Source organism: Faecalibacterium sp. PGM34 (genome assembly GCF_054456555.1).
In genome coordinates this window covers 968598-1083288 of sequence record NZ_CM136898.1, presented here as the reverse complement: position 1 = coordinate 1083288, position 114691 = coordinate 968598, and the positions used below count along the sequence as shown (strand labels likewise).

Below are 114691 nucleotides of genomic sequence, written 5' to 3'. Positions count from 1 at the left end.
CTGCAATTCTGTCTGTTGACTGTTCAACTTAGCGCAGATATCCTTTGCTGTGTTATCCAGCTTCCCGCAAAGTTTTTCAATATTTCTGCGCTGGTCGTCTTTCTGATTGTCCAACGCCCGTATGATATCTTCTGCCGCTTCCTGTGCTTTCTCACTGGCATCTTTCGCGGTAGTGTGCAGGTCGGCAACTTCACTGCACATGGCTCCTAGCCGCTTTTCCTCCGAGGCTTGCAGCTCATCCAGTGCTGTTTGCAGCTTTTCAAGCTGCTTTGTCATCTGCTCTCTTTCTTCCGTGCGGCAAGCCTGCAATTCTGTCTGTTGACTGTTCAACTTAGCGCAGATATCCTTTGCTGTGTTATCCAGCTTCCCGCAAAGTTTTTCAATATTTCTGCGCTGGTCGTCTTTCTGATTGTCCAACGCCCGTATGATATCTTCTGCCGCTTCCTGTGCTTTCTCACTGGCATCTTTCGCGGTAGTGTGCAGGTCGGCAACTTCACTGCACATGGCTCCTAGCCGCTTTTCCTCCGAGGCTTGCAGCTCATCCAGTGCCGTTTGCAGCTTTTCAAGCTGCTTTGTCATCTGCTCTCTTTCTTCCGTGCGGCGGGTCTGCATCTCCTGCATGAGCTGTTTCATTCCCTTCTGAAACAAAACCGTACCCACCAGCAACAGACAGACGCCAACGGCTGCTCCAATGATCCAATCCGGTGCTGTGACTGCTGCCAGCAGCCCTGCGGCAAAAAAGAAGCCTGCCGCTGCCAGTTCAGAAATCGTGTCCATCTTTCATCGCTCCTTTGATCTGCTCGTATCGCGTTTTCGCGTATTTCTGTATTTGTTCCGGCACAATATTTTTCAAGTAATCGTCCAGCGTTCCTCTAAATGCACTTATAGTGTCAACAGAGCGGTTCCGATACTCTACCTCTGTTAACTTTCGCAGGATTTCCGTTTCCCGTTTGGGAGTCTCCATCGCCTCCCGATACGCTTCCAGCAGTTTCTTCCTTAAAGTTTCCCAGTCGCGCTCTGCATCCCAGACCGGCGGCTTCAAAATGGCATTCAATTCGGAATACTCATAATTTTCCTTCACCTTTGAAAGGAACTCGCTTTCCGTCTGGAATAACAGTTTCTCAGTTTGCAAAGCGTAGGCGCGCCAGAAAGACATCTGTCCGCTCTGCTGAAACGCTTCAAAGGACAGGACTTTTTTTGTCATCACACTGTCGTCGCGGGAAAAATTCCAGTCACCTTTCATAAGGTTGGTCATGAGCGACACCGTCCCCAGCTTATCCCGAAGATTCCGTTTCCATTGCAGACGGAGCGAATCGCTTCCTCCCAAGACAACTGCGGCCGATACTGTGCCATCCTTCTCCGGCGGCTGGATGCAGACAGCATCCATTCCCTCCTGGCGATACCGTTCACACTGACTCTGGGCATCATTGTCCACCTTATCTGCGTCCAGATCGGTACTTCCACTTCGGATCGGCATGTCAACCAGAACAACCCTCACCGCATGTGCCCTGCTCAGCTCCTTCCACCGCTTTCTTGTGGAGCCCTCTCCGAACGGAAACCCCTCAAAAATCACAAACTGAGTCTCTGGCCTCATCGCAGCCGCTTTCGGGTCAACACCCTCTGGCGGAATCAGCGCCGTCATTCCGGGAAGCATCCGGTAGGAGGATACCTGCCAATCTTCGCCATCTGGCGTGACTGCATTTTTGTCCCCATAGCGTAGCCAGATATTTTTCTGCTTCCATTCCGGTTGGATGGCAAGATCTGCCATCCAGCCCAAAAAATCATAACAGGGTTCTCCGCCGATCAGGACGCGATCCGGTAACACCAATGGTTTTTCATCAGCCATTTGCATAGACCTCCCGGATACGGTTCAGGAGGGTCGTGGTCCGTTCCAGGTCTTCGGCGTGTTCTCCTGCCGGGGCATCCATCAGCTTGTTGTATTCCGCTTTTTTCTCTTCCAGACGCTGGCGCACTGAACGCAGACGCTTTTCCTGATAATAGGTCAACCGCTCCGGAAGCTGGACTCTTGCGTCCGCGATCATCTTTTTCAGTTCGGGCTGCAACTGGTCACGATACCATTGTCCGCAGTTTTCACGCCACTTTTCCAATGCGTCCTTTCTTGCCTTTGCTGCGATTTCCTGCTCGTGCTTTTTCAGTTCCCGTTCCAGCTCTTCCTCGTCTACGACTGCCGCTTGACGCTTTGCTTCCATTTCTTCTGCCTGCGAATCATAGAATTTCAGTTTTTGCTTCATTTCAAACGCTTTCAACTGCTTTTGCCGGATCTCCTCCTGCAGGCGTTTCTTTCCCTCTTTGAAACCTTCCTGATCCCCCACATCCACATATTTCGGTGGTGCATCAAATTTCTTGCCAACCTTCTTTGTCCAGTACGGGATACTCAGCATATCAAGGAAGGTAGGGTTGTCGTCGCTGTCTGGGTCATACCCTTGTGACCGCTTGAATTCGTCCAGCGCTACGACGCCCTTCGTCGCTGCTCCGGCAGCCAGCGCCTCGATCTTTTTAAGATCCTGCATTTCCTGCCGTTTGGCCTTGCTGGTAAACAACTTGCTCATCCAATTGGTCTTTGTTACGGTGTCATTCACCGCGTCGACCGCATTCAAAACCTTGCTGTTGTTTGCTACCACGGTCAGGCCTTTATAAAGCGTCGTTCCGACTCTGCCCGAATTTTTCAATGCCTTGGCTGCACTTCCCGCGGCACTTCCCCACGCCGAACCAGGAATCAGCAGAAATGCCATCTCTGCAATCCTGCCAACACCCTCTGCAACGTCCGAGGGCTTCATGCCTTTTTGCTCCACCTGCCGCATCTGCGGAACATATTCTCCCATGTTCTCGTAGGCGTTTTCAGACGTCCGTAGGTCCTCGTTTGCTTCACGGACAGCCTCTTCCACCTCCTGATATTCCGGTGTATCCTTGATCCCGGTAAGCCACTCTTCGATTTGCTCCTTGTTCTCCTTCAGTGCCTGCATCTGACGCAGCAGTGCTTCCCGTTCGCTGTCCTGTTCCATCTGCAAGGTCGCAAAACGATCCACCTCCAGCTCTGGCAGCTGCTCCATCTCTATATTTTCCAGCGTTCCATTCCATGCGCTGTTGGTCTGCTGCAAGGTACAGTCACTCACGCTGCTGATTTGTTCGGTCAGCTGCGCCATCTGATTCCGGGCTTCCTTTTTCAGGAGTGCCGCCATTTCCTCCGGTGCGACATCACTGCTGCAGACACGCTCGATCGAATCATCCAGATTTTCTTCCATTTCGCGCGTCACAGGGCCGCTGAGCTTCCGCTCTGCCTCTTGCAGGCGTTCGTTCATCTGCTCTTCCCGCTTTTCTGCGCTCTGTTCCAACAATTCGATCTGTCGACTCAGAGCATCCAGTTTTTTCTGCACTGCTTCCCTGTCTGCGCTGTTGAGGGAGTTCAGTACCTCCTGACGCTCTGCCAGTCCTTTACAGCAACGCTCTGCCAGCAGAACGGTCTGCGCGTGGATTGCCTGCTCCAATTCCTCCTGCGCATGGGAACCGCACTCCATCAGCATCGAACGCAGAGGTTCCTTTCGGGCATAATATTTCGAGGTTTCCAGATTGGACACGAAATAGCAATTTTCTGCATCCACACCGCACTTTTCCAGTGTGGCACGATCTGAAGCACAGGTCTGCTCAGGGTCTTCTTCCGCCGGGTTGACCTGATCGAAATGTGTACGCACACAGACTGTCTGCAGGCCGCGCTTTTTCATCTGACGCAGCAGGTCAGCGTCCACCTGTGTCGGTGAACCGCCCATTACATAGACCACACGTGCAGCTAATGCCAGCGACCGAGCCAGCAGCTGCTCGTGCCGCTGAATGACTGTGTTGATGCCCGGCGTATCCAGCAGGATCATACCGCCGCGTAGAAGGTCGCTGTTCACAAACACTTCCAGATATTCCAGCGTGTCAGGTTCCCAAAGTTCCTTGCGCTGGTCAACATCTCGCACCTGTTCCAATGTAACCTGCTGGACACCACCATCCACTGTGTGGATCAGTGCCTTTTCTTCTTCACCAAAGCGGAGATAGGTCAATGCCGTCGTTGTTTCGGTGGTGCCATGCGGCAGCAACTCTCGCCCAAGTAGATTATTGATCAGGCAGGACTTACCTGCAGAGTACCGCCCCACAAAAGCAACAAAGAAATTTCTTTCCTGCTCCTGTTGTTCCAGCTCTTCCAGCTGACGTTTTTCTTCTGCCCAGTTCAGTTGTTCCGCTGCCTGTTGAAGCAATCCGAATTCCTCGTTCATAGCGCACCTCACACCTTTTCCATATCAATTTTTGCGCTTTCGCCGCTTTCCAGCTGGACCTGCAGCAACGCGCCCTGATCCATCAGTTTTTTCGTCTTTTCCAAATTTATTTTCGCATCGTTCAGAGCCTTTTCTCGCTCTTCACCCTTGCTTTGAATGGTCTGAATGAGCTTTTCCAACTCCGATTTTTTCTTGCTCAGTTCCTCGTTCAGACTGATATTGACGAGATCCTGCACCATCTGAATGTAGCTCTTCTGGCGTTCCCCTAGATAGCTATTCACCATGCTGACAACATAGTACGAGCAATCTTCCACCTTTCCCAGCAGTTCGTCCTGCAGTCGGTTCAATGTCCGGCTGTTGGCCTCTTTGATTTCTTTGGCCTGATTCTCGCGCGTCTCTTCCAGCTTCCGAAGTGCCTTTTCCAACCGGATGGCCTCGCGCTGCTGTCTGGCATCCAGAACCTCACTTCTCGTTTCATGCACCCGTGCTTTTGCTTCGTTGACCGCTGCCTCCGCTTCACGAATCACCTTGTCCTTGTCATTCAGAATCTCATCCCGGTCTTTGATTGCTGCATCATGGGCCGCGCTATCCGTCTCTTCTTTCTCTACTTGCTCCAGTCGACCTCCCACAAAAACATTCGCAATCTTACCAAAAATACCATTTCGGCCGCGTTCCTCCATTTCGGTTTTCTTGGTTTTATTTACTTCCGGGATCTTGAACGCCGCCTTGAACTCTTCTCGGTTTTCCTGCAGCTGCTTCAGCCACTTCTGAGCTTCCTGAAGATCGCGCTCATTTGCGCGGGCTGCAATGAAGTCATCCTTCAGCTGCTCGCTCTTTTCTTGCAGTTCCTCGACTCTCTTTTCCAGTGCTTCGCACTTTTTATCAAACTCGCCTAAATCCAAGCCTCTGGAGATGCTTTCGATTTGAAAGTTCTTCGGATCAATACCCAGCTTGACCGGTGAACCGGCGCCATCCAGTTTTTCTGCAAGCTCTTCGGCATGATCCATAAATTCGGTGTATGCCATATCCAGCAGTTCTCTCCGCAGCTGTTCGTCCAACTCTGCGGCAATGCGGCCATATTCACGCTGTAATTTGTCGCCCAGCTTGGTGCTGTACTGCTGCAGATCCTCCGGAGAGTCCTTGCGTTTCAGCTCACCCTTGATCTTCTCCTGCAGCTGGCCGCACTCTGTCTTTGCCTGATTTTGCAAATCGTCAAGCGTCTCACGCATTTGGCCTTTCAGCTGTCTGGATGCTTCCATCCGGCGTGTTTGCAGCTCGGCGATTTTTCCCTCCAGGATCACTTTCTGCTGTTCCAGCTCTTCACTTCCAGACTCCTGCTCCAACATCTCGATCTGTGTTTTCAGGTCCTCCTTCTGGGCACTAAGCGCTTTCAGGGTGCTGCCCAGCGGACTGAGCAACTGATCTCTTGCACGCGCACCATTTGTCAGGTAATTCCACAGATGATCCTCAAAATTTTTCATGCGGGATTTCTTTTCTAGCCGTTCTCGCTCCTCCGGCGTGTCGATAGAGCGTTCATTGCCCCAGATGTCCAGAATGCTCTTGATATTTAGATCACGCGCTGTCAGCGCCTCGTTTGCCGAAATGGGCCAGATGTGTGGGATCTGCGTTTCTTCCGGGAACTGTTCGTGGTAGATTCGGGCGATGTGATTTACAATTCCTTCCACCGTTTCCCCTTCAGCAGTTTTGATGGTGTTGATCTTATTCAGCACAAAGAAAATATTGGAATTTCGGCTCTTCAGCTCACGCAGGAAATCAAAATTGCTCTTCGAACCGGGCTGTTCAGCATTGAACAGGAAAATGCACGCACTGGAACGGCAGATCTGCTCCTCGGTGATCTCGCGGTGATGATCTGCCGTACCATTCAGACCCGGACTGTCCACTAGCGTCACGCCGTCGGTCAGGAAATCGGAATCGAAGAAGAGGTCTACATGGTCGACACGGGTCGCGACACGATCATTTTCTTTATCACCGCGGGTGCTGACAACACGTTCAATCGTAGCCGAATCAAGGTTTTCCAAGACTTCTGTACTACCCTTCGGCTCACGATAATACACGATACCTGCTTCCCCATTGGGCGCACAGGTGACATGCCGCAGGAAGTTGACCGTCGCAGTCGTTTCGGTCGAAAAGGTCGGCAACGCCTTTTTGTGCATCATTGCATTCAGAAAAGTAGATTTACCTGCACTGAACTCGCCCACGACTACGATGCTGAACACATTTTTCTCCACATTGTTATAGAAAACACGCAGATTGTCCGCCTCATCCTTTTTCTCCAGCGCTTCCATTACTTGAATGCTCTGGTTCAGAAAATCCATCACATCGTTTTTCCGCTGAATGTATTCTATCTTATATTCGTTCGTCATGCCAGTTGTTCCTCCATCCATTGTTTCATTTCGCACAGCTGACTCTTGCACTGTTCCAGCTGCTCCACTTCGTTTTCCAGCTCGGTTCGATGTTCTGCCTTTGCCATATTGATGAGCCGAAGCTTTTCCGCCATGGCATCCCGAAGACCTTTGACACCCTTTTCAACACACTCCTTTTCCATGCTCGATATGAGCTCTTCCATGATCTCGTTCATTCTCTGGGCAGTCTCACCATCCTCGTCAAGGCAGTTTTCGACCTGTCTCATGAGGTTTTTCTTACACAGATCCAGATACTCACTGGCCGCTTTGGTTTTTTCCAGTTGGATATGCTCCAGTCTCGCTTTCAGCTCTTTGCTCATCCGATCATAATTTTCCTGCAGCCTCTCCAGTTTCTCTTCGGCCCATCCACTCTCGTTTTTCAGCTTGTCCACCTGTCTCCTCGCCGCTTCCAGTTTCTCCTTTGCTTCCACTTCCTTTGATGTCAGGTCGTTGATTTCTCCCAGTTTTTTTCCCACTCTCTCAGTTTGGTATTGTCGTCTTTATATTGGGTCTCCATCTTTGGGTCGCAGACGATATCCGCAACTATTCCAAAGAGGCCCCTGCGCTCTACTTCGACCTCCACCGGTTTCTGCTCGATCTTCGGTCGTTCTCCCAGCTGTCTTTTTTTGATTTCTGTATCATCATGTGCAATCCGGTAGTCCAGTGCCTTTTCTTTCAGGTCTTCCTGAGCTTTGATTTTTTCTTCTTGCAGGCTTTCAAGCTTTTTCGTCGATATGTCACATTCAATCGTATGGTTCGTTTCCAGCTCGATGATTTCTCTTTTCAGTTGCGCTTCTTTATCTTCCATAGCTTTCAGTTTCACGTCGACATTTTCACTCTTGTCGAATTGATCCAGCTTCAGTTCCAGTTCTGCTTTGACTCCCTGTGATTTCTCGATCTTTTCCAGAAGCCAACTTCTGATGCCGTCGATCTCGCCCACACAGTTTTTCTGAACCACTCTGAAGCGCCGGTTCAGCTCGTTTTTCATCAACGGTGCAAGACTATTTTTCTGATACTCTTCCAAGTTGTGGATTGCATCTTGCGGCAGTTGTCCTCCTCCATATCCGGTAATATTTTCATCTATGTACTGCTCTGTTGCAGACAGCACCTCTTTGATCTCTGCCTTTATCTTTTTCCGAAGTTCCCAACCCTGTGACAGGACAAAATTCGTCAGCTTTTTCTCGTTATCCTTCTGCGCTTTCAGCGTCCGTTCAGCCTGTTCATCCAGCTTTTTGATTGCCATTCGGTCCCGGCTGAGTTCGTACGCCTCGCTGACCTGTTCGCTATGCAGACTAACTTGGCTCATCATCTGCTTTATCCAGTCCAACAGTGCCCGGACGCTGTCGCCGTACTGGATCTCTGCCAGATTTTTTTCCTGAAATGTTTCTGCCAAAAGATCGAGTAATTGTTGAAAATTCGACCGCTGATACATCTGCCTCCGCATTTCTTCGGTCAGTTTCGGTTCATTGACACCGGCATACAGCCTGTCGATGCTCTGATCTTGTGCTGCCAGCGCCAGAAGCGCAGAAATGCCGCACAGTGAAAATTTCACGTCCGGCGCATCATACAGCACCTTTTCCTGTAGGATACGTTTCTGTTCATCCAGTTTTTGGAGCAGCGTCTCTCCCTCGGCGGCGTTCAGGTCGTCGATAAAGTTCTGGATAAAGATAAAGTTTTTCTGAATTGCGGCCAGCTGCCGCAGTAGCAGCGTATCGCTCTCAGAAATTCCTCGGCGAGAAATGAGATAAATACAGGCATGTGCCTGCTGGACCAGTGCCATTGTCTGTTCCCGATGTCCACCCTCTATACCATTCAGGCCCGGTGTATCTACAACCACCATCGGACGTGTGCTTTTCATCAGCGGCACAAACAGCTCCGCTTGCTCTACTTCCGCTGCCACATCGAGCTTATCACTTGCAGTCGTCGTATATTCTTTCAAGCTTGTAAAATCGTTCAGCGCCACGATTTCACCACTGTGGAGCTTGACATTTCCCTTTCCGCAGCGAGTGTCCTGCGGCGAAACATTCACCAGTCTGGTAATAGTTGCAGTCGTCTCCTTTTTGGCATGCTGCAGCACATCCTGCCCGATGAGCGCATTGATAAATGTCGATTTTCCTGAACTGAACTCGCCCACGACCGCAATGCGAAACTCTTCATCTTCGAAGCGCTTCTTAAAATATCTAAGTTTCTGCTGAAACTCTGAAAACGCCTGCAGTTCCTCCTCATTTTCCAGCCTTCGAATAACCTCAAGCCCTGTCTGCCGAATCGTTTTCTTTTCCATGTGGATACTCCTCTTATTCATTCTCTGCTTCTTACTGAGAGTCTCAATCTTTACTATGCACGGTATAGAGTAATAAATCCACTGCATAGTCAATAACTCTTCGATTTCTTTCCGTTTCATTGTAACACAGTGCAACAACAGTCGCAATTCTTTGTGTGATTTTTGTCGTTTTGCAGAATTACAAAAAAATTTTTGTTTCTTTTGCACAACCTCAATATACAAAAAAAGATGGACAGACTGCCTGTCCATCTTCTAAAAAGTCAAGGCAGACTATTCTTAAATTGCCAACCTCTTTTGAACCGATAGGCACTGTTCATCAGCTCGTCTGTGATGGTGAAAAGCGCCCGGCGTGGCGAACCATATCCACCTATCAACCCAATCACAATTGCAAGATTCAGCACAAATGCAATGCTCAACAGTACCATCAAAAATTTTTTCATACGCTCTTCTCCTTCTTTCTTATGATTCCATCACTTTTCTGCCCCCATTATACAGATTGGGCTGGACGGTATGGTTGTCCATCCTACACAAGCCACAAAAAAGGAACACGGCATTCTCATTTTGAATGTACCGTGTTCCTTCTGTCCGCTTTTGCAGCGCTTCTTCTACATAGAAGTCAATCCTTCATTTCTGTGTCCTCCCGAATCTGCCGCTTATATTTATAATAGGTATTCCGGGCAAGTCCAGTCAATTTCATGCACTCGGCATCGTCAAGTGTGCCGCCAAAGGTCTTGCAATGGGTGCGGATGATCTTTTTGGCTTCTCTGGCTTTCTTCGTTTCAAAGCTAACACCCTTTTTGCGGCCAACCTGCTTGCCGTTCAGCCGGGCGGTCAAAAGGCCCTCACGGGTGCGCTGGTGCAGATCGGCAACTTCTTTTTCGGACTGCTCAAAGGCCAGCTTGATCTGCTCCTTAGCCAAGGCCATCAGATACTCGTTGATGCCCTTCAAGATGAAGTCCACATTTGTCCCTGTCATGGCAATGCTGCCGGACAGGGCTTTTTTGTAGGTCTCGGTGTCGATGTGGTGCTCTTTCAAGAACACCAGCCGGATGCCCTTATGGTAGAGGTCATCGTACAGAGCAAACCCCTCTTCTGCATTTCTGGACATCCGGGACACCGAATCGAACACCACCGTATCTCCTGCTTTCAGAACTCGGTAGAGCTTCAGCCACTCTGGGCGAAAGATAGACGTGCCAGTATAGGCTTCCTGCACGATATGGGCAGTCGGGTATTCTGCCTTGATGTTGCGGATCTGGCGGTCGATACTCTGTTTTGCAGTGGAAATTCTGCAATAGCCATAAATACTCATAACTCTTTCTTTCTGTATCAAAAATGCCGTTCGTCATTTTAGCGTTGCCGATTCGCTGATGCAATTCTCCCAAATGATAGAGCATTTGATACTCTTTTACCTCTACGGCATTTTTAATACCTTTCCGGTACAAGTTTTCTGTCATTTCTGCTTCACATAGGTCTTTATAAATTCTTCCACTGTGACGCATGGCTTTTGATTTTTCTCTGCTCCTCCAAACGGAGCATAATTCCAGTCGGTGCCCTCGTCAATATATCGCCGCCCATCGTCCGGCAGTTCCAGCGGTTCCGCAAGGATGATGGTGCCCCAGTGGTTGACCATCACAAAGGGCGCGATTTCACAAGGGATGCCCCGGCACTCATCGTCGTGCCGGACATCGTAGGCGTACAGACCATCCGGGATGGTATCTCTCTTGATGCGGATGCTGGTGAACAGTGCAGGCTTTCCGCAAACCGTGATTTCTTCGTAACGTTCGGTCATTGCATTAAAGGTCATAAGGCGTTCCTCCTTAAATTTCAATGATAAAAGCTCTGAATTTCTCTTTGTAGAAATCCATTGCACTCTGCGGCAGGGAAGTCAGATTCCCTTCACTGTCGCATCCAGCCAGAAATCCCGGCCCGGCAAGAACATCGGCTCCATCCCACAGCGGACGATTGAGCGGCAGGCCAAGCAGCTTGCCCTCATCATTGCAGACCAGTGTGACCTCTGAACTGGTGTCACTTAAGGTGATGCATTCAATCAGCCCGCCTACAAATTTCTGCATGGCTTCAATGGTGTTGTCCAGCTCGATCTCCTTTGGCAGCTCCATTGGCAGGAGCGCAAGGACTTTGATTCTTTGCTCTTTCATTGTGTGCCTCCAAATAAAAACAGGACAATCCACGCGGACTGTCCTGCAAAAGTAAAGGGAGAGCATCCGAAGACACTCTCCCGGTTGTACATACAATTTTTTGCTTAGCTGATGCCAAGCTCTTTCATCAGCTGAATACGGTACTCCTTATCTTCAGAAGCCCGTTTTGCATCCTCAATGCGGTTTTGATCGAAGAGCTTCTTCATGAGCAGAGCCACACTATTTGCGCCTTCAGCCTTTCCACGATTTTCCACTTTATCAAGCACATCACACATATTGCGTGGGCCTCCTTTCTGGCCATCGGTATTGGTATTATACGCTTCCTCAAACCGATTATCATTCGTCATAATGCTCAGCAGTTGAAGCGTTTCCTGCACATGGGTCAGATCCTGCGAACTTGGAATATAGTCGCCGTTTTCCTGCTTCTGCACGAAGTAGTCTGCCACGACCTTAAAATCACTCTGGAAAAGCTCTACCTGCTCGTGGGTCAGATAGGCGATCTGGAACAGATTAATCTTATAGTCGTTGACATACGGCTCGAACTCTTTGGGAATATTCAGCCGCTCTTTCAGGGAAAGCGGCCCATTCCACGGTTTATCATGGCCGAAGTAGAGTACCAGCGTCACAACGGGATAGAGATTTTCGCTGTCATTAAGCAACTGCGCCCGGTATTCTGCGCCATCATAGCCCATGACACGGAGCGGCATATTCGGATCAGAAGCGGTCTGGTTTTCAAAGCCAATACAGGCCACACGAATATTTCCGTTCTTCCAGCGTTTGGCAACATCCCGTTCGATTTCACGAATCTTGCCATCTGCCTTGTAGTAGGAGCGTGGAGCCTGATCTTCCAGTTCATCCGCAGACAGAACCTGTTTGCCGTTGAACAGAAGCACATTCACAATGTCCGAAAAGACATCGTTATAGGATTCCAGAATTTTTTCAGATGTATCCTTTTGCGCCATGCCATCACCTTCTTTTCTCTTGTTATTATAGTAGCATACAGATGTGAAATTTACAAGCATTTGCCTTATGCTACGTTCAATCTGGTGGCTTTGTAACAGTCTGCGCACATTCCCTCATGGGTGGCCGCAAACTCTGCGGCCTGCATGATGGAGCCATCCTTCAGCTTGACCCTCTTGATGGGCTGATTGCACCGAGCACAGATGCATGGAATAGGCGACTGTTCCTGCTTCGGGGCAGCAGATTTCGGTTTCGGCTGCTTTTGCAGTTCCGCCTCCGGCTGCGGTGCAACATCTTCCGGCAAATCCTCTCCGGCATAAACGTACAGGCCAAGGCCAAACATAGCAAGGTTCTTTACCAAGCACCGCATGATAGCCTTATTCACATCGAACATGGAGGCTGCTTCTACGGTACGTTCTTCCATGCCGACTTTCTCACGGCGGCGGGTCTGCGGGTTGTAGTCCCATTTCGGGGTAGTGTAGGTGTAAGGTGTGGCTTTCATGGCCTTGTTTGCGCCATCCAGTACAGGCAGCCACATTTCATGCGAAACGCCCTCAATCGTGACTGAGGTGTACACCATGAAGCCGGTGATGGGGTCATAAACATAGGGCAGACCGTTGAATTTCTTGACCTCATAGCTGGCAGAGGGATACAACTTCTTCACCTCCGCCCAGGCATACGCCCAGCTTATATATTTCAGCTCGGTATTGCCGGACTTCTTGACTTCCAGATGATCTTTGAAGTCGATAGCAAATAATTTCACGAATGGATTTTCTGTGGCCATAATCAAACCTCCAAGAAAAAAGGCGGCAGAGCATTTACTCCCTGCCGCCAATTACAAACGTTATGCCGCATGAATGATGGTGAACCTGCGGCTGCTTACATTTTTGCTGTACTGGTTGAAAATGTCCGGCTGCTCTTTCCGCAGGCGTTGGGAATCCACGCGCTTGCTTTCGGAGGATACCCACGATACCTTGTAGCCCGGTGCTGTGCCATAGGCGGCATCCTGCATTTGCAGCTTGACCTGCTGCTCGATAGCCGTTTTCTCCTGTTCCATCTGCTCGATTCGGTCGGAAAGCTCCTGCCGCTTATCCAGAAGTCCATGTAGGGCACTCAGGTCAGCGGTCTTATCCCGGTTGTCTACCTCATAAAGCTGGTTGATCTGCTGGGTGTCACAATCGCAACCGTTGGGTGCAGGGGGAATCTGGGGCACAACATGGTTCGTCCAGAAAAGTTCTTCCTTATCAATGAGATCAGAAAGCACCTGCTTATCTGTCACGATTTTGTGGATCACCAACTCTCTGCCGAAAATCAAAGCTGCCACATACCAGCAGTCGAAACTGCTGACGGCTAAGTAGTGGTCAACCTGCGCCAGATAATGAGCTGGGATTTTCCCATCCGCCCACTTGTCCGCAGAGAACGGCGAGACCGTCTTGCACTCCAATCCAGCTTTCTGCCCAACGATCAGGCGGTCAAAGTCTGCCAGAAGCAACGGATGTTCCTCGCTCTGGTAGATGGCATTCGCTCGGCGCACTTTCAGACCGGTAGCCTCAGTGAAGCGCTGTGCTACATACTCTTCCAGATCGCGGCCCTGCCGCATAGCTTCATTGTCGATATTTTCAACGGTATCGCTGATTTTATCGTGATAAACCTGAAATGCAGAACGGTACGGATTCAGGCCAAGAATGGCACCGGCATCCGTTCCCGTGATGCCACACTTGCGGTAGCGCAGCCATTCCTCTTTGGATAAGCTCAGCGTGGATACAAGCCGTTTCATGCGCTTTTCATCCTCTCTTTCATAATGGATTCTGTAAGATCGAAGTCGTATTCCACCAAGTCTTTCACAATGGTGGGAAAGTCATCCGCCAGTGAATGACCGGAACTGAGCCACAGTTGATAGAGAAACTCCAGAATATTGCCCTGTACCCGCAGATGGTTCCAGTAACGCCCCTTCAATATCTCCTCGGAATCCAAGGTCATAAGGGCAGTGCAAATCGTGCTCTTGATTGTGATCTCATAGGCCAAGGAAACGCTAAGTTCAGGAGATTTCTTCCCAGTATCTCCAAGGAACATAGTAAATTCCCGGAAGATGCGGTTGTTTACATCGTTCATAAGTCCTCCTTTATGCTGCATCCAGCACCATTTTGTAGGCTTTGTCGATCATCGGGTTGCCCTCTGCGGTTCGCAGGAACAGATTTTCGTTGTAGTTCCGGGTCTTACGGATAGGGTCTGCGTGGGTGGCAAAATCCGAAACAGCATTCACAAACCGCCAGCCGTTTTTACCAACCCATTCCAGATCAGGCGCATTGTAGTAGCGGGCCTTCAGATCTTCCTGCAAACGCAGGTTGTTCTTCCGCTGGCCATCGGTCAAATCTTCGGTGATAGGGAAGAACTCATTGATGAACTCCTGCACTTTGCGGTCGGACAGTTTGATGGTGGTCAGCTCATGGATGCCTTTGCCCAGTTCTGCCATATAGCCGTTGGCAAGCTGCAAGGTTTCGCGGGCATCCTGCACCCGGAGCAGAACATTTTCGGTGTGGCGGGCAGTCCAGATACGCTTTGCAGAGCTGAGCGCCAGATTCAGGGTGTTCTGGCAAACCACACGAACCGGGGTCATAGCAACCTTGACACCAGAACTGCCATCGTGACTGTTGAAAAACACAAGATATGGGGTCACTTCATCACCTGCGATAATGTATTTCTCAGGCAGCTTCGCCAGCATCCAGACCTTTTTGCCGCCTTGCAAAGAGCCAGCGGTTTCATAGGTAACGCCTTCACCCAGCAGATCATCCGTGAAACGGAATGCTTCCTCGTTCTGCACAATGCGGTAGCGGTCGGACACGACACCAAGCACGGCATCATCGGTGCTGCGGACATTAGCACGATAACCGGGAATCATAGCACCAGTGCCGGAATAGATGTTGCGGCTTTCGACCTGCCAATCCAGACCGGCCAGTTCCAAGGCTTCACGGCTTGCAGGGGCATCCATCACGATACGGCCAAGGCCATGCCAAGGAGTTTCACGAACAGAGAACATGGTTTCAACGTTTGCGGACATAATCTTTACCTCCAAAATTTTATTTCTGATTGATATCCTTACTTCTTTTCGATCTGATGTGCTGTCCAGACAATGATCTTTGCAGCACCCTTTCCAACTGCTTTCACCACCTCCACCAACACTTTTTCCAAAATTTCAGTCATTGATTTTTCCTCCGTTTTTCTGTAAAAAGTAAAGACCTGTAAGCTTCAGAATTTGCTTACAGGTCTTTCTATCCAAGATTATAATATATCATTATATCTGCTTCAGATACGCTTAGCTTGTGCCAAGTGTGTCAGATGTGTCAGTGTTTCTATAAATCAGCCTTATATTTTCGTGTTTTCTGGGTGTTCTAGGGGTGAAAATATAAGTATATACGGGGTTTCTTTTGAAAATTCCTGACACAACCGGCACAGCTGACACACCCTCTTACCTTTGAATCTTCGACTGGATGCCCACAACTACTGTGAGATCATGCCACTCATTTTTACGGATTCCCTGATTTCGGGATGCTTTGAATGCCTTTGCTTCCTCAAACGAAATCGAAAAGCGAGCCATTTCGATAAAGCCATCCATCGTATATACAGCGGTATTTCTCCCCTGCAACTCTGACAATTGGAAATCAAGCACCCAGCGAAACTCTTCATTCGTCATCGGCGTGATCTGTGCCACACAGCTGTTGATAAGCTCCCGGTTGACATCGTTTTCCGATGCCCGCTACCACTCGTCCAACTTCTGCGAAATCAGGTTCATGTCCAGTGCTCCGCTGCGTTCATCCTCCTGTTCTACGCTCTCATACTGGGTCTGCAATTCTGCGATCTGCTCGTCCAACCCCTTGCGGCGCTCCACAAGTTCCTGTTTGGTGATGACGCCATCCGCGCACAGGTCGATGTACTTAGCCAGCCTCTCCTTCTGCCGGGCAATGCTGTTTTCCAGCATTGCCTTCTTGGAAATGCGGACGCTTTTCTCCTCTGCCATGCAGCGGTTCAGGATTTTATAGACCTCTTTGACGGTCTTGCCTTTGTCAAAGGTAAGATGCTGGAGCACCTTCTCTGCCATCAAATCCAGTTTCCACTCACAGATTGCCTTGATCTGGCAGCTGATGTTCAAATCAAGCTCATGTTCCTGCAAGTAGCTAATGCTGGGTTTTCGGGTGCGGCGGTAGCACTGGAAGCCGTGAATTACAGCACCGTCACGATTTACGCGCCACTTGAACTGGATAAATCCAGCACCACAGTTGCACCGCAGCTTTGCCGTCCAGATAGATTTCGGCGTGTTCCTCATATACTTATGCTTCTTTCCGTTTTCATCGATCACTCGTGCCGACTTCGATAACAAGATCTGCTGGCATCTGTCCCACGTTTCCTCTGATACAAGCGGCTCAAAATTACCTTTCACATAGACGTAGCTGCTTTCGTCCAGATTTTTGACACGTTTTTGCGTCAAATAACCATCACTGTGGGATTTGTTGTAGCAGATGCAGCCTTTATAGGTCGCATTATGTAACACCCGGCTCACCTTGGAAGCGTCCCACGAGACATGCCCGCTTGCATCCAATCTGCCCAATCGGTACAATTCTGCTGCCACTTTTTGAAGCCCGACCTTTCCGGTCGAGTACATCTGGTAAATCAGTTTTACGGTCTGCGCCTGATCCGGGTCTGGAACATAGGTTCCGTTCTCTCTGCGGTATCCTAAGATATTTCCGTTCCCATACAAAACGTGCTTTTCCCGGCTGATTTTCTGCCCCGCTTTGACTCGCTCCGAAATTTTGCGGCTTTCATCTTGTGCCATGGAAGACATGAGCGACAGTCGGATTTCGCCATTATCGTCGGTCGTGTTGATGCCGTCGTTGATGAAAAATAAATTCACGCCCATAGCATTCAACTCACGGGTATAGGACAACGCATCAACCGTGTTTCGTGCAAATCGGCTCACCTCACGGGTAATGATAAGGTCAAATTTTCCCTTTTGGGCGTCCTCCATCATTCGCAAAAACTCTGGCCGCTTCTGTGCCTGTGTTCCGGTGATGCCTTGGTCTACGTAGACCTCCACGATTTCCCAGTCCGAATGCCGGGAACATTCGATTTTATACCACTCCAACTGATTTTCCAGCGCATTGATTTGCGCCTCATGCTCTGTTGAGACACGAGCATATACTGCTACTCGCATTTTTTACCTCCATTTTCTTGATTTTTCGGATAAAAAGAAAGGCTCTGGCAGAATCCTCCACCAGAGCCTTTCTCTGTTGCTTACGAAGCCTTTGCAGGCGGTTCTTCCTCCTGCTCACGCTTCATCCGAAGGAAGTTCTGATAGGTAGGCAGGTTCAGCAGTCCTGCCGCAAAAAGAGCTTCAATCAGACAGTAAGCCATCGCCTTTTCGTCAACGTCCATCATCGTAACACCTCCGTAGTGATTGTGATCGTGCTTCGGATTCAGTAATATAACATATCACCGAAAAGTCAGTTGTTACGGACGAAGGCGGATACCATAGAACCCCCACACTGGATTTTCCGAGGCGGTGAGACGCTTTCGGTCACGAACACCGCCAGCCTGCTCCATGTACTTGTTGAACGCTGTAGCGCTGCACGGACATGTGCCGTTTTCATCGCAATAGGCCTCATACGCTCTCCTCAAATCAGATGTAGCAGTAAAATAGTTGTAGTCCCCCATTTCGCAGTGGTTTTCAAGGAACTCCTTAAGATAGTCCATCGAGTTTTTCCGCTGTATCCCTCTCATGCAGTCCACATCAGGAATCGGCGGAAACTGCCAGCCTTGCTTCATCAGTTTTCTGGCATACTGAAGTGCTTTCGTCACGATTGCATCGCGCTCCTTCCAGAGTTTTTTAGCAAGATCCGGGTCTCTCTCATCCTTCGGAACAGATTTCATGAACGGAAGGAAGATAATCCGGTCAAGAAATGCCGGATCGTTTGAATCGATTCTCAGGGGAAAATTGGTCGCAAACAAAAACTTCATATTATGGTCGAGCTTTAGAGACCCCTGATTTTTGCGCTGGATTTCGATGCTGTCTCCACCGGTAATCCGCTTCAGCTTGGACACTGCACTCGCATTCAACACTTCCTGCGGAAGATCTAAGGAGATGTTGATTCTGGAGTACAGCAGCGACTCCGTTTCAAACTTACCGCCTAGTTCACCAAGCGAGAGGTTGCTCACCGAGTTTTCTGGATAAAGTTTCTGTATGGTATTGCCCAAGATACTCTTGCCAGAGTTCGGAGCATACCCCATAACGAAGAAATATTTTCCGTTTGAAGGCTCAATCAGAAGATACCCAAGTGCCATCATAAAACGTTCCTTCAGATCTTCACGCCCCTCAGTAATCGTATCGAGAAACTCGTCGAACACCGGGCATTCGGCATCTTCATCATAGCAAGCATCCAGAACGGTAAATGTTATACGCTTGGAGCTATGATGTTTCAGCTTCATTTTATTGAGATACAAGATCCCGTTTTTCAAAGGACAATATGGTTTATCTTTCAGCGAATCTTCGTACTTCAAACGAGGATTCGCCTTCATACATTTATAAATATCCAGATGATTTCGGAGATTTTTCACCCCGTCAAGCCCTGGACTTATGTATTGACGGTAAAGAGATACGACCCCCTCAGCGTCAATCGATTCATAGTATCGATCATTATAATGGTATAACACGGATTTCCTATAGAGGAAGTCCGTTTTTTCAAGCAGTTCATCTTCCATCTGGCAAACAGATGGTTGCCTAAACCGCCCCTTTGCTGGCAATTCCTGTTCGCCATCGGTAAATTGTGCATCTTCATCACCCCCGCCCACAAAAGCAGCCAGTTCCAAAAGATTCACGCCCTTAGATGAAGCACTGGCTTTCTTCTTGGACTTCTTCTTGTGTTTCTTTTTGCGTTTTTTCTTGCCGGGTTTTGACCCGGTTAGATACGGCAGAATGACTGCATCCAGATTATCACAGTCATCTAGGTACTCGTCCGGGCACTCATCCATATCTTCTTCAAATACAAGTGAGTCCGTATCCGCTGGTGAGCCGCGTCGTTCCACTATCATGGGCTCATCATCTGGGCCTGAGTCAGGTTCCAGACCACGCCTTGGCACAATGAGCGACTGGTCAGCATCTGGTGGTTGGCCTGTGCATTCTTCATCGTACAGATCGTAGTTCGAGTAGTCGTCGTAGTTCATACTGAACCTCCTTAGAATATTAACAATCAGAACGTTATCACGTTCTTTATGAATATTCTAGCAGGTTTTATTTCAAATTAAAAAGACATTAAAAACGCACTGTTTTTTTAGTCAATCACTAAATATCGTTCTTTTTCCAGATCCGAGTCTGTCCCATTTCTTCAAGTTTTCAACATTTCGTTGAAAGTCTCAAATATAATATAGAAGCGGTGACGATTTTTTCAATCGCCACCGCCTCTATATTATATCCGAGATATTTTATAGCTCAAGTTTCATTGCTCTTCCGTATCACTCATTGACATCTTAAACGCAGTGCGTTTTCTATCCCATTCCAGCATCTGTTGTCTTTCAAATTTTTTCTCAAATATGTTCACTTTAGGCGGTTTAGGAGGCGTATACACATCTTTCATAAATTCATCTATGGATTCACCTCGCCCTTTGAAACGACTCGATAAATCATAAATCTGAATCTCGCATTGATCTAAAATACGTTTAACACCACGAAAATACTCCCTGTACTGCTCCTCCGTATCAACTCGACATCTTCCCGCCTCTATTCTCATACCTAAATCTTCATATGCATTTATCGCCTCATCTTCTTCTGTTCCGAAGAGTTGCTCTAACCGCTCCTTTACCATTTTATCTGTAATAAGCATATTAGGGTTTTGGGCCAGTGAATAAAGCCCATACCTTATAATATCTTTCTCTCTGTCATCCAATTCCAGACTTCGGTTTTCATCTATTATTTCTATAATATTATTTCCTGCCTCAATATCGCCATCAAGTAGAACGCTCTTAAAGAAAACGTAATTATCAATTGTTAATTTGCTCTTCTTTTTGCCTGCTGTAAGTGCTTCGTGAGCTCTTATCCTCTTTCCATCTATTTCAATATCTCCCATAATGGTATCAATATTGCTGTATAAATTTCTTCGAAATTCTTTAATAATATCATTTTCTTCTCTGTCTTCTCCTATTTCATCTAACACATCTTTTATTTTGATTTTATTATTTAAATCAGCTGGAATTTCAATTTCATTCACTTCCGCCCATCGGCGAAACAAGCACTGCCGAATAGTCATCGAGAAGTTCTGTTCATCTTTTTCTAAGTTTTCTTCATTCTTTTTTCCTGTCGCCGTTTCATACAGTTGCTGTATTATTTTCTTATACCTTTCGCCAATCACTTTACATTCTTTCTTATACTCATCTTCAGCTTCTTTGCACTTTTTCAAATATTCATCCTTTATTTTCTCCAATTCCTTCTGAAATTTCTCCTCAGCAGCCTTTTTCTCTATATATGCCGTTTTTTCACATACATCAACATCCTCATCAAATTTCTTATCTATAATACGTTGAACAGAAATTGGACTCCCATCACATATTACAAAATCTGACATTTTAATTATCTCCTTTTGATCTTCGACAAACAAACCCTCCCCGGCAAAACCGTTCAGTTTCACCGGGGAGGGTTTATCATACGTTTATCTTCCCATGTTTTGCACGATTAGTGCATCTTCATGCAACAATCTTACTTTCTGGGATTTTTGATAGCAGCCTGAGCAGCGGCCAGACGTGCGATGGGCACACGGAAGGGAGAGCAGCTGACGTAGTCCAGACCGACGTTGTGGCAGAACTCCACACTCGTGGGGTCGCCGCCGTGCTCGCCGCAGATGCCCAGACCCAGATCGGGGCGGGTCTCACGGCCGTCGTGGGCAGCCATCTTGACCAGCTTGCCGACACCGGTCTGATCCAGATGCTGGAACGGATCGCTCTCGTAGATCTTGTTCTCGTAGTATGCGCCCAGGAACTTGGCAGCGTCATCACGGCTGAAGCCGAAGGTCATCTGGGTCAGGTCGTTGGTACCGAAGCTGAAGAACTCAGCCTCCTTGGCGATCTCGCCGGCAGTCAGGGCTGCACGGGGGATCTCGATCATGGTACCGACCTGATACTTCATGTCAACGCCAGCAGCAGCGATCAGCTCGTCAGCAACCTTGACGACAACGTCCTTGACGAACTTCAGCTCCTTGACCTCGCCGACCAGCGGGATCATGATGTGCGGGGTGATCACATGACCGGTCTCAGCAGAGACGTTCAGAGCAGCCTTGATCACAGCGCGGGTCTGCATAGCAGCGATCTCGGGGTAGGTAACAGCCAGACGGCAGCCACGGTGACCCATCATGGGGTTGAACTCGTGCAGAGAAGCAACCACGTTCTTCAGGTCTTCGTAGGTCATGCCCATGTCGGCAGCCAGTTCCTTGATGTCCTCGTCCTTGGTGGGCAGGAACTCGTGCAGGGGCGGATCCAGATAACGGATGGTCATCGGGCGCTCACCCATGATGCGGTACATGGCCTCGAAGTCGCCCTGCTGGAACGGCTCGACCTTGGCCAGAGCAGCCTCGCGCTCTTCCACGGTGCGTGCGCAGATCATCTCACGGACAGCCTTGATGCGGTCCTCAGCGAAGAACATGTGCTCGGTACGGCACAGGCCGATGCCCTCAGCACCCAGATCAACTGCCTGCTGTGCGTCACGCGGGTTATCGGCATTGGTCATGACCAGCAGCTGACGAGCTGCGTCTGCCCAACCCATGAAGCGGTTGAAGTTCTTGTTGCCGGTAGCGGCCACGGTTGCGACCTGCTCGCCGTAGATGTTGCCGGTAGAACCATCGATGGAGATCCAGTCGCCCTCAACGAACTTGTGGCCGTTGATCTCGAAGGTCTTTGCCTCCTCATCGATCTTGACCTCGTTGTCGTTGCCGCAGCCGGAAACACAGCAGGTGCCCATACCACGAGCAACAACGGCTGCGTGGCTGGTCATGCCGCCGCGGACGGTCAGGATGCCCTGAGAGACCTGCATGCCCACGATATCCTCGGGGCTGGTCTCCAGACGCACCAGAACGACCTTCTTCATCTTGCCAGACTTGACCATCTCCTCTGCCTCTTCAGCAGTAAAGACGATCTGGCCGCAGGCAGAACCGGGAGAAGCTGCCAGACCCTTGCCGATGACCTCTGCAGCCTTCAGAGCAGCAGCATCGAACTGGGGATGCAGCAGGGTATCCAGCTGCTTGGGCTCCACGCGCAGGACAGCCTCCTGCTCGGTGATCATACCCTCGTCCACCAGATCGCAGGCGATCTGCAGAGCAGCCTGTGCGGTACGCTTGCCGTTACGGGTCTGCAGCATATACAGGTGGCCGTCCTCAATGGTGAACTCCATATCCTGCATATCGCGGAAGTAGTTCTCCAGACGGGTAGCGATCTCGACAAACTGATCGTACACCTCAGGCATCTGATCCTTCAGGTGGCTGATGGGAGAAGGAGTGCGCACGCCGGCAACAACATCCTCGCCCTGTGCATTGATCAGGTACTCGCCCATCAGCTTCTTAGCGCCGGTGGCGGGGTCACGGGTGAAAGCAACGCCGGTGCCGGAACGGTCGCCGGAGTTACCAAAGGCCATCTGCTGCACGTTGACAGCGGTGCCCCACTCGTAGGGGATCTCGTTCATCTTACGGTAGACGTTTGCACGGGGGTTGTCCCAGCTGCGGAACACGGCCTTGACAGCCTCGATCAGCTGATCGCGGGGATCCTGCGGGAAGGGACGGCCTTCGTTCTCCTCGTAGATCTTCTTGAAGGTGCCGACCAGTTCCTTCAGGTCGTCAGCAGTCAGGTCCACGTCGTTCTTGACGCCCTTGGCTTCCTTCATCTTGTCGATCTCGACCTCGAACAGGCTCTTCGGGACCATCATAACGACGTCGGCGAACATCTGCACGAAGCGGCGGTAGCAGTCGTATGCAAAACGGGCGTTGCCGGTCTTCTTTGCCAGACCCTCAACAGCCTCGTCGTTCAGGCCCAGGTTCAGGATGGTGTCCATCATGCCGGGCATGGACTGACGTGCGCCGGAACGGACGGAGACCAGCAGGGGGTTGGTGTTGTCACCGAACTTCTTGCCGGTGATTTCTTCCAGACCCTTGAGGTGCTCAAAGATATCAGCAGTGATCTCGTCATTGATCTGACGACCGTCTGCGTAGTACTGGGTGCAGGCGTCGGTGGTGATGGTGAAGCCCTGCGGCACCGGCATACCGGCTGCGGTCATCTCGGCCAGACCGGCACCCTTGCCGCCCAGCGTGTTCTTCATGGTGACCTTGTCACCGCCGAAAGCGTCATTGCCTTCGCTGAAGTAGTACAGATACTTTTTGCTCATGCGTTGTTTACCTCCCATTCGTGACCGGCGGCATGGCAGCCGCGGTCTCATCGTTTGCCTTGTCTTGAACGTACGATGAACATTGTTTTATGAATGCTAAACTATTATACCAGAAAATCCATTCCTTTCCACCATGCAAAATCCCGAATTTGTCTGTTATTTTTTATGCAAATCTCTTGAAATTCTCCAAGTTTTAAGGTAGTATAGAATGGGAGAAAGTTCGAGAGGTTTTTTGTTTGTACACGCGATTTCTCGTCCTGTTGGATACAACTTTCTATCCCTGTAACTTTTCATTTTCTATTTTGTCGGAACAAAGCTTTCCGCAGCGGAGTGCTGGGGCGGACAGGCAACATTTTTCCGGTCGCCTTTTCTGTCTCTCTTCCGCCGCGCGCTTTGGTGGGAAGGGAGATTTTTCATGCAAAATCCTATTTCTGAGCAGGCCCGTGCCGCTGCTCTAGCACAGCTGGATGCCGCCGAGGCTGCCCGCGAGGACATCCTTGTGCAGCACATTGCAAACGGCGTTGTCATCAACAGCCGCACCGTACAGATCGACCCGGAGGTGGTCATTGCCCCGGGCGCTGTGATCCTTGCGGGCACCATCCTGCGGGGCAAGACGGTCATCGGCGCAGGTTGCGTCATCGGCCCCAACACCCTCATCGAGGACAGCACCGTGGACGAGGGCACTACCGTGAATGCCAGCCAGATCTACGGCAGCCACATCGGCCCCCACAACAACATCGGCCCCTTCACCCATGTGCGGGTGAACACTGTCACCGACTACGGCGTGCATCTGGGTGCCTATGTGGAGACCAAGAACTCCAACTTTGCCCGCGGCAACACCGTGAGCCACCTGACCTACATCGGCGACAGCGATGTGGGCAAATACTGCAACTTCGGCTGCGGCACCGTCACCTGCAACTACGACGGCAAGGACAAGTTCCGCACCCAGATCGGCGATTACTGCTTCATCGGCTGCAACACCAACCTTGTAGCCCCGGTCAAGGTGGGCGATGGTGCCTACACCGCCGCCGGCAGCACCATCACCAAGGACGTGCCCGCGCAGGCACTGGGCATCGCCCGGGAGCGCCAGACCAATCTGGACGGCTGGGCAGAGCCCAAGATGGAAGCCTACATCGCCAAAAAGCAGAAGCTGGAAAACGAGCAGAGCAAGTAAACCTCTGCCGGAAGGGAGCCGCGCATGAAGTCTGAAAGCTTTCGCAAACAGGCGCTGAGTCTCGTCCTTTTCTTCGCAGCTGTTGCCGCCGTGTTTGCCCTGACCCGTCTGCGCAGCGACCCCGCCAAAAAGCAGGCGGAATTCGTGGTGCAGCAGCTGCTCTCCTGCTCCTCTGCCGTGGAGCAGGCGGTGGACGCCGCCGCAGCCCGTCGGCAGTGAACCGGGGCTTGCCGCAGCGGACACCGATGGGCTGTACGCCTTTCTTCAGGCGCAGCTGGGCGATGCCATGACAGCCGACTGCCTGAACAAGGTCATGGCGAACCGCCTGCCCACCCGCATCACCGCGCTGGCCGGGCAGTCCGGCGATCAGCTGGTGCCCGCTGACCTCACCCTGAAAAAGCGCGCCGGGGCAGAAAACTGCTACGACTTTTCCGCCGCCCTGCTGACCGCCGCGGACAGCACCGCCGCCGCGCAGGTGTCCGGCACTATCACCATGGTGAAGGAGGATGGCCGCTGGAAGGCCTCTGCCATCACGCTGAACCTGTAATAAATGCTTTTGCCCCTGTGCCCTGCGGCATGGGGGCATTTTTTGCTTATAATGTATATCTTTTTGCGCGCGCGTATGTTATACTTAGATGCTGTATCACACTATTATCAGGAAAAGGTATGATCACATCATGAATGAAAACGATATCTGGCTCATTGCAGGGCTGGGCAACCCCGAAGCAAAGTACGATGGCACCCGCCACAATGCCGGTTTTGCCGCGCTGGACGCGCTGGCCGACAAGTGGAACATCTCTGTGGGCAAGACCAAGTTCCAAGGCCTGTGGGGACAGGGCGAGGTGGACGGCCACAAGGTAGTGCTGCTGAAGCCCCTGACCTACATGAACCTCTCCGGCGATTCCATCGCCCCCATGGCGGGCTTTTTTAAGATCCCTGCCGACCATGTGCTGGTGCTGTGCGATGACATTACACAGGCACCCGGCAAGCTGCGTATCCGTCCCTCCGGCTCTGCGGGCGGGCATAACGGCCTGAAGAGCATCATCGCCCGGCTGGGCGGGGAGAACTTCCCCCGCATCCGCATCGGCATCGGCGCAAAGCCCCACCCGGACTACGACCTTGCCGCATGGGTGCTGGGCAAGTTCCCGCCGGAGGACGCCAAGGCCATCGCCGACCGCTACCCCGACCTTGAAGCCGCCGCAAAGCTCATCATGGATGGCAAGCTCAGTCTGGCGCAGAGCAAGTATAACGGGTAAACGCACCCTCTCAGGCGCTCCTGCGACAGATTCCCCCTTTTGTCACCTGCGGTGACATCTTCCCCCGGCCGGGGGAAGTCTTTCCTCAAAGGGGGAGCCAAGGTCTAAGGCTTATTGCTAAAGTATTAGGCGCAATGAGAAAGCTTCCGGCAGTGCTCTTGGCTCTCCCCTTGGGAGAGCTGTCACCGAAGGTGACTGAGAGGGCGAACCCGCTAACCGCCGCGCATTTTCAATGCTCATCCCAGTAGGAAAGGAGGTTTTTCCATGTACGAAGCCTTACTCAAGGCCACACCGGAATATCAGAAGGTCGCCGCAAGCTTTGGCTCCGCAGGGCCGGCGGCGCTGTTCGGTCTGCCGCCCGCAGGCCGGGCGCTGCTGTACGCCGCCCTGCAAAAAGACCTTGGGCGGGTGCTCTGCATCGTGACCCCCGGCGAGGCCGAGGCCACCCATTTTGCAGACGACCTCAAGGCGCTGGGGCTTACCGCTGCGGTGTTCCCGCCCCGGGACTTTATGCTGCGCCCGGTGGAGGGTGCAGGCCGCGAGTACGAGTACCGCCGCCTTTCGGTGCTGGGCGCACTGGCAGGCGGGCGGCTGCAGGCCGTCTGCGTGCCCGCCGAAGCCCTGTTGCAGTACACCGTGCCCCGGGCTGAGTTCATCCAGAATACCCTCACCTTAAAGCCCGGCATGGTGTATAACCGCGAAGCACTGGTGGCGCGGCTGTTTGCCGCCGGGTATGTGCGGCGCAGTCAGGTGGACGGCCCGGGACAGTTCAGCGTGCGCGGCGATATCGTGGATATCTACGCGCCGGATATGCGTCAGCCCGCCCGCGTGGAGTACTGGGACGATGAGATCGACTCCATGTCCTCCTTTGACCTGCTGACCCAGCGGCGGGACAGCGCACTGGAAAAAATATACCTCTCCCCTGCCCGTGAGGTGCTGTTCGGCAGCACCGCCGAAACCGCTGAGGCGCTGCGCAATGCCATCAAAAAGGCGCGCGGCAAGCGCCGCACCGCGCTGGAAAAGGCCACCGAAGCCGATCTTTCCCAGCTGGATTCCGGCCTGATGCCGGAGGCCATGGATAAATATTACGGCATCCGCTACCCCGCCCCGGCCACGCTGCTGGATCATCTGGACGCGCCGCTGTTCATTCTGGACGAAGTGGGCGGCATCCGGGATGCCCAAAAGGCCACCGAGTTCCGCCGCAGCGAGGAGCTGACCGGACTGCTGGAGGAGGGCGTGCTCTGCCCCGGGCTGGATGTGCTGTACCAGACCATGGACGATCTTGTCATTGCCGCCCAGAACCACAGCACCCTGCTGTGCGAGAACTTCCTGCGCGGGATGAACGAGTTCAAGCTCAAAGACCTTATCAACGCTGAAGCCTTTGCTGCCCCCAACTGGAGCGGCGACCTTGCCTCCCTGCGGGAGGGACCTTGACTCGCTCATCGCCCAAGGCTACGCCGTCACCCTGTTTGCCGGTACGCCCAAGGGCGCAGCCGCTCTGACCCGCGACCTTGCCGACAAGGGCTATGCCGTGAGCATGAGCCGGGATGTGCGCCCCGCCAAGGGCATTTTGCAGGTTCTGCCCGGACACCTGACCGCCGGGTGCACCTTTCCCTTTGCCCACGCGGCGGTGCTTTCCAGCCGCCGCCACGGGCTGGACAAGGAAGCCGCCGCCGAGGCCAAAAAGCGCAAAAAGAACAAAAACGCCCTGTCCAGCCTTTCGGACATCAAGCCCGGGGACTATGTGGTGCACCAGAGCCACGGCATCGGTATGTACGCCGGGATCCAGCGGTTAGAGGTGCAGGGCGCTACCAAGGACTACCTCAAGGTGCAGTATTCCGGCTCGGATGTGCTGTATGTGCCGGTGACCCAGCTGGATCTGCTCAGCCGCTACACCGCCCCCGGCGACGAGGAAAAGGTAAAGCTGGCAAAGCTGGGCGGTGCCGAGTGGCAGCGCACCCGCGCCAAGGTGAAAAAAGCCACCGAGGAGATGGCGCAGGAGCTGATTGAGCTTTACGCCCGCCGCCGTCAGGCCACGGGCTACGCCTTCCCGCCGGACGGCGACTGGCAGCGGGACTTCGAGACCCGCTTTGATTACGACGAGACCGACGACCAGCTGCACGCCACCGCCGAGATCAAGCAGGACATGGAAAAGGGCTACCCCATGGATCGGCTGCTCTGCGGCGATGTGGGCGTGGGCAAGACCGAAGTGGCGCTGCGCGCCGCCTTCAAGTGCATCATGGGTGGCAAGCAGTGCGCCCTGCTGGCGCCCACCACCCTGCTGGCGTGGCAGCATTATAACACCCTGCTCTCCCGCATGGAGGCTTTCCCGGTAAAGATCGGGATGCTGTCCCGCTTCCGCACCGCCAAGCAGCAAAAGGAGACGTTGCGCGGCTTGCAGTCCGGCAGCGTGGATATCGTGGTGGGCACCCACCGGCTGCTGTCCAAGGACGTAAAGTTCCACGACCTCGGCCTTGTCATCATCGACGAGGAGCAGCGCTTTGGCGTGAAGCACAAGGAAAAGCTGAAGGAAAGCTTTATCGGGGTGGATATGCTCACCCTGTCGGCTACCCCCATCCCCCGCACCCTGAACATGGCCATGAGCGGCATCCGGGATCTTTCCACCATTGAGCAGCCGCCCATTGAGCGGCAGCCGGTGGAGACCTTTGTGCTGGAATATAACGACGTCATCCTTGCCGAAGCCATGAAGAAGGAGCTTGCCCGGGGCGGGCAGGTGTACTACCTGCACAACCGGGTAGACAACATCGAAGCCTGCGCCGCCCATGTCAGCCAGATGGTGCCGGGTGCGCGGGTGGGCATCGCCCACGGCAAGATGACCGAGGAGGAGCTGAACCCCGTATGGCAGCACCTGCTGAACGGCGAGATCGACATTCTGGTCTGTACCACCCTGATCGAGACCGGCATTGATGTGCGCAACTGCAATACCCTCATCATTGAGGACGCCGACCGCATGGGTCTGGCGCAGCTGTACCAGATCCGCGGGCGGGTGGGGCGCTCCGGCCGCAAGGCCTACGCCTACTTCACCTTCCGCCGGGACAAGACCCTGACTGATATCGCCCAGAAGCGGCTTTCTGCCATCCGGGAGTTCACCGCTTTCGGCTCCGGCTTCCGCATCGCCATGCGGGATCTGCAAATTCGCGGCGCGGGCAGCCTGCTGGGGCACAGCCAGCACGGCCACATGGAAGCCGTGGGCTACGACCTCTATGTCAAAATGCTGGGACAGGCCATTGCCCGGGCGCGGGGCGAGCCCGTCCAGCGGGACAAGAGCGATTGCCTTGTGGATCTGCGGGTGGACGCCTTTATCCCGGAAAAGTATATCCCGGACGGCGCAGGACGTATCGAAGCCTACAAGCGCATTGCCGCCATCCAGACCCCGGAGGACGCCGCCGATGTGCTGGACGAGCTTATCGACCGCTACGGCGACCCGCCGCCCTCGGTGAGCGATCTGGTCAACGTCTCCCTTGTCCGCGTACAGGCCGCTGCCGTGGGCGTGTACGAGGTGACCCAGAAGAAGGATACGCTCGTGCTGAATCTGGAAACGCTGAACCTTGCCATGATCCGCGGCCTGTTACAGGCTTTCAATGGCCGGGTCACCGCCGGGGCGGGCACAAAGCCCTATCTCTCGGTGGTATTGCAGCCGGACGAAAAGCCGCTGGAACTGCTGCAAAATATCCTGAAAGCAATGGATGCTATTTTAAACAATAAGGAGCAAAACGCATGAAAAAGAAACTGCTTGCGCTGGTATGCGCACTTGCACTGGCCGTCAGCCTTGTGGGCTGCGCGCTCTCTACCCCGGACACCGTGGGCAAGATCGGTGATTTTGAGGTGACCAGCGGCCTGTATCTGCTGGCACAGTACGATGCCTATCAGCAGGCTGCGCAGCTGGCAGATTCTGAGCAGGACACCAGCAAGGTGAAGTCCTTCCTCAAGGCCACCATCACCACCGATGCCGACACCGGCGAGACCGCCGTGGTAAAGGACTATGTGGCGCAAAAGACCCTTGAGACTTTGCAGACCCTTGCCGCCGTAGACGCCCGCTTTACCGAGCTGGGCGGCGAGCTGACCGAGGAGCAGAAGTCTGCCGCCGACAGCTACGCCCAGCAGCTGATGGATAACTACGGCGACGCCTACACCGCCAACGGCATCGGGCTGGAGACCTTGAAGCTGTTCCAGCAGCTGCAGTACAAGCACACCCTGCTGCTGGATCTTATCTACGGCAAGGACGGCGAGACCCCTGTGGAGGACGGCGAGCTGACCGAGCATCTGGACAGCACCATGTACGAGATCGGTTTTATCACCGTGCCCCTGTACAACACCAGCACCTTCGCCTTTGCCACCGATGACCAGAAGGCTGAGATGCTCTCCCTTGCCCAGAAAGCTGCGGACAGCTACAACGCTAATGCCCCGGAGGATACCTCCAGCCAGCTGACCGCCTTCAACAGCATCGCAAGCAGCGCACTGACCGATATCTGCGCCGTGCTGGACGCAGAGGTTCCCTCCACCAGCACCCTGCAGACCGACCTGCTGAGCGAAAGCGACCTGACCGATGCCTTTACGCAGGAGGGTGCCGCCGATACCCTGCGCGGCCTTGCCTACGGGCAGGCAGCCGCCATCCAGTACTCCGGCTATGCCTTGATGCTGGCCGTCCGTCTGGACCCGCTGAGCGTTTCCACGCTGGATGCTCTGCGCAGCCAGATCCTGAGCGACATGAAGGGCGAGGAGCTGGACGATGCCCTTGCCGCCTACGGTGCCCAGATGGCGAGCACCCTGAGCAGCTCTGCCATGGGCAAGCTGCCCGCTTCCAAGATCGTGAACGACACCAGCGCCAACAGCTAATGGCTTTGTAAAAACAACACGCCCGGGTTTTCCACATCCTTCCTGTGGAAGGTGGAAAACCCGGGCGTTGTTTTTATTTTAGGCTATGTCACAACAAACAGTTGATAAATAGCCATTTTTATAGGGGAGTATCAGAACTCCCCTACAAACTGTTATTTGCAGTTATCTATACTCATTTGGAATTTCGATATGAAGTGTCTCACACAATAACTTCACATCATGTGCATCATTTTCATCAAACTCGTATCCCAGATGGAACATTACTTGACTATATGGTTCAATACAGGAAACCTCTATTTCCTCAATTCTTCCTTTACCCGAAAAAGTTTCTACCGGAAAACAATCCCCATCATAAAGAATTTCACCTTCGTCCGTATATTCAAAACAATGCAAATCAATAATTCTGTTTTTCAAATCTTCCCATACAGTATGGTTCAATGTTGTATATTCCATCTTAATCTCATAAAAGCCATTAGCTTTCATTATTTCTATAAAGTTCTGATAATCGTTCTTTTCTACAAAAATGTCAATATCATTATGGGCTCTTGACTGATATCCAAGAAGAGCATCTACACCCCAGCCACCATCAAGAAAGACTTTAATCTCCGCATCTATTGCAAATTGAAGAATCTGTTTTACATCTGTTATATTGACCATCTTATCATCTCCACAAATTCTAATTAGGCGACCAGAGGAACTGCTGGTCTGTTTGATAAATCTCTGCATTTAGCAGTTTTCAATGTTGCCAAAACGAAAGTTAAGAAGATGTTCCTTTTCTCCATGTCGCTTTCTTTGGCGTAATTTACAAGGTTATTCCACACAAGATAGTTGTTCAGATACTTGGTAGAAACACCGTTAAAGCCACGCATAAACCTCTTTAGCTGGCTATGGTAGCTATTGATATGTTGGATATTATAAATGCCTTTCTTGGCTTTGCCAGTCTTTAACTGCACAAGGTCAATGCCATTGGCATTTGTAAATCTCACATAGGAGTTCATCTTGTCCGTAACAAGAGTGGAATTGGTCTTAATCCTACCATCATAAATATGATGTAAATCTCTTGTAGAAACTCTACCAGTATTCGTAATCTTGGAGATAGACAAGCCATTCCTATTAACCGCACAAGGAACACATACCTTTTCTTGGGACAAGCCTCTGATATGTGTAGAATGACCACGCTTATGAGCCTTGCGTGGCATAGCAAATGTCTTACTCTTGCTATGATTGCCCTTGTACGAGATGGCGAAAAAAGTTTCGTCAGCCTCAATAATGCCGTCAAGGGTAACATCGTCTGCCATATTCTGAAGTGCATCCAAAATCTTGTGTCTCCAAAGGAATGCGGTGTTTCTGTGAATCCCACAAGCAACAGCAGTCTTACGAATGGATAAGCCATTCATCATACAATCAATGTACTGCTCCCACACGGACAAGTCTTTTCTTGTACCAGACACAATGGAGTTCGTAGCAATCACGAAGGACTTGCCACAATCCTTACATACATATCGCTGTGTGCCATCTTTACGATGACCATTGCGAACCACATGGATACAGCCACAAAGAGGGCATACACGACCATTTGCAAAGCGTTCCTTTGCTACGAAATCTTCAATATTCAAAGACTTTACAAAGGCAGGACTTAAAAGCATTGTTTTAAGGCTTTCCTGCTCTGCGACAGTCAACTTACCGATAATATCTAATGCGTCTTTGATAGTAGGCATATCCAATTACCTCCTTCGGTGGTACTGTTTCTTACTATTATTATACGCTATTTCTCGTCAAAATCAACCATTTGTTGTGACAGAGCCTTATTTTATTACTTTTGCAAACTCTGCATCAAGGGCGGCGTTCACCGAACGGACGGCGTTGGCGTCCGGCTTGATGGCGGTGCGGTCGTAGGTGAACAGGCCATTCACCTCGTCCTCCACATCAGTCAGCTGAGTGTATACCAGCGCCGAAAGCCCCTTTTGCAGCTGCGGCAGCACTGCGCCCAGCTGCAATTTTTTGTAGCGGGCGGTCAGCTCCTCCCGGCTTTTGGCTGTGCCGTAGCCGTAGGTCTTGCGGGGCGGCTCGTGCCCCGGCATGGGCCATGCAATGCCGCCGTACTCGCTCAGCGCCACAGTGCGCGTCTGCGGGCGCACCCGCAGGGGGTAGAAGTAGTTGTGCAGGGAGTATACATCCCCGCCGCCCTGATCGTACCAGCCGCTGGCCTCGTCCACAAGGCGGGTATCGTCCAGCGCGCGGATGGCCTGTACTGCCCCGGCGGCATCGTACTGTCCCCACCCCTCATTGAAGGGCACCCAGCAGCCCACGCAGGGGTGGCAGCGCAGCGCCTGCACCGTGTCTGCCAGCTCCCGGCGGTATTCTGCGCGGCTGCTTTCGCTCCCCCGGCTCAGCAGCTCCCACAGGGGTGCTTTGTCCGGCAGACGGCGCATAAGCGGCTGCAAAACATTGGTCAGGTAGGTAACGAACCACAGGTTATACTTACTGCCGCCGTTGACCATATCCTGCCAGACCACAAGCCCCAGCTTGTCGCAGTGGTAGTACCAGCGCTGCGGCTCGATCTTTGCGTGCTTGCGCAGCAGGTTGTAACCCAGTGCCTTTACCTCGCTCAGCTCCCGCTCCACCGCCGCATCCGAGGGCGGGGTGTACAGCCCCTCCGGCCAGTAGCCCTGATCCAGCAGGCCGTTGAGCAGGATGGGCTTATCGTTCAGGCAAAAGCGCAGCACGCCTCTTGCATCCGGCGCGCAGCTCCACTTGCGCAGGGCAAAGTAGCTGTGCACGGTGTCGAACTGCTCTTCCTCTCCCTGCGTGGTGCCCACGGTCAGGTCGTACAAAAAGGGCGTGTCCGGGCTCCATGGGAAGAAATACTCGTCCGCAATATGCAGCGTCACCGTGCCGTCTTGGCCGGCCTCGTCGCTGCCCCAGTCCTCGGCAATGGTCACACCCCCGGCGCGCACCACCGCCCACAGGTTCGCCGCGCCGCCGGGCGCAGAGGTATGGGCTTTCACGGTCACCGTGCGGGCATCATAGTCCGGCGTAACGGTGAGAGACTGGATGTAATTTTCCGGCACGCGCTCCAGCCAGACCGTCTGCCAGATGCCGCTCTGGGCGGGATAGAACATCCCGCCGGGCTGCAAGGTCTGCTTGCCCCGCGCCTGTGCGCCGTAGCCGGTGGGATCCTGCACCGCCACCCACAGGCTGTTGCGGCCGGTGCCGTTGAGCTGCGCGGTGATATCCAGCGTAAAGGGCCAGTAGCCGCCCCGGTGACCGCCCACCAGATGGCCGTTCACCTGCACAGCGCAGGCGTAGTCCACCGCGCCGAAATGCAGCAGCACCCGACCGCCCGTCCCGGCGGGCGGCGCAAAGTACCGGTGGTAGTGCAGCCACTGTCCGGGCTGCAACGTGCGCCCCACCCCGGAGGCGCGGCACTCCGGCGCGTAGGGCACCAAGATCTCACCATCCCAGCCCGCCGGGCGCTGTGCCGAGGCGGTGATGGCATACTGCCACAGGCCGTTCAGGTTCTCGTAGCTGTCCCGGCGCATGGCCGGGCGGGGATATTCCGTCAGAGGGTGCATACACTCACCAGCCTTTTCTACTCGTTTGCTCCATTCTAGCACAGCCCGGGGCGTTTGTATACCGTGGAGCGGACGATTTTGAATGGCCGCCGCGTAGCTCTGGCCATCTTCAGCGGAAAACTATTTTTATATTTGCAATTCTGGAAAATCTGCGGATTTTCCAGAATTGCTTCTTCACGAGAGCAAAAAAACGCCGCCGCACAGCGGCATGGCTGTGCGGCGGCTTTGTGAGAAGGTGGAAAATTGTTTAGTTCTCGGCCAGATTACCGGTATAAAGCTGGTAATACTTGCCCTTTTTGGCGATCAGCTCGTCGTGGCTGCCGCGCTCGATGATGCGGCCCTGCTCCAGCACCACGATGCAGTCTGCATTGCGGACGGTGGACAGGCGGTGGGCGATGACAAAGCTGGTGCGGCCATACATCAGGCCGTCCATGCCGCGCTGCACCAGCGCTTCGGTGCGGGTATCAATGGAGGAGGTCGCCTCGTCCAGGATCAGCACCGGGGGATCCGCCACGGCTGCACGGGCAATGGCAAGCAGCTGGCGCTGTCCCTGCGAAAGGTTGGCACCATCGCCGGTCAGCATGGTGTTGTAGCCCTCCGGCAGACGCTTGATAAAGCCGTCGGCGTTGGCCAGACGGGCGGCGGCGATGCACTCTTCATCGGTGGCATCCAGCCGACCGTAGCGGATGTTCTCCATCACCGTACCGGTGAACAGGTGGGTGTCCTGCAGCACGATGCCCAGCGAGCGGCGCAGGTCTGCCTTTTTGATTTTGTGGATGTTGATGCCGTCATAGCGGATCTTGCCGTCCTGAATATCGTAGAAGCGGTTGATCAGGTTGGTGATGGTGGTCTTGCCCGCACCGGTAGAGCCGACAAAGGCGATCTTCTGCCCCGGACGGCCATACAGGTTGATGTCGTGCAGCACCGTCTTTTCCGGCACATAGCCAAAGTCTACGTCCGTAAAGGTGATGTCGCCCGCCAGCTTGTGGTAGGTGGTAGTACCATCGTGGTGGGGGTGCTTCCACGCCCACAGGCCGGCGCACCCGGATTTCCCCCGGCTGATGGCTGACCTTGAAATCTATGTGAACGGAACGGCACTGAAACAGGCGCAGGGTGCAAACGCCATAGTGGACACGATGAGCGCAACTGTTATAAAAAAGCATAATCCTGGCATGAGTGATACGCAGTTAAGACAGCTTATCACCGCCCATATTGATGAGGACGAGTTTTGCCGCTATGTGATACAACGGGACATAAACGGGATTGCCCTTGCTCTGCGGGAAACACACAAGGACGATTTTTTCAGCGTCCCAGAGGATAACCCGCTAAAAGAAATGCTGGAAACTGCTGGTGAAATCGTCAGCCAGGACAGCGACACGGAACAAGCGTACTTGGCGTTTATCTGCAAACGGCTCAAGCTGAATTTTAGGAAGCTGTCAGTAGAAGAACGGAAGTGGCTGAAAAAGATTGCGGAAAAATCCGACTTGCTGAAGAATCCAAAACCGCAGAGAGGACGAAGATAAAAAATGCCTGAACGGCGGTTCTGGTTTTTCAGAACCACCATCCAGGCATTTTGTTTAGTAATAGAAAAAGGTGCAGTTGATTATTGCGTATTGTCAATCTCTCTCAAACCGGGTAGTAAAAATACGGCAAGCGCAACGATGATAATGCCAATTCCGCAAATGACAAACCATTTCTCAACTCCCAGCCGCTCCGCCAGAGGCCCGGAAATGACAAGGCCAAACGGCATGGCGAGGGAAGCGGCGCTTGTCAGTAGAGAAAAAACTCTCCCCAGATATTCTGGTTTGACCGTTTCTTGAAAAATCGCATTTTGCACACCGTAAAATGGAGCGGAAATTCCCATAACAGTACAGCACACAACAAAGACAAGAAATGCGTCTGGCGGCAAAAGCCCGGAGAGCATATTGCTAACGCCCATCAGGAGAACGGAAAGACCGATGGTGTACCGCCGTTTCTTAAAACCGCCCCAAATGCTCAGAATGACTCCGCCAAGCAGCATACCAACCGCAAAAGCAATTTCAGCGGCAGAGGCATGGGCCGGTGTTCCTTTGAAGTATGACATACAGATGAGAGGAAAAAGCGTACTGATTGGCATATAAAAGAACATATAAATTACACCAATCCAGAGCAGAGCAAAGAGGCCCCTGTTTTGCTTTAATACCACATACCCCTCTTTCATATCCTGTAAAAACTGTTGTCTTTTCGTTTCTGGACATAGTTCAGGCGTTGGTATGGACGAAATCGCAACAGTCACACAGGCAAGGATTGCACCCACAATATCTAACAATATAATTGCATTAAGAGGCCAAACAGCATATAAAAACGCTGCGGCAGCTGGACTGATAATCGCACTTACTGCTTGCATGGTCTGCGTGTAACCAGCGCATTTTGTAAGTTCCTCTTTTGGCACAATCATAGGTGTTGCTGCGCTGAATGCTGGAGAATGAAAAGCAGTTCCCGCACTTCGGATTAACAGGACAACCATAATAGACCATACGGGCAATTCCATGTAAAACGCCACCAGCGCCAGAATACCGCCAGCGGCGGCAATTATCAAATCCGCACCAATCATTACGCTTTTACGGCTGTGCCGGTCAACAAAAGCACCTGCAAACGGACCTAAACAGGCTTGCGGCAAAAATCCAATCAGTGTTGCCGCCGTCAATATGATTGCAGAATTAGTTTTCGCAACCAAATAAAAGATAATGGCCATTTGCAAAATACCGCTGCTAATAAAGGATATTGCTTGTCCGGCAAGAAGTGTAAAATAAGTTTTTCTCCATGAATTGTTGTTTTGGGTCATAATGCGAACCTCCTTTTTTATTGCATTGTTCCTTTGTTTCTGCAATAAAAAGCAGGCGTTGTCCCACAGAGAGGGCAGACGCCTGCATAACAACAAAGCACGAAAAAACACCACGATACAGTTCAAAGACTGCTCGTGTCAAACCTACGTGTTCCTTTGCATACGCACGCAAAAAAAGCCCACCATCATGTGGAAAGGTACTTCTACTTTTTATTGCTTATTAGCGTACACAAATTAACACACGTAAGCCTCCTTCCAATCTCAAACTGTCGCACAGTATAACACACATCCGATAGACTTGTCAACCATTTTTAACCTTGTTTTCCATCTTGTTTTTCCATCTCTTACGGGCAGTAGCAAAGCCAGGCGAGCCAGTCAACGGTCAAGATGAACGGCGCTTTCAGCGCCGCCGTTGACAGTCTCGCCCGTCTTTGCTAATGGGTAATCAAGGCGGGAAAGCCATTTTAGGGCTTTCCCGCCCATTTCAATTTTGGGAGAAGAAAGGCCCCAAAATGAACGAGTGCGGCCAAACACTTTTAGGGATTGGCCACCTTGTCCACCCATCCAGCGGGGCGGCGGGGAACGGTCAAGGCCGGGCGTCAGCCCATTCATTTCAGCCTTGACGGTTTCCTGCCGTCCTGCTACTTTTCCCGGAGTGTGGCCACACATCTGGTCACGGTGTCCAGAGCTTTGGGACTTTTTGTCCCATAGGCCGGGGGCGGAGGACGAGGGACGGGGGCTTTCATAATACGCCCTGTCTGCTGCTGAAATCAGCCCTTTGTTTCCGGCTTACCAGCCCCAAACAAAGCCCTGCTTTCCTGCCGCGTCAAATGCCCTTGCCCTCCCCGGCGGCAACGGTATTTTCAGGGCAACGCCGACAGAGCGTATAACACACTACACTTTGCTCCGCAAAGTCGTGTGCCAAATGGGGCGCTGCCCCCTTTGGAAACCCCCGCAACAAACAGGTGCTATGCACCCAGCCGGGAGCATAGCGCCGTTTGTTGTCAGCAGCCCGTTTCACGGTCTGCGTGTAGTTCCTTGTAAACTGACCTAAACAATTTTATACATAACAATTTAAATGTCAAGGCGTTTCGGAAAATGTTCACAATTGCTAATTTAACAAGCACTTTTTCGGCGCTTTGACGGAAAAGGTGGGGTACCCCTTCCCCAAGAGGACGAACCCTCTCAGTCATCGCTACGCGATGCCAGCTCCCCCGAAGGGGGAGCTTTTGGCGGTAGCGGCAAGGTTTCTCATTGCACTTGATACTTTAAAATAGGGCTGACGGCGTGCGCCCTCTCCGTCACCTGCGGTGACACCTCTCCCAAAGGGAGAGGCAAGGGCACTGCCGGAAACTTTCTCATTATGCCTAATACTTTAGCAACAAACTTTAGACCTTGGCTCCCCCTTCGGGGGAGCTGGCGCGGGAGCGCCTGAGAGGGTTCGCTCTCCTTTATTTCAGTGCCTCCCGCAGCTTGTTCAGCAGCCGCAGCAGCTCTGCGTTCTCCTCCTCGGTCAGCAGTCCGGCCACATAATCGTCGGTCTGGTGGAAGGAAAGCAGGGTCTTTTCGTGCCGCTGGATCCCCTCTTCGGTCAGTACCAGCTGCTTGAGCCGGGCATCCTGCGGCACGCTCAGCCGCTGGATGTAGCCCTTGCGCTCCATCAGCTGCAAAATGTTCGTCACCGTGGAGCGGGTGATGGAAAACTCCCGCTCGATGTCCCGCTGAAACACCGGCTCGTCCCGGTGGCGGTAGAGATACTCAATGATCCACCCGTGCATGGGGGTGGTCTGCTCTACCCCGTTGGCGCGGGAAAACTGGTTCAGCCTGCGGAAGATCAGGTTATCCACCCGGTGCAGCTGGGCAGGGATGACCTGCGGCCCTTCCCACGGCGGGTCCAGCTTGCAGGGCTCTTCAATAGGGTGCTGTGTACACATAATATTTTTCCTCTGTTCAAATTGTTCGATGTGAAACTGTTTGATACGATACATATTTTATCCATATCCCCGCTCAATGTCAAGAGGGCGGGACGCAAAAAGGCCGCTGTGGAAAATTTTCCGCAGCAGCCTTGGTTTTTATGGATACGGGATACGCTTACAGCTTTTTGCCGGTCAGCAGCTCGTAGGCCTCCAGATACTTGGCAATGGTCTTGTCAATGACATCCTGCGGCAGGTCGTAGTTGCTGTCGGGGTTGGCCTTCAACCAGTCGCGCACGAACTGCTTGTCGAAGGAGGGCTGGCTGTGACCCGGCTCGTAGCCCTCCAGCGGCCAGAAGCGGGAGGAGTCCGGGGTCAGCATCTCGTCGCCCAGCACCACGTTGCCGTCCTCGTCCAGACCAAACTCGAACTTAGTATCGGCAATGATGATGCCGCGGGACAGTGCATACTCGGCGCACTTCTTGTACAGGGCAATGGTGTAGTCGCGCAGCTTAGTGGCGTACTCCAGACCGTGGCCGGGGAACTGCTTCTCCAGTACGTCGATGCTCTGCTCGTAGGAGATGTTCTCGTCGTGGTCGCCGATCTCTGCCTTGGTGGAGGGGGTGTAGATGGGCTCGGGCAGCTTATCGGACTCCTGCAGGCCCTCGGGCAGCTGGATGCCGCACACCTTGCCGGTCTTCTGGTAGCTGGCCCAGCCGCTGCCGGTGATGTAGCCGCGCACGATGCACTCGATGGGCAGCATGGTCAGCTTGCGGCACATCATGCTGTTGCCGGTGAACTGGGGCTGGCGGAAGAACTCCGGCATATCCTGCACATCCACGCTCAGCATGTGGTTGGGCAGCAGATCGCGGGTGTAATCGAACCAGAACTTGCTCATCTGGGTGAGCACGGTGCCCTTTTTGGTGACCTTGTTTTTCAGGATGACGTCAAACGCAGAAATGCGGTCGGTGGCAACCATGATCAGGCTGTCGCCATTGTCGTAGATCTCGCGGACCTTGCCTTCTTTGATGGGTTTGAACTCAGTCATAATCAAACACTCCATTTTTCCATGTTCTCAGCAGCGCAGCAGCGCGGCGCAGTTCTTACCTTACTATTTTACCATACTGCCGCGCGGTTTAAAAGGAACAGAATAAAAGAAAAACAGGCCGGATTTGTGTTTTTATCGTGAAAAGTGCGCAAAAAGCAGCAGGGAATTTCGGCGTTTTGACGATAAAAGTCGTACTTTATCCCCAAATGCACCCACCTTTGCAAAATGCAGTCATGGACAAGCGCCGCCGGTTGCGGTATCATAGTATTATGAATATATCTGCGCTCCGCAGGGGCGCAAAAGTAAACAGGGAGGTAAAGAGTATGGGCAAATTTCCCAAGGGCTTTTTGTGGGGCGGCGCTACCGCTGCCAACCAGTGCGAGGGTGCATGGCAGGCAGACGGCAAGGGTCTGGCAACGGTGGATGTGACCCCCTTCGGTGCGGACCGTTTTCCGGTGGCAACGGGCTATATGGAAATGCTGGACTGCGATGCCGCGCATTTCTACCCCAGCCACGAGGCTATTGACCTGTATCATCATTATAAAGAAGATATCGCCCTGTTTGCAGAGATGGGCTTCAAGTGCTTCCGGCTGTCCATTGCATGGACCCGCATCCTGCCCAACGGCGATGACGCCCAGCCCAACGAGGCGGGGCTGGCTTTCTATGACAGCATTTTTGACGAGTGCCATAAGTACGGCATCGAGCCGCTGGTCACCATCTGCCACTTTGATACCCCCATTGCCCTGATCAAAAAATACGGCGGCTGGAAGGATCGCCGCATGGTGGACGCCTACGTCCACTACTGCGAGGTGCTGTTCGACCGCTTCAAGGGCAAGGTAAAGTACTGGCTCACCTTCAACGAGATCAACATGCTGCTGCACCTGTCCTTTACCGGTGCAGGGCTGGTGTTCTACCCCGGCGAGAACGTGGAACAGGTCAAGTATCAGGCCGCCCATCACGAGCTGGTAGCCAGCGCAAAGGCAGTAAAGCTGGCGCACGAAAAAATGCCGGACGCCATGGTGGGCTGTATGCTGGCGGCAGGGCAGTTCTACCCCCGCACCTGCGCCCCGGAGGATGTGCGGGCGGCACAGGAGGCCGACCGGGACAACTACTTCTTTACCGATGTACAGGTGCGCGGCGCTTACCCCGTGTGGGCAAAAAAGCGGATGGAGCGCGCCGGGGTGCAGCTTTGCACCCAGCCGGAGGATGACCGCACGCTGCGGGAGGGCACAGTGGACTTTGTGTCCTTCAGCTACTATTCCAGCCGCTGCATCACGGTGGATAAAGCGCTGATGGCGGCAGAGAATGCGGAAGGCAACGCCGTGTCTGCATCGGTGAAGAACCCCTACCTGAAAGCCAGCGAGTGGGGCTGGGCCATCGACCCGGTGGGTCTGCGGGTGACCTTGAACACCATCTATGACCGGTATGAAAAGCCCATGTTCATTGTGGAGAACGGTCTGGGCGCGGTGGATACCGTAGAGCCGGACGGCTCCATCCACGACAGCTACCGCATCGACTACCTGCGCGCGCACATCGAGGAGATGGAAAAGGCCATCAATGAGGACGGTCTGCCCTTGATGGGCTACACCACATGGGGTCCCATCGACCTTGTAAGCGCTTCTACCGGCGAGATGAAAAAGCGGTACGGCTTTATCTATGTGGACAAGGACAACGACGGCAACGGCACCCTTGCCCGCAGCCGGAAGGACAGTTTTTACTGGTACAAAAAGGTCATTGCCTCGGACGGCGAGGACCTGAACTGAGCAAGCGCCCCGGCACTGTTTGCGGTATGGCAGCGCCGGGGCGTAAACGTGTGAGGACGAACTGATAACGGAGAAAATTTATGACACCACAGATCATTGCACACCGCGGTGCTTCCTATCTTGCACCGGAAAATACCCTGACAGCCTTTAAAAAAGCCATGGAACTGGGCGCGGACGGCGTAGAGATGGACGTACAGCAGACCATTGACGCCGGGCTTGTGATCCACCACGACTATATGATCGATCTGCACACGGATATTTCCGGCAAGATCTACGATATGACCATGGGCGATCTGAAAGAGCTGGATTTCGGCAGCTGGAAGGACGCCATCTATCAGGACGAAAAGATTGCTACCTTGCAGGAAGCCATGGAGCTGTGCAGGCAGATGCCGGAATGCACCGTGCATCTGGAGCTGAAATCCACCATGGACAACGACCCGGACTTTGTGCCCCGGGTGCTGGAAGTGCTGCAGCAGACCGAGATGGTAGAACAGGTGGTCCTTGTTTCCTTCAACCACGCGCTGCTGCGGCAGGCAAAGCAGCTGCTGCCCGAACTGCGGGTAGGTGCACTGGTATACGGCGAGCTGGAAAGCATGCTGCTGCCACCGCCCATCATCTGGAAGGATCTGGGACTGACCAACGGCATAGACGACATGGAAGCCATGGACGCTGCCCTGCCGGAGAGCGCAGCAGATGAGGAAAACTGCAGCTGGATGACCCGCTGGATGAGCGATAAGGTAAGTATGCTGCGGGCAAACTTCCCCGGTGAGAGCCTGAACGAGATCTACAAAAACCTGATGGCGCAGCGGGACCTGCCCGCCTATATCAGCAGTCTGGACTTTGTGCCGGAGTGGGTCAGCTGCGAGTACCACACCGCCTACAAAAATGCCGGTTTCATCGATAAACTGCACGAGATGGGCATCAAGGTGTCTTTGTGGACAGTGGACACGGAGGATTCCGTCCGCAGCCTGCTGCGCACCAGCGCCGATGCCTACATCACCAACCGCCCCGACCGCGTGCGGGAGTGGATGGAGAAGGAGCTGGCAGCGACCGCCCCGACAGAAACCACCACGGAAGAAACCGCCCCGGCAGAGCCTGCCCCCGCTGCTGAAGCAGACGCCGGGACAGCTGCCGCAGAGTAAGTCAGCCGGAATAAGCACAAATAATCCCAACAAAAAAGAGATAGGCTTTCCCGAAAAGGGATCGTCTATCTCTTTTTGCATTCATTTTTATTCCGCTGCTTCGGTCAGCGCAAAGGTCAGCTCTGCGGTGACGGCGCACTTGCCGTCCACCCATGCCGAAGCCTTGCCTACGCCCACAGCGCCGTGCTGCTGCACCAGTTCACAGTGCAGGGTGAGCACGTCCCCGGGGGTGACCTGCTTGCGGAAGCGGGCATTCTTGATGCCGCCGAACAGCGCCAGCTTGCCCTTGTTTTCCGGCAGACTCAGCGCCGCCACAGCGCCGGTCTGTGCCAGTGCTTCCAGCAGCAGTACGCCGGGCATGACCGGCTGCGCCGGGAAGTGGCCGTTGAAGAATTCCTCGTTGCGGGTGACGCACTTGCGGCCGATGACCCACTGCCCCGGCTCGTAGTCCAGAACGCGGTCCACGAGGGCAAAGGGGTAGCGGTGGGGCAAGATCTCCGCGATCTGCACACTGCTCAGAGTGTTGGCGTTTTCACGCACGGTACGGGGCTCTGCCATGGGTCAGCCCTCCCATCTGCGCAGGGCGATGCAGGCATTGTGGCCGCCAAAGCCCAGACTGTTGCTCAGCGCATACTGCATTTCCTGCTGCCGCCCGGTGTTGGGCACATAATCCAGATCACACTCCGGGTCAGGCTGAGCATAGTGGATGGTGGGCGGGGCGAACTGGTCCCGCAGTGCCAGCGCGGTGAACACGGCCTCGATGCCGCCCGCGCCGCCCAGCAGATGGCCGGTCATGCTCTTGGTGCTGACCACGGTCATCTCCTTGGCGTGTGCGCCGAACACGGCGTGGATGGCGGCAGTCTCGCAGGCATCGTTCATGTGGGTGCCGGTGCCGTGGGCGTTGATGTGGTTCACCTGCTCCGGTGCGATGTCGGCATCCGCCAAAGTCAGCTTCATGCAGTCGATGGCGCCGACGCCGCCGGGAGCCGGGGCGGTAAAGTGGTAGGCGTCGCAGTTGGCACCGTAGCCCACCACCTCGGCGTAGATGTGTGCGCCGCGCGCTCTTGCGTGCTCCAGCTCTTCCAGCACCAGCACACCGCTGCCCTCGCCCATGACAAAGCCGCCGCGGCGGGCGTCAAAGGGCAGGCTGGCAGCGTCCGGGTCGGTGGCGGTGGAAAGCGCCTTCATGCTGGTAAAGCCGCCGATGCCCAAGGGGCTGATGCAGCTTTCCGCACCGCCGCAGACCATCACCGGCTCGTAGCCGTCCCGGATGCGGTGAAAGGCGTCGCCCACGGCGTTGGTGCCGCCGGCGCAGGCCGTGACCGGGCAGGTGCACATGCCCTTCAGGCCAAAGCGGATGGCCACCTGCGCCGCTGCCATGTTGGCAATGGCCATGGGCACAAAGTAGGGGCTTACCTTCTCCATGCCCTTTTCCTCGCCGCGGGCGTGCTGCTCCTCGATCGTGGGCAGACCGCCGATGCCGCTGGACAGGATGACGCCGATGTTTTTGCCCTCGGCTTCAGTATCGATGCCGCTGTCTGCAATGGCTTCGGCGGCAGCGCCCAGCGCCAGCAGGGTAAAGCGTGCCATCTTGCGGACTTCCTTTTTGTCCACCACGGTCTCAGGGTCAAAGCCCTTTACCTCACCGGCCAGCTTGCACTTGAAGTCGGTGGTGTCGAACTGGGTGATGGGGCCGATGCCGCATTTACCGGCACGGGCTGCCGCCCAGCTGTCGGCCACATTGTTGCCCAGCGGGTTCACCGTGCCAAGGCCGGTGATCACAACTCTGCGTTTATTCATAAGGGTTCTCCTTTACATTGCCATGCCGCCGTCCACACAGAGCACCTGCCCGGTGAGATAGCTGCTTTGTTCTGCGGCAAAAAAAGCCACTGCCTGCGCCACATCCTCCGGCTGGCCTGCGCGGCCTGCGGGGATGCCCTGCGTCATGCCGGTGCGCACCGCCTCCGGCAGCACGGCAGTCATGTCGGTGTCGATAAATCCGGGTGCTACCGCGTTCACGGTCACGTTCCGCGCAGCCAGCTCCCGGGCAAGACTCTTGGTCAGGCCGATGAGCCCCGCCTTGCTGGCGGCGTAGTTGGTCTGCCCGGCGTTGCCCCGCAGCGCCACCACGCTGGAAAGGTTCACGATGCGGCCATAGCGCTGACGCACCATGCGGCGGGCGGCCTCCTTGCAGCAGAGAAAGGCGCTTTTCAGGTTGGTGTCCAGCACCGCGTCAAAATCCTGCTCGGTCAGGCGCAAAATCAGGTTGTCCCGGGTGATGCCCGCGTTGTTCACCAGCACATCCACCCGGCCAAAGGCCTCGGCGGCGGCATCGAACAGCGCTTTGCAGCCCTCGGCGGTGGATACATCCGCCTGCACGGTCACCGCCTGCACGCCCTCGGCGCGGCAGAGCACTGCCGTCTGCTCCGCAGGCTCTGCGCCGTGGCAGTAGTTCACCACCACATTGCAGCCCTGCTTTGCCAGTGCCACGCACACTGCGCGGCCAATGCCCCGGCTGCCGCCGGTAACAATGGCGGCGCGGGTCAGCTTTTCTTCGCTCATTCTGCTTCCTTCCATGCGGTCAGCACCGCATCCAGCTGTTCCGGGGTCTCCACTGCGGTGCAGGTCACCCCGGGCAGGGTCTTTTTCACAAAACCGCTCAGGGCGCTGCCGGGGCCGACTTCCAGAATGTGGTCCACGCCCAGCTCGCCCAGACGGCGCAGGGTATCTTCCATGTAGACGCTGCTCTGCACCTGCTTTACCAGCAGCTGCGGGATGCTGTCGGTCTCGGCCTTTTCATGCCCCAGACAGTTGAACAGCACCGGCGTCTCCATGGTGCCGAAGTTTTCGCCCACAAAGCGCTGTGCCAGCGCATCCCCTGCGGGAGCCATCAGCTTTGTGTGGAAGGGGCCGCTGACCTTCAGCGGGATGCAGCGGCGGGCACCGGCTTCCTTTGCCAGCGCGGCGGCCTGCTCCACAGCGGCTTTCTCGCCGCCGATGACCAGCTGCCCCGGGCAGTTGTAGTTGCAGATCTGCACACAGCCTGCCTCAGCCGCCTGCTCGCAGCAGGCAGACAGTTTTTCTCTGTCCAGTCCCAGCACGGCGGTCATACCGCAGGCAAGGCCCTTTGCAGCCTCGGCCATGGCCTTGCCCCGGAAGGCGGTCAGCTCGATGGCCTGCTTTGCGGTGAACACCCCGGCTGCCTGCAGCGCGGAGTATTCGCCCAGCGAAAGTCCCGCCAGATAGGCGGGCTTTACGCCCTTTTCAGCCAGCACAGCGGTCACGCCGCAGGCAAAGGCCACCATGCAGGGCTGGGTGTATTCGGTCTGGTTCAAAACGCCGTCCGGATCCTCAAAGCAGACGCGGTGCAGGTCAAAATCCAGCGCTGCGCTGTCAAAGGCCGCCCGGAAGGCGGGAGATGCTTCGTAAAATTCCTTGCCCATGCCGGGGTGCTGTGCACCCTGACCGGCGTAAAGTACGGCAAGCTTCATAAATTCTGCCTCCATTCGGTCACAAGTTCGTCCATCAGCTCACGCACGGTGCGCATCCGGTCCAGCCGGCCCACGTTTTCGCCGCAGAAGAAGAGCCCTTCCTCCACGTTGCCCTTCACCGCCTCGATGAGGGCGTGGGTGATGCAGTAGGGCACGGCGGCGGGGTCGCAGGTCTTGAGACACCGGGCGCAGCGCTTGGGCGGGAAACGTTTGCCCTCGGCCAGCGCCTGCACCAGCGGGGTGTTCAGCGCACGACCGGGCATTCCCACCGGGCTGTGGATGATGCGCACATCCTCCGGCTTAGCCGCCAGCAGCACGTCCTTGTAGGTCTGGGAGGCGTCGCACTCGTAGGTAGGGATCAAGCGGGTGGCAAGCTGCACGCCCGCAGCGCCAAGCTTTGTAAAGTGTGCCATATCGGCACCGGTGTACACGCCGCCCGCCACAAATACCGGGATGGCGTGGCCATATTGTTCCTCGTAAGTCTTTACCTCAGCCAGCACCCCGGGTAGGATCTCGTCCAAGGTCTGGCAGCGGTCGGCCAGCAGGTCCTCCTCGGCAAAGCCGAGATGTCCGCCCGCCTTGCAGCCCTCGATGACCACAAAATCGGCGGTGCGGTCAAAGCCCTTTGCCCAGCGGCGCAGGATGAGCTTTGCCGCCCGGGCGCTGGATACGATGGGCGCAATGGCCACTTCTTTTGTGCCCACGATGCCCGGCAGCTCCAGCGGCAGACCCGCACCGGAGACCACGGCATCCACCCCCGCCGCTACGGCGGTGCGGATGGCGTCGGCGTAGTCCCGGGTGGCTACCATGGCGTTGATGGCTACCAGACCCATGCCCCCGGCGATGGCCTTGGCTTTTTGAATCTCTGCGGTCAGGGCGCGGTGGTTGGCTGCCGCCGGGTCACGGGCAAAATCCGGCTCGCGGTAGCCTGCATCGGCGGTGGAGATGCACCCCATGCCGCCGCAGGCTGCTACCGCACCGGCCAGCCCGCCCAGCGAGACGCCCACGCCCATGCCGCCCTGCAAAATGGGTAGTTGCAGGGACTTGCCGCCAAGGGTCAGCATTCGGTGTTCAGCGCGGCGATGCGCTGCCTCCCACCCTGCCACAGGTCGGCAAGGATGTCGGCCACGGGGCGCACCTCGTGCAGCATTCCGGCCACCTGACCGGCCATCAGGCTGCCGGTTTCGGTGTCACCCTCAAAGACGGCGCGGCGCAGGCTGCCCAGCGTGTATTTTTCCAGTTCCATCTTGTCCGCGCCCGCCTTTTCCTGACGGACATACTCCCGGCTCATGCGGTTTTTCAGCACACGCACCGGTGCACCCACGGTGCGTCCGGTGACGATGGTGTCACTGTCCCTGGCCTTGAGCAGCGCGGCCTTGTAGTTGGGGTGAATGGGGCACTCCTCGCTTGCCAGCAGGCAGGTGCCCACCTGCACACCGCAGGCACCCAGTGCCAGCGCAGCCGCCAGCTGACGGCCATCGGCAATGCCGCCTGCGGCGATGACTGGCACGCTGACCGCGTCCACCACCTGCGGCACCAGTGCCATGGTGGTCATCTCGCCCACATGGCCGCCGCTCTCGGTGCCCTCGGCGATGACGGCATCGATGCCCAGCGGCTCCAAGTGCCGTGCCAGCACGGCAGCCGCCACCACCGGGATCACCTTGATGCCGGCAGCTTTCCACATGGGAACGTACTTGCCCGGGTTGCCTGCGCCGGTGGTAACCACGGCGACTTTTTCCTCCACCACGATCTGGGCAAACTCATCTGCCTGCGGGTGCATGAGCATGATGTTCACGCCAAAGGGCTTGTCGGTCAGTTCCCGGCAGCGGCGGATATTCTGGCGCAGGGTATCGGCATTCATGCCGCCCGCACCGATGATGCCCAGCGCACCGGCATTGGAGCAGGCGGCGGCAAACTCGCCGGTGGCAATGTTGGCCATGCCGCCCTGAATGATGGGGTACTTCGTCCCCAATATCTCGTTTAAAAGTTTCATGGTTTTTATCCTTTATACTCCACGATCATGCCGCCCCATGTCAGGCCGCCGCCGAAGCCGATGCAGGCAAGGATCTGGCCGGGGTGCAGCTGGCCGCTTTCAGCCAGCTCGTTCAGCGCCACCGGGATGCTGGCAGCACTGGTGTTGCCGTGGCGGTCCATGTTTTTGTAGAACTTTGCACCGTCGGCGTGCAGCGCCTTGACGCAGTGGTCGATGATGCGGCTGTTGGCCTGATGGCAGACCACCCAGTCCAGATTGTCCAGCGTAAGGCCGGTCTCGTCCAGTACAGTGTGCAGGCACTTGGGCAGGGCGTCCACCGCAAAGCGGAACACCGCCCTGCCGTCCATGCTGATGGGGTCAGAGCCTGCGCGGCTGGGGCCGCCGGCATGGATGGCGGCATCGCCCCGGGCACCCAGCGTGATGGCAAAGGGCGCGGAGGTGTCGGTCAGTTCAAACACCGCCGCACCGGCTCCATCGCCGAACAGCACGCAGGTGGAGCGGTCGGTGGGGTCCATCAGGCGGGAGAGTGCCTCGGTGCCGATGACCAGCGCGTACCGCCCGCCCAGCGTAGCCAGCAGGCCGCGTGCCACCGCCGTGCCGTACAAAAAGCCGGAACAGGCGGCGTTTACATCCAGTGCGGGGCGGTTTTCCGGCAATGCCAGCGCCGCCTGCACCTGACAGGCCACGCTTGGGGTGGCGTCCGGTGCGGAAAGGGTGGCGCAGACGCAGCAGGCAATGTCTGCCGGGGCAAGGCCGCTGCGCTGCAGCGCCTGCTTTGCGGCGGCAATGGCCAGTGTAGCGGCGTTTTCGCCCTCGGTGCAGTAGTGCCGTGTGCGGATGCCGGTGCGGGTGGTGATCCACTCGTCGCTGGTATCCACGGTGCGGCTCAGCTCTTCGTTGGTGACCGTGCGGCCGGGCAAAGCCCCGCCGGTGGCGATCAGACGCAAACCCTTCATGCTTTCCTCATTTCTCCGATCTGACGGAATTTCTGGTAGCGCTGCTCGGCCAGCTGACGGCCATTCATGCAGGCAAGGCTGCGCAGCTGACGCTGCAATGCCTCGTCCAGATTGCCGAACAGTACCCCGTGGGCGCGCTGTGCGCCGCCCACCGGCTCCGGGATGATCTCTTCCACGATGCCGTCCTTGTACAGATCCTGCGCGGTCAGCTTCATGATCTCGCAGGCTTCGCCGCTGCGGGAGGGATCCTTCCACAGGATGCTGGCAAAGCCCTCGGGGCTCAGCACCGAGTAGACGGCGTTTTCCAGCATCAGGATGCGGTTTGCCACACCCAGCGCCAGCGCGCCGCCGGAGGAGCCCTCACCGGTGACCACTGCGATCACCGGCACGGTCAGGCCGCTCATCTCCATCAGGTTGCGGGCAATGGCCTCGCCCTGTCCGCGCTCCTCGGCGTCCTTGCCGGGGTATGCGCCCGGGGTGTCGATGAAGGTGATGATGGGACGGTCAAATTTTTCCGCCTGCTTCATCAGGCGCAGGGCCTTGCGGTAGCCCTCCGGTCCGGGCATACCGAAGTTGCAGCGCAGGTTTTCCTCCAGCGTGCTGCCCTTGCGATGGCCGATAACTGTGACCGGCTGGCCGTGGAACAGCGCTACACCGCCCAGAATGGCGGCATCCTCCTTGCACTGGCGGTCGCCGCACTGCTCAAAGAAGTCGGTGAACAGTGCATCCACGATCTCGTTGATGTGGGGGCGCTCCGGGTGGCGTGCCAGAAAGACCCTGTCCTCTGCGGTCAGCGCCCCGCAGCCAGACAGCAAAGCGTCCTCCTGTGCGGAAAGCTCTGCCAGCTCGGCAGCGTGGTTGGTAATGTCGGTCATGTTCTCGTCCGCCGGGTCGCCGCGCAGAGCGGCGATCTTTTCATCCAGCGGGGCGAGCTGTTGTAAGATGTCCTTGATCATAAGGCGCTCCCTCCTCAGGCGTGCAGCCGCAGCAGCTGCGCCAGTGTTTCGCGCATTTCGGTACGGGGCACTACCTTGTCCACAAAGCCGTGCTCGTACTGGAACTCGCTGCGCTGGAAGCCTGCGGGCAGCTTTTCACCGATGGTCTGTTCAATGACCCGGGGGCCCGCAAAACCGATCAGCGCCCCGGGCTCTGCCAGCATAATGTCGCCAAGGCTGGCAAAGCTGGCGGTAACGCCGCCGGTGGTGGGGTGGGTCAGCACGCTGATGTACAGCCCGCCCCGGGCGGAGAACCGCTCGATGGCAGCAGAGGTCTTGGCCATCTGCATCAGGCTGAAGATGCCCTCCTGCATCCGGGCGCCGCCGCTGGCCGAAAAGATGATCAGCGGCAGGTGCTTTGCGGCGGCGTGCTCCACGGCGCGGGTGATCTTTTCGCCCACGGTGGTGCTCATGCTGCCCATAAAGAACCGGCTGTCCAGCACCGCAGCCACCACCGGGGTGCCCTCGATGCGCCCCGTGGCGGTGATCACAGCTTCCTTCAGGCCGGTCTTGCCGGTCTGCGCTTCCAGCTTTTCCGGGTAGCCGGGAAACTGCAGCACATCCTGCGGGGCAAGGTCGGCGTCCAGTTCCCGGAAGCTGCCCTTGTCAAGGACGAGGCTCAGGCGGTAGTACCCGCCGATGGGCAGGTGCACCCCGCAGTTGGGGCAGACGTACTGCGCCTTGTTCCAGATCTGGCGGGTGGCGCGGCGTCCGCACTTTTTGCATTCCACGAACTGCGGGTCGTTCCACACGGCACCCGCATCCCGCCGGGCCTTCAGCTGGAAGGTGCGCTCCCGCATGCTGCCCGGCAGCAGGTCTTTGATACTGTTCATCGCGTTTCGCCTCGGTCAGCCTCAGACATGGGCATTGATGTAGTTGAAGATATCGCCCACGGTCTTGAGGGTTGCCAGCTCCTCATCGGGGATGGACACGCCGCAGGCCTCTTCCAGTGCCATGTTCAGCTCCACAGCGTCCAGGCTATCAGCCTCCAGATCCTCGGTCAGGCTGGCCTCCATGGTCACCTTGTCCTCATCGCAGCTCAGGGTATCGACAACGATCTTCTTCATTTCCTCGAAAGTCATGGCAGTATTCTCCTTTATGTTCTATGGTTGTTTTTAATTATTTACCTAAAAGTTTTGAGGTATCGAACACGACCATTATAGCCAAGCCGTCGGATAAGTCAATGGTTTTAGTTAAATATTTTTATCTTTTACAGTTTTGTCACAGTTTGCTTCCTTTTTATATAGGGGCTCCTAAAGGGCACAAAAAGGCCGCTGCACAGTACTTTGTGCAGCGGCCTTTCCCGCAATAATAATATTTTTTCTTATTCCAGCCCGATCTGCTGGGCGTATTCTTCCAGCAATTCCCGCTCAAGGAAGGGGGTCTTGACGCCCTCGCGGTCGCGGTAGGTCTCGTGCCCCTTGCCGATGACGGCGATCAGATCGCCCTCCTGTGCGTGATCCACTGCGTAGTGCAGCGCGTCCAGACGGTCGGGGATCTCCACGAACTTTGCGTCCGGGTTGCCCTTGTTCATGCCCGTGCGGATGTCCGCAATAATGTCCTCTACCTTTTCAAAGCGGTTGTTGTCCTCGGTGAGGATGGAGAAATCGGCCATCTTGGCGCAGATCTCGCCCATGCCGTAGCGACGCAGCTTGGAGCGATTGCCGCCGCAGCCGAACACCACCACCAGACGGTGGGGCTTGTAAGCGCGCAGGGTGGTGAGCAGGCTCTCGGTGGATACCTCGTTGTGGGCGTAGTCCAGCAGGATGGTGAACTTTTTGCTGATGGGCACCAGCTCCACACGTCCCTTTACCACGCACTTGCCCAGACCGTCATGGATGGCGGCATCCGGCAGACCCAGCACCTTGCCCACGGCCAGCGCTGCCAGCGCGTTGTACACGCTGAACTCGCCGGGCATATTCACCTTGACGTCCATCTCGTCCTTGCCGGTAACGTGGAAGGCAACGCCCAGAAAATCGTGGGTGCGCAGCAGCTCGTAGCCGGTCTCGCGGTAGTCGGCCTTTTCATCGCGGCCGTAGGTCACCAGCTTGCAGGTGTGGCCCTCCAGCAGGGCGGCGGTGTTCTCGTCGTCGATATTCACCACGCCCACGTCGCAGCGCTTGAACAGCTGTCCCTTCCAGCTGCGGTACTCCTCAAAGGTCTTGTGCTCGCCGGGGCCGATATGATCCGGCGAAAGGTTGGTGAACACGCCCACATCGTAGTGCACACCCGCCACGCGATCCATCATCAGACCCTGACTGGATACCTCCATCAGCGCGGTGTCGCAGCCGGCATCCAGAAACTCCCGGAAGGTCTTTTGCAGCTCGTAGCTTTCCGGGGTGGTGTTGGCGGTGTCCTTATGGCGTCCCATATAGTAGATGCCGTTGGTGCCGATCATGCCCACCTTGCGGCCTGCGGCCTCCAGCACGCTCTTGATCATGTGGGTGGTGGTGGTCTTGCCCTTGGTGCCGGTGACGCCGATCATGGTCATCTGCCGGGCAGGGTTGCCGAAGAGGTTGGCGCTCATCAACGCCATGGCATAGCGGCTACTCTCCACCTTGACCACGGTCACCCCGGGCATGGTGGAAAGGTCGATATCGTGCTGGATGACCAGCGCGCTGACCCCCTTTGCGGCGCAGGCGGCGGCAAACGTGTGGCTATCCCGCTGGGTGCCCACGATGCACACGAACAAAAGCCCCGGGGCAGCCTTGCGGCTGTCGTAGATGATATCTGCGATCTCAGTATCCAGACTGCCCTGCACAAGGGTAAAGGGCACGCCTTCCATCAGTTGTTCCAGCTTCATACAGTCTCCTCCAAAGAGCTTCTTTACATGGGGTTTTCTTCTACGTTGGCCGTCATGCGGTCAGGGTGGGTCAGGGGCAGCTGCTCGCTGTCCGTTTCAGCCGCCGGTTCGGTGGTATCCGTGGGCGTAGCGCCCTCAGTGCTTTCCGTGCTGTCGGCGGTATCCTCGGCCTTGGGCGGCACCACATAGCCGGAGGGCAGGGTGGGCTCGCCCTGTGCAAAATAGATCTTGCGGGTGCTGCTGGCGCTGGTATGGCTGAAGTCCAGCCGCCCGGTGTCGGTGGGGCCGCAGCCCTTGCCGTCGGCGTTGGTCAGCACATAGCGGGCGCGGTCCAGCTTATAATCCAGATCGTTCAGCGTACCCAGCAGCACGCTGATGCGATCCTGATACAAAAATGCGAGTTGCTCGGTGTCTGCCACCTCCAGCCGTGTCATGTCCTGCGACAGGCCGTATTCCTCCAGCTTGCCCACCAAGGTGCGCAGCGCTTCCATGCGGGCGCTCTCGGTGCTCACCGCACTTTCGCTTTCGGCGGTCTCCGACCCGGAGGCGCTTGCCGCGTCCGCATCGTCCACGAACCAGAAGCCCTGTCCCGGGGCGGTGTCCTGCAGCTTGCCGCCGTACAGGGTGCAAAGCCCCTCGGGCTGGGTGCTTTCCTCAGACAAAATCTTCCATTTGTCCGAGATCACAAGCCACTTACTGCCGTTTTGCACCGCGTAGGCGGGCACGGCCTCGGTCACCTGCACCACCACGGTGTTGGGGTAGTCCCGGATCACCTTGATGGAGCCCAGCAGCGGGAAGTTCTGCTCCAGCACAGCGGCTTTTTCGCCGGGCTCAAAGCTGAAGATGTTCTCTTCCAGCTGCACGCCCATCCGCTGCAAAATGCTGTCTGCGGAATAGCCCGCGATCTCGGTCACCTGCTTGCCGTCCGGTGTCTGTACCTGAATGGAATTGATGCGGAACAGCATGGTCATGGTCAGGTAGATACCCGCACCAATAACGCACAGCAGCATGGCAAAGGCGGTCAGGCGGCGCAGTATCCGGCGGCGGCGCAGGGTAGCACGGGTCACCTTGCGCTTTTTGCGCATTTCCCGCCGGGCAGGGCTTTGCTGCGGGGCGGCCTGCGCCGGGCGCAGGGGCTGACCGTTGCCCGCCGGGTGCTGCCGGTTCGGGTGATTCTGCGCGTTCTGGTTTTTCCGGCTGTTCTGCCCGCTGCGGGCATTGTTTGCCGGGCGGCGCTGCTTGCCGCCGGATTTCGCGTTTTTCGGGCGGCTGCCGGAGGGGTACTGGGTGGTATTGCTCCCCTGCGCCGGGCGGCGGGTCTGGGACTGGGTCTGGGTTGGGAACTGGATGCTGTTGTCTGCCCGGGAGGCGCGCACGCTGCCGTTGGCGCTGCGGGAGGGCGGGCGGCTGAGCGGCTCGCCGTTGTAGCCGTAGCGGCTGCTGCCGGTGCTCCGGGGCGTATGATCCTGCGAAGGCGCAGAGGTGCGCGCCACATCCCGGTTCAGATCATAGGGTCTGGTGTTCCGGGGTCTGCCGTTGCGGTCACGGTTCTGCTGCATCATTCGCACCTTCTTTCCTGTTTATTCCACGTCTGCATCACGGGGTCTTTACCAGCTTGAGCAGGGCTGCAGTGATGCGGTCCAGACTGTTGTCCACCGACAGGCTGCGGGCGTTTTTGCCCATCTCGGTCAGCTTGCCGGGCTGTGCCAGCATGGCAGAAACAGTCTGCACCAGCTTTTCGCCGGTCAGGTCTTTTTCTTCGATCACCACAGCCGCCCCGGCCTTTTGCAGCTCCATGGCGTTGTAGTACTGGTGGTTCTCGGCCACGTTGGGGCTGGGGATCAGCACAGCGGCGCGTCCCACGGCTTCCAGCTCGGCCAGCGTCAGCGCACCGGCGCGGCTGATGACGAGGTCCGCCGCTGCCAGCAGCTCCGGCATATTGTTGATGTATTCCTTTACCACAAGGCTGTCACCGGGGGCAAAGTCCTTTTGCTTTTGCAGCTGCTCAAACAGCTGCACGCCGTACTGTCCGGTGGCGTGCAGGTGCAGCACCGGCTTGTGCTCGTGCTGCTCCCAAGCGCAGAGGTCTGCCACCACCTCATTCACCCGGCGCGCACCCAGGCTGCCGCCGAAGGACAGGATGACGGTGCGGTCGCCCGCACCCAGCTGTGCGCGGATGGCTTCGCGGTTCGCGGCCTGTACAAACACCTCCGGCCGCACGGGGTTGCCTACCACAAGGGTCTTGTCCGGTGCGCCCAGCTTTTCCACAGCGGCGGGCACGGCAGCAAACACGATATCCACATCCGGGGCCAGCAGCTTGTTGGTCACACCGGGAAAAGCGTTCTGCTCGTGCAAAGCGGTGTGGATGCCCATTTTGGCGGCGCAGCGCACCACCGGGCCGGACACATAGCCGCCGCAGCCGATGACGAGATCCGGCTTTACCTCCTTCATCATGGCCTTGGCCTTGGGGCCGGAGAGGGCCAGATTCCACAGGGTAATGATGTTGCGCTTGATGTTGTGCAGGCTGAGCTTGCGCTGAAACCCGGTGATCTCGATATGGTGGAAGGGGTAGCCCGCCTGTGTGACCAGACGGTACTCCATGCCCTCCTTACGGCCTGCAAAGTGGATCTCGGCGGTAGGGTTGGCTTTTTTCAGCGCACCGGCAATGGCCAGTGCGGGGTTGATATGTCCGGCGGTGCCGCCGGCTGCAATAAGAACACGCATGGTGATTCCTCCTTATAAACGCCCGGCCTGCGGCCGGGCGGGCTTGCGGTTTGTTTTACTGTTCTGTGCGGGCTGCGCGGGCAGAAGCCAGATCAATGGTCTTGCGGGCAAGCTCTGCCTCGCGCTCGGCGCGGGCGGCTTCCCGCTGGGCACGCATCTGCTCCCGCTGCTGCGCTGCCCGCTCGCCGTTGCGGCCGATATTCACCATTACGCCCATTTCTGCCAGCAGCAAGATCAGACTGGTGCCGCCGGAGGAGAAGAAGGGCAGGCTGATGCCGGTGTTGGGCAGGGTGTTGGTGACCACGGCGATATTGCAGAACACCTGCCACGCGATCTGTGCCATGATGCCGATGCCCACCATGGTGCAGTACAGGTTCTCCGCCTTATAGGCGATGAGCAGCCCCTGCACGATGAACAGCACGAACAGCACGATGATGAGCACTGCGCCAATGAAGCCCAGCTCCTCGCACACCACGCTGAAGATGAAGTCGTTGGTGCTTTCCGGCAGCCAGAGCTGCTTTTCCACGCTGTTGCCCAGCCCCAGCCCTTTCAGCCCGCCGGAGCCGATGGCGTAAAGGCTCTGCACGGTCTGGTCGGTCATCTTGCTCAGATCCTGTGTCCAGCCGTCCAGACGCTTTTGCAGGTAGGGGATGGAGTCCACATGGGAGAGCAGCGTTTCCAGCATGGCACCTGCCGTGATGGCACCCGCCCATGTCAGCACACCGCCGCTGCCGGACAGCAGCAGGATGGTGCCCACCACCGCCACCGTCAGCACGATGCCGGACATGTGCGGCTCCAGCGCCAGCAGGATGACCACCGGTATAAGGGGCAGCACCGGCACCACCAGCTGCTTCCACACCCGCACCCGCAGCCACTCCCGGGGGGTAAGCAGGATGCGGCGCTCCGGGTCCAGCCGCTCCACCTGCGGCGCTTTTGCCGCAAGATGGGAGCTGAACAGGATCATTTCAAACTTTGCCACCTCCGAGGATTGCAGCGTAAGCCCGCCGAAGCGGATCCAGCGGCGGCAGCCGTTCAGAGGGGCCATGGTCAGGGTGACGGCCAGCATGGCCAGCACGATGATGTAGCCCGGCACCACCATCTTGCGCAAAAAGCGGTGATCCATATAGCTCATCAGGAACATACAGCCCAGTCCGATCATCATGCACAGCACCTGCTGCTTGATGTAGTGGAAGCTGTCGCCCATGCGCAGGTAGCCCGTGGTGTAGCTGGCGCTGAACAGCATCACCAGCCCAAAGATCATAATAACGGCCAGCGTAGCCAGCCAGTCGATCAGCAGCCGGGACCATGGGCCCGGGTCTCGCTGGAACACCGGCACCGGCGCTCTGTGTTTTTTGCGGATAGTCGCCATCTGCGCTCCCTTCCCTCTCTGTGCCCGGTCAGCACCAGCGCAGCAGCGCCAGCGCCAGCACATAGCCGACAGCGCTCAGCGCAAAGCTGCAAAGGAACACTATCTCCGGGCTCATTTTATGTTTTTTTACCCAGCAGCGCAAGGGCTTGCCGGTGCGTTTTGCACCCAGAAGCTGCGCTGCCAAAAGACCGCCCGCCGCCCAGAAGGGCAGCGCCAGCAGCACGGTCAGGCTGGTCATATCCAGACTGAGCGGGATGCAGCCGATGGCACCCGCCGCCAGCAGACTGCCGCAGCAGCCCACCCCCAGCCTTGCCGGGGGGAACGCCCACAGCCCCAACGCCACCAGCGCCCCGGCCAGCGCGGCGGGCAGCACCGCCAGCCCAGGCACGCCCAGACCGGCCTCTGCCATCATCAGCGCCAGCATGGCCACAAAGGCCGCACCGCACACCGTACCCTCGTCCCGTTCGGCGATACGGGCACACTCGGCCAGCGCCACCATGAGCACCGCCCATAAAAGGGGCACGGCGCTGCCCAGCAGCACATACCCCGCACCGGGCACACCCAGCCCCCGGGGCAGACAGCCCGCTGCCCGCAGCAGCAAAAGAACGAACGCCGCGGCCAGTGCTTCCAGCAAAAGGCGCACATCCCGCCGCAGCCCCAGCGCCGCCGGGCTGCGCATCCGGGCAAGGTCCTCTGCAAGACCCACTGCCCCAAAGGCAAGGCTTCCGGCCAGTGCCGTGAGCAGCCGTGTCATCAGCCGGCCCTCGCTGCCCAGCAGCTCCGGCTGGCCTACGCAGGCGGCAAGCCAGCCCACGCCCACCGCAGTCACCGTGCCCGCCGCCGCACACAGCCCGCCCCACAGCGGGGCGCGCAGGGGTGCAGGCCGGGGCTGCTCAGACTGCACCGGCTGCTGTTGTTGTTCGCGGCGTTCCAGCACCCGCCGCAGCGGCACAAACAGGCTGCACAGGGCTGCCGTAAGGGCAAAGCCCAGCACCACCGCCGCTGCCAAGGCGAAACGCTCCATAAATCAGACACTCCATTTCGCCAAATAGTTATACTTCCGCTTCTTTATGCTCTTCGTAGAAGATATCCAGCACTTTTTCCAGTGCCATGCCGTGGCTGGCCTTTACCAGAATGGCATCGCCGGGCTGCACCCGGCTCAGCAGGGCATCGGCGGCCTCGCGGTAGCTGTCCGCGTGCAGGGTTTCTACCCCCTTGGCCGCAGCTACCACAGCGGTGCGCTTGGCCTGCTCGCCGTAGGTGATCAGGCAGTACAACCCGCTCTCGGCGGCAAGACGTCCCAGCTCCTCGTGGGCCTCGCGGCTCAGCTCGCCCAGCTCCAGCATATCGCCCAGCAGGGCAAAGCGGCGCTTGCAGGGGAAATCCTTGAACATCGCCAGTGCAGCCTTCATGCTGTCCGGGTTTGCGTTGTAGCAGTCCTCGATGACGGTCACGCCGTTGCTGTCCACCACCTTCTGGCGGCGGCCGGTCTGCTCAAAGTTGGAAAGGCCCCGGATGACCCTCTTGGCGTCGCAGCCCAGACGGGTGGCGGCGCAGTAGGCGGCCAAGGCGTTTGCCACATTGTGGCGTCCCATGGCGGGGATATTCACCACAAAGGTGCCGTGCTCCTGATCCTCCAGCACAAAGCTCATGCCGTCAGTCTCCTGCCGGATGGACAGGGCGCAGACGTCTGCGTTTTCATCGCTCAGGCTGAACCACACCGGGTGCACATGGGCGGGGAGCACTGCCTTGCGCAGGAAGGGGTCATCGTAGTTCAGCACCAGCGGTGCGCCCTCCGGCAGACCGTTACAGATCTCCAGCTTTGCCTTGCAGATATTCTCCTGACTGCCCAGATTGCCGATATGAGACACGCCGATGCAGGTAATGATGCCCACATCCGGCCGTGCTGCCCGCGCCAGACGGTCGATCTCGCCCGCGTGGCTCATGCCCATCTCAATGACCGCATACTCAGTGCTGCTTTCCAGCCGCATCAGAGTGCGGGGCATTCCCAGCTCGTTGTTCTGGTTGCCCTCGGTCTTGATGGTCTCACCAAAGCCGCTCAGGGCGGCGTAGGTCATCTGCTTGGTGGTGGTCTTGCCCACGCTGCCGGTCACGCCCACCATTTTGGGGTGGTACTGGCTGCGGTAGTTTGCGCCCATCACCATCATGGCGTGGTAGCTGTCCGGGCAAAGGATGGCCTTTTCCTCCGGCACACCGGGTACGGGATGGTTGACCACCACATACGCCGCGCCCTGCTCCAGCGCACGGGCGGCGAAATCATGGCCGTCGAACCGCTCGCCGGGGAAGGCCACAAAAATGCAGCCGGGCTTTACCTCGCGGCTATCGGTGGTGACCAGCTCCACCTCCGGGTCACTGGTCAGTTTTCCGGCAGGCACCAGCCCTGCCAGAAGCTTGCTTGCATGGATCTTTTCCATTGTTCTATCCCCTCTCGTTCTATTGAATGCTGCACCCTCATCCGTCACTGCCTTGCGGCAGTGCTTTATGCTGAAAGCTCTGGTCAAGGATGCCGAAAAAGCTGTTTTACCCACAGGTCAGGGTGATGATGGTGCCGCGCTGCACGCTGGAGCCGGGCTCGGCGCTTTGCGCCTGCACCGTGCCGCTGCCTTCCACCACGCAGTTCAGCCCGGCGGCGCTCAGCATCTGGCGGGCAAAGTCCGGGCTCTTGCCGGTCACATCCGGCACCTCGGTGCGGCTGCCCTCGTAGGTATCGGTATACAGGTAGATGGTGGTGCCGTAGGGCACCTTGCTCCCCGCGTGGGGGTACTGGTAGGTGACCGGGGCAGCGGACTGGCTGCTCTGGCTCTCCTGCAATTGATGCTTCAAGCCCTGAATGTTCAGGCTCACCTGTGCGTTGCTCCACTCGGTGCCCACAAGGTTCGGCACAGTAACGATGGTGCCGCTGCGGTCCTCGCCGTCGGTGGCGATGCCCAGATAGGGGGCTACCTCGCTGATGATATTGCCCGCCACAGGGGCTGCAAGGATGGAGGAATAGTCCGTCCGGGCGTTGTTGGGGTCGTCCAGCATGACGTAGACGAGGATCTCCGGGTCGTTGGCGGGCAGCACCGCCACGAAGGAGGCCACCTTTTTATAGTCGCCGTCGGCGCGGCGGTGCATATTCAGCTGCTCGGAAGTGCCGGACTTGCCGCCGATGCGGTAGCCGGACACATAGGCATTTTTGCCGCCGCCGGTGCCGTTGCCCACCTCGTACTCCATCATCTCCCGGATGACCTCGCTGGCGCTCTGGCTGATGACCTGACGGCGCACGTTTGCGCCTAGTTCCTGAATGACGTTGCCGTTGGCATCGGTGATCTTATCCACCACATGGGGGGTAACCAGATACCCGCCGTTGACGGTAGCCGCAATGGCGGTGCACATCTGCAGCGGGGTGATGGCCATGGCCTGACCGAAGGAGGAGGAGGCCAGCTGCACCTCGCCCAGCTGGTCGGCGCGGTAGTACTGCATAAAGTTGGTCTCGCTGGGCAGGTCTACACCGGTGCGGGCGGTAAAGCCGAAGGCATCGAAGTAGTTATAGAACTGCTGCGAGCCGACACGCTGCCCCAGCTGGATGTGGTAGATGTTGCAGCTCTTGCGCAGCGCCTCGGCCATATTAAGCAGACCGTGCACCTTGCGCCCTGCGCAGTGGTAGGTCTCCTTGGCCACACCGTAAGCGCCGGAGCAGGTAAAGGTGGTGTTCATGGTCGCCACGCCGGAGTCGATGCCCATGGCAGAGGTGATGACCTTGAACACAGAGCCCGGGTAGTACAGCTCGGTGATGGTCTTGTTCTTCCACAGGATATCCCGGTAGTAGCCGGAATAGTCCGCTTCCTCGTCCAGAATTTTGTTGCCCAGCTCATCGGTGATGTAGTTGCCGTCGGCGTCCTTTTTATAGATGCCGTAAAGCTCCGGCTCTGCGTGCACCAGCTCGTTGAGGTAAGCCTCGTTGGCGGTGTAGTTCAGCGGGTCGTTGGGGTCAAAGTCCGGCTTGGAAGCCATGGCAAGGATGGCACCGGTCTTGACGTTCATCACAATGGCGCAGCCGCGGTTTTCCACCGTATTGGCTGCAATGGCTTCGTTCAGGTACCGCTCCGCGATCTCCTGCACGTTCACATCCAGCGACAGCACCAGATTGGAGCCGTCCTTGGCGGCAAAGGTGGTGGCGTTGGCGTCCGCAATGGCGTTGCCCACCGCGTTGCGCTGGGTGATGGTGCGGCCATCCACACCGGCCAAGGTGGACTGGTAGGATTTTTCCAGTCCGTAGGCGCCGACGCCGTCCGCATCCGTAAAGCCCAGCACCGCTGCGGCAAAGGCACCGTAGGGGTAGTTGCGCTGGAAGCTCTTTTCCGAGGACACTGAGATGCGTCCCTTGCGGGAGGTGTCGGTGGCCTTTTTGTGCGCCTTGTTGAAGTTGGTGACGTATTTTTCAATGGAAAGCTTCACCGCGTTGTTCACCTTGGTGGCAAGGGTAACGTAGGCAGAATCCAGCCGGGAAAGCGCATCGTAAACGGTCTGGTACTGCTGCTGGTACTCTGCCGAGGAGGTGTCCACGCTGTCCATGCTTTCGCCGTCCCCGGAGAGCAGACGCAGGGTCAGCTCCCGGCTCACCTCGGCGCACATGGCGGGGTCCAGCGTTTTGGTCACGGTGTCGTCATCGTTGGTCTTGCTGGTATAAAGGATGCTGCTGTAACTGGGGTCTGCCCAGATGGTCCACACCACGCTGGTGGAGGCAAGGGTAATGCCGGAGGCATCGTAGATCTCGCCCCGGGTGGCCTTGATGGTGGTATCCAGCAGCTGCTGCTGGGCGGCGTACTGGCGGTACTCCGCCCCGTGGACGATCTGGATCTTATACAGGCTGCGGATGACGATGGCGGCCGCCACCACCACCGCAAGGATGCCCAGACGGCTGCAAAGCCGCCGCACCCGGCTGTCCAGCCGATCCCGTCCGGTGGCCGGACGCAGGCGGTAGCCCCTGCTTTTTTTGTTACGGAAAGGTTCTTGCATTGGTTCTCTCCTGCGGGGCGTGCACTGCATTCCGCACGCCCTGCGCTGTTATTTGTTCAGACTGCGGTGTCCATAAACCGAAAAAAGCGTGCGCTGCCGCACGCTTTCTCCGTTTATCTCACGGTGCCCAGAATGTTCACCGCGCCGGTGTACAAAAAGTCGGTCCATTGCCGCACGGTGGATTCCCGGCGCACCAGTTCACCACTTTCGCCCAGGCGGATGTAGGTGATCTGGCTGGGGTCTACCTTCATCAGACCCAGCCGCCCTGCGGTCTCCTCCACGCTGGCAATGTTGGTCTTGCTGTTCAGAGTGCTGTTGTAGTAGGTATACTGGCTCTGCTCGCTGACCAGACGTGCCTTTGCGGATTGGATCTGGTCGTTCAGCTCCACCAGCTGTGCCTCGCTCCACAGCAGACTGATGGCAAAGCCCACCAGCAGTGCTGCCGCCACCAGATTCATGGCGTTATGTACGGCGGCCTGCAGCGGGTTCAACCGCCGCTTGCCGCCCTTTGCTACCCGCAGGTTTGCTTTGCGCTGCGGCTGCGGTGCCCTGCGGCGGCGCACCGCGTTATGATCATATGCTGGCTGACCCATGTTTTCTCTCCTCCTCACAATGCCGGTGCTTCCGGCATCTCAGCATTTTTCCAGTACACGCAGGTGGGCGGAACGGCTGCGCCGATTCTCCTCCAGCTCCTGCGTATCAGCTTCAATGGGTTTGCGGGTGATAAGCTTTGCCTTTGCCTTGCCGCCGCATACACACACCGGAAACTCCGGCGGGCAGGTGCAGGCCGTGAACCAGCGGCGGAACTTGTTCTTGACCAGCCGGTCCTCCAGAGAGTGGAAGGTGATCACGCACAACCGGCCGCCCGGTGCAAGGTGATCAAAAATGGTATCCAAGCCCTCTTCCAGCGCGTCCAGTTCGTGGTTCACTGCAATGCGCAGCGCCTGAAAGGTGCGGCGGGAGGGGTTCTTGTTTTTGCGGCGCTCTGCTGGGGGCATGGCGCTTGCTACGATATCTGCCAGCTGCAGGGTGGTCAGGATGGGGGCAGCTTCCCGCGATTCCACGATCTTTCCTGCGATCTGCCATGCGTAGGGCTCCTCGCCGTAGTCCCGCAGGATGCGGGCCAGTTCCTCGCGGCTTTCGGTGTTCACAAGGTCTGCGGCGGTCTCGCCCTGCTGGCTCATGCGCATATCCAGCGGTGCGTCTGCCCGGTAGGAAAAGCCCCGGGCGGCATCGTCCAGCTGGTGGCTGGAAACGCCAAGATCCAGCAGTGCACCGTTGATTTTTTCAATGCCCAGCTGCTCCAGCGCCTGTCCCGCATAGCGGAAGTTGATCTGCACCACGGTAGCAGGCAGCCCGGCCAGACGGGAGCGCGCGGTCTGCACCGCGTCCGGGTCCTGATCCAGCGAGATGAGCCTGCCGCCCTTGGCGGCGTCCAGCCGCAAAGCGATCTGGCGGGAATGTCCCGCGCCGCCGACGGTGCCGTCCAGATAGGTGCCTGCCGGATCGATGGCAAGCCCCGTCAGGCACTCGTTCAGCAAAACAGGGATATGCTCAAACGAGGCCGGGTCAAAGGGCTGCTGTTCTTCAAAGGCCATTGGCACGGCCTCCTTTCTCGGTTTTAGTTTTTTGCATCAGAGGTGCAGCTTGCGCAGCCGCTCGGCGCGCTGGTCGTTGGTCACGGCGGCGCGGCGGGCGTTCCAGACCTCGGTGGCCCAGATCTCGGCGTGGTTGCGGTTGCCGATGATGGTCACGTCCTTTTCCAGCCCGGCGTAGGCGCGCAGCTCTGCGGGCAGCAGGATGCGCCCCTGCTTGTCCGGCGCCACCTCGCAGGCGGTGCTGAACAGGTCGCCGGAAATGGCCCAGCTGTCCATCAGCTCGTCGCTTTCCAGCTTGTCCGCCAGCCGCTGGACTTCCTCCATGGGCAGTGCGAACAGGCAGTTGTCCACCCATTCCAGTACCACAAAGCTCTCGCCCATGGCATCCCGGAATTTTGCGGGGAAATTCAGCCGCCCCTTGGCGTCGATGGTGTAATCATAACGGCCAAAAAACACGCGCCGCTCCCCCTTTCAGGGGCGTTTACAGGGCGTGTGCCCTACTTTTACCCACTTTGCCCCACTGATACATCTTTATTGTAGCAAATCAAGTTCGTGAATGCAAGGGTTTTCGGGCGGCTTTTTGCCGCAAAAATCCACAAAAAAAGTCCCTGTGAGCCGTCATTTTTGCTCGCAGGGACTGTGTTTTCCGCAATGTGTGGAATTTGTGTGGAAAGTTGGTTGTTATCAGCCGTTTTTCTTGGCGTTCTGGCGCAGGCTGTTACGGATGTTTTTGACCTGTGCGGCGTTTTCCACCATGGTGTCCTCGGTGGTGCGCAGCATATTCTCGCAGTAGTCGGTCACGGTCTGGCGCAGGGTGCGCGCCTCGGTCTGGGCTGCGGAGGTGATCTCAGAAGCGCGCTGCTGGGCGGCCTTGACGATCTCGGCATCGCTGACCAGAATGCGGGCGCGCTCCTCGGCCTTTTTCACAATGGCCTGTGCCTGTGCGTTGGCGCTGTCCACGATCTGCGCCCGGTCGTTCACGATCTGCTGCGCCTGCCGCAGCTCGCCGGGCAGAGCCGCCCGCACCTCGTCCAGATAATCCCGGATCTGTTCCACATCCACGATGCGCTTGCCGCCGGAAAGGGGCACATTTGCGCTCTCCTCCAGTGCATCCTCAATGGTATCCAAAAGCTCGTTCACGTTCATAAGGCTTCTCCCTCCTGCTCAGCGGCGGGCTGCATGGGCTTTGTGTACTTCCACAGCAGCACCTTGCCGTATTTATACTGTTTTTGCAGGGTCAGACTGTCCGCCTGCGCGGGCAGCACGATGCCTGTTTCGCTCTCGCACAGCACGATGCCGCCGGGGGCAACGCACTTTTCCACGGCAGGCAGGATCTTTTCCAGCGTACCGCCGCGGAAGGGCGGGTCCAGCAGCACCAGATCGAACTGCTCCCGGCAGGCCGACAAGAACCGCGCAGCCTCGCCGATATTCACCCGGCTGCGGTCGAACACGCCGCAGGCCTTGCAGTTGCGCATCACGATGCTTACGGCCTCCCGGTTCTCGTCCAGAAAGACGCACCGGGCCGCACCCCGGCTCAGCGCCTCAATGCCCAGCTGGCCGCTGCCGGCATACAGATCCAGCACCCGTGCCCCGGGCAGGTCGAACTGTACGATGCTGAACATCGCCTCCTTTACCTGCGAGAGGGTGGGGCGGGTCACATCGGTGCCGGGCAGTGCTTCCAGCCTGCGGCCCCGGGCTTCTCCTGCGATCACGCGCATGATGTTACCTCCTTGCCGTAGCTGCCGCCCCCGCGGCAGCCGGTTTGAACTCTTTCGTATCTTTTATTATCTCCCAACTGCATAGCATTGTCAAGAGCCCGCATTGCGCTGCGGACGGCTTTGCGCTACAATCATGGCAGCAATATTGCACATTTTACGGCGCATTTCAGCAAAGGAGAGTATACAGCATGAAAGTTCTGCTCATCAACGGCAGCCCCCACGAGAAGGGCTGCACCTACACCGCCCTTTCCCTTATTGCCGGGGAGCTGAAGGCACAGGGCATCGACACTGAGATTTTGCACGTCGGCGGTCAGCCCGTGGGCGGCTGCATCGGCTGCGGCGGCTGCCGCAGCGGCAGCGGGTGCGTGTTCGGCGGCGTGGTCAACGAGGCCATCGAGAAGGCAAAGACCGCCGACGCCTTTGTGTTCGGCAGCCCGGTGCACTACGCCTCTGCTGCGGGTAATATGGCCAGCTTTATGGACCGTCTGGCCTACGCGGGCGGCAAGTATCTGGCCTACAAGCCCGCCGCCATCTGCTGCTCTGCCCGCCGCGCCGGTACCACCTCCACCCTTGACCAGCTGGTCAAGTACCCCCAGTTCTTCCACATGCCGCTGGTCAACGGTTCCTACTGGGCCATGGTCCACGGCTCCAACCCCGAGCAGGTATTGCAGGACGCCGAGGGCTGCGCCGTGATGCAGGAGCTTGGCCGCAACATGGCATGGCTGCTGCACTGCATCGAGGCTGGTAAGGCTGCCGGTATCGACCACCCGCAGAACCCGCCCCGCCCCATGACCAGCTTTATCCGCTGAGATAAAAATAAATTTTGGAGCACCGGAACGCCGCTGGCGTTCCGGTGCTCCATTTTCATGGGCAGATTTATACAATTTTTCCAAGCATTTCTTGGGCAACCTGCCACCGGCAGCTTTCGCGCACTACAAAATTTCTGCTGAACCGGCACAAAAGGGGGCGCGAATGCTTTTTTCGTTCATAACTTTGTGATACCATACCTCTATAAGCTTATCACTCAGACGGAGATCCTGCTATGGAACACTACGATTGGAACGAGGGCTGGCTGTTTGCCCCCACATTCGACCCGGCGCTGGTGCGCCCGGAGTGCCCGGAGCTTTCCCTTACCCCGGTGCGGCTGCCCCACACGGTCAAGCCGCTGCCTTATAACTATTGCAGCGAGAACGACTACCAGCGCCTGTGCGGCTACCGGCGGGAGTTTTTTGCGCCCAAGGAGTGGCTGGGCCGCACTGTGCTGCTTACCTTTGGGGCGGTGGCGCACGACGCCACCGTATTCTGCAACGGGCGGCGGGTGTTCCACCATGGCTGCGGCTACACCGCCTTTACGGTAGACCTGACCGGCGCGCTGCAGCTGGGGCAGAAGAACGTGGTGGCTGTGCGCTGCGACAGCCGGGAGGATCTGAACATCCCGCCCTTCGGCGGGCAGCTGGATGCGCTGACCTACGGCGGCATCTACCGCGCCGTCAGTCTGGATATCAAGGAGCCCGCCTACCTGCGGGATGTGTTCATCGAGGCAAGGGCCGAGGGCAATTTCCGCATCTACACCGCCACCGTGGGCGAGACCATCGGCTGCACCCTGCAGGCCGAGATCCGCAGCCCCGCCGGGAGCCGCGCGGTGTACAGCGGTGAGCTTTCGCTGCCCATCACCGGCACGCTGAACAATGTGCACCCGTGGAGCCTGGAGCACCCCACCCTGTACACCCTGACCGTGCGGCTCATCCGCCCCGGCACCGGCGGTCTGCCCGACCGGGTGCTGGACGAAAAAACGGTGCGGTTCGGCTTCCGTACCGTGCAGTTCGTGGCAGGCGGGCTGTACCTGAACGGCCAGCGGGTGGAGCTGCGCGGCCTTGACCGGCACCAGAGCTACCCCTATCAGGGCTACGCCATGCCGGACAGCATCCAGCGGCTGGACGCCCAGCTGCTGAAAAAGGAGCTGGGCTGCAACGCCGTGCGCACCTGCTATGCGCCCCCCAGCCCGGCGTTTCTGGACGCCTGCGACGAGCTGGGTCTGCTGGTGTTCCCCGAGATGCCCGGCTGGCAGCACATCGGCGACGAGGTGTGGCAGGCGCAGGCGCTGCAAAACTGCCGGGAGATGGTGTGCCAGTACCGCAATCATCCCAGCATCTTTTTGTGGGGTGCCCGCATCTGCGGCAGCCCCGACAACGAAGCTTTTTACAAGCGCACCAACGAAGCCATCCACCGGCTGGACCCCACCCGCCCCACGGCGGGCAGCCGCAGCACCCGCAAAAGCCAGCTGCTGGAGGACGTTTACGCCTACAACGATTATTCCTACGCCGGGCGCGGCGCGGGCTGCGAGAACCGCGCCGCCGTGACCCCCGACACCCGCAAGGGCTACCTTATCAGCGAGTTCGGCGGACAGAACTTTCCCGCCAAGCCCTTTGACGACGAACCCCACCGTCTGGTGCAGGCGCTGCACCACGCCGCCGTGCTGAACGACAGCATCGCCCAGCCGGGCGTGGCGGGCAGCTTTGGCTGGTGCATGACCGACTACAACACCCACCGGGAGTTCGGCAGCGGCGACCGCATCTGCTACCACGGCGTGATGGACCTGTTCCGCAATCCGAAACTCTCCGCCGCCGTCTACGCCAGCCAGAAAACGCCCCGCGCCCCCTCCGACATCGTGCTGGAGGTCTCCTCTGCCATGACGCTGGGCGACCTGCCCGGCGGCGCAGCAGCCGCCTGCTGGGTGTTCACCAACGCCGAGAGCGTGCGGCTGTACCGCGGCAATGACTTTGTGGCCGAGTTTACCCCCGACCGCCGAGGACGCTTTGCCGCCCTGCCCCACCCGCCCATCGAGATCAACGATTTTGTGGGCTCCCTGCTGGAAAAATACGAGGGCATGGATCACGCCACCGCCGTGCAGGCTGCCGCCATCCTCAACGAGCTGCGGCGGGACGCCATGGCGCTTTCGCCCCTGTCCAAGGCGCGGATGCTCTCGCTGCGGCTGAGCTGGAACGAGCTGCTGCGGATGTACTACAAGTACATCGGTGTGCTGGGCAGCTCCGCGCCGGTGTACCGGTTCGAGGCGGTGTGGCATGGCCGCGCCGTGCGCACCGTGGTGCGGGAGCCGGTGCAGAGCGTCCGGCTGGAGTGCACCGTGCATAACCCCCTGCTGACCGATGGCCCCACATGGGACTGCGCTGCGGTCAGCCTGCGTGCCATCGACCAGAACGGCAACCTGCTGTCCTACTGCGGCGAGGCCGTCTGCCTGTCCGTGGAGGGGCCGCTGAAAATTCTGGGCCCCAGCGTGGTGCCTCTGCGGGGCGGCATGGCGGGCACCTACCTTGCAACCACCGGCGAGGCCGGACGCGCCGTGCTGCACTGCCGCATGGAGGGCGCGCTGGACACGGAGGCCGTGCTCACTGTGCGCAGCCGGGAGGAGCAGAACGTTTAATTTTCGTCCTTTCATGATAGATTTGCAGTCTGTTCAAAATTTTATCATGGTTGGCTGATATTCTAGAAGTACAAAGTATTCCGCAGGGCGGCGCTGCTGCCCTGCGTTTCCGTGTGTAAAGCCCCAGAGAAGAGGATGCGAAAACCTATGAGAGAAAAATTCCGTCAATTCATGATCGGGCGCTACGGCACCGATGGCCTGAACCAGTTTTTGAGCATGAGTTCCATCGTGATGCTGCTGGTATCGCTGCTTACCCGCGTTTCCCTGTTCACATGGCTGGGCGCGGCGCTGCTGATCCTGTGCTACTACCGCAGCCTGAGCCGCAACATCTCCAAGCGCACCGAGGAGAACTACCGCTTTTACAGCCTGAAGGATCGGTTCAGCAACAAGTTCCGCAGCCTGAAGGAGCAGTGGGCCAACCGCAAGCTGTATCACTACTACCGCTGCCCCCAGTGCCGCCAGAAGCTGCGTGTGCCCCGGGGACGCGGACGCATCCAGATCTCCTGCCCCCGCTGCGGCACCCAGTTCATCAAAAAGAGCTGAGCCGCCATGTTTGGATATGTGATACCGGATCGGGCCAGCCTCAGCCCGGAAGCGCAGAGCCGCTACCGCTCGGCCTACTGCGGGCTGTGCCGCCGCATCGACGCTTTGCACGGGCTGCGGGGACGGTTCAGCCTGAGCTATGACCTGACCTTTTTGAACATTCTGCTGTGCAGCTTGTACGAGGGCGAGACCCCCGCAGACAGCGGCATCAGCCGCTGCCCCATCCACCCGGTACACGGTGTACTTTGGCGCAGTGCCGACCCCACCGACTACTGCGCCGACCTGAGCGTGGCGCTGCACTACTACAACGCGCAGGACAAATGGCAGGATGACCGCAATCTGCTGGCGCTGGGGTACAGCGCCCTGCTGGACAACAGCACCGCCGAAGCAGCCCTGCGCTGGCCGCGCCAGTGCAATGCGATCCGCGCGTGTCTCGCCAAGCTTGCCGAGTACGAGGCCGCCGGCAGCACCGACCTTGACGCGGTGTCCGGCTGCTTCGGCACCCTGATGGCGGAACTGTTCGACTACCGGCAGGACCGCTGGGCGCCGGAGCTGCGCAGCATCGGCTTCCATCTGGGCAAGTTCATCTACCTGCTGGACGCCTACGATGACCTGCCCCGCGACAAGCGCCGGGACGCGTACAACCCCCTGCGGGAGCTGAGCACCCACCCGGACTACGAGGAAGAGATGCTGGACATCTTTGAGCTGCTGCTGGCACGCTGCGCGCAGAACTTTGAGCGTCTGCCCTGCGTGGAGGACGCAGACCTGCTGCGCAACATCCTGTATTCCGGCGTGTGGCTGAAATACAACTGCAAAAACGCAAAACGCACCGGAAAGCCCGATGCGTCTTGATTTTGTGCTGATGTTCCGGTAAAATAAAACGGATATGGTGCAGCGATGCTGTACCGTCAGTATAATGAGTGAGGAAGTATACCGAGCATGAGAGATCCCTATGAGGTGCTGGGCGTTCAGCGCGGCGCAAGCGACGACGAGATCAAAAAAGCATACCGCGCCAAGTGCAAGCGCTGGCACCCGGATTTGAACCCCAACGACCCCACGGCCGAGGAGCACTTCAAGGAGGTGCAGGCCGCCTACGATGCCATTACCAAGGGCGACACCGGCCCCCAGATGGGCGGCAACCCCTACGGCGGTTACCAGCAGCAAAGCTATAACCGGCAAGGCTATGGGCAGCAGGGCTACGGCCAGCAGAACTACGGCTACACCGGTTTTGATGGGTTTGAGGGCTTCGACCCCTTTGGCTTTGGTTTTGGCTTTGGCGGCTATCAGCAGGCCGGGCCCAGTGTTTCCGGTACGGATACCCCGGAGATGCAGGCCGCCCGCAACTTTGTGGCCAATGGCCGCTACGCCGAAGCGCGCCGCGTACTGGACGGCATGACCGGCCGCAACGCGCGGTGGTACTATCTCTCCTCGCTGGCCAATCAGGGTCTGGGCAAAAGTGTAGACGCCCTGCAGGACGCCCGCCGCGCCGTGCAGCTGGACCCGAACAACACCGAGTACCAGATGCACCTGCGCCGGATGCAGAACCCCGGCCAGACCTACCGCACCCAGACCACCTACGCCCAGCCCGGCGGGCTTTTGCGCTGGTGCTGGAGCATGATTTTGCTGAACCTGCTGTGCAACTGCTGCTGCGGCGGCTGGGGCTTCCGTGGGTTCCGTATGTGATATGATTTTATACAAAAAGGCTGCTGCACGCACGGTGCAGCAGCCTTTTTCTGTTTGCGGATGTAAGGGGTCGCTCTTACTTCTGGGGAGCCTCGAAAGCAATAGCGGTAGCACCGGCAGCGGCGTCCACGCTCTTCAGAGAGATGGGAGCCACCTCATAGTGCAGGGTGTCAAAGCTCTGGGTATTGCCGTCCTCGGTGGTGAACTCCAGAACGTAGACAACGTCGCCCTGCTTGTCAGCCTCGACATCGCGGGTGATGACGATGCTCTCGCCATCAGCCAGACCCTCGCCTGCCAGATTCTCGCCCTTGTCCTCAGAGCCTGCATCGTACAGGTACAGCTCGGTCACCTTGCTGCCGGTGGTGTTGTACACAGTGTACTCGGCAGAAGCAGCCTCAGCTTCGGAGGAAGCGGCTTCGGAGGAAGCAGCCTCGGAAGAGGCAGCAGCAGAGGATGCGGTGGAGGATGCAGCGGTAGAGGCAGCGCCGCCGCAGGCGGTCATGCCGACAGCCAGTGCCAGAGCGGCAGCGGCAATTGCAACAGTCTTGAGCTTCATAGAGAAATCTCCTTTTTCTTCTTTTGTTGGTGTCAGGCCCCCGGCAGCATACCAACTGCCTTGGTTGGCCTGATGTTCTCTTATTATACGCACATTGACGAAAAAAGCAAGCTTTTTTCGTCAAAAATCAACGATGAAACAAGAACTGTTACCATTTTGACATGAATTTGGCACATTTTAGGTTGCAGAAACATGAAACAAGTTGCATATATGCAGCTTTCGTTTCCTGCCGCTGTACAGACGGCGAAATAGAGCTGCAAAAAATTTTATTTTCCCCTTGACAGCAGCCCACCGCCGCTGTATACTACGCATTGTGAACAACGTTCATGTTGGAGGGTGAGTGTATGAATCCAATGGCAACGTCCAAAGCGGACATCCTGAAAACCAGCCGGGAACTGATCCAGCAAAACGGCTGGGCAGCGGTCAACATCCGTGCGGTCGCCGCCGCCTGCGGGGTCTCCGTGGGCTGCATCTACAACTACTTCGGCTCCAAGACCGAGCTGGTAAGCGCGGCAGTGGAAAGCATCTGGAACGACATCTTCCACCACCCGGAGGACGAAGCCGTGTTTCAGGACACCCTGTCCTGCATCCGGTGGATGTACCGGCAGATGGAATACGGCTGCCAGCAGTATCCCGGCTTTTTCACCCACCATGCGCTGGGTTTTGTGCAGCAGGCCACTGCCAACGGCAAGCAGCAGATGCGGCAGACATGGCAGCATATTCTGGATGCCTTGTGCAACGTGCTGCGCCACGATGCCAAAGTCCGTCCTGACGCTTTTACTGAGCAGTTCACCCCGGAGCAGTTTGCTGGCATCCTGTTCTCCCTGATGCTGTCTGCAGTGGTGCAGCAGAGCTTCGACCCCTCTGCGGTGCTGGAGATCGTGCGCAGAACCATTTATTAAGCAAAAAACATCCCACAAAGGCGGGTGTTCATAAGACAGTGAACAGCCACAGTAGATTGGCTCTGCTGTGGCTGTTCTTGCGTTTTATTCTGTTTTGTGATAGTATGGAGCCAAACAGACCTGCACATCGGAATTTGTGGAGGGTATTTATGAACGAAGTAAACAAAACCTTATTTATCCCGCTGTTTGGAAAATCACAGGTCAGCAAAAAAGATATTATTTTGAGCGACCCAACGGCTGAAAAAATCTGGAAAGCGGATTCTTTTCCAATTCACGGTAAATCAAAATCAAAATGGTTGGCTTATAATATGGCTATGCGGGCAAGGGTGTTTGACGACTGGACCGAAGCGATGCTCCGAGTAAATAAAGATGCACTCGTCTTGCATATTGGATGCGGTCTGGACAGTAGATGTCTGCGGGTCAAAGAACCGTATTTGAATTGGATCGATGCGGATTTTCCCGAAGTGCTTTCGCTGAGAAAAAAATACTACGAGGTAAATGATGCATATCATATGATGGCAATTGACGCCTCAAAAACAGAACAAATAGAGAAATTCCCTGACAATGAAACAGCAATTGTTGTTTTGGAAGGTATTAGCATGTATCTGACAAACGAGCAGGTGAGTCGTTTGTTCCAGACATTAGAGAAGAAATACTCCCATCTTCATATTCTAGTGGATGTATATACTGAGTTTGGCGCAAAAGTATCTAAATATAAAAATCCAGTGAATGATGTGGGTGTCACCGAATTGTGCGGCATAGATGATATTCAAGTCTTGCTGAATGATACGAAGATCAAACTCAAAGCGGAGCACTCGTTTACGCCAGATCACCTGATAAATGAGCTGAAGCCTTTCGAACGAGTTTTCTTCAGAGCAATGTTTGCAGGAAAACTTTATCGTAAGATCTATCGTCTCTATGAACTGGAGCTTATTCCATAAATTTCAGTTTATCAAGCAGAAGCAAGGACGCACTTCTATACGGGGTAACCTCGTATGTGCGCTTGTACCTCTGCATTCCGAACAAGGGGCTGCGCCCCTTGCGCCGCTTTGCGGCTATCCGCTTAAGGCCAAAGGCGTGACCACTTCGTCACGCCTTTGGCCAATTTTACTGTCTTATGAACAACGTCCGAATCCTGTGGGAGTTTTTTAAGCCCCAATGTGAGCATCGTTCAACTTGGTTTTCGTGCCCCGCAGAACATACTACTGTAAGCCCTTTTCCCTACGATACTTCCGGTACGGCTCTGCCGCGCCGGTTCGCTATAAAATCAAAAACAAACAAAGGAGACAAACGTATGAGAGCTGTTATTGAAACCGTTTTCGATATCTTCTATCTGGTCACTGTACTCACGGTGGGCATCCGCATGATCCGCGGCAGCAAGGCCGGTACCCAGTTCCGCCTGTTCGGCCTGATGGCCGTTGTGCTGGGCGCGGGCGACTCCTTCCATCTGGTGCCCCGCGCACTGGCGCTGTGCACCACCGGTCTGGAAAGCTACGCTGTACCGCTGGGTCTGGGCAAGTGGATCACCTCTGTGACCATGACCGTGTTCTATGTGCTGCTGTACTACGTCTGGCGCAAGCGCTACCAGATCGAGGGGCAGAAGAACGTGACCGCCGCCGTGTACGCCCTGTCCGCTGTGCGCGTTGTACTGTGCATGATGCCGCAGAACCAGTGGCTCACCAACCACACCCCGCTGGCATGGGGCATCCTGCGCAATGTGCCCTTTGCCCTGCTGGGTCTGCTGATCATCGTGCTGTTCTACCGCAGCGCCAAGCAGAACAACGATAAGGCCTTCCGCTGGATGTGGCTGACCATTGTGCTGAGCTTCGGCTTCTATATCCCCGTTGTCCTGTGGGCAGACGTAAACCCCATGATCGGTATGCTGATGATCCCCAAGACCTGCGCCTACGTCTGGACCGTGCTCATCGGCTACAACGCCATGAAAGCCGAGACCGGCAAGCAGGACTAACCTTTCCCCCTGCGTTTCCCCGCCGCTTAACAGAAAACCCGCCAACAGACAGCGATGCACTGCTCTGCCGGCGGGCTTTTATATTGTATAAATAAATGTGGCTCCAAAACACCTGCAGGTGTTTTGGAGCCACATTTAAACAATTTCTTTTCACCCCTCGGTGAAATACTCCGGGTGAACGCTGCGCGCCTGCTCCACCGAAAGCTTATAGCGATTCAGGTGGCTTTCCAGCGCCTCGCCCAGTTCATCGGCGGTGCCGTGCAGTACCATTTCCAGAATGCGGGTGTGGGCGGCGCAGACGGATTTGTTCTCGTTGGTCTGCAGGCTGAACTTGCGGATGCGCTCCACGTGCTGCAGCTCGCCCAGCATATGGTCAAAATGTGCTTCCATGCCGGTGATCTCAAAGGCCTTGCGGTGGAACTGATTGTCCAGTTCCAGCAGGCGGGTCTCGCGGCTGGGCTGAGTCAGGTCCGCCTCCAGCAGGCGGTAGTTCTCAATGACCTGCCGGTACTCCTGCTCCTGCTGGTCGGTCAGGCGTCCGCGCACGCGGTTCAAGATCTCTTTTTCAAGGGTGAAGCGGGCAAACTGCTCCAGCTCCATCCGCTTCAGGTCGATGGGCGCCACATGGGTACCGCTCTGGGGTTTGATGTCCACCATGTGGGCAATGTTGAGCATGATCAGCGCCTCCCGCATGGGGGTGCGGCTGATGCCCATCTGCTCCGCAAGTTCCCTGTCATTCAGGGGGTCGCCAGGCTTCAGCTCCATGGTGATGATCCGACTTCGGATGGTCTGATACGCCTGTTCCCTCGCACTCAAAGATGCCATTGCAGTGTTCTCCCTTCGGGATCAGTTGGTGGTAAATCTTGTAATATATTAGTATACGACCATATTACCCAACTGCCGGGCAACTGTCAATAGCAGGAGCAACCGAAAATTGCTCTCATTTTTTTGCTATTTTGTTCAATGAAGTGCCCGCACCGGGCGGTACACCACCGGCAGCCACACAAAAGCCACTGCCAGGCCGCAGGCCACATCAATGACCGAGTGCTGCTTGGTGAACACGGTGGACAGGCAGATCAGCGCCGCCCACGCCCATGCCAGCACCTTGCGCAGAGGCTTGCCCTCTGCCAGCTTGCTGTGGCTGAACGCCATTGCCATGCAGGCGGAGCTCTGGCAGTGGATGGAGGGGCAGACGTTCACGGCGGCGTCTGCTTTCCACAGCAGCTGCATGACCCACAGCGCCGGGTTATCCCGGCCAAGGGTCTCCACGGCGGGGCGCAGCTCCAGCCCGTTGGGCAGGATCATGTACACGATCAGGCAGAAGGTCATGCCGGAAAACATGGTCAGGCAAAGCTTATCGTAGCTGGCGGTATCGCACCACCACAGTGCCGCCGTTACCCCAGCCAGCAGCAAAAACCAGCTGCAATAGGGGATCACGAACCACTCGTTGAAGGGGATCAGATCGTCCAGCGGGCTGTACAGGATATATTTGGGGGCGGTGACGGTGAGGTCCAGCCAGAAGAACCAGATCAGGTACACCACCCAGTACAGCTGATACCACAGGTGCGGGCGGCACCGGCTGCGCAGTTGGCTAAGTTTCATGTCGTTTCTCCTATTTTTTATGTGAATTGACGTGTTATTATAGCACATTCCGTCCACTTGCGCAAATGTTTTCCCTGCGATACAATAAAAACAAGCTGCATCTTATTTATAAAAGGAGTACGTCATGCCACAAGAATTTCCCGCCATCCGTCTGGTCGCGCTGGATCTGGACGGCACCCTGCTGAACCGCGAGGGGCACGTCACGCCCCGCACCCGCGCCGCTTTGCAGGCCGCCGTGGACAAGGGCGTGTACATCGTGCCCGCCACCGGGCGTCCGCTGGCCAGTCTGCCGCCGGAGGTGGCGCAGCTGCCCGGCATCCGCTACGTCATCACCTGCAACGGTGCCGCCGTGTGGGACTTGGGCAGCGACCCCGTGGGCGCCGTGTACAGCCGCTATTCCAACGCGAAAGAGCACCGCACCAGCACGCCGGTCTGCCTGCTGCACAGCCTGATGCCGGTGGAGACCGCCCGAGAAGCCTTTGCCGTCTGCGAGAGCTGCCACGCCGACCTGCGCATTTTTTCGGACGGATATGCCTGCACCGATGCCCGCAGCATTGCGCTGGCCGCTGCCCGGGCAGCAAAGAAGGACAGCACCGAAGCGCGCCAGCCCAACGATGGCCGCTTTACCATCCTGCGGGACGCAGCCGAGTGGATGAGCCGCAACGCCTTTGCCATTGAAAAGCTCTGCGTGTTCTTTGAGGACCCGCAGCAGGCTGCGGCTGCGCTGCCCCGCTTCCGCGCCGTCCCGGGCGTAGAGATCGTGCAGGGGTCGCCGAAAAATGTGGAGGTGACCGCCGCCGGTGTGGACAAAGGCGAGGCGCTGCGCGCGCTGGCCGACCGGCTGGGCGTCCCGCACGCATGCACCCTTGCGGTGGGCGACAGCGAGAACGACCGCGCCATGCTGCAAAAGGCCGGGGTGGCTGCTGTGATGGCCAACGGCATGCCGGAGATCCGGGCACTGGCGCACCTTGTGAGCAAGGCCGACTGCGACCATGACGGTGTGGCCGAGATTCTGGAAACCCTTGGCATCTGAGCCATTTTTTGCAGCAATTTTCCAGCATTTTTACCGGCTTCTGCCCCGTTTTTTCGGGTCATTCGTCATTTTTGTGCAATGTATACAAGCTCTTATGCAAAACATTGTGCTTGTTGAGTATTACCAAAGACGGCCTGTTCGTTTATACTAGTAACATAAGCGCGTATGGGGGTATTGCGCCCGCAGGGGCCAGCCCGACGCACCGAGAGAGTTCAAACATAAAAGGAGAAATGCGTTATGAATCCCATCGTAGAAAAGGTCTATCAGATCGGCATTATCCCTGTTATCGCTTTCAACAGCGTTGATGAGGCCCTGCCCCTGTGCAAGGCTCTGGCTGAGGGCGGTCTGCCCGCAGCTGAGGTCACCTTCCGCACTGCCTGTGCTGAAGAGTGCATCCGCAAGATCCACGAGGAGATGCCCGAGATGCTGCTGGGTGCCGGCACCGTTCTGACCTGCGAGCAGGCTGACCGTGCTATGGCTGCCGGTGCTTCCTTCATCGTTGCTCCCGGCTTCGACCCCGAGGTCTGCAAGCACGTCATCGACAAGGGCGGTATCATGATGCCCGGCACCTGCTCTGCAGGCGAGATGCAGCAGGCCATGAACATGGGCTGCGAGGCCCTGAAGTTCTTCCCCGCTGAGGCAAACGGCGGTGTTGGCATGCTGAAGAACATCGGCGCTGCCCTGAAGGGCGCACGCTGGATGTGCACCGGCGGCGTCAACGCCAAGAACGTCAACGATTATCTGGGCTACGACCAGATCTTTGCCGTGGGCGGCACCTGGATGTGCAAGAGCGACGTGATCAAGGCCGGCGACTGGGCAAAGATCACCGCACAGAGCAAGGAAGCTGTTGACACCATGCTGGGTCTGAAGCTGCTGCACGTTGGCATCAACACCGACAACGAGGAAGAGGCCATGAAGGTGGCCAACCTGATCGGCGCTATGCTGAACATGAAGGTCGCTCCCGGCAACTCCAGCATCTTTGTCGGCAACAAGGAGTTCGAGATCATGAAGAAGCCCGGCCGCGGCACCAATGGCCACATCGCCATCGGCTGCAACAACGTGGACCGCGCCATCTACCACCTGTCTCAGCGCGGCGTGAAGTTCGATCTGGACAGCAAGAACGTGAAGAACGGCAAGACCGTTGCCTGCTACATGGCAGACGAGATCGGCGGCTTCGCCTTCCATCTGGTGCAGGCATAAGCGCCTGTCCCCTTTTACCCGTAAAAGCCCCGCCGCAGCGGGTATGCCCTGCGGCGGGATGAATGAAACACCTGATATAAAGGAGAATAACCAATGAAAGTCGTTACTTTTGGCGAACTGATGGTCCGTCTGCAGCCCTTCAACTACGAGCGTTTCGTTCAGGCTAACAGCCTGGAGTTCAGCTTCGGCGGCGGCGAGGCCAACGTTGCTGTTTCTCTGGCCAACTACGGTCTGGACGCAGCCTTCGTCACCAAGCTCCCCACACACGCGATCGGTCAGGCCGCTGTCAACAGCCTGCGCCGCTACGGCGTTGATACCAGCATGATTACCCGCGGCGGTGACCGTGTGGGCATCTACTACAACGAGAAGGGCGCTTCTCAGCGTGGTTCCGTCTGCATCTACGACCGTGCCAACAGCGCGATCCAGCTGGCTCAGCCCTCCGACTTTGATTGGGAGAAGATCTTCGAGGGCGTGGATTGGTTCCACTTCACCGGCATCACCCCGGCTCTGGGCGAGAACGTTGTCGAGATCTGCCGCGAGGCCTGCAAGGCTGCTAAGGCTCACGGCGTGAAGATCAGCTGCGACCTGAACTACCGCGGCAAGCTGTGGACCCGTGAGCAGGCCCGCGCTGCCATGACCGATCTGTGCCAGTACGTTGACGTGTGCATCTCCAACGAGGAGGACGCAAAGGACGTGTTCGGCATCGAGGCCGAGGCTACCGATATCTACGGCGGCAAGCTGAACGCTGAGGGCTACAAGAGCGTTGCCAAGCAGCTGGCTGACAAGTTCCACTTCGAGAAGGTCGCTATCACCCTGCGTGAGAGCCACAGCGCCTTCGACAACGGCTGGAGCGCTATGCTGTACGATGTTGCTTCCAACGAGTACTGCTTCTCCAAGAAGTACGACCTGCACATCATCGACCGCGTTGGCGGCGGCGACTCCTTCGGCGGCGGCCTGATCTACAGCCTGCTGACCGGCAAGAGCACCCAGGAGGCTGTGGAGTTCGCAGTTGCAGCTTCCGCTCTGAAGCACTCCATCGAGGGCGACTACAACATGATGACCGTGTCCGAGGTCGAGAAGCTGGCCGGCGGCGACGGTTCCGGCCGTATCCAGCGCTAAGTGCAGGAGGGAGTCCGTTATGGATATCCGTTATTCCTGCAACCAGAAGGATTTCAAGCGCTATACCACCGAGGAAATGCGGGACGAGATGCTGATCACCGGCCTGTACAAGGCAGATGAAGTCGTGGCCGTTTACAGCCATGTGGACCGTATGGTCACGCTGGGCTGTATGCCAGTGCACGAGACCGTGTCCATCGACAAGGGCATCGACATCTGGGCCAACTTCGGCACCCACTACTTCCTGGAGCGCCGCGAGATCGGCATGTTCAACATCGGCAAGGATTCCACCGGCATCGTGGTGGCCGACGGCGTAAAGTACGAGCTGGGCTATAAAGACTGCCTGTACATTACGCAGGGCACCAAGGAAGTCACCTTTGCTTCCGCCGACCCGGAGCATCCCGCCAAGTTCTACATGGTCTCCGCTCCGGCACACTGCGCTTACCAGACCCGTCTGATCAAGATGGCTGATGCAAACCACCGCCCGCTGGGCAGCGTGGACACCTGCAACAAGCGCACCATCAACCAGTTCATCCACCCGGATGTGCTGAAGACCTGCCAGCTGAGCATGGGTATGACCGAACTGGCACCGGGTTCCAACTGGAACACGATGCCCAGCCACACCCACGAGCGGCGCATGGAGATCTATACCTACTTTGAACTGCCCGAGGGGCAGGTGGTGTTCCATATGTGCGGCGAGCCTACCCAGACCCGCCACATCGTGATGCACAACGAGGATGCTGTCATCAGCCCCTCCTGGAGCATTCACAGCGGCGTAGGCACCTCGAACTATACGTTTATCTGGGCAATGGGCGGCGAGAACATGGAGTTTGACGACATGGACAACATCGCTACCACTGACCTGCGCTAAAAAGCACCAATCAAACGCCCCGTACCGGGTTGCCGGTACGGGGCGTTTTGCTAAAAAATTAACTTGGATACTGTAAAAAAGGAGAACATCATGGATCTGTCTGCATTCAACCTGCAGGGCAAGATAGCCCTGATCACCGGCGGTGCCCACGGCATCGGTTTTTCCATCGCAGAGGGCATGGCCAAGTGCGGCGCCGTCATCTGCTTCAACTGCTCCTCTGAGGCCAGCTTGGAGAAAGGCATGGCCGCCTACAAGGCTGCCGGCATCGACGCCCACGGCTATGTGGCAGACGTTTCCGACGAGGCTGCCGTAAACGCCATGGTGGCAAAGATCAAGACCGAGGTCGGCCCGGTGGACATTCTGGTGAACAACGCCGGCCTGATGAAGCGCGTGCCCATGATCGAGATGAGCCACGCCGACTTTATGCGTGTAATCGACGTCCATGTGGGCGGTGCTTTCAACTGCTCCAAGGCCGTGCTGCCCGACATGATGGAAAAGCGCGAAGGCAAGATCATCAACATCTGCTCCATGATGAGCGAGCTGGGCCGCGAGACCGTCTCTGCCTACGCCGCTGCCAAGGGCGCACTGAAGATGCTGACCAAGAACATCGCCTCCGAGTACGGCGAGTACAACATCCAGTGCAACGGCATGGGCCCCGGCTACATTGCCACCGCCCAGACCGCTCCCCTGCGCGAGCGTCAGCCGGACGGCAGCCGTCATCCCTTTGACCAGTTCATCGTTGCCAAGACCCCCGCAGGCCGCTGGGGCAACCCGGAGGACATGGTTGGCCCCTGCGTGTTCCTTGCCAGCCACGCATCCGACTTTGTGAACGGCCAGATCCTCTACGCCGACGGCGGCATTCTGGCCTATATCGGCCGTCAGCCTAAGTAAATCTTGAAAAAAATCCCCCGGCGCTGCTCGCCGAGGGGATTTTTTATAGGCAAATTAGACGATTTTAAATGCGCTCTGCTTCGCAGGGGAAGTTCCTGCTTGCCATCAGCGTGCAGGGACGCTCCGCTGGGCCAGAGGCAGGGAGGGGTGTTCCGACTCCCCCCCTCCCTACCTCTGGACTCCACCCACCCCGCAATGCAACAACTGCGACCGCCGCCAGCGGCGGAAACAGGGAGGAGTTGTTGGGGCAGCGGCCAGCAAGACGCGAGTGCCGCCCAAGGCACGAAGCGGATGCTGGGTGCCGCAACCCATCGCCAAGGGCTGCACGCCCTTGACAATCCTAAAGAAGAAGTCGAAGCACAAAAAAGCTAGCGCTGCGCCAGTCGGCGCTAGCGCTTTAACGCTTTTTTCGCTTCTCCATTAAAAGCCCCTCAGTCGCTGCGCGACAGCTCCCCCGAGGGGGAGCGGGCACGCCCGCACACTTTGCGGTTGAGCCGGAAACTTTGTCGCCATGCCAAAGGCTCCTCGGGGGGAGCTGTCGAGCGTAGCGAGACTGAGGGGCTTTGAATCGGCGGAGCCGGAAAAAACGGTTAAAAGATCTTCACGCCGATCAGGCGTGAATCTTCAGTTTTTTCCGGTGCAGCCCTCTGCTTTGGGGTTAAAAGGGGCGAGCAGCCCCTTTTTCGTGGCTCCAGCGCGTCGAAATCGCTGGCACTTTTCTGGTTCTCTTTTGGTGTCAAAAGAGAACATCCCTCGCCAAGCCTTGAACAAAACCGGCTGCCGCACGTTTTGTGTGCAGCAGCCGGTCGGTGTTTTATTTAGAGGTTATCCGGCCAAAGTGGCCTTTTTCCTCTTCGTCCTTTTTGGAGTCGGGCTTTTCCGCCGGGGTCAGACGCACCTCGGTCACGCGGCGCTTGGCGGTGCGGGTAACCACACCGTCGTAGCTGCCCAGCGTAAAGCGGTCGCCCACCTTAGGCAGACGGCAGGTCTTTTCCTGCACCAGACCGTTCACCGTGTTGGAGTCAATATCCTCGTCCTCCGGCAGACCCAGCCGCTCGTACAGGTCGTCCACACCGGCACTGCCCAGCACGATCCAACTGCCGTCCGACTGCTTGCGGAAGTCCTCGGTCACCTCGTCGTGCTCATCCCAGATCTCGCCTACCAGCTCCTCCAGAATGTCCTCCAGCGTGATGATGCCCTCGGTGCCGCCGTACTCGTCCACCACCACAGCCATGTGATGGTGCTGTTCGCGCAGGGTGCGCAGCAGCTGGGAGATCTGGGTGGAGCCGGTGGTGTAGAGGGTGGGCTTGACCAGATCCTCCAGCTTGGTCTCCTTTTTCAGGCGTGCCATGTAGAAGTCCTTTTCATGTACCACACCAATGATGTTATCAATGGTGTCGTGGTACACCGGCAGACGGGAGTAGCCGGATTCCGCAAAGGTCTGTGCCACCTCTTCCAGCGGCAGATCGTCCTCCACCGCGATCACATCCACGCGGGGGGTCAGGATCTCTTCCACCTCCACGTCATCAAACTCGATGGCGCTGCGGATCAGTTCGCTTTCCCGGTCGGTCAGTTCGCCGTCATTCTCGGCCTCGCTGACCATAGTCATCAGCTCACCCTCGGTGATGGTGTCCTCCTCGGTGCTGTGGACAAAGTGCCCCAGAAAACGCTTCCACTGGCTGAACAGCCATGTCAGCGGGGTAAATACCAGCATCAGCAGGCTGAGCGCCGGTGCAACCGCAGTGGCTACCGTTTCCGGCATCTCCTTGGCAAGGCTCTTGGGGGTCACCTCGCCAAAGATCAGCACCACCACGGTCAGCACCATAGTGGACACCGTAGCGCCCCGCTCTGCACCCAGCATCTTGGTGAAAATGATGGTGCCGATGGAAGCTGCTGCAATGTTCACGATATTGTTGCCAATAAGGATGGTGGAAAGCAGCTTATCGTATTTTTCAGCCATTGCCAGCACCCGGGCGGCAGAGGTGTCGCCGTCCTCGGCGCGGCTTTTCAGGCGGATCTGATTCAGGGAAGAAAATGCGGTCTCGGAGGCGGAGAAAAAGGCGGAGAATGCCACCAATACTACCAGCGCTACCCAGAGCGTCATACTACTGCCATCGTCCATAAAAAGGGAAATCACACTCAACTTTCTGTTTTTTAGATTTGGATGTCGCCCGGCTCTTGCCTCTCCCTTTGGGAGAGGTGGCATTGCGTCAGCAATGACGGAGAGGGCGAGCCAGTGTGCCTTGCTTTAACACCCTCGCCCTCTCAGCTTCGCTTCCGCTCAGCAGCTCCCCCAAAGGGGGAGCCAAGGCATCAACAACAGTGGGTCAAAATCCTACATACAAAAATGTGCTTTCCATCGTTGCCATTTTCACGATGAAAAGCACATCAATGTTACTTTTTATAATAGCATATTCTGCACATGGGTGCAAGCTTTTGGCCTGTTATCCGCGTACAAAAGCTGTAAAATTTAGCGTAAAACCAGTGCGCTGCCGTCATAATCCACCGTCAGGGTATCGCCCTCGGCATAATTGCCCTTGATGATGGCCTTGGCGATCAGGGTCTCCACGCGGCTCTGGATGAAGCGCTTGATGGGACGTGCACCATAAACACTGTCGTAGGCAGAATCAATGATGAAGTCCTTGGCGGCGGTGGTGACCTCCAGCTTGAGGTGCTTGCCCTCTTCCATGCGGTTGCGCAGATCCTGCAGCTGCAGATCCACGATCTTGCGCATCTCATCCTTGGTCAGGCTCTTGTAGTAGACGATCTCGTCCAGACGGTTCAAAAATTCAGGACGGAACTTGCTCTTGAGCAGCAGATCGATCTGATGCTTTGCGTCCTCGCTCAGCTCGTTGGAGCCCTGCGCACGGCGCTGCTCCAGATCGTTCAGGATGATATCGCTGCCAAGGTTGGAGGTCAGGATGATGACCGTGTTCTTGAAGTCCACGGTGCGGCCCTGACTATCGGTAATGCGGCCATCGTCCAGCACCTGCAGCAGGATGTTGAACACATCGGGGTGAGCTTTTTCCACCTCATCGAACAGCACCACGCTGTAAGGCTTGCGGCGCACAGCCTCGGTCAGCTGGCCGCCCTCTTCATAACCGACATATCCCGGAGGCGCGCCGATCAGACGGCTGACGCTGAACTTCTCCATATATTCGGTCATATCGATACGCACCATGTTGCGCTCGTCGTCAAACAAGGCCTGTGCCAGCGCCTTGGCAAGCTCGGTCTTGCCGACGCCGGTGGGGCCAAGGAACAGGAAGCTGCCGATGGGGCGGTTGGGGTTGGCGATACCGGCGCGGCTGCGCAGGATAGCCTCGCTCACCTTGGTCACGGCCTCGTCCTGACCGATGACCCGCTGATGCAGCACATCGTCCAGATGCAGCAGCTTCTCGCGCTCACCCTCCACCAGCTTTTCTACCGGGATGCCGGTCCAGCGTGCCACGATGCGGGCGATTTCCTCGTCGGTCACGCGGTCACGCAGCAGGCTGTCCTCCTTTTTGGCGGCAGCCACCTTTTCCTCTTCGGCCAGCTGCTTTTGCAGCTGGGGCAGCTTGCCGTACTTCAGCTCGGCGGCCTTGTTCAGGTCGTACTCGCGCTGGGCTTTCTCGATGGCGGCATTGGTCTGCTCGATCTGCTCGCGCAGGGTCTGCACCTTGCTGATGGCGTTCTTCTCGTTCTCCCACTTTGCCTTCATGCTGCGGAACTTATCCTGCAGCTCGGCAAGCTCCTTTTCCAGATCCTTCAAACGGCTCTGGCTCAGGGCATCGGTCTCTTTTTTCAGGCTCACCTGCTCGATCTGCAGCTGGGTGATGCGGTGTGCCAGATCGTCCATCTCGCTGGGCATACTGTCCATCTCGGTCTTGATCATGGCGCAGGCCTCATCCACAAGGTCGATGGCCTTATCCGGCAGGAAGCGGTCGGTGATATAGCGGTCGGAAAGGGTAGCAGCGGCGATCAGGGCGTTGTCGTTGATCTTTACGCCGTGGAACACCTCATATCGCTCCTTCAAGCCGCGCAGAATGGAGATGGTATCCTCCACGGTAGGCTCATCCACCTGCACCGGCTGGAACCGGCGCTCCAGTGCGGGGTCTTTTTCGATATACTGGCGGTACTCGTCCAACGTGGTCGCGCCGATGCAGTGCAGCTCGCCCCGCGCCAGCATGGGCTTGAGCAGGTTGCCTGCGTCCATAGCGCCGTCGGTCTTACCGGCACCCACGATGGTGTGCAGCTCATCGATGAAGAGGATGATCTTGCCCTCGCTCTTCTTCACCTCGTTCAGTACGCTCTTCAAGCGCTCCTCAAACTCGCCGCGGTACTTTGCACCTGCCACCAGAGCGCCCATGTCCAAGCTGAACACGGTGCGGTCTTTCAGGTTTTCGGGCACATCGCCGCGCACGATCCGCTGCGCCAGACCCTCGGCGATGGCGGTTTTACCAACGCCGGGCTCGCCGATGAGGCAGGGGTTGTTTTTGGTCTTACGGGACAGGATTCGGATCACATTGCGGATCTCCTGATCACGGCCAATGACGGGATCCAGCTTCTGCTTGCGGGCAAGCTCCACCAGATCCTGACCGTACTTCTGCAATGCGTTGTAGGTGTCCTCCGGGTTATCGGTGGTCACCCGCTGGTTGCCGCGCACGGCGGTAAGCTGCTGCAAAAAGGCGTCTTTTTTCAGGTTGAAGGCGCGGAACAGCTCGCTGGTGGTCTGATCCTGCTCGTCCAGCAGGCCAAGGAACAGGTGCTCCACGCTGATGAAGTCATCCTTCATAGCCTTGGCCTCGCGGGCGGCGGCGCTGAGCACCTTATCGGTGGCCTGCGAGATATAGACCTTATCGGGGTCACGGCCGGAGCCGGACACCCGGGGCAGTGCGGAAAGCTTTTCCGCCACGGCGGCGGCAAAGCTGCCGGGGTCAACGTTCAGCTTTTGCAGCAGCTGGGGGATCAGGCCGTTTTCCTGCGCAGCCAGTGCGTGCAGCAGGTGGGCGGGTTCCAGTGCGTTGTGCTGGTACTCCACAGCCAGCTGCTGGGCTGCCTGTAAAGCCTCAAGGGTCTTTTGGGTATATTGATTGGTATTCATAAAGTCAAGCCTCCATTCATACCGGAAGGTTCATTTTAGCGGACGGACAAGTTCTGTGCTAACAGCTCCGCGCCCGGCGGCGGCAGAGCCGTGATTGAAATGTATAGATGTTCTTCTTCATGGTCTTGCGCACCTCCTGCGGGGCGATTTGTTTTGTTTTTAGCACTCTATCTGCTCGACTGCTAAAAATATACTCCTATCCACCTACTTTGTCAATAGGGTTCACAAAAAGTTTGCAGAATAGACGCAAAACCATGCTTTTTATTTTAGGGTGTATCTGAACCACCCATGAAAACAAAATACAGCCAAGCCCGCAGGCTTGGCTGTATTTCAAATCAAACATATTTTCCGCCGAAGAAACGTTCCGCTTACAGCAGCGGGATACCGGCCTTGGCGCAGGCCTCGCGGGTGGCCTTGTCCCAGACGCTGGCCTGCACCTCACCAATGTGGACACTGCCCAGCAGCAGCATGCACAGGCGGCTCTGGCCGATGCCGCCGCCGATGGTGTAGGGCAGCTCGCCAGCCAGCACTGCCTTGTGGAAAGGCAGGGTGCGGCGGTCGTCGCAGCCCGCCATGGTCAGCTGCCTGTCCATGCTTTCCGGGCTGACGCGGATGCCCATGCTGCTCAGCTCGTAGCTGCACTGCAGCGGGTCGTTCCAGAACAGCAAATCGCCGTTCAGATCCCAGTCGTCATAGTCCGGGGCGCGGCCGTCGTGGGGCTTGCCACTGCGCAGGGGTGCACCGATCTTCATCAGGAAGGTGGTGCCGTTCTCCTTGACAAAGGCGTTCTCCCGCTCCTTCGGGGTCAGATCGGGGTACTTGTCCTCCAGCTCCTGTGTGGTGACAAAGGTCACGTTGGGGGTGTGCAGGGGCAGTTCCTGCAGCTGGGGGAACATGGCGTGCAGGTTCATCTCGGTGGCGCACACCGCAGACACGATGCAGCGCACCACGTTTTTCAGGTAGGTCTCGTTGCGGTCCTCCACCGTGATGATCTTTTCCCAGTCCCACTGATCCACATAGACCGAGTGGAGGTTGTCCAGCTCCTCGTCCCGGCGGATGGCGTTCATGTCGCAGTACAGGCCCTTGCCCACGCGGAAATCGTAGTCCTTCAGCGCCTGCCGCTTCCACTTTGCCAACGACTGCACTACCTGTGCCTCGGTGCCGCTGTCCTTGATGTCAAAGGTCACCTTGCGCTCCACGCCGTTCAGGTCGTCATTCAGGCCGGTGGAAGCCTCCAGAAACAGCGGTGCGGACACGCGGTACAGGTTGAGCGTGGCGCACAGGGTATCGGCGAACAGCCGCTTCACCGTGCCGATAGCGCGCTGGGTGTCGTACAGGTTCAGCGCGGGTGTGTAGTTTGCCGGGATGATGATCTTGCTCATAACGTTTACCCCTCATTCTGTGTGGTTTGCGCCCCGCTTTCCCGAGCCGGGGCGTGGCTTTTGCAAAGCCGGAATACTGCACCCATTATGGCACAATTTTTTACGAAAGTAAAGCGATAGCAGGAAAAAGCAGTTCCGAAACGCCCATGGGCGTTTCGGAACTGCAAATCAAACTATTTTTCCGTTTACCCGCCCAGATAGGCGCTGCGGACGCGCTCGTTGGTCAGCAGCTCGGCACCGGTGCCGTCCATGACCACGCGGCCGGTCTCCAGCACATAGGCGCGGTCGGCCACCGAAAGCGCCATCTGCGCGTTCTGCTCCACCAGCAGGATGGTCATACCCTCCTTGTGGATGTCGCGGATGATGTCAAAGATCTCCTGCACCAGCAGCGGCGAAAGACCCATGGAGGGCTCGTCCAGCATCAGCATGGAAGCGTTGCTCATGAGCGCACGCCCCATGGCCAGCATCTGCTGCTCGCCGCCGGACATGGTGCCCGCCAGCTGCTTGCGGCGCTCCTTCAGGCGGGGGAACAGGGTGAACACCTTTTCCTTGTTGGCGGCGATGGTGGAAGCGGGCTGGGTGTAAGCGCCCATATCAAGGTTCTCGTCCACCGTCATGTGCAAAAACACATGGCGTCCCTCCGGCACCTGTGCAAGGCCGCTTTCCACGATCTTGTGGGCGCGCACGCCCTTGATGCTTTTGCCCTTGTACAGCACATCGCCGGTGCGGGGCTTCAAAAGGCCGGAAATGGTTTTCAGGGTGGTGGATTTGCCCGCGCCGTTGGCGCCGATCAGGGTGACGATCTCGCCCGCGTTGACGGTGAAGGAGATATCCTTTACGGCGTGGATGTTGCCGTAGTAGACGTTGATGCCGTCCACCTTCAGTAATGTATCAGCCATGGCTCAGCCCTCCTTTTTGCCCAGATAGGCCTCGATGACCTGCGGGTTATTGCGGATCTCGTCCGGGGTGCCCTTGGCGATGATGCGGCCGAAGTTCAGCACCGCAATGCCCTCGCAGATGCCCATGACAAGGCTCATGTCGTGCTCGATGAGCAGCACGGCAATGTTGAACTCGTCGCGGATGCGGCGGATGGTCTCGGTCAGCTCCGCCGTCTCGGAGGGGTTCATACCGGCGGCAGGCTCGTCCAGCAGCAGAAGCTTCTGGCCGGTGGCCAGTGCGCGCATGATCTCCAAGCGGCGCTGTGCGCCGTAGGGCAGGCTGCCGGCCTGTGCGTTGGCAAGGTCTGCCATGTGGAAGATATCCAGCAGCTCCAGCGCACGCTCGGTGCACTGCTTTTCCTCTTTCCAGTAGTTCGGCATCCGCAGCAGAGAGGACGCCAGATTATACTTCATGGACTCGTGCAGACCCACCTTGATGTTGTCAATGACGCTCAGCTCCTTGAACAGGCGGATGTTCTGGAAGGTACGCGCCACGCCCATGCGGTTGACCTGATAGGTCTTTTTCCCGGCGGTGGGCATGCCATCGATCAGGATGGAGCCGCGGGTGGGCTGGTAGACGTTGGTGAGCAGGTTGAACACGGTGGTCTTGCCTGCGCCGTTGGGGCCGATCAGACCGGCGATCTCGTTGCGGCCGATCATCAGGTTAAAGTTGTCCACGGCGGTCAGACCGCCGAAGTCGATGCCCAGCTCACGCACGTCCAGAATGGGCTTTTTGTCCTTGTCGCGGTCGGTCAGAAAACCGCCGGAGGGCACACTGTGCAGTCTGGTCTGGAACTCACTCATGGTCAGCGGCCTCCTTTTTGGTATGTTTGCGGAACAGTTCGCCATTCATGGCCTTTTCCACGATGCGGCTCAGGGAGAAATCGTAGCTGCCCAGCAGTCCGCCCGGGCGGAAAATCATCATCAGCACCAGCACCAGCGAGTAGACCACCATGCGGTAGCTGTCAAAGCTGCGGGTGGCCTCGGGCAGGATGGTCAGCACGGTAGCGGACAGGATGGAGCCCAGCATGGAGCCCATGCCGCCCAGCACCACCATGACCAGAATCTCAATGGACTTCATAAAGCCGAAGGTGGAGGGGTTCAGCACGCCGATGTAGCAGGCGTACAGGCCGCCCGCCAAGCCTGCAAAGGCAGCGGAGAAGGCAAAGGCCATCACCTTATAATAGGTGGTCTGGATGCCGCAGCTCTCGGCGGCGATCTCATTGTCGCGGATGGCCAGCACGGCACGGCCGTGGCGGCTCTTCATCATGGCGTGGATGAGGAAGCAGGTGATGACCACGCACAGGAACACATTGATAAAGTTGGAATACTTGGGGATGTTCTTCAGGCCCTTGGAGCCATAGAACAACTTGAAGCCCAGCACATCATCAATGTTGTTCAAGGTGATGCGGATGATCTCGCCAAAGCCCAGCGTCAGGATGGCCAGATAGTCGCCGGTCAGGCGCAGGGCAGGGATGCCGATGAGCACCCCGAACAGCCCGGCGATCACCCATGCAAGCACCAGACCGATGGCAAAAGCCACGCCCTTGGGCAGGCCCGAGGATTTGGTGAACAGGGCGCAGGCGTAGGCGCCTACCGCCATAAAACCGGCGTGACCCAGCGGCAGCTGCCCCAGATAACCGGTGGCAACGTTCAGCGAGACAGCCAAAATGATGTTGATGCCCACGGTCAGCAGCACCTTATTCTGGTAGGTGGACAGCATATTGCCGGTCACATAGGAAAGTCCCACGAACAGCAGCCCCACCAGCACCAGATTCATCAGGTAGCGCACGGGCATTTTGAGGGTCTTGCGTTTGGTATTCATCGTTATGCCCCCTTACACCTTTTCCTGCACCTTGCGGCCAAGGAAGCCCGTGGGCTTGACCAGCAGCACGATGATCAGAATTGCAAACGTAACAGCGTCCTTCCATGCGGAAAGGCCGATGGCAGAAACAAAGCACTCGCACAGGCCGATGGCAATGCCGCCGACCATAGCGCCCGGAATGGAGCCGATGCCGCCCAGCACGGCGGCAACAAAGGCCTTCAGACCCAGCATAGAGCCCATGGTGGGGGTAGCCTGCGGGTAGGAGCAGCAGTACAGCACGCTGCCGATGCCTGCCAGCGCCGAGCCCACGGCAAAGGTGAAGGAGATCGTGCTGTTGACATTGATGCCCATCAGGCGGGCAGCGTCCATATCCTCCGAGACGGCGCGCATAGCCTTGCCAAGCTTGGTCTTTTGCACCAGAAAGGTGAGCACCAGCATGGACAGCACGGTGACCACCAGCGTGATGATGGAGGTAAGACCCAGCGGCACCTTGCCCAGACGGAAGGTCTGGTTGGTATAGTAGGCGGGGATCACCTTTGCACCCGAGCCGAGGATCAGCTCTGCCGTGTACTCCAGAAAGAAGGAGACACCAATGGCGGTGATCAGCAGCGAGATGCGGGGTGCGCTGCGCAGGGGGGTGTAGGCGATCTTTTCGATCACCACACCCAGCAGCGTACAGGTGATGATGGTGGCGCACACGGCGGTGACCGGGCCGAGACCCAGCTGGTTCATGACGAACCACGACATGTATGCGCCCACCATGATGACATCGCCGTGGGCAAAGTTCAGCAGCAGGATAATGCCGTACACCATGCTGTAGCCCAGTGCGATCAGTGCATAGATGCTGCCAAGGGACAAGCCGTTGATCAGCTGGCTAAAGAACACTGTCATGGTTGGATACTTCCTTTCTTTGCGGCGTTTACACTTTTTGATATAAAAAACGGAGAACGCCTGACCAGAAAAAAGCTGTTCCGGCGTTCTCCAAAAAAGTCATGGGGTTTGCTCTGTGCGGGCGGCTCCATCACCGGTGGATGGAGCTGCGCGGATCAGAACATTTCCTTCAGCTCGGGCTTGCCGTCCACGTAGGTCAGGATGGCAGTGCTCTTGATGGGGTTGTGGTGCTCGTCGAAGGTAAAGGTGCCGGTGATGCCCTCGATGGTGCCGCCGGCAATGGCGTCGATGACAGCCTGCTTGTACTCGTCAGAGCCAGCCTCGAGACCCTGCTCCTCAGCTGCCTTGATGCCGTACACAACGGTCATAGCGGCATCGTAGCCCAGAGGTGCAAAGCCGTTGGGGTACTCCTCGCCGTACTCAGCCTTGTAAGCGGCCTCAAAATCGGCGCTGGAGCCCTTGGCGTAGCCGGCGCAGAAGTAGGAGTCCTTCAGCTGGTCTGCGGTGGCATAGCCCTCCAGACCATCCCAGCCGTCGCCGCCCAGGAACGGAACGGTCAGGCCAACGCTCTCGGCCTGAGCCAAAATCTGACCCACATCCTGATAGTAGTTGGGGCAGAACACCATCTCAGGGTTCTTGCCCAGAATGCTGGTCAGCTGGGTCTTGAAGTCCACATCGCCCTCGGAGTAGCTCTCCTGATCGACGACGGTGCCGCCCAGTCTCTCAAACTCGGTCACGAAGTTCTCGGCCAGACCCTCGTTGTAGTCCTTGCCCTTCAGGAAGATGACGGCTGCCTTGGTGTAGCCCAGCTTCTGGTAAGCGTAATCTGCCATCTTCACGCCCTGGAACGGGTCGGTGAAGCAGGCGCGGAACACATTCCCGTTCACGGTGTCGGTCTCGGCATCGTAGGTAACAGCCTCGGCGGTAGCAGAAGCGGTGACCATAGGCATATTGTACTCGGCGCTCTCGGCGGCAACAGCCAGCGTGGGAGCGGTGGTTACATCGCCCACCAGAGCGGTGATGCCCTGATCCGCCATCTTGGTAAAGCAGGTCACAGCCTGCGTTTCATCGCCCTGCTCGTCCATGGTGATGATCTCCAGCTGCTTGCCGTTGACACCGCCGTCGGCATTGACCTGCTTCAGGTACAGGGTAGCGCCGTTGATAACAGCCAGACCGTAAACGGAAACATCGCCAGTCATGGGGCCCAGAACGCCCACCTTGATGGTGCTGCCGGAAGCAGCAGCGGAACCGGCGGTAGAACCGGCAGCAGAAGAAGCGGCCGTGCTTGCGGAAGAACCGCCGCAGGCAGTCAGAGCACTTGCTGCGGCAACAACACCGGCAGCGGCCATGAACTGACGACGAGTGATCATCTTTTTCATAAAAATCTCCTCCTTCGGAGTGTTTTATAAGATAAATTGATAAAAACGGAAGCAAGGCCCTTCCCCTCTAAAGCGGCCTTGCTCCTGTTCTTGTCTGTTATTATAGCTATCTGGGTTCAAATCCGCAATTCACAAACCGTCCATACTTTTGGGCGCATTTTCTCGGCTTTGTTGATACTTTATACAAAAATTAAAGCGTGATTTTGTGCACTATTTCAAATTGTTCATTTTGTATATTTGTGACATGAAACAGATTCACAAGTTGCAAAAAGGTTACAGGGTCTCCATCTCGGCGTCGGCGCGGACTTCGGCAGCCTGTCCTTCGGCTTCAGCAGCAGCCACAGGCTGTGTCAGTGCCTTGCGGATGGCGGTGGCGTAGAACACCATGGAAAGTGCCGTGCCGATGCACCAGCCCACAGGCCATGCCATCCAGATACCGGTGGAGCCCAGTGCGGTGGCGCTGAGCACGGCGGCAATGCCCACGCGCAAAATCAGGTCGGTGAAGGTAGCGATCATGAACCGCACCATCAGGCCGCAGCCGCGCAGGATGCCGTCTGCTACCAGCTTGACCGACACCACAAAGTAGAAGGGGGAGAGGATGCGCAAAAACAGCATACCGGTGTCAATGGCGGGGCCCTGCGGGTCGTTCATGAACAGCAGCAGCAGGAAGCGTCCGAAGAAGAAGTACAGCACCACCAGCGGCACGCACAGCAGCCACACCAGATTGCGGCCTGCGCCAAAGCCTTCCTTGACGCGGTTCATCTTACCGGCACCCATGTTCTGGGAGGTGTAGTTGGAGATGCCGTTGCCCAAAGTGGTAAAGGAGGTAATGACCATGTTGTTCAGCTTGACGGCGGCAGAATAGCCTGCAATGACGCTGGCGCCAAAGGTGTTGATGATGCTCTGCAGGATGATGTTGCCCACCGAGACAAAGCTCTGCTGCAGGATGCTGGGCACAGCCACCACGGCCACCTTGCCCAGCATGACCCAAGAGAACAGCTGCACATGACCCTCGGTGCGGAAAGCGCGGATGCGGCGGAACACCACCACCATGGCCAGCACGCAGCTGACACCCTGACACAGGAAGGTAGCCCATGCCACACCGGCAATGCCCATCTTAAAACCGGCCACGAACAGGATATCCACGCCGATGTTGGACAAAGACGAGACCGCAAGGAAGTAGAAGGGGGTCTTGCTATCGCCAAGGGCAGAGAAAATGCCGGTGGCAATGTTGTAGAAGAACATGAAGGGCAGACCCAGAACGTAGATGTCCAGATACAGCGCAGAGTCCGCAAGGATCTCCTCCGGGGTATTGATGAGCTCCAGCAGGGCATCGCAGCCCAGCAGACCAATGCCCATCAGCACGGCGCACAGCACCGCAGAGCCGATGAGGGAGGTGTAGACCGAGGTCTTCATCTCGCCGTATTCCTTTGCGCCGAAGCAGCGGGACACGATGACCGAGCAGCCGATGTTGCAGCCAAAGGCAAAGGCGATGAAGATCAGGGTGATCTCGTAGCTGTTGCCCACCGCAGCCAGCGCGTTCTCACCGATGAACTTGCCCGCCACCAGACTGTCGGCGATGTTGTACAGCTGCTGGAAAATGATGCTGCCGAACATGGGCAGACAGAATTGCCACAATACCTGTGACGGCTTGCCCACCGTCAGATCTTTATTCATTGCAAAAATCCTCCTCTATAACGACTATAAATGGGAAAACAGCGTAAATGCCGCAATCAGTATAGAACCGAACCGCCAAAAAGTAAAGAGAATTTTTGGTATATCTGCCATACAAAATTTACATGGCGGGTACAATGTGCCCTGCAGAAATCAACTTTTGAAGGTTGACCCAGAGCAAAGGCCTTCACCCCTTGGGGACAGATTTCCCCCGGCCGGGGGAAGCCTTTAGAGGAAAATTGATTTCTGCGAACGTATCCCCGCTGCCGCAAAGGGGCAGACTGTAAACAGGTTTTCCACGGCGGTTTGCGCTCCTGTTAAAAATTTAGGGCTGCAAACATCCGCCCCGGCTCTTGCGCCGGGGCGCAAAGCGTGGTAGGATATTGATGGTTAGTTAGACAAATCTATCCAAAATAGAGCAGTTCCCCGTCTGCCCGTCCGGGCGGTATGGAAGGGAAAATGATATTCAGGAGGGTTTCAAGATGAATTATCTGGAAATTGAATCTGTTGTTGGCCGCGAGATTCTGGACTCCCGCGGCAACCCCACCGTGGAAGCCGAGATCACACTGGCAGACGGCACCGTGGCGCGCGGCTGCGCCCCTTCCGGTGCATCCACCGGCGAGTTTGAGGCGCTGGAGCTGCGGGACGGCGACAAGAGCCGCTATCTGGGCAAGGGTGTGACCAAGGCAGTGGAAAACATCAACACGGTCATTGCGGACGCCGTTGTGGGCATGGATGCCTCCGACATCTACGCCATCGACGCCGCCATGATCAAGGCAGACGGCACCAAGGATAAGTCCAATCTGGGCGCAAACGCCATTCTGGCGGTGTCCATTGCAGCCTGCCGCGCAGCCGCCGCTTCGCTGGAAATGCCGCTGTACCGTTTTCTGGGCGGCGTAAACAGCAACCGACTGCCCGTGCCCATGATGAACATCCTGAACGGCGGCGCACACGCCGCCAACACCGTGGACACGCAGGAGTTCATGATCATGCCGGTGGGTGCACCCTCCTTTAAAGAAGCGCTGCGCTGGTGCGCCGAGGTGTTCCATGCACTGGCTGCTATCCTGAAGTCCAAGGGGCTGGCGACCTCTGTGGGCGATGAGGGCGGCTTTGCGCCCAACCTTTCCAGCGACGAGGAGACCATCGAGACCATTCTGGCTGCCATCGAAAAGGCGGGCTATGTTCCGGGCAAGGACTTTATGCTGGCAATGGACGCCGCCGCCTCCGAGTGGAAGAGCCCCAAGGGCAAGGGCTTCTACAAGCTGCCCAAGGCGGGCACCGAGTTCACCTCTGCCGAGCTGATCGCACACTGGAAGAGCCTTGTGGAGAAGTACCCCATTATCTCCATCGAGGACGGTCTGGACGAAGAGGACTGGGAAGGCTGGCAGCAGATGACCCGCGAACTGGGCGGCAAGGTGCAGCTGGTGGGCGACGACCTGTTCGTAACCAACACCGAGCGTCTGGCAAAGGGCATCCAACTGGGTGCGGGCAACGCCATCCTGATCAAGCTGAACCAGATCGGCTCTGTCTCCGAGACGCTGGAGGCCATCAAGATGGCACACAAGGCCGGTTACAACGCCATCAGCTCCCACCGCTCCGGCGAGACCGAGGACACCACCATTGCAGACTTGGCTGTGGCGCTGAACACCTGCCAGATCAAGACCGGTGCACCCAGCCGCACCGAGCGTGTGGCAAAGTACAACCAGCTGCTGCGCATTGAGGAGCAGCTGGGCGAAAGCGCCGTCTACCCCGGCATGGAAGCGTTTTAAGTATGACGATTTGGAATGCCCTCCGCGCTTTCCGGGTTGCGGCACCCAGCATCCGCATCGTGCCTTGGGCGGCACTCGCGTCTTGCTGGCCGCTGCCCCAACAGCTCCTCCCTGTTTCCGCCACTGGCGGCGGTCGTCGTCGTTGCTGGGCATTTTCAGCGGAAATAGTATTTTTGATTTGTTGCTCAGAAACGCCTGCGGGCGTTTCTGAGCAACTTTTTTCATGGGAAGGGGTCGTAACGGCAGACGGCAGCTGCGACACTCCCAATATTTACCACCACAGCATTTGCAATCCTGCGGCGGGCTGGTTCGTATACAAGGCAGACCGGCACCCGGCAACAGCCGGGACGGAATGAAACGAAAGGAGCAAACCTTCCATGTTTCAAGGCCTTGGACCGCTGCTCAGCCTTTTGGGCGGCGGCAGCTTGACTAAGCTGCTTCTGTTTTTGCTGAAGGGTCTGTTCGGCTGAACCGGACGGTCTGAAAGGAGAATACCATGCTGATCGTATTGGAGCATCTGCTGGGTCGGATCAACCTGCCCGGTATCTGGTGGATCATTTCTGAGCGCTGGCTGTGATGTGACACCCCGCAAAGCCGCTGCACTTTTTGTGCGGCGGCTTTTTTGCTGCGCGGGACAGCTTGGAATGCCTCGCCGGGCTGATCACTCTCAGGCGCTGACCGGCAGAAGCAAAAAAGCTCCCCCTTTCGGGGGAGCTGGCATTGCGGAACACCGATTTTTCGTTGATGCTGTTCCAGCTTTTCCCGCAGATCCACATAGGGGGTGATATCCGTGATAGTGCCCACGATATGGCCGCTGCCGTGCCATTCCACCCGGTTGGCAGCGTTGGTGACCCAGCGGTAGCCGTTTTTGCCCAGAAGCCGGAAGATGCTGTCACCATTCTTGGCGTAAGTTGCGCTGTTTTCCGCATTCCGGTAGCGCAGCCCGGCCGCCAGATCATCCGGGTGTATCAGTGCTATATAGCGGTTATCGAACCTTGCCGCAAATTCTTCCCGCTCCCAGCCCAGTATCTCCAGAAAGCGGTCACTGACATAAGCAAACGGATAGCCGTTTTCAGGGTCCTCTGCGCAGCAGTGAAAGCCGCCCGGTATATTCTGTGCATCGCGTTCCAGCCGCAGAAATCCTTTTTTTATTGTCTCGCCTGTTTCCATTTTACCTTTCCTGCCTTTTTCTCCGCGCACCGCAGCACGCAGTACCCCCTGTTACCGCAATTTCAAACTTCACCTTCCTGTACACCCCGCTTTTGGGCGTACTGTAACATTTTGATCCTATCATCAAAACTGCCTAGATGCAAGCATTTTTTACCAATTTTGCCAACAGAACGGCAAGTAAGGCGCATTAAAAAAAGTTATAAGGGCAGCGGGCTCCCCCCTGCCTGAAAAAGCAGTTCTTACTGTATCCGATTCGTTACAGTTTCTGCCTGTAACAAAAAAAGAGATAGACCTCCCCTTCCGGGAAAGTCTATCTCTTTTTTATCCAGTTTCTTCTGTTTTCTATCAGCCCTGCTTTTTCCAGCGGCGCATGACGCCCATGCCCAGTGCATAGGGGCCGGTGTGCACCGCAATGGTGCAGCCGATCTGCAACAGCCCTACCTCACACTGTGCGCCGGGGTACTTGGCGCGCAGGGCGGCGCGGGTCTGCATCCACAAACGCTTGCCCTCGTCTGCATCGTAGCCGTAGCCCACCGTGATGCGGTAGTCGTCCGGGGTGCCGCCGTGGGCATCCAGATAGTTCATCAGCTGTTCCAGCGCCTTTTCAAAGCTCTTCTGTCGGCCGCGGGCTACGCCGCCGGAGAAGATCTCGCCCTCCTTGAACAGGATCATGGGCTTGAGTCCCAGCATATTGGCGGCGCGGCCGGTCACCTTGCCGATGCGCCCGCCCTTGATCAGGTAATCCAGATCACCCACGGTGAAGAAGATCTGGTTGGTGGCCTTTTCGGCCTCCAGCCAAGTCACGGTTTCATCCAAGGTGCAGCCTGCGTCCCGCATGGCCACGGCGTTTTCCACCATGGTGGACTCCGTCACCGTAGCAGCGGCAGAGTCGATGACCTCGATGCGGGCATTGGGGTAGTCCTCCAGCACCAGGTCCCGGGCGTTGCGGGCGCTGCCCACGCAGCCGCTCATCTTGCCGGTGAACACCAGACACAGCACATCCCGACCCGCCTCGGCGTGTGCGCGGAAAGCCTTTTCGAAGTCCTCAATGGAGGCCAGACTGGTCTTGGGATAGGCCGCCGGGTTATCCACCATGAACTGATAGAAGTCCCGCACAGGGATCTCCAGCCCTTCCTTGCGGTAATGCTCGCCGTCCAGCGATACATAAAAGGGCACGACCTCGATGCCAAGCTGCTTGGCGGTGTCCAGCGTCAGGTCGCAGGCGCTGTCGGTAATGATATCAAACATCTGTGACGCTTCCTTTTCTGAAACTCGGGGGCTGCTTTTGGCGGCAGCTCAGCCGCGGTGGATGTAGGCCTCGCGCTCTGCGCCCACCGAGATATAGGTGATCTTGCAGCCCACAGCCTTTTCCAGATACTCCACATAATCGCGGGTCTGCTGGGGCAGATCCTCCCACTTGCGGGCTGCGGTGATATCGCAGTGCCAGCCGGGCAGATACTCCACCACGGGCTGTGCGGTATCCAGTGCCTCACCCATGGGGAAGCGGGTGGTGGTGGTGCCATCGGTCAGCTTGTAGGCGGTGACCATGGGGATCTTTTCCATGTAGTCCAGCACGTCCAGCAGGGTCAGGGCGACCTCGTCGCAGCCCTGGCAGAACACGCCGTAGCGGCTTGCCACCAAGTCGATGGGGCCCACGCGGCGGGGACGGCCGGTGGCTGCGCCATACTCGTGGCCAGCCTCACGCAGGGCGTGCTTCTCTTCCTCGTTCATGGCCAGCTCGGCGGTGAAGGGGCCGTCACCCACGCAGGAGGAGTAAGCCTTCATGACGCCGATGGAGTTGTGCAGCTTGTGGCCGGGGATGCCGGCACCGATGGGCGCATAAGCACCGATAACGTTGGAGGAGGTGGTGTAGGGGTAGATGCCAAAGTCGATATCGCGCAGTGCGCCCAGCTGTGCCTCAAACAGCACCTTCTTGCCGGCGGCGTCGGCATCAGCCAGATACTGACCCACATCGCAGATGTAGTCCTTGAAGATGGCGGCATACTTTTCGAGCCAGTTCCACATCTCGTCCACGCTGATGGGTGCTGCGTTGTAGCTGCCCTCCATGACCAGATTCTTGGAATCCACCATGGTGACCAGACGCTTCTTCACGGCGTCGTCCAGATGCAGCAGGTCGCCCATGCGCAGGGTCTTCTTCATGTACTTGTCGCCGTATGCGTAAGCGATGCCGCGCTTGGTGGAGCCGAACTGTGCGCCGGTCTTGGACAGGCGTGCCTCCTCCAGACCATCCTGCTCCACATGGTAGGGCATGGTGATGGTTGCGCGGTCGGAGATCTTCAGGTTTTCCGGGGTGATCTCAATGCCCTGCTCGCGCAGCTTATTGATCTCGCCGTCCAGATGATGCGGGTCGATGACCATGCCGTTGCCCATAACGCACACGACGTTGGGGCGCAGGATGCCGGAGGGCAGCAGGTTCAGCACGAACTTGCCGCGCTCGTTTTTAACGGTATGGCCTGCGTTGTTGCCGCCCTGATATCGTGCAACGATGTCGTACTCCTGGCTGATCAGGTCGACCATGCGGCCCTTGCCCTCATCGCCCCAGTTGATACCCGTAATTGCAGTAAGCATAATAAATGACCTCTTTATCCTTTTTTCAAAAGACAGCCTTTTCCGTGCACCTTGCCCGGGATACGCTACCTTGGGTAAAACGCACCGGTTTGCTGCCCTTGCGGCACGCACCAATGCAATTATAGTATAGCACAGTCTGCCGCGCAAAAAAAGGGGGAACGCACCTTTTTACAGCGGATTCCCTCTTAAAACAAAAACGGCTCTGCCGAAGCAGAGCCGTAAAAGTGCATACTGAGATAAATCAGCGCTTGGAGAACTGGGGAGCATCGCTGGCAGGGCTGCGCCCTGCACGCGATGCTTGAGCAAGGATTTTGAGCGCCTCCGGCTCGCCCCTTGCGGGGCAACTGCCGGAGATGCGCAGTCGTGCTCCCCAGTTCTCTGGGAAAGGGGCAACAAAAAACGGCTCTGCCGAAGCAGAGCCGTAGAGATACATCTGAAATATAATCAGCGCTTGGAGAACTGGGGAGCACGACGTGCAGCCTTCAGACCGTACTTCTTACGCTCCTTCATACGAGGATCGCGGGTCAGGAAGCCAGCCTTCTTCAGCACAGGACGGTTCTCGTCGCTCTGCTGCAGCAGGGCGCGGCTCAGGCCGTGACGGATAGCGCCAGCCTGACCGGAAACACCGCCGCCGGAAACGCGGACGACGACGTCGTACTTGCCCTCCAGGCCCAGCAGGACCAGCGGAGAACGGACGATCAGCTTCAGGGTCTCCAGACCGAAGTAGTTGTCGATATCACGATCGTTGATGGTGATCTTACCGGTGCCGGTGTAAACGCGAACGCGGGCAACGGAATCCTTACGACGACCAGTGCCGTAGAAATAAGGTTTGGTTTCGTACATATTCGATTGCCTCCTTCTTAGAACTCGATCTTCTCGGGCTTCTGAGCAGCGTGAGCGTGCTCGGCACCCTGGTAGCAGTGCAGGCGGGTCAGAGCCTTAGCACCGATGGTGTTGGAAGGGATCATGCCCTTGACAGCGTAGGTCATAGCCAGATCGCTGTTCTCAGCCATCAGCTTGCTGTACTGGACTTTCTTCAGGCCGCCGATGTACTTGCTGTGGGTGATGTGGAACTTCTGCTCAGCCTTCTTGCCGGTCAGAACAGCCTGATCGCAGTTGATGACAACCACGAAATCGCCGCAGTCCACGTTGGGGGTGTAATCGACCTTCTGCTTGCCGCGCAGCAGAACAGCGGCCTCAGCAGCGACGTGGCCCAGGCTCTTGCCGGCAGCGTCGAGCAGGTACCACTTACGCTCGACTTCAGCGGGCTTTACGAGAGTAGTGCTCATATCTATTTCCTCCTGATAAGCTTTTTGTACGTTTCAGGCACCCTTTTGGGGCGCGAGTGTCAGTATACAACACAAAAACGCGCCTGTCAACATGATTTTTGGATTTTTTCAGTGGAAATTTTTGAAACTCTCAAAATCGCTTGATTTCTCATGAATCCTCTTGATTTCTGAATTTCGATTTTTGCAAAAGTTTTTTGCCCGCACCGGCATATTTTTGCCATTTGCCCGCTACAAATCCCGCTGCGGTTGTGGTATACTATAAAGGATATGGGCGGCGTACCGCTGCCTTGCCAACACAAGGAGAATACATCCATGCCAAATGAGATCGACCGCACTTCTTCGGCGCAGCGCCGCAGCTCCAAGCTGCTGACGGCGATGGCCATTTTCATCTGTCTGGGCATCGCAGCCTACATGGTGCTTACCCTGCTGGTGAACCGGCAGACCCCCGCGACGCCTGACACCCACTATACCGGCACGAACGGCATCTCTGTCTACTACGACAGCAGCGTGTGGAGCGTGTGCCGCATGACCGAGGACCCTACCCTCGGCACCGTGCTGGAGCTTGCCACCGCCGACACGGCAGACAGCGAGGACTATCAGGCTGTTTTGTTGCAGCGGGGCACCTCCGACAGCTACGACAACTTTATTGAGGATTCGGAAGCCGACCTCAAGCAGGCTTACGGCGTCATCAAGCCCCGCAAGGTCAACCTGACCGTGGAGGGCGCAGCGGTAGAGGCGGTGCGCTGCGATATCCGCACCTACTACGCCGTGCTGGCGACCATCACCTACGACAGCGGTGATGTAGTCTATGTATCGGCGCTGACAAAGCTTGCCTCCATCAGCGATGTGGTCAATCTGGTAGAAAGCGTGAGCCTGTCATGAGTGATCTTCGTGCAATGCAGCGGCTTTGCGGCCTGATGCGCAAGGCCGTACAGGACTATGAAATGATCGCTCCCGGCGACCGGGTGATGGTGGGTGTTTCCGGCGGCAAGGACAGCGTGGCGCTGATCATCGGCCTTTCCATGCTGCGCAAGTACATCGGCTTTGACTATGAGGTGGTGGCGGTCACGCTGGACCCGCAGTTCGACCATCAGCCCATGGACTACTCCGCACTGGCAGAGCTGTTCCGGCAGCACGGCATCCCCTACGAGGTGCGCCGCACCGAGATCGGCCCGGTGGTGTTCGAGTACCGCAAGGAGAAGAACCCCTGCGCCCTGTGCGCCAAGCTGCGGCGGGGTGCGCTGCACACCGCCGCGCAGGAGCTGGGCTGCAACAAGGTAGCGCTGGGGCATCATCTGGACGATGCTGTGGAAACCTTTTATATGAACCTCTGGCGGGAGGGACGCATCGGCTGCTTCTCGCCGGTGACCTACCTCTCCCAGCGGGACCTTACCCTCATCCGCCCCATGCTGCTGGCCACCGAGTACGAGGTGCAGTGCGCCGTGCGGGAGGCGGGTTTGCCCATCGTGAAGAGCCGCTGCCCCGCCGACGGCGTTACCGTGCGGGAACAGACCAAGGAATTTGTACAGGAGCGCTGCCGCACCGACCACGCCTTCCGGCAAAAGACCCTCCATGCCTTGCAGGAGAGTGGCATTGACGGCTGGCGTCCCGTCCACACGGGTCGGGGCAGCTTTATCGTACCAAAGAAGGAAACAGATCATGCAGACACAACCGTTTGAAAAACACGTCTGGGCCGAGATCGATCTCGAGGCCCTTCGGTATAATTTCCGGGCAGTCAAGGCCCGGGCAGGGGAACTGCCCCTGTGCGCAGTGGTCAAGGCGGACAGCTACGGCCACGGCGCGGTACAGTGCGCCCGGGTGTTCGCCGAGGAGGGCGCCGCATGGCTGGCGGTCAGCTGCCTGACCGAGGCCGTGCAGCTGCGCAAGGCGGGGCAGACTTTGCCCATCCTCATTCTGGGTCATGTGCAGCCCGCCTACGCCGCCGTCCTGATCCAGAACGACATCACCGTGGCCTGCTACTCCCTTGCGCAGGCACGCGCCCTGAGCGAAGCTGCCGTGGCGGCAGGCGGCAGGGTGCACATCCACCTCAAGGCCGACACCGGCATGGGGCGCATCGGCTTTGCCCTGCGCACCGATTTTGACGCCGCCATCCGGGAGATGCTGGAAGCCTGTGCGCTGCCCGGACTGGAAATGACCGGCCTGTTCCAGCATTTTTCCGTGGCCGACGACACCGCCCCGGAGAATGTGGCCTATACCGCCGAGCAGCACGCACTGTTCGTGAAGGCTTTCCACGCGCTGAAGGCTGCCGGGCGGGAGCCTGCCCTTGTGCACTGCGATAACTCTGCTGGGGTCATGCTGCACCCGGACTGGCCGGAGGGCTTGCCCCGGGAGCGCTGCATGGCGCGCCCCGGCATCATCCTGTACGGCTACGACCCCAGCGACGAGGTGCGCTTTGGCCGCTTCAAGCCGGTAATGACCCTTAAGACCGTGGTGAGCATGATCAAGGAGATGCAGCCCGGCCAGTGCGCCAGCTACGGCCGCCGCTTTACCGCCGAAAAGCCCACCAAGGTAGCCACCCTTTGCACCGGCTACGCCGACGGCTACCCCCGGCTTTTGAGCTGCGGCAAGGGCGTGGTGGAGATCCACGGCAAGGCCTGCCCGGTACTGGGGCGGGTTTGTATGGATCAGCTGATGGTGGACGTGACCGACGTGCCGGAGGTGCGCGAGGATGATGAAGCCATCCTGTGGGGCGGCACCGTGAGCGACACCGCAGAGACCATTGCCCGCAAGACCGATACCATCCCCTACGAAGTGCTGTGCGGCGTTTCCCGCCGCGTGCCCCGCGTCTACCGCGACCACGGACAGATCGTGGCCGTGGAGGACTGGATCTTAGAAGCATAAAGCTGCCCGGAGGAACTACATGGCAAGAGACAACATCCGCAACTTCTGCATCATTGCACATATCGACCACGGCAAGTCCACCCTGTCCGACCGCATTCTGGAGCTGACCAAGAGCGTGGACGAGCGCACCATGGAGGACCAGATCCTTGACAACATGGATATCGAGCGCGAGCGCGGCATCACCATCAAAGCGCGTGCCGTGACCATGAACTATACCGCAAAGGACGGCAAGACCTACGAGTTCAACCTGATCGACACCCCGGGTCATGTGGACTTCGCCTACGAGGTCAGCCGCAGTCTGGCCGCCTGCGAGGGTGCCATTCTGGTGGTGGACGCCACGCAGGGCGTGGAGGCGCAGACGCTGGCCAACACCTATATGGCACTGGAGCACGATCTGGAGCTGGTGCCCATCCTGAACAAGATCGACCTGCCCAGCGCCCACCCGGACGAGGTGGCGCAGGAGGTGGAGGACGTGATCGGCCTGCCCTGCATGGACGCGCCCCGCGTCTCGGCCAAGACCGGCCTGAACATTGATCAGGTGCTGGAGCGTGTGGTCAGCGATATCCCCGCCCCCACCGGCGACCCGGACGCTCCCCTCAAAGCGTTGATCTTCGACAGCATCTACGACAGCTACAAGGGCGTCATCGTCTACATCCGCGTGTTCGAGGGCACGGTGAAGCCCGGCGACACCATCCGCATGATGGCTACCGGCGCAGAGTTCACGCTGGTGGAGGTGGGTCACATGGGTGCCACCTCCCTGACCCCCTGCGCCCAGCTGCAGGCCGGCGAGGTAGGCTACCTGACCGCCAGCATCAAGACGGTGCAGGACACCCGCGTAGGCGATACCGTCACGCTGGCAGAGCGCCCCACCGCAGAGGCGCTGCCCGGCTACCGTCAGGTCAAGCCCATGGTGTTCTGCGGCATCTACCCCGCCGATGGTGCCAAGTACCCCGACCTGAAGGACGCACTGGAAAAGCTGCAGCTGAACGACGCCTCCCTGACCTTTGAACTGGAGACCAGTGCCGCGCTGGGCTTCGGCTTCCGCTGCGGTTTCCTGGGTCTGCTGCACATGGAGATCATCACCGAGCGTCTGGAGCGGGAGTTCGATCTGGACATCATCACCACCACCCCCAGCGTGCGCTACCGCCTGACTTTGACCGATGGCACGGTGGAGATGATCGATAACCCCTCCAGCTACCCGGACCCCAGCAATATCGTCAAGCAGGAAGAGCCCTTTGTGGACGTGCACCTGTACACTCCCAACGACTATGTAGGCGGCCTGATGGATCTGTGCCAGAGCAAGCGCGGCGTGCTGATCGATATGAAGTATCTGGACGATGTGCGGGTAGACCTGCACTACGCGCTGCCGCTGGGCGAGATCGTGTACGACTTCTTCGACGCCATCAAGAGCCGCAGCCGCGGCTACGCCAGCTACGACTACGAGTTCAAGGAGTACCGCGAGAGCGATCTGGTCAAGCTGGATTTCCTGCTCAACGGCGACCCCGTGGACGCCTTGTCCATGATCGTGTTCCGGGACAACGCCTACGCCAAGGGACGCCGCATCTGCGAAAAGCTGCGGGACAACATCCCGCGCAACCTGTTCGAGATCCCGGTGCAGGCAGCCATCGGCGGCAAGATCATTGCCCGCGAGACGGTCAAGGCTATGCGCAAGGACGTGCTGGCCAAGTGCTACGGCGGCGATATCTCCCGTAAAAAGAAGCTGCTGGAAAAGCAGAAGGAAGGCAAAAAGAAGATGCGTCAGCTGGGCAGCGTTTCCCTGCCCAGTGAGGCCTTTACCGCCGTGCTCAAGCTGGACAGCGACGACGATTGATCTGCAAATATACAAAAGGGATGCTGCGTGCGCGGCATCCCTTTTTTGATGGGAACTCCCAAATGTGAAATCCGCTCATGACAGAGATGCACTCTTTGCTTTTCACTTTATGTGGACAAAAAGACCGGCCTGCCCAACCGCGAAAAGCTCAATGTGTATATCACCGGCATGGCCGACCGCATCCTGCCGGAGGACTATACCTGCTTTGCCTTTCAGCTGGACAACCTGACCGAGATGAGCCGCCGCTTCGGCTACCATGTGGGCGACGGCATCCTGAAGGATTTTTCCGGTCTTTTGCAGCTGATGGGCGACACCGATGGCACGGTGGGCTACAACGGCGCGGGCAAGTTCCTCGCCTTCTTTGATGAGTGCAGCAGCCGGAAGGCAGAAGTCATGATCCGCATCCTGCAAAGTCAGGTGGATGAGTACAACAAGCTGAACCCGGAGTACCCCATCCTGTTCACCGCCGCATGGGCCACCTCCTCGGAGGATAACATCTACGATGTGCGGGAGCTGGTGCGCACGGCGCAGAAAAAGATGTCCCTGATCGCTGAAGAGAATATTCCCGTCTTTACACCTGCCGCTACTGAGAGAGGTGGAGCATGATCAGCAACCGACGCGCCTATCAATTGATCCACTGCCGCACCCGCAGCCGTCTGCTGGCAGGCGTTGCCGCCGTGTGCGGTGCACCGCTGCCGGACAGCACACAGTCCGACCGCGCCGCGCTGGCAGCGCTGTGCCCGAAGCCCGCAACGGAAAAGACCTGCCCGCCGCTGCCGCCGCAGGACCCGGCGGTGACCCTTTCGGTCATCGTGCCGGTATATAACGGCGAAGCCACCATAGGCCCTTGTCTGGACAGCATTTTGCAGCAGGACACCGGCTGCACCGTACAGCTGATCGTGGTGGACAGCGATTCCACCGACGGCACAGCCGCCGTGCTGGAACGCTACCGGACACAGCCCGGAGTGGTGCTGTGCAATTGCAGCGCACCCCGCAGCGCCGCTGCCGCCCGCAATGAAGGGCTGCGCCATGCCGTGGGGCGCTGGCTGATGTTCGTGGACAGCGATGATCTGTTATTGCCCGGTGCCATCCGCACCCTGCTGGAGGCCGCGCAGCGCCTTGACGCCGATGTGGTGCAGGGCGGCTGGCAGTACCTGTACACCGATGGCGGCTACGGCCCGGTGCAGCGCTACCCGGCGGCAGTCTATACCGGAGCCGCCGCACCGGAGCGGTTCGAGCTGCCCGGGATGCCATGGGGCAAGGTGTACCGGCGGGAGCTGTTTGCACAGATACGCTTTCCGGCCTACTATACCTGCTTTGAGGATGCCATCATCCATTTTCTGGTGTTCCGGCAGGCAAAAAGCGTGGCCTCTGTGCCCGAGGTGGTCTATCTGTGGCGCAAAAACCCCAAGGGGCTTACCGCGAACAGTCAGCACCGCCCTGCCGCCGTGCAAAGCTATTGGATCATAGAGCAGCTGCTGGCACAGGATGCTGCGCTGGGTCTGCCCCACGATGCACTGTACCGTTGCAGCCTGACGCTGCAGCTTTCGGCTTTCTGCTATGTTACCGTATCCGGTCTGCCGCCGGAAACGCAGCAGGCGGTTTTCCGACTGTGCTGCGCTTTGTACGCTAAGGCGCTGCCGCAGGAGGGCGCACTGCCCTGCCGTGCCCGCTGGGGTGCCCGCGCCCTGCGGCAGCAGGACTTTGGGCTGTGGTGCCGCTACGGCAGAAGCTTTCAGTTGTTATAAGGTAAGGAGTACCCCATGATACGAGTGCTGCATTCGGTCAGCAATATGGACCGCGGCGGGATCGAGACCATGCTGATGAACTACTACCGGCATATCGACCGCGAAAAGGTCCAGTTTGATTTTATCGTCAACAAGAAAAAGCCCGGCGACTACGACGACGAGATCCGCCGTCTGGGCGGGCATATCTACCAGAGCCCGGGGCTTGACCCGCTGCATTACCCGGCGTATCTGCGCTTTGTGCGGCAAACCGTAGCCGCAGACCCCCGCATCCGCATCCTGCACGCCCACAACGAGGCCATGGGGCTGTACGCCCTGAAGGGCGCGGAAAAGGCGGGGCTGCCCGTGCGCATTGCCCACGCCCATAATATCTGGATCGTCCGGGACTACAAGTGGCCGCTGAAGATGCTCTGCAAGCGGCTGCTGCCCGGCGCAGCCACCCACCTGTGGGCCTGCGGGCGGGACGCGGGCATCTACTACTTTGGCAAAGCAGACTGGGAGCGTTGGGGACAGATCATCCCCAACGCCATCGAGCCGGAGGCCTTCCGCTTCTCCCCCGCCGTCCGTGCCGAAATGCGGGCGCGCTACGGGCTGGAGGACCGGGTGGTGCTGGGTCATGTGGGGCGCTTTGATATCCGCAAGAACCACGAGCGTCTGTTGGAGATCTTTGCCGCCTTTTTGCAGCTGGAGCCCCGGGCGATGCTGGTGCTCATCGGCACCGGCAGGCTGGAACCGGCTGTCCGCGCACAGGCGCAGGAACTGGGCATCGCAGACCATATCCTGTTTGCCGGGCTGCAAAGCAATGTGGCAGACTGGTACCAGCTGATGGATCTCTTTGTCATGCCCTCCCGCTTTGAGGGTCTGCCGGTGGTTGGCATCGAGGCGCAGGCCTCCGGGCTGGGGTGCGTATTTTCGGACGCAGTGCCGGAGGAGGTGCTGCTTTCGCCCCATGCCATCCAGATCCCGCTTTCTGCCAGCAATGCGGACTGGGCGGCAGGCTTGCAGCGGATGCTCCAACAGCCCTGTGACCGCTCTGCCGGTGCAGAGCTGATCCGGCAGGCAGGCTACGATATCAACATCGCCGCCGCCCGCTTGCAGCAGCAGTACTTGCAGCTGGGCGGGGAGGCGTAAGTCACCTGCGGGAACACCCGCTACAAAAGGAGAGCCCTTTTTCATGCGCACACTGGATCAGATCCTGACCAAAAAGGATTACAGCCGGAAAACTCCGGCCTCTTTGTTTTATAAGGACAGCCCGCTGTGGCAAAAACTGCTGACCATCGGCTGCGTGTTCTTTCTGACCGGAGCAGGGTTGGGAGAGTGGAAGCCCATCAACACCACGCTGGGTGGCCTTCCCAAGGCCATCTCTCTGGGAGTGATCGGGCTTGCGGTGCTATACACTCTGTTTTACCCGGACGAAACACGCCTCCGGGAGATCTGGAAGCCTACCCTGCTGTATATGTCCCTGATGGCGGCACTGTTTTTCTGGTCGATGGTCATCTGGATCAAAAGCTTTGCTGCGGTGTCCTCCATGATCCGCAGCTGCTCCAAGCTTGTGTTCCAGAGTATTGCCATCCTCACTGCCGTGGCGCTGGTCTATCTGTTCCGGGAAAAGGCAATTGAGCTGTTTACCATCAGCATCTGTATTACCAATGGTGCCATCATGCTGCTGTGCATTCCCGACTATGGCGTTGCCGCCAGCATCCAGTCTCTCGTTACCTGTCTGGTCACCTTCGGCGAGGCAGTCGGCTACGCCAGACAGTTGGAGATTCACGACCTGACCTTTGTGTTCGGGCAGATGATTTTGTATTACGCCGTCTTTGCGCCCCATTCCACCCTGCAGGAAAAACGCAAGCGTCGGCGGTATCTGCTGCTCTGCTGCTGGTTTTTTCTGGTCGGCATGAAGCGCATCGCCATCCCGGCAGTGATCCTGTTCATCTTGATTGCTCTGCTTCTCCGCAAACGCAAAGTCCCCAGCTGGTTTTACCCGGCAGTGGGCGGGTTCTGCATCCTGTTTTTTCTGGCGTTCCTCTATTGTGTGCGCAATGGTATCATTACAGCGCTTCTACTGCGCTTTGGCATCAATATGATGGGGCGGGACTACCTGTGGAGCATGGCGAACCCCTACTATGAATTTTCCATCACCTATCTCGGCCACGGCTTTGAATATGTGGATACCATCATTGCCCAGTGGTACAACGCGGGACTCATCAACCACCCCTATCCCTTCCATAACGACATCCTGAAGGTCTTTGTAGAGGTAGGATTTCCCGGCTTTCTGCTCTGGTCCGGCATCCAGTATGTTCTGACCCCGCTGTTCTGGCAGCGCTATGCAGACCAAGAGACCACGTTGCTGTATCTGTCCGAGCTAGGCTATATGACGGTGACCTACCTGACCGATAATACCTCCTTTTATTTCTGGAGCACGATGGCGCTGCGTCTGGTGACGTTTGCCTATGCCATGGAGCGCAAAAAGCCTCCAGAGCCCAAGGTGTGGATGCCGGACAGTCGGCAGGAGATGCGGGACCGCATCCGTATTCTGATGAAGGAAGTGTGACGGCAAGGAGTGAAAACAATGCCCTGTATCTCGTTTATACTACCCATTTATAATATGGAACGCCTGCTGCCCCGGGCGCTGCGCTCGCTGCGGGCGCAGACTCTGACCGACTTCGAGGCCATCCTCATCAACGACGGCTCCAAGGACGGCAGCGCCGCGCTGTGCGCACAGGCTGCTGCCGAGGATGCGCGGTTTCGCTTTATCGACCAGCCCAACGGCGGCGTAGCCGCTGCCCGCAACGCGGGTCTGGATGCCGCCCGGGGAGAATGTATTTTCTTTCTGGACCCAGACGACTGGGTGGAACCGGACGCCGCAGAGGTGCTGTACCATGCCGCCCGGAATGCGGATGCAGACTGCGTGCAGTTTGGGATGTTTTACGACACCTGCGATGAAAACGGAAAGCTGCTGCACTCTGAGACCGACCACTGTACCTTTTCCGGCGTGTATCGGGGTGAGCCCTTCAAGGAGCATTTTGACGAGATGGCGTCCTCGTATCTGGTCATCAACAAGCTGTTCCGCCGGGCATTTCTGGAGCAGTACCATCTGCGCTTTCCCTGCCATCAGCTTGGGGAGGACGGGCTGTTCTATGTAGCGTTCTATCGCCAGAACCCCGGCTGTCTGGTAGGGTTGGAAAAGCCGCTGTATCACTACACGATCGCCCGGCAGGGCAGTCTGTCCAACCGCTATCACCCGGAGCGGCTGGAGGATAACTTCTACCTGAGCGATGCGGTGTGGGACACCGTTGCCGCATGGGGCTTGCAGGACAGCCCCATGCACCGCGCAAAGGCCAACTACTGTACCGTCCGCGACCTGATGATGGGGATCAAGAATCTTGGGTGCAGCCCGCTTTCCCTCACCGAGCAGACTGCCTGGCTGCGCAACGCCCTGCAAAAGCCCCGGGTGCGCACCGCTGTGCGCAGTACCCCGCTGCACACCATGCAGAGCCGGAACGACTGGGTAAAGCTGTTGCTGCTCAAGCTGCGGCTGTACCGCACAGTGCTGCTGCTCTCGGGCGCAAATCAGCGCAAGCATCCCTGAAGAGAAATGCAAAAAGCCCCCGCTGCCGACTGGCAGCGGGGGCTTTGTTACCGATTTAAATTAAAAATCAGCGCTTAGTTCTGCTTCATGCGAGCGAAGCAGTCAGAGCAGTAGACCGGACGGTCCTCACGGGGCTGGAAGGGGACCTTGCAAGCCTTGCCGCAAGCTGCGCAGACAGCATCGAACATCTGACGCTCACCGCTGTTGCTGCGTGCACCGCCGTTCTTGCGGGCGTCACGGCAGGGCTTGCAGCGCTGAGGCTGGTTCTCGAAGCCGCGAGAAGCGTAAAACTCCTGCTCACCGGCAGTCCAAACAAATTCCTTACCGCAGTCCTTGCAGACCAGAGTCTTGTCTTCAAACATAGTAGTATCTCCTCTTTAGTTAGTTCTTGCCCACGGAAGGATTGTAACCATACCTTTGGTTTTGGGACCATCGCGCTGATCAGTAAGCTTACCAGGGGCTTGAATAGATAAACGCCCTCGGATTGAGGACTTTCCTATTGTACCGTTATTTTTGAGATTTGTCAACCAAAAAACAACCGTTCGCCTTTTTATTTGTACACATGGCACAAACCGACAGCGGATATTTGGGTAAAATCACCGCCTTAAGATGGAAAAGCGGCGTGCCGCACAGGTTTTGTGCAGCGGCAGATAATTTATGATTTGTGGTTCAGAAACACCTGCGGGTGTTTCTGAACCACTTTTTTCACACAAACAAAAGGGGCTGCCGCACACTCTGTGCAGCAGCCCCTGCAAAGCCCTTTGGGAAAAGCTTACTTCTCGATAACTTCCTTGGTGTCGCGGGCGATCATCAGCTCCTCGTCGGTAGCAATGACCAGCGTGCGCACCTTTGCGCCCCAAGCGGTGATCTCGCACACATCGCCAATGGGGTGCTTGTTCTTCTCGGTGTCGATGCGGATGCCCAGCCAATCCATGTGGTGGCAGATCTTTGCACGGGCAATGGCATCGTGCTCGCCGATGCCGCCGGTAAAGACGATGGCGTCCACGCCGCCCATGGCTGCAATGTAGCTGCCGATGGTCTTTTTGATCTGGTAGTTCAGCATATCGGAAGCCAGCTGTGCGCGCTTGTTGCCGGCCTCGGCAGCCTCTTCCACATCACGCTTGTCGCTGGAAACACCGGAGATGCCCAGCAGGCCGGACTTCTTGTTCAGGATCTCGTCCAGCTCGTGGCCGGTGATGTTCAGGGTGTACTTCAGGTAGTTGACCACAGAGGGATCCAGGTCGCCGCAGCGGGTGCCCATCATCAGGCCGGCCAGCGGGGTCATGCCCATGGAGGTATCCACGACCTTGCCCTGATCGACTGCGGCAATGGAAGAACCGTTGCCCAGATGGCAGGTGATCAGCTTCAGGCGCTCAATGGGCTCCTCCAGGTACTCGGCTGCCTTGTAGGCAACGTACTTGTGGCTGGTGCCGTGGAAGCCGTAGCGGCGCACGCCGTACTTCTCGTAGTACTCGTAGGGGATGGCGTACATATAAGCCTTCGGCGGCATGGTGCTGTGGAAGGCGGTGTCGAACACAGCCACCATGGGAATGTTGCCGAACACCTTGCGGGCAGCCTCGATACCCAGAATACCGGCGGGGTTGTGCAGAGGAGCCAGCGGGCTCAGCTCACGCAGGGTGTTGATGACTTCATCGGTGATCAGGCAGCTGCTCTTGAACTTCTCGCCGCCGTGCACGACGCGGTGGCCGATGGCGTCGATCTCGCTCACGTCATTGATGCACTTGCCTGCACCGGTGGTCATCTTCTTCACGACCTCGGCAAAAGCCTCGGTGTGGGTGGGGAAGATCGCCGGGGTGGTAGCTTTGGTGCCGTTGGCCTCGTGAGTGATCATGCTGCTTTCCATGCCAATGCGCTCGCACAGGCCTTTGCACAGCACCTTCTCGCCGTCCATATCGATCAGCTGATACTTCAGGGAAGAAGAACCGCAGTTAATAACCAGAACCTTCATCTGTGTTGCCTCCTGAAAATTTTTGTACCGTCCGCAACGTGAAAAACCTGCGAACAGAATTTTACAGATTCCTATGTTTATTATATAATAGGGATAGCGGCTTTTCAAGGCGCAACCCGGGCAAAGCGGTAAAACTTGTGTACAAGGTTTTTGTACATCCTGCCCACAAATCCCGGAAACGGCAGGGTTTTTCTGTATATACGATATAAATTTAACAATCTTTTTGCAAAAGGAGCAGTTCCATGAAGTTTGCAGGCATCATTGCGGAGTACGACCCCTTCCACAACGGCCACGCATGGCAGCTGGCACAGGCGCGGGCGCTGGGGGCGCAGCGGGTGGCTGTTGCCATGAGCTGCGGGCTTACCCAGCGGGGCGCGCTGCCGCTGCTGCCGGAACCGGTGCGGGTGCAGGCGGCACTGGCCTGCGGGGCAGACCTTGTGTTTGCCCTGCCCGCGCCCTGCGCCTGCGCCGGTGCTGAGGCTTTTGCCCGGGCGGGGGTGCGCATTCTGGCTGCTGCCGGGTGCGATGCGCTGGTCTTTGGGGCAGAGACCCCGGATACCGCTCTGCTGCAAAAAGCCGCCCGGGTGCTGTGCAGCGAGGCATACCGCACCGCGCTGAAACAGCAGCTTGCCGCCGGGGCGCGCAGCTTTGCCGCCGCCCGGCAGGCGACGGTACAGGCGCTGTGCCCGGGGTCAGACGTTGCCGCACTGCTGGACAAGCCCAACAATAATCTTGCCGTAGAGTATTGTAAGGCCATCATAGAACAAAATGTAGAAATGCAGCCCATCGCTCTGCCCCGGCAAGGGGCAGACCACGGGCAGGCACTGACCGAAAGCGCTCACGCCGCCTTTGCCAGCGCCAGCGCCCTGCGGGCGCTCTGGGCGGAGGGCAGCGCGGCGGCACTGGCACCCTATGTACCGGAAAAGGCGCTGGAACTGTATAAACAGGCAGAATATAACGGAAAGTATACGGATTTTGCAGTCATGGGGCACTGCGAGCTGGCACTGCTGCGGGCTGCCTGCGCAGAGCCAGCCCCCTTTGCTGCGGTGCGCGGGGTATCCGAGGGGTTGGAGCACCGGCTGGAAAACGCCGTGCGGGAGACTGCAAGCCTGCCCGCTTTGCTGGACGCCCTGACCACCGTGCGCTACCCCCGGGCACGGATGCGGCGGCTGGCGATGG

General features: G+C 57.4%; 101 protein-coding genes and 3 pseudogenes (2 of these 104 only partly in view). 34 read left to right on the top strand and 70 right to left on the bottom strand.

The window, feature by feature from the left end:
* From ACXPUX_RS05095 to ppdK, 21 genes are all read right to left on the bottom strand, one after another.
* Window positions 1-777 carry the 5' portion of a hypothetical protein gene (locus tag ACXPUX_RS05095; protein ID WP_458830521.1) on the bottom strand. 627 nt of this gene lie to the left of the window's left edge, so 777 of the gene's 1404 nt are visible here — the first part of the coding sequence; it begins with the start codon at window positions 775-777; its stop codon lies off the left edge, out of view.
* Window positions 761-1846, bottom strand: a complete 1086-nt coding sequence (locus ACXPUX_RS05090) for a hypothetical protein (protein ID WP_458830519.1) — start codon at window positions 1844-1846, stop codon at window positions 761-763. Before ACXPUX_RS05090 ends, ACXPUX_RS05095 begins: the two co-directional genes overlap by 17 nt.
* On the bottom strand, window positions 1839-4274 hold the full coding sequence (locus ACXPUX_RS05085; protein ID WP_458830517.1) for a dynamin family protein: 2436 nt from the start codon (window positions 4272-4274) through the stop codon (window positions 1839-1841). The genes ACXPUX_RS05090 and ACXPUX_RS05085 overlap by 8 nt, the downstream gene beginning before the upstream one ends.
* 8 nt (window positions 4275-4282) lie before the next feature.
* Window positions 4283-6658 (bottom strand): dynamin family protein, encoded by a 2376-nt coding sequence (locus ACXPUX_RS05080; RefSeq protein ID WP_458830515.1) that lies wholly within the window; start codon window positions 6656-6658, stop codon window positions 4283-4285.
* The gene (locus ACXPUX_RS05075) at window positions 6655-7173 is read right to left on the bottom strand and encodes a coiled-coil domain-containing protein (RefSeq protein WP_458830513.1); all 519 of its coding nucleotides are present in this window, start codon (window positions 7171-7173) and stop codon (window positions 6655-6657) included. Before ACXPUX_RS05075 ends, ACXPUX_RS05080 begins: the two co-directional genes overlap by 4 nt.
* The gene (locus ACXPUX_RS05070; RefSeq protein WP_458830511.1) at window positions 7140-8978 is read right to left on the bottom strand and encodes a dynamin family protein; all 1839 of its coding nucleotides are present in this window, start codon (window positions 8976-8978) and stop codon (window positions 7140-7142) included. Before ACXPUX_RS05070 ends, ACXPUX_RS05075 begins: the two co-directional genes overlap by 34 nt.
* Before the next feature lie 260 nt (window positions 8979-9238).
* Window positions 9239-9418, bottom strand: a complete 180-nt coding sequence (locus ACXPUX_RS05065; RefSeq protein WP_458830509.1) for a hypothetical protein — start codon at window positions 9416-9418, stop codon at window positions 9239-9241.
* Between the two features lie 176 nt (window positions 9419-9594).
* Entirely contained in the window at window positions 9595-10287 is a 693-nt protein-coding gene (locus ACXPUX_RS05060; RefSeq protein WP_458830507.1) for a recombinase family protein, read from the bottom strand.
* A 141-nt stretch (window positions 10288-10428) separates the two neighbouring features.
* Window positions 10429-10782 carry an LPD28 domain-containing protein gene (locus tag ACXPUX_RS05055; protein ID WP_458830505.1) on the bottom strand — a complete coding sequence of 118 codons (354 nt, stop codon included), beginning with the start codon at window positions 10780-10782 and terminating at the stop codon, window positions 10429-10431.
* Window positions 10783-10795: 13 nt separating this feature from the next.
* Window positions 10796-11134, bottom strand: a complete 339-nt coding sequence (locus ACXPUX_RS05050) for a DUF3846 domain-containing protein (protein WP_458830503.1) — start codon at window positions 11132-11134, stop codon at window positions 10796-10798.
* A 104-nt stretch (window positions 11135-11238) separates the two neighbouring features.
* Window positions 11239-12096 carry an Rpn family recombination-promoting nuclease/putative transposase gene (locus tag ACXPUX_RS05045; RefSeq protein ID WP_458830501.1) on the bottom strand — a complete coding sequence of 286 codons (858 nt, stop codon included), beginning with the start codon at window positions 12094-12096 and terminating at the stop codon, window positions 11239-11241.
* A 65-nt stretch (window positions 12097-12161) separates the two neighbouring features.
* Window positions 12162-12878 carry a Sak single strand annealing protein gene (locus ACXPUX_RS05040; RefSeq protein WP_458830500.1) on the bottom strand — a complete coding sequence of 239 codons (717 nt, stop codon included), beginning with the start codon at window positions 12876-12878 and terminating at the stop codon, window positions 12162-12164.
* Window positions 12879-12938: 60 nt separating this feature from the next.
* The gene (locus tag ACXPUX_RS05035) at window positions 12939-13871 is read right to left on the bottom strand and encodes a YqaJ viral recombinase family nuclease (RefSeq protein WP_458830498.1); all 933 of its coding nucleotides are present in this window, start codon (window positions 13869-13871) and stop codon (window positions 12939-12941) included.
* A complete protein-coding gene (locus ACXPUX_RS05030; RefSeq protein ID WP_458830496.1) occupies window positions 13868-14206 on the bottom strand; it encodes a DUF3848 domain-containing protein in 339 nt (112 codons plus the stop codon). Before ACXPUX_RS05030 ends, ACXPUX_RS05035 begins: the two co-directional genes overlap by 4 nt.
* Window positions 14207-14216: 10 nt before the next feature.
* Window positions 14217-15152, bottom strand: a complete 936-nt coding sequence (locus ACXPUX_RS05025) for a DUF932 domain-containing protein (RefSeq protein WP_458830494.1) — start codon at window positions 15150-15152, stop codon at window positions 14217-14219.
* 408 nt (window positions 15153-15560) lie between these two features.
* Complete coding sequence (locus ACXPUX_RS05020; protein WP_458830492.1) at window positions 15561-15803, bottom strand: hypothetical protein; 243 nt, start codon at window positions 15801-15803, stop codon at window positions 15561-15563.
* 45 nt (window positions 15804-15848) lie between these two features.
* Window positions 15849-17300 carry a recombinase family protein gene (locus tag ACXPUX_RS05015; RefSeq protein ID WP_458830490.1) on the bottom strand — a complete coding sequence of 484 codons (1452 nt, stop codon included), beginning with the start codon at window positions 17298-17300 and terminating at the stop codon, window positions 15849-15851.
* A gap of 80 nt (window positions 17301-17380) precedes the next feature.
* Window positions 17381-17524, bottom strand: a complete 144-nt coding sequence (locus tag ACXPUX_RS05010) for a hypothetical protein (protein WP_418475255.1) — start codon at window positions 17522-17524, stop codon at window positions 17381-17383.
* Window positions 17525-17596: 72 nt separating this feature from the next.
* Complete coding sequence (locus tag ACXPUX_RS05005; protein ID WP_458830487.1) at window positions 17597-19306, bottom strand: DNA primase family protein; 1710 nt, start codon at window positions 19304-19306, stop codon at window positions 17597-17599.
* Between the two features lie 272 nt (window positions 19307-19578).
* Entirely contained in the window at window positions 19579-20700 is a 1122-nt protein-coding gene (locus tag ACXPUX_RS05000; protein ID WP_458830485.1) for a hypothetical protein, read from the bottom strand.
* A 131-nt stretch (window positions 20701-20831) separates the two neighbouring features.
* Window positions 20832-23498, bottom strand: a complete 2667-nt coding sequence (gene ppdK / locus ACXPUX_RS04995; RefSeq protein WP_458830484.1) for a pyruvate, phosphate dikinase — start codon at window positions 23496-23498, stop codon at window positions 20832-20834.
* Between the two features lie 415 nt (window positions 23499-23913).
* Between ppdK and ACXPUX_RS04990 the strand changes: the two genes are divergently transcribed.
* The 6 genes and pseudogenes from ACXPUX_RS04990 to ACXPUX_RS04965 all read left to right on the top strand — a co-directional run bounded on the left by ACXPUX_RS04990 (window position 23914) and on the right by ACXPUX_RS04965 (window position 30785).
* Window positions 23914-24672, top strand: a complete 759-nt coding sequence (locus ACXPUX_RS04990) for a hypothetical protein (protein WP_015537433.1) — start codon at window positions 23914-23916, stop codon at window positions 24670-24672.
* 24 nt (window positions 24673-24696) lie between these two features.
* The gene (locus tag ACXPUX_RS04985; RefSeq protein ID WP_458830482.1) at window positions 24697-24891 is read left to right on the top strand and encodes a hypothetical protein; all 195 of its coding nucleotides are present in this window, start codon (window positions 24697-24699) and stop codon (window positions 24889-24891) included.
* Between the two features lie 67 nt (window positions 24892-24958).
* Window positions 24959-25219 carry a hypothetical protein gene (locus tag ACXPUX_RS04980; protein ID WP_458830480.1) on the top strand — a complete coding sequence of 87 codons (261 nt, stop codon included), beginning with the start codon at window positions 24959-24961 and terminating at the stop codon, window positions 25217-25219.
* Between the two features lie 130 nt (window positions 25220-25349).
* Window positions 25350-25928 carry an aminoacyl-tRNA hydrolase gene (pth, locus tag ACXPUX_RS04975; RefSeq protein ID WP_242915227.1) on the top strand — a complete coding sequence of 193 codons (579 nt, stop codon included), beginning with the start codon at window positions 25350-25352 and terminating at the stop codon, window positions 25926-25928.
* Window positions 25929-26192: 264 nt separating this feature from the next.
* Window positions 26193-29670 (top strand): annotated as a pseudogene (mfd, locus tag ACXPUX_RS04970) (transcription-repair coupling factor).
* Complete coding sequence (locus ACXPUX_RS04965; protein ID WP_458830477.1) at window positions 29667-30785, top strand: foldase; 1119 nt, start codon at window positions 29667-29669, stop codon at window positions 30783-30785. Before mfd ends, ACXPUX_RS04965 begins: the two are co-directional and overlap by 4 nt.
* Before the next feature lie 162 nt (window positions 30786-30947).
* Here ACXPUX_RS04965 and lnu(C) read toward each other — a convergent pair whose 3' ends face one another.
* From lnu(C) to ACXPUX_RS04950, 3 genes are all read right to left on the bottom strand, one after another.
* A complete protein-coding gene (lnu(C), locus tag ACXPUX_RS04960) occupies window positions 30948-31442 on the bottom strand; it encodes a lincosamide nucleotidyltransferase Lnu(C) (RefSeq protein WP_019543803.1) in 495 nt (164 codons plus the stop codon).
* Window positions 31443-31465: 23 nt separating this feature from the next.
* Window positions 31466-32503 (bottom strand): IS1595-like element ISSag10 family transposase, encoded by a 1038-nt coding sequence (locus tag ACXPUX_RS04955; protein WP_002837184.1) that lies wholly within the window; start codon window positions 32501-32503, stop codon window positions 31466-31468.
* 87 nt (window positions 32504-32590) lie between these two features.
* Window positions 32591-34360, bottom strand: coding sequence for a glycoside hydrolase family 2 protein (locus tag ACXPUX_RS04950; protein WP_458830475.1), 1770 nt, complete (start codon window positions 34358-34360; stop codon window positions 32591-32593).
* Between the two features lie 78 nt (window positions 34361-34438).
* Between ACXPUX_RS04950 and ACXPUX_RS04945 the strand changes: the two genes are divergently transcribed.
* Window positions 34439-34591: a hypothetical protein gene (locus tag ACXPUX_RS04945; protein WP_458830474.1), complete on the top strand. Its 153-nt coding sequence runs from the start codon at window positions 34439-34441 to the stop codon at window positions 34589-34591.
* Between the two features lie 16 nt (window positions 34592-34607).
* Here ACXPUX_RS04945 and ACXPUX_RS04940 read toward each other — a convergent pair.
* Window positions 34608-35396, bottom strand: a pseudogene (locus tag ACXPUX_RS04940) (ABC transporter ATP-binding protein); the annotation flags it as partial.
* 4 nt (window positions 35397-35400) lie between these two features.
* Here ACXPUX_RS04940 and ACXPUX_RS04935 point away from each other — a divergent pair.
* Window positions 35401-35883: pseudogene (locus ACXPUX_RS04935) on the top strand (helix-turn-helix domain-containing protein); the annotation flags it as partial.
* A gap of 80 nt (window positions 35884-35963) precedes the next feature.
* Here the strand turns inward: ACXPUX_RS04935 and ACXPUX_RS04930 are convergent.
* The 4 genes from ACXPUX_RS04930 to ACXPUX_RS04915 all read right to left on the bottom strand — a co-directional run bounded on the left by ACXPUX_RS04930 (window position 35964) and on the right by ACXPUX_RS04915 (window position 40145).
* Window positions 35964-37184 (bottom strand): MFS transporter, encoded by a 1221-nt coding sequence (locus ACXPUX_RS04930; protein ID WP_002584949.1) that lies wholly within the window; start codon window positions 37182-37184, stop codon window positions 35964-35966.
* Between the two features lie 375 nt (window positions 37185-37559).
* A complete protein-coding gene (locus ACXPUX_RS04925) occupies window positions 37560-37796 on the bottom strand; it encodes a hypothetical protein (protein WP_014080336.1) in 237 nt (78 codons plus the stop codon).
* Window positions 37797-38635: 839 nt separating this feature from the next.
* Window positions 38636-39118 carry a MarR family winged helix-turn-helix transcriptional regulator gene (locus tag ACXPUX_RS04920; protein WP_015537423.1) on the bottom strand — a complete coding sequence of 161 codons (483 nt, stop codon included), beginning with the start codon at window positions 39116-39118 and terminating at the stop codon, window positions 38636-38638.
* Between the two features lie 157 nt (window positions 39119-39275).
* Entirely contained in the window at window positions 39276-40145 is an 870-nt protein-coding gene (locus ACXPUX_RS04915; protein ID WP_015537422.1) for a phosphoribosylaminoimidazolesuccinocarboxamide synthase, read from the bottom strand.
* Window positions 40146-40468: 323 nt separating this feature from the next.
* On the opposite strand from ACXPUX_RS04915, the gene ACXPUX_RS04910 reads away from it, so the two are divergent.
* Together ACXPUX_RS04910 and ACXPUX_RS04905 are read left to right on the top strand one after the other, a co-directional pair.
* A complete protein-coding gene (locus ACXPUX_RS04910) occupies window positions 40469-41908 on the top strand; it encodes a 6-phospho-beta-glucosidase (RefSeq protein WP_458830471.1) in 1440 nt (479 codons plus the stop codon).
* Window positions 41909-41988: 80 nt separating this feature from the next.
* Window positions 41989-43050, top strand: coding sequence for a glycerophosphodiester phosphodiesterase (locus ACXPUX_RS04905; RefSeq protein ID WP_458830469.1), 1062 nt, complete (start codon window positions 41989-41991; stop codon window positions 43048-43050).
* 87 nt (window positions 43051-43137) lie between these two features.
* On the opposite strand, the gene fabZ is transcribed toward ACXPUX_RS04905, so the two are convergent.
* The 22 genes from fabZ to rsmD all read right to left on the bottom strand — a co-directional run bounded on the left by fabZ (window position 43138) and on the right by rsmD (window position 65716).
* A complete protein-coding gene (gene fabZ / locus ACXPUX_RS04900; protein WP_458830467.1) occupies window positions 43138-43608 on the bottom strand; it encodes a 3-hydroxyacyl-ACP dehydratase FabZ in 471 nt (156 codons plus the stop codon).
* Window positions 43609-43611: 3 nt separating this feature from the next.
* Window positions 43612-44850, bottom strand: coding sequence for a beta-ketoacyl-ACP synthase II (fabF, locus tag ACXPUX_RS04895; RefSeq protein WP_458830465.1), 1239 nt, complete (start codon window positions 44848-44850; stop codon window positions 43612-43614).
* Between the two features lie 12 nt (window positions 44851-44862).
* Window positions 44863-45612, bottom strand: coding sequence for a 3-oxoacyl-[acyl-carrier-protein] reductase (gene fabG / locus ACXPUX_RS04890; RefSeq protein ID WP_458830463.1), 750 nt, complete (start codon window positions 45610-45612; stop codon window positions 44863-44865).
* Window positions 45609-46541 carry an ACP S-malonyltransferase gene (gene fabD, locus ACXPUX_RS04885; protein ID WP_458830461.1) on the bottom strand — a complete coding sequence of 311 codons (933 nt, stop codon included), beginning with the start codon at window positions 46539-46541 and terminating at the stop codon, window positions 45609-45611. The genes fabG and fabD overlap by 4 nt, the downstream gene beginning before the upstream one ends.
* Complete coding sequence (locus ACXPUX_RS04880; protein ID WP_458830459.1) at window positions 46538-47605, bottom strand: NAD(P)H-dependent flavin oxidoreductase; 1068 nt, start codon at window positions 47603-47605, stop codon at window positions 46538-46540. Before ACXPUX_RS04880 ends, fabD begins: the two co-directional genes overlap by 4 nt.
* Entirely contained in the window at window positions 47599-48534 is a 936-nt protein-coding gene (locus tag ACXPUX_RS04875; RefSeq protein ID WP_458830457.1) for a nitronate monooxygenase, read from the bottom strand. Before ACXPUX_RS04875 ends, ACXPUX_RS04880 begins: the two co-directional genes overlap by 7 nt.
* A 5-nt stretch (window positions 48535-48539) precedes the next feature.
* Window positions 48540-49490 (bottom strand): beta-ketoacyl-ACP synthase 3, encoded by a 951-nt coding sequence (locus ACXPUX_RS04870; protein WP_458830455.1) that lies wholly within the window; start codon window positions 49488-49490, stop codon window positions 48540-48542.
* The gene (locus ACXPUX_RS04865) at window positions 49487-50446 is read right to left on the bottom strand and encodes an acetyl-CoA carboxylase carboxyltransferase subunit alpha (protein ID WP_458830453.1); all 960 of its coding nucleotides are present in this window, start codon (window positions 50444-50446) and stop codon (window positions 49487-49489) included. The genes ACXPUX_RS04870 and ACXPUX_RS04865 overlap by 4 nt, the downstream gene beginning before the upstream one ends.
* A gap of 14 nt (window positions 50447-50460) precedes the next feature.
* Window positions 50461-51318 (bottom strand): acetyl-CoA carboxylase, carboxyltransferase subunit beta, encoded by an 858-nt coding sequence (gene accD, locus ACXPUX_RS04860; protein WP_458830451.1) that lies wholly within the window; start codon window positions 51316-51318, stop codon window positions 50461-50463.
* 21 nt (window positions 51319-51339) lie between these two features.
* Window positions 51340-51567, bottom strand: coding sequence for an acyl carrier protein (gene acpP / locus ACXPUX_RS04855; RefSeq protein ID WP_154265730.1), 228 nt, complete (start codon window positions 51565-51567; stop codon window positions 51340-51342).
* A gap of 242 nt (window positions 51568-51809) precedes the next feature.
* Window positions 51810-53288: a UDP-N-acetylmuramoyl-L-alanyl-D-glutamate--2,6-diaminopimelate ligase gene (locus ACXPUX_RS04850; protein ID WP_458830449.1), complete on the bottom strand. Its 1479-nt coding sequence runs from the start codon at window positions 53286-53288 to the stop codon at window positions 51810-51812.
* Between the two features lie 23 nt (window positions 53289-53311).
* Window positions 53312-54850, bottom strand: a complete 1539-nt coding sequence (locus ACXPUX_RS04845) for a cell division protein FtsQ/DivIB (RefSeq protein ID WP_458830447.1) — start codon at window positions 54848-54850, stop codon at window positions 53312-53314.
* A 34-nt stretch (window positions 54851-54884) separates the two neighbouring features.
* The gene (gene murG / locus ACXPUX_RS04840) at window positions 54885-56012 is read right to left on the bottom strand and encodes an undecaprenyldiphospho-muramoylpentapeptide beta-N-acetylglucosaminyltransferase (RefSeq protein ID WP_458830445.1); all 1128 of its coding nucleotides are present in this window, start codon (window positions 56010-56012) and stop codon (window positions 54885-54887) included.
* 55 nt (window positions 56013-56067) lie between these two features.
* Window positions 56068-57381 carry an FtsW/RodA/SpoVE family cell cycle protein gene (locus ACXPUX_RS04835; RefSeq protein ID WP_458830443.1) on the bottom strand — a complete coding sequence of 438 codons (1314 nt, stop codon included), beginning with the start codon at window positions 57379-57381 and terminating at the stop codon, window positions 56068-56070.
* 28 nt (window positions 57382-57409) lie between these two features.
* Window positions 57410-58405, bottom strand: coding sequence for a glycosyl transferase family 4 (locus ACXPUX_RS04830; RefSeq protein ID WP_458830441.1), 996 nt, complete (start codon window positions 58403-58405; stop codon window positions 57410-57412).
* A 28-nt stretch (window positions 58406-58433) separates the two neighbouring features.
* On the bottom strand, window positions 58434-59816 hold the full coding sequence (locus ACXPUX_RS04825; protein ID WP_458830439.1) for a UDP-N-acetylmuramoyl-tripeptide--D-alanyl-D-alanine ligase: 1383 nt from the start codon (window positions 59814-59816) through the stop codon (window positions 58434-58436).
* 106 nt (window positions 59817-59922) lie between these two features.
* Window positions 59923-62400, bottom strand: coding sequence for a penicillin-binding transpeptidase domain-containing protein (locus tag ACXPUX_RS04820; RefSeq protein WP_458830437.1), 2478 nt, complete (start codon window positions 62398-62400; stop codon window positions 59923-59925).
* Window positions 62401-62513: 113 nt separating this feature from the next.
* A complete protein-coding gene (locus ACXPUX_RS04815; protein ID WP_458830435.1) occupies window positions 62514-62993 on the bottom strand; it encodes a cell division protein FtsL in 480 nt (159 codons plus the stop codon).
* Window positions 62994-63032: 39 nt separating this feature from the next.
* Window positions 63033-63998, bottom strand: a complete 966-nt coding sequence (gene rsmH, locus ACXPUX_RS04810) for a 16S rRNA (cytosine(1402)-N(4))-methyltransferase RsmH (protein ID WP_458830433.1) — start codon at window positions 63996-63998, stop codon at window positions 63033-63035.
* A gap of 36 nt (window positions 63999-64034) precedes the next feature.
* Window positions 64035-64454: a division/cell wall cluster transcriptional repressor MraZ gene (gene mraZ / locus ACXPUX_RS04805; protein ID WP_249240725.1), complete on the bottom strand. Its 420-nt coding sequence runs from the start codon at window positions 64452-64454 to the stop codon at window positions 64035-64037.
* A 228-nt stretch (window positions 64455-64682) separates the two neighbouring features.
* The gene (locus tag ACXPUX_RS04800) at window positions 64683-65144 is read right to left on the bottom strand and encodes an ATP synthase subunit B family protein (RefSeq protein WP_005921047.1); all 462 of its coding nucleotides are present in this window, start codon (window positions 65142-65144) and stop codon (window positions 64683-64685) included.
* The gene (gene rsmD / locus ACXPUX_RS04795) at window positions 65141-65716 is read right to left on the bottom strand and encodes a 16S rRNA (guanine(966)-N(2))-methyltransferase RsmD (RefSeq protein ID WP_458830430.1); all 576 of its coding nucleotides are present in this window, start codon (window positions 65714-65716) and stop codon (window positions 65141-65143) included. The genes ACXPUX_RS04800 and rsmD overlap by 4 nt, the downstream gene beginning before the upstream one ends.
* Before the next feature lie 188 nt (window positions 65717-65904).
* Here rsmD and ACXPUX_RS04790 point away from each other — a divergent pair, with 188 nt between their 5' ends.
* From ACXPUX_RS04790 to ACXPUX_RS04770, 5 genes are all read left to right on the top strand, one after another.
* Window positions 65905-66525 (top strand): flavodoxin family protein, encoded by a 621-nt coding sequence (locus ACXPUX_RS04790; RefSeq protein ID WP_458830428.1) that lies wholly within the window; start codon window positions 65905-65907, stop codon window positions 66523-66525.
* 233 nt (window positions 66526-66758) lie between these two features.
* Window positions 66759-69158, top strand: coding sequence for a glycoside hydrolase family 2 protein (locus tag ACXPUX_RS04785; RefSeq protein ID WP_458830426.1), 2400 nt, complete (start codon window positions 66759-66761; stop codon window positions 69156-69158).
* Between the two features lie 147 nt (window positions 69159-69305).
* On the top strand, window positions 69306-69701 hold the full coding sequence (locus ACXPUX_RS04780; RefSeq protein WP_458830424.1) for a hypothetical protein: 396 nt from the start codon (window positions 69306-69308) through the stop codon (window positions 69699-69701).
* Window positions 69702-69707: 6 nt separating this feature from the next.
* Window positions 69708-70553, top strand: coding sequence for a DUF5685 family protein (locus tag ACXPUX_RS04775; protein WP_458830423.1), 846 nt, complete (start codon window positions 69708-69710; stop codon window positions 70551-70553).
* An 87-nt stretch (window positions 70554-70640) separates the two neighbouring features.
* On the top strand, window positions 70641-71384 hold the full coding sequence (locus ACXPUX_RS04770; RefSeq protein WP_458830421.1) for a J domain-containing protein: 744 nt from the start codon (window positions 70641-70643) through the stop codon (window positions 71382-71384).
* Between the two features lie 76 nt (window positions 71385-71460).
* Here ACXPUX_RS04770 and ACXPUX_RS04765 read toward each other — a convergent pair whose 3' ends face one another.
* A complete protein-coding gene (locus ACXPUX_RS04765; RefSeq protein WP_458830419.1) occupies window positions 71461-71940 on the bottom strand; it encodes a cytochrome C in 480 nt (159 codons plus the stop codon).
* Window positions 71941-72284: 344 nt separating this feature from the next.
* Here ACXPUX_RS04765 and ACXPUX_RS04760 point away from each other — a divergent pair, with 344 nt between their 5' ends.
* The 3 genes from ACXPUX_RS04760 (at window position 72285) to ACXPUX_RS04750 (ending at window position 74811) form a co-directional block, all read left to right on the top strand.
* Window positions 72285-72842 carry a TetR/AcrR family transcriptional regulator gene (locus ACXPUX_RS04760; protein WP_458830417.1) on the top strand — a complete coding sequence of 186 codons (558 nt, stop codon included), beginning with the start codon at window positions 72285-72287 and terminating at the stop codon, window positions 72840-72842.
* 149 nt (window positions 72843-72991) lie between these two features.
* The gene (locus ACXPUX_RS04755; RefSeq protein WP_458830415.1) at window positions 72992-73783 is read left to right on the top strand and encodes a class I SAM-dependent methyltransferase; all 792 of its coding nucleotides are present in this window, start codon (window positions 72992-72994) and stop codon (window positions 73781-73783) included.
* A 353-nt stretch (window positions 73784-74136) separates the two neighbouring features.
* Window positions 74137-74811 carry a hypothetical protein gene (locus tag ACXPUX_RS04750; RefSeq protein ID WP_458830414.1) on the top strand — a complete coding sequence of 225 codons (675 nt, stop codon included), beginning with the start codon at window positions 74137-74139 and terminating at the stop codon, window positions 74809-74811.
* A 150-nt stretch (window positions 74812-74961) separates the two neighbouring features.
* On the opposite strand, the gene ACXPUX_RS04745 is transcribed toward ACXPUX_RS04750, so the two are convergent.
* Window positions 74962-75636, bottom strand: coding sequence for a GntR family transcriptional regulator (locus tag ACXPUX_RS04745; RefSeq protein ID WP_458830413.1), 675 nt, complete (start codon window positions 75634-75636; stop codon window positions 74962-74964).
* 135 nt (window positions 75637-75771) lie between these two features.
* Window positions 75772-76413 carry a phosphatase PAP2 family protein gene (locus ACXPUX_RS04740; RefSeq protein WP_458830412.1) on the bottom strand — a complete coding sequence of 214 codons (642 nt, stop codon included), beginning with the start codon at window positions 76411-76413 and terminating at the stop codon, window positions 75772-75774.
* 124 nt (window positions 76414-76537) lie between these two features.
* On the opposite strand from ACXPUX_RS04740, the gene ACXPUX_RS04735 reads away from it, so the two are divergent.
* The 5 genes from ACXPUX_RS04735 (at window position 76538) to ACXPUX_RS04715 (ending at window position 81524) form a co-directional block, all read left to right on the top strand.
* Window positions 76538-77446: a Cof-type HAD-IIB family hydrolase gene (locus tag ACXPUX_RS04735; RefSeq protein WP_458830410.1), complete on the top strand. Its 909-nt coding sequence runs from the start codon at window positions 76538-76540 to the stop codon at window positions 77444-77446.
* A 237-nt stretch (window positions 77447-77683) separates the two neighbouring features.
* On the top strand, window positions 77684-78646 hold the full coding sequence (eda, locus tag ACXPUX_RS04730; RefSeq protein WP_458830409.1) for a bifunctional 4-hydroxy-2-oxoglutarate aldolase/2-dehydro-3-deoxy-phosphogluconate aldolase: 963 nt from the start codon (window positions 77684-77686) through the stop codon (window positions 78644-78646).
* 93 nt (window positions 78647-78739) lie between these two features.
* Entirely contained in the window at window positions 78740-79765 is a 1026-nt protein-coding gene (locus ACXPUX_RS04725; protein ID WP_458830408.1) for a PfkB family carbohydrate kinase, read from the top strand.
* Between the two features lie 19 nt (window positions 79766-79784).
* Window positions 79785-80633 (top strand): 5-dehydro-4-deoxy-D-glucuronate isomerase, encoded by an 849-nt coding sequence (kduI, locus tag ACXPUX_RS04720; protein ID WP_005921078.1) that lies wholly within the window; start codon window positions 79785-79787, stop codon window positions 80631-80633.
* 90 nt (window positions 80634-80723) lie between these two features.
* Window positions 80724-81524 carry a gluconate 5-dehydrogenase gene (locus ACXPUX_RS04715; protein ID WP_458830405.1) on the top strand — a complete coding sequence of 267 codons (801 nt, stop codon included), beginning with the start codon at window positions 80724-80726 and terminating at the stop codon, window positions 81522-81524.
* Between the two features lie 814 nt (window positions 81525-82338).
* Here the strand turns inward: ACXPUX_RS04715 and ACXPUX_RS04710 are convergent.
* From ACXPUX_RS04710 to ACXPUX_RS04670, 9 genes are all read right to left on the bottom strand, one after another.
* Window positions 82339-83646 (bottom strand): HlyC/CorC family transporter, encoded by a 1308-nt coding sequence (locus tag ACXPUX_RS04710; RefSeq protein ID WP_458831163.1) that lies wholly within the window; start codon window positions 83644-83646, stop codon window positions 82339-82341.
* A 348-nt stretch (window positions 83647-83994) separates the two neighbouring features.
* The gene (clpB, locus tag ACXPUX_RS04705) at window positions 83995-86607 is read right to left on the bottom strand and encodes an ATP-dependent chaperone ClpB (protein ID WP_458830403.1); all 2613 of its coding nucleotides are present in this window, start codon (window positions 86605-86607) and stop codon (window positions 83995-83997) included.
* A gap of 368 nt (window positions 86608-86975) precedes the next feature.
* Window positions 86976-87989, bottom strand: coding sequence for an aspartate--ammonia ligase (gene asnA / locus ACXPUX_RS04700; RefSeq protein WP_112121019.1), 1014 nt, complete (start codon window positions 87987-87989; stop codon window positions 86976-86978).
* A gap of 185 nt (window positions 87990-88174) precedes the next feature.
* Window positions 88175-88888 carry an ABC transporter ATP-binding protein gene (locus tag ACXPUX_RS04695; RefSeq protein WP_112090766.1) on the bottom strand — a complete coding sequence of 238 codons (714 nt, stop codon included), beginning with the start codon at window positions 88886-88888 and terminating at the stop codon, window positions 88175-88177.
* A gap of 3 nt (window positions 88889-88891) precedes the next feature.
* A complete protein-coding gene (locus ACXPUX_RS04690; protein WP_458830401.1) occupies window positions 88892-89731 on the bottom strand; it encodes an ABC transporter ATP-binding protein in 840 nt (279 codons plus the stop codon).
* On the bottom strand, window positions 89724-90752 hold the full coding sequence (locus tag ACXPUX_RS04685) for a branched-chain amino acid ABC transporter permease (protein ID WP_458830399.1): 1029 nt from the start codon (window positions 90750-90752) through the stop codon (window positions 89724-89726). The genes ACXPUX_RS04690 and ACXPUX_RS04685 overlap by 8 nt, the downstream gene beginning before the upstream one ends.
* A gap of 12 nt (window positions 90753-90764) precedes the next feature.
* The gene (locus ACXPUX_RS04680; protein WP_005922993.1) at window positions 90765-91643 is read right to left on the bottom strand and encodes a branched-chain amino acid ABC transporter permease; all 879 of its coding nucleotides are present in this window, start codon (window positions 91641-91643) and stop codon (window positions 90765-90767) included.
* A gap of 155 nt (window positions 91644-91798) precedes the next feature.
* On the bottom strand, window positions 91799-93022 hold the full coding sequence (locus tag ACXPUX_RS04675; RefSeq protein ID WP_458830396.1) for an ABC transporter substrate-binding protein: 1224 nt from the start codon (window positions 93020-93022) through the stop codon (window positions 91799-91801).
* 273 nt (window positions 93023-93295) lie between these two features.
* Window positions 93296-94699 (bottom strand): MATE family efflux transporter, encoded by a 1404-nt coding sequence (locus tag ACXPUX_RS04670; protein WP_458830394.1) that lies wholly within the window; start codon window positions 94697-94699, stop codon window positions 93296-93298.
* A 479-nt stretch (window positions 94700-95178) separates the two neighbouring features.
* Between ACXPUX_RS04670 and eno the strand changes: the two genes are divergently transcribed.
* Window positions 95179-96465 carry a phosphopyruvate hydratase gene (gene eno / locus ACXPUX_RS04665; protein ID WP_458830392.1) on the top strand — a complete coding sequence of 429 codons (1287 nt, stop codon included), beginning with the start codon at window positions 95179-95181 and terminating at the stop codon, window positions 96463-96465.
* Between the two features lie 429 nt (window positions 96466-96894).
* On the opposite strand, the gene ACXPUX_RS04660 is transcribed toward eno, so the two are convergent.
* From ACXPUX_RS04660 to rplM, 5 genes are all read right to left on the bottom strand, one after another.
* Window positions 96895-97635, bottom strand: a complete 741-nt coding sequence (locus tag ACXPUX_RS04660; RefSeq protein WP_458830390.1) for a PAS domain-containing protein — start codon at window positions 97633-97635, stop codon at window positions 96895-96897.
* A gap of 345 nt (window positions 97636-97980) precedes the next feature.
* Complete coding sequence (locus ACXPUX_RS04655) at window positions 97981-98883, bottom strand: DegV family protein (RefSeq protein ID WP_458830388.1); 903 nt, start codon at window positions 98881-98883, stop codon at window positions 97981-97983.
* 48 nt (window positions 98884-98931) lie between these two features.
* Entirely contained in the window at window positions 98932-100224 is a 1293-nt protein-coding gene (locus ACXPUX_RS04650; protein WP_458830386.1) for an adenylosuccinate synthase, read from the bottom strand.
* Between the two features lie 444 nt (window positions 100225-100668).
* A complete protein-coding gene (rpsI, locus tag ACXPUX_RS04645; protein WP_005921092.1) occupies window positions 100669-101067 on the bottom strand; it encodes a 30S ribosomal protein S9 in 399 nt (132 codons plus the stop codon).
* 17 nt (window positions 101068-101084) lie between these two features.
* Complete coding sequence (rplM, locus tag ACXPUX_RS04640) at window positions 101085-101513, bottom strand: 50S ribosomal protein L13 (protein ID WP_458830384.1); 429 nt, start codon at window positions 101511-101513, stop codon at window positions 101085-101087.
* A gap of 312 nt (window positions 101514-101825) precedes the next feature.
* Between rplM and ACXPUX_RS04635 the strand changes: the two genes are divergently transcribed.
* The 9 genes from ACXPUX_RS04635 to ACXPUX_RS04595 all read left to right on the top strand — a co-directional run bounded on the left by ACXPUX_RS04635 (window position 101826) and on the right by ACXPUX_RS04595 (window position 111543).
* Window positions 101826-102395: a hypothetical protein gene (locus ACXPUX_RS04635; RefSeq protein ID WP_458830382.1), complete on the top strand. Its 570-nt coding sequence runs from the start codon at window positions 101826-101828 to the stop codon at window positions 102393-102395.
* Window positions 102392-103192 carry a tRNA 2-thiocytidine biosynthesis TtcA family protein gene (locus ACXPUX_RS04630; protein WP_458830380.1) on the top strand — a complete coding sequence of 267 codons (801 nt, stop codon included), beginning with the start codon at window positions 102392-102394 and terminating at the stop codon, window positions 103190-103192. Before ACXPUX_RS04635 ends, ACXPUX_RS04630 begins: the two co-directional genes overlap by 4 nt.
* Window positions 103173-104375 (top strand): alanine racemase, encoded by a 1203-nt coding sequence (gene alr, locus ACXPUX_RS04625; RefSeq protein WP_458830378.1) that lies wholly within the window; start codon window positions 103173-103175, stop codon window positions 104373-104375. Before ACXPUX_RS04630 ends, alr begins: the two co-directional genes overlap by 20 nt.
* Before the next feature lie 19 nt (window positions 104376-104394).
* The gene (lepA, locus tag ACXPUX_RS04620; RefSeq protein WP_113992270.1) at window positions 104395-106206 is read left to right on the top strand and encodes a translation elongation factor 4; all 1812 of its coding nucleotides are present in this window, start codon (window positions 104395-104397) and stop codon (window positions 106204-106206) included.
* A 111-nt stretch (window positions 106207-106317) separates the two neighbouring features.
* Window positions 106318-106812 (top strand): GGDEF domain-containing protein, encoded by a 495-nt coding sequence (locus tag ACXPUX_RS04615; RefSeq protein ID WP_458830375.1) that lies wholly within the window; start codon window positions 106318-106320, stop codon window positions 106810-106812.
* Window positions 106809-107954, top strand: a complete 1146-nt coding sequence (locus tag ACXPUX_RS04610; protein ID WP_458830373.1) for a glycosyltransferase family 2 protein — start codon at window positions 106809-106811, stop codon at window positions 107952-107954. The genes ACXPUX_RS04615 and ACXPUX_RS04610 overlap by 4 nt, the downstream gene beginning before the upstream one ends.
* A 15-nt stretch (window positions 107955-107969) precedes the next feature.
* Window positions 107970-109082: a glycosyltransferase family 1 protein gene (locus ACXPUX_RS04605; protein ID WP_458830372.1), complete on the top strand. Its 1113-nt coding sequence runs from the start codon at window positions 107970-107972 to the stop codon at window positions 109080-109082.
* Between the two features lie 43 nt (window positions 109083-109125).
* The gene (locus tag ACXPUX_RS04600) at window positions 109126-110505 is read left to right on the top strand and encodes an O-antigen ligase family protein (protein WP_458830370.1); all 1380 of its coding nucleotides are present in this window, start codon (window positions 109126-109128) and stop codon (window positions 110503-110505) included.
* Window positions 110506-110523: 18 nt separating this feature from the next.
* Window positions 110524-111543, top strand: coding sequence for a glycosyltransferase family 2 protein (locus ACXPUX_RS04595; RefSeq protein ID WP_458830368.1), 1020 nt, complete (start codon window positions 110524-110526; stop codon window positions 111541-111543).
* 74 nt (window positions 111544-111617) lie between these two features.
* Here ACXPUX_RS04595 and ACXPUX_RS04590 read toward each other — a convergent pair whose 3' ends face one another.
* Both ACXPUX_RS04590 and ACXPUX_RS04585 read right to left on the bottom strand, forming a co-directional pair.
* Entirely contained in the window at window positions 111618-111905 is a 288-nt protein-coding gene (locus ACXPUX_RS04590; RefSeq protein ID WP_005921120.1) for a zinc-ribbon domain containing protein, read from the bottom strand.
* Between the two features lie 410 nt (window positions 111906-112315).
* Window positions 112316-113512 carry an acetate/propionate family kinase gene (locus ACXPUX_RS04585; protein WP_458830366.1) on the bottom strand — a complete coding sequence of 399 codons (1197 nt, stop codon included), beginning with the start codon at window positions 113510-113512 and terminating at the stop codon, window positions 112316-112318.
* A gap of 242 nt (window positions 113513-113754) precedes the next feature.
* Here ACXPUX_RS04585 and ACXPUX_RS04580 point away from each other — a divergent pair, with 242 nt between their 5' ends.
* Window positions 113755-114691, top strand: the 5' portion of a protein-coding gene (locus ACXPUX_RS04580) for a nucleotidyltransferase family protein (protein WP_458830364.1). Its footprint extends 266 nt past the window's final position; only the first 937 of its 1203 coding nucleotides appear in the window; its start codon is at window positions 113755-113757; the stop codon falls past the right edge of the window.

Bases quoted from the DNA above. Each gene is read 5' to 3' on its own strand.
- ACXPUX_RS05090 (WP_458830519.1), bottom strand. From the start codon at position 1,846: ATGGCTGATGAAAAACCATTGGTGTTACCGGATCGCGTCCTGATCGGC.
- ACXPUX_RS05085 (WP_458830517.1), bottom strand. From the start codon at position 4,274: ATGAACGAGGAATTCGGATTGCTTCAACAGGCAGCGGAACAACTGAAC.
- ACXPUX_RS05080 (WP_458830515.1), bottom strand. From the start codon at position 6,658: ATGACGAACGAATATAAGATAGAATACATTCAGCGGAAAAACGATGTG.
- ACXPUX_RS05070 (WP_458830511.1), bottom strand. From the start codon at position 8,978: ATGGAAAAGAAAACGATTCGGCAGACAGGGCTTGAGGTTATTCGAAGG.
- ACXPUX_RS05065 (WP_458830509.1), bottom strand. From the start codon at position 9,418: ATGAAAAAATTTTTGATGGTACTGTTGAGCATTGCATTTGTGCTGAAT.
- ACXPUX_RS05060 (WP_458830507.1), bottom strand. From the start codon at position 10,287: ATGAGTATTTATGGCTATTGCAGAATTTCCACTGCAAAACAGAGTATC.
- ACXPUX_RS05055 (WP_458830505.1), bottom strand. From the start codon at position 10,782: ATGACCTTTAATGCAATGACCGAACGTTACGAAGAAATCACGGTTTGC.
- ACXPUX_RS05050 (WP_458830503.1), bottom strand. From the start codon at position 11,134: ATGAAAGAGCAAAGAATCAAAGTCCTTGCGCTCCTGCCAATGGAGCTG.
- ACXPUX_RS05045 (WP_458830501.1), bottom strand. From the start codon at position 12,096: ATGGCGCAAAAGGATACATCTGAAAAAATTCTGGAATCCTATAACGAT.
- ACXPUX_RS05040 (WP_458830500.1), bottom strand. From the start codon at position 12,878: ATGGCCACAGAAAATCCATTCGTGAAATTATTTGCTATCGACTTCAAA.
- ACXPUX_RS05035 (WP_458830498.1), bottom strand. From the start codon at position 13,871: ATGAAACGGCTTGTATCCACGCTGAGCTTATCCAAAGAGGAATGGCTG.
- ACXPUX_RS05030 (WP_458830496.1), bottom strand. From the start codon at position 14,206: ATGAACGATGTAAACAACCGCATCTTCCGGGAATTTACTATGTTCCTT.
- ACXPUX_RS05025 (WP_458830494.1), bottom strand. From the start codon at position 15,152: ATGTCCGCAAACGTTGAAACCATGTTCTCTGTTCGTGAAACTCCTTGG.
- ACXPUX_RS05015 (WP_458830490.1), bottom strand. From the start codon at position 17,300: ATGCGAGTAGCAGTATATGCTCGTGTCTCAACAGAGCATGAGGCGCAA.
- ACXPUX_RS05010 (WP_418475255.1), bottom strand. From the start codon at position 17,524: ATGATGGACGTTGACGAAAAGGCGATGGCTTACTGTCTGATTGAAGCT.
- ACXPUX_RS05005 (WP_458830487.1), bottom strand. From the start codon at position 19,306: ATGAACTACGACGACTACTCGAACTACGATCTGTACGATGAAGAATGC.
- ACXPUX_RS05000 (WP_458830485.1), bottom strand. From the start codon at position 20,700: ATGTCAGATTTTGTAATATGTGATGGGAGTCCAATTTCTGTTCAACGT.
- ppdK (WP_458830484.1), bottom strand. From the start codon at position 23,498: ATGAGCAAAAAGTATCTGTACTACTTCAGCGAAGGCAATGACGCTTTC.
- ACXPUX_RS04990 (WP_015537433.1), top strand. From the start codon at position 23,914: ATGCAAAATCCTATTTCTGAGCAGGCCCGTGCCGCTGCTCTAGCACAG.
- ACXPUX_RS04985 (WP_458830482.1), top strand. From the start codon at position 24,697: ATGAAGTCTGAAAGCTTTCGCAAACAGGCGCTGAGTCTCGTCCTTTTC.
- ACXPUX_RS04980 (WP_458830480.1), top strand. From the start codon at position 24,959: ATGACAGCCGACTGCCTGAACAAGGTCATGGCGAACCGCCTGCCCACC.
- pth (WP_242915227.1), top strand. From the start codon at position 25,350: ATGAATGAAAACGATATCTGGCTCATTGCAGGGCTGGGCAACCCCGAA.
- ACXPUX_RS04965 (WP_458830477.1), top strand. From the start codon at position 29,667: ATGAAAAAGAAACTGCTTGCGCTGGTATGCGCACTTGCACTGGCCGTC.
- ACXPUX_RS04955 (WP_002837184.1), bottom strand. From the start codon at position 32,503: ATGCCTACTATCAAAGACGCATTAGATATTATCGGTAAGTTGACTGTC.
- ACXPUX_RS04950 (WP_458830475.1), bottom strand. From the start codon at position 34,360: ATGCACCCTCTGACGGAATATCCCCGCCCGGCCATGCGCCGGGACAGC.
- ACXPUX_RS04930 (WP_002584949.1), bottom strand. From the start codon at position 37,184: ATGACCCAAAACAACAATTCATGGAGAAAAACTTATTTTACACTTCTT.
- ACXPUX_RS04925 (WP_014080336.1), bottom strand. From the start codon at position 37,796: ATGAATGGGCTGACGCCCGGCCTTGACCGTTCCCCGCCGCCCCGCTGG.
- ACXPUX_RS04920 (WP_015537423.1), bottom strand. From the start codon at position 39,118: ATGTGTACACAGCACCCTATTGAAGAGCCCTGCAAGCTGGACCCGCCG.
- ACXPUX_RS04915 (WP_015537422.1), bottom strand. From the start codon at position 40,145: ATGACTGAGTTCAAACCCATCAAAGAAGGCAAGGTCCGCGAGATCTAC.
- ACXPUX_RS04910 (WP_458830471.1), top strand. From the start codon at position 40,469: ATGGGCAAATTTCCCAAGGGCTTTTTGTGGGGCGGCGCTACCGCTGCC.
- ACXPUX_RS04905 (WP_458830469.1), top strand. From the start codon at position 41,989: ATGACACCACAGATCATTGCACACCGCGGTGCTTCCTATCTTGCACCG.
- fabZ (WP_458830467.1), bottom strand. From the start codon at position 43,608: ATGGCAGAGCCCCGTACCGTGCGTGAAAACGCCAACACTCTGAGCAGT.
- fabF (WP_458830465.1), bottom strand. From the start codon at position 44,850: ATGAATAAACGCAGAGTTGTGATCACCGGCCTTGGCACGGTGAACCCG.
- fabG (WP_458830463.1), bottom strand. From the start codon at position 45,612: ATGAGCGAAGAAAAGCTGACCCGCGCCGCCATTGTTACCGGCGGCAGC.
- fabD (WP_458830461.1), bottom strand. From the start codon at position 46,541: ATGAAGCTTGCCGTACTTTACGCCGGTCAGGGTGCACAGCACCCCGGC.
- ACXPUX_RS04880 (WP_458830459.1), bottom strand. From the start codon at position 47,605: ATGCTGACCCTTGGCGGCAAGTCCCTGCAACTACCCATTTTGCAGGGC.
- ACXPUX_RS04875 (WP_458830457.1), bottom strand. From the start codon at position 48,534: ATGAAACTTTTAAACGAGATATTGGGGACGAAGTACCCCATCATTCAG.
- ACXPUX_RS04870 (WP_458830455.1), bottom strand. From the start codon at position 49,490: ATGAAGGGTTTGCGTCTGATCGCCACCGGCGGGGCTTTGCCCGGCCGC.
- ACXPUX_RS04865 (WP_458830453.1), bottom strand. From the start codon at position 50,446: ATGATCAAGGACATCTTACAACAGCTCGCCCCGCTGGATGAAAAGATC.
- accD (WP_458830451.1), bottom strand. From the start codon at position 51,318: ATGAACAGTATCAAAGACCTGCTGCCGGGCAGCATGCGGGAGCGCACC.
- acpP (WP_154265730.1), bottom strand. From the start codon at position 51,567: ATGACTTTCGAGGAAATGAAGAAGATCGTTGTCGATACCCTGAGCTGC.
- ACXPUX_RS04850 (WP_458830449.1), bottom strand. From the start codon at position 53,288: ATGAAGCTGGAACAACTGATGGAAGGCGTGCCCTTTACCCTTGTGCAG.
- ACXPUX_RS04845 (WP_458830447.1), bottom strand. From the start codon at position 54,850: ATGATGCAGCAGAACCGTGACCGCAACGGCAGACCCCGGAACACCAGA.
- murG (WP_458830445.1), bottom strand. From the start codon at position 56,012: ATGCGTGTTCTTATTGCAGCCGGCGGCACCGCCGGACATATCAACCCC.
- ACXPUX_RS04835 (WP_458830443.1), bottom strand. From the start codon at position 57,381: ATGGCGACTATCCGCAAAAAACACAGAGCGCCGGTGCCGGTGTTCCAG.
- ACXPUX_RS04830 (WP_458830441.1), bottom strand. From the start codon at position 58,405: ATGGAGCGTTTCGCCTTGGCAGCGGCGGTGGTGCTGGGCTTTGCCCTT.
- ACXPUX_RS04825 (WP_458830439.1), bottom strand. From the start codon at position 59,816: ATGGAAAAGATCCATGCAAGCAAGCTTCTGGCAGGGCTGGTGCCTGCC.
- ACXPUX_RS04820 (WP_458830437.1), bottom strand. From the start codon at position 62,400: ATGCAAGAACCTTTCCGTAACAAAAAAAGCAGGGGCTACCGCCTGCGT.
- ACXPUX_RS04815 (WP_458830435.1), bottom strand. From the start codon at position 62,993: ATGGGTCAGCCAGCATATGATCATAACGCGGTGCGCCGCCGCAGGGCA.
- rsmH (WP_458830433.1), bottom strand. From the start codon at position 63,998: ATGGCCTTTGAAGAACAGCAGCCCTTTGACCCGGCCTCGTTTGAGCAT.
- ACXPUX_RS04800 (WP_005921047.1), bottom strand. From the start codon at position 65,144: ATGAACGTGAACGAGCTTTTGGATACCATTGAGGATGCACTGGAGGAG.
- rsmD (WP_458830430.1), bottom strand. From the start codon at position 65,716: ATGCGCGTGATCGCAGGAGAAGCCCGGGGCCGCAGGCTGGAAGCACTG.
- ACXPUX_RS04790 (WP_458830428.1), top strand. From the start codon at position 65,905: ATGAAAGTTCTGCTCATCAACGGCAGCCCCCACGAGAAGGGCTGCACC.
- ACXPUX_RS04785 (WP_458830426.1), top strand. From the start codon at position 66,759: ATGGAACACTACGATTGGAACGAGGGCTGGCTGTTTGCCCCCACATTC.
- ACXPUX_RS04780 (WP_458830424.1), top strand. From the start codon at position 69,306: ATGAGAGAAAAATTCCGTCAATTCATGATCGGGCGCTACGGCACCGAT.
- ACXPUX_RS04775 (WP_458830423.1), top strand. From the start codon at position 69,708: ATGTTTGGATATGTGATACCGGATCGGGCCAGCCTCAGCCCGGAAGCG.
- ACXPUX_RS04770 (WP_458830421.1), top strand. From the start codon at position 70,641: ATGAGAGATCCCTATGAGGTGCTGGGCGTTCAGCGCGGCGCAAGCGAC.
- ACXPUX_RS04765 (WP_458830419.1), bottom strand. From the start codon at position 71,940: ATGAAGCTCAAGACTGTTGCAATTGCCGCTGCCGCTCTGGCACTGGCT.
- ACXPUX_RS04760 (WP_458830417.1), top strand. From the start codon at position 72,285: ATGAATCCAATGGCAACGTCCAAAGCGGACATCCTGAAAACCAGCCGG.
- ACXPUX_RS04755 (WP_458830415.1), top strand. From the start codon at position 72,992: ATGAACGAAGTAAACAAAACCTTATTTATCCCGCTGTTTGGAAAATCA.
- ACXPUX_RS04750 (WP_458830414.1), top strand. From the start codon at position 74,137: ATGAGAGCTGTTATTGAAACCGTTTTCGATATCTTCTATCTGGTCACT.
- ACXPUX_RS04745 (WP_458830413.1), bottom strand. From the start codon at position 75,636: ATGGCATCTTTGAGTGCGAGGGAACAGGCGTATCAGACCATCCGAAGT.
- ACXPUX_RS04740 (WP_458830412.1), bottom strand. From the start codon at position 76,413: ATGAAACTTAGCCAACTGCGCAGCCGGTGCCGCCCGCACCTGTGGTAT.
- ACXPUX_RS04735 (WP_458830410.1), top strand. From the start codon at position 76,538: ATGCCACAAGAATTTCCCGCCATCCGTCTGGTCGCGCTGGATCTGGAC.
- eda (WP_458830409.1), top strand. From the start codon at position 77,684: ATGAATCCCATCGTAGAAAAGGTCTATCAGATCGGCATTATCCCTGTT.
- ACXPUX_RS04725 (WP_458830408.1), top strand. From the start codon at position 78,740: ATGAAAGTCGTTACTTTTGGCGAACTGATGGTCCGTCTGCAGCCCTTC.
- kduI (WP_005921078.1), top strand. From the start codon at position 79,785: ATGGATATCCGTTATTCCTGCAACCAGAAGGATTTCAAGCGCTATACC.
- ACXPUX_RS04715 (WP_458830405.1), top strand. From the start codon at position 80,724: ATGGATCTGTCTGCATTCAACCTGCAGGGCAAGATAGCCCTGATCACC.
- ACXPUX_RS04710 (WP_458831163.1), bottom strand. From the start codon at position 83,646: ATGGACGATGGCAGTAGTATGACGCTCTGGGTAGCGCTGGTAGTATTG.
- clpB (WP_458830403.1), bottom strand. From the start codon at position 86,607: ATGAATACCAATCAATATACCCAAAAGACCCTTGAGGCTTTACAGGCA.
- asnA (WP_112121019.1), bottom strand. From the start codon at position 87,989: ATGAGCAAGATCATCATCCCGGCAAACTACACACCCGCGCTGAACCTG.
- ACXPUX_RS04695 (WP_112090766.1), bottom strand. From the start codon at position 88,888: ATGGCTGATACATTACTGAAGGTGGACGGCATCAACGTCTACTACGGC.
- ACXPUX_RS04690 (WP_458830401.1), bottom strand. From the start codon at position 89,731: ATGAGTGAGTTCCAGACCAGACTGCACAGTGTGCCCTCCGGCGGTTTT.
- ACXPUX_RS04685 (WP_458830399.1), bottom strand. From the start codon at position 90,752: ATGAATACCAAACGCAAGACCCTCAAAATGCCCGTGCGCTACCTGATG.
- ACXPUX_RS04680 (WP_005922993.1), bottom strand. From the start codon at position 91,643: ATGACAGTGTTCTTTAGCCAGCTGATCAACGGCTTGTCCCTTGGCAGC.
- ACXPUX_RS04675 (WP_458830396.1), bottom strand. From the start codon at position 93,022: ATGAAAAAGATGATCACTCGTCGTCAGTTCATGGCCGCTGCCGGTGTT.
- ACXPUX_RS04670 (WP_458830394.1), bottom strand. From the start codon at position 94,699: ATGAATAAAGATCTGACGGTGGGCAAGCCGTCACAGGTATTGTGGCAA.
- eno (WP_458830392.1), top strand. From the start codon at position 95,179: ATGAATTATCTGGAAATTGAATCTGTTGTTGGCCGCGAGATTCTGGAC.
- ACXPUX_RS04660 (WP_458830390.1), bottom strand. From the start codon at position 97,635: ATGGAAACAGGCGAGACAATAAAAAAAGGATTTCTGCGGCTGGAACGC.
- ACXPUX_RS04655 (WP_458830388.1), bottom strand. From the start codon at position 98,883: ATGTTTGATATCATTACCGACAGCGCCTGCGACCTGACGCTGGACACC.
- ACXPUX_RS04650 (WP_458830386.1), bottom strand. From the start codon at position 100,224: ATGCTTACTGCAATTACGGGTATCAACTGGGGCGATGAGGGCAAGGGC.
- rpsI (WP_005921092.1), bottom strand. From the start codon at position 101,067: ATGTACGAAACCAAACCTTATTTCTACGGCACTGGTCGTCGTAAGGAT.
- rplM (WP_458830384.1), bottom strand. From the start codon at position 101,513: ATGAGCACTACTCTCGTAAAGCCCGCTGAAGTCGAGCGTAAGTGGTAC.
- ACXPUX_RS04635 (WP_458830382.1), top strand. From the start codon at position 101,826: ATGCCAAATGAGATCGACCGCACTTCTTCGGCGCAGCGCCGCAGCTCC.
- ACXPUX_RS04630 (WP_458830380.1), top strand. From the start codon at position 102,392: ATGAGTGATCTTCGTGCAATGCAGCGGCTTTGCGGCCTGATGCGCAAG.
- alr (WP_458830378.1), top strand. From the start codon at position 103,173: ATGCAGACACAACCGTTTGAAAAACACGTCTGGGCCGAGATCGATCTC.
- lepA (WP_113992270.1), top strand. From the start codon at position 104,395: ATGGCAAGAGACAACATCCGCAACTTCTGCATCATTGCACATATCGAC.
- ACXPUX_RS04610 (WP_458830373.1), top strand. From the start codon at position 106,809: ATGATCAGCAACCGACGCGCCTATCAATTGATCCACTGCCGCACCCGC.
- ACXPUX_RS04605 (WP_458830372.1), top strand. From the start codon at position 107,970: ATGATACGAGTGCTGCATTCGGTCAGCAATATGGACCGCGGCGGGATC.
- ACXPUX_RS04600 (WP_458830370.1), top strand. From the start codon at position 109,126: ATGCGCACACTGGATCAGATCCTGACCAAAAAGGATTACAGCCGGAAA.
- ACXPUX_RS04595 (WP_458830368.1), top strand. From the start codon at position 110,524: ATGCCCTGTATCTCGTTTATACTACCCATTTATAATATGGAACGCCTG.
- ACXPUX_RS04590 (WP_005921120.1), bottom strand. From the start codon at position 111,905: ATGTTTGAAGACAAGACTCTGGTCTGCAAGGACTGCGGTAAGGAATTT.
- ACXPUX_RS04585 (WP_458830366.1), bottom strand. From the start codon at position 113,512: ATGAAGGTTCTGGTTATTAACTGCGGTTCTTCTTCCCTGAAGTATCAG.